Consider the following 106,760-nt stretch of genomic DNA (forward strand, 5'->3'; position numbering starts at 1 on the left):
CGGCGCCGCCAGCGGCACCGCCGCCGGCTCCGCCGAACGTGCCGCGGTAGTTGCCGCCGCCGCCACCGGGACGACCGCCGCCGCCAGGACGACCTGCGCCGCCGCCGCCGGGTCCGCCGCGACCGCCGCCGCGGGCCCCGCGGGGACCGCCGCTGTCACGACCGCCGCCAGCGGGACGACCGGGCATCATGCCCGGGTTCGGCCGCGGGGGCATCATGCGCGGGCTCGGGCGGGGACCGCCAGGGCGCTCGCCGCCGCCTTCAGCGGCAGCGGGACGCGGCTTGGCACCGGCGTTGCCGACGCCGAACGGGTTCTTGGGGCCCGGCTTCGGGCCGCCCGGGCGGGCGGCGGGAGCGGGCTTGGGGCCGGGCTTCGGAGCGGCGGCGGCGCGCTTGGCGGCCTCGGCCTGCTCCTGCTGGCGCTTGACCAGCTCCTCGGCGCGCTTCTGCTCCGCGGCCACCTCGATGTCGCGGGCGCTCGTGGGCTTGGCTTCGGCCGGGGCCGGCGCGGGGGCCGGCTTGGGCCCGGGCTTCGGCGCGGCCGCACCCGGCTTCGGGGCGGCCTTCTTCACGGCCTTCTTCGCTTCGGCTTCGGCCTTCGCCTCGGACTTGGCGTCCTTGGCCTCGACCTTGGCCTGCATGATCTTGGACGGGCTCGGTGCCGCCGGGCGCGGGCCCTTGGGGGCCGCCGCCTTGGCGGGTTCGGGCGTCGGGGACTCGTTCTTCCCGGCCGACGCTGCCGGGGCGCCCTGTGCGGCGTCGTATTCCTGCCGCAGTCGACGCGCGACAGGCGCCTCGACCGTGCTCGACGCTGACTTCACGAACTCGCCCATGTCACCGAGGCGGGCGAGCAGTTCCTTGCTCGTCGTGCCCAGTTCCTTGGCAAGTTCATGTACGCGGGGCTTTGCTGCCACTGCACTCCTCAATTCGAGGTCGTACGGGCAGCGCCCGCCGACCTTATCTACCGACTAGCAACGTGTTCATTCGCAGAACTTCATCGCGTGGTCTTCATTCGGTCTCTACCTGCTTCGTGTGCGGGAGTCGGCCTCTCGGCCGACTCCGACTCGACATGGGTTCGCACCGCTTCAACGTCTACCGTTCCCTCGATTCTGAGGGCTCGGGCGAACGCACGCTTACGAACTGCCTGTTCAAGGCAGTTCAGGTCGTGGTGCACATGGGCTCCGCGGCCGCTGAGGCGGCGCTGCGGGTCCGGAACCAAACGGTTCGGGGAACCCTCAGAGCGTTGAACGACGACGCGCAGCAGCTCAGCGGCCGATGCGCGTCTGCGGCATCCCACACAGGTGCGGACTACCGCTGCGTCACGTTGCGATCCGATATTCAGTCTACCTCCCGGACCGCCGACCGCCACCGGCCGGGCCGGTCTCCTCCTTCGCGCCGCCGGAGACGTGCGCGTCGGACTTGATGTCGATCCGCCACCCCGTGAGGCGCGCGGCGAGGCGGGCGTTCTGGCCTTCGCGGCCGATCGCGAGCGAAAGCTGATAGTCCGGGACGATCACCTCAGTGGAGCGCGTGGACTCGTCCACCACCCGCACCGACAGGGTCTTCGCCGGGGACAGGGCGTTCGCGACGAAGCGCGCGGGGTCCGCGTCCCAGTCGACGATGTCGATCTTCTCGCCGCCGAGTTCGCTCATGACGGCACGCACGCGCGAGCCCATCGGGCCGATGCACGCGCCCTTCGCGTTGACGTCCTTCGTTGTGGCGCGCACCGCGATCTTGGAACGGTGACCGGCCTCACGTGCGATGGCCGGAATCTCCACCGCGCCCTCGTCGATCTCGGGCACCTCGAACGCGAACAGCTTCTTCACCAGTGCCGGGTGTGTGCGCGACAACGTGATCTGCGGGCCGCGGGCGGTGCGGTTCACCTGGATGACGATCGCGCGAATCCGCTTGCCGTGCTCGTAGTTCTCGCCGGGGACCTGCTCGTTGAGGGGCAGGGTGGCCTCGATCTTGCCGAGGTCCACGGTGACGATCCCACGCTCGTTGCGCTCGCCGTGGGCCTGGACGACACCGGTGACGATGTCGCCCTCCTTGCCGGAGTACTCGCCGTAGTTGACCTCGTCGGCGGCTTCGCGCAGCCGCTGCAGGATGACCTGCTTCGCGGTCTGGGCAGCGATCCGGCCGAAGCCCTCGGGGGTGTCGTCACGCTCCGAGACGACTTCGTCCTCTTCGTTCACTACCGGCACAAGGACATTGGCGATACCGCTGTCGCGGTTCACCACTACTCGCGCGCGCTCATCGGCCCCGGGGGTGTGCTTGTAGGCGGTCAGCAGCGCCGATTCGATAGCGCCGAGGATGGTCTCGAAAGGGATGTCGCGCTCGCGTTCCAGCGACCGCAGCGCGGCCAGGTCGATATGCACCCGTACTCCTTAAGTCTTGAGTTGTCCTCACCGCGGCCGTTCAAGGCGTGCGAGCCGCGTCTTCGAGCAGACGCTCATCTCAGCTCGATCTGCACCTTGCCGGGCCCCAGCTCGGCATAGGTAGCCGAGCGGCGCACGCCGTCGGCTTCTAGTTCAATCCCCCGCTCGCTGGCGGCCGTGACGCGCCCAGTGACGGGCTCCTCCCCGATGTGCACGGCTACCAAGCGCCCAATATTACGCCGCCAGTGCCGAGGCTCGGTCAGCGGACGGTCCACGCCTGGCGAGGACACTTCCAGGGTATAGGGGGTGTCGGCGAAGGGCCCACCCGTGGAGTCCGACTCGTCCAGGGCCTTCGAGCAGGCTTTCGAGACAACCGCCACATCGTCCAGACTGATCCCGCCGTCCTTGTCCACGAGGACGCGGACGAGCAGCCGCCGACCGGCCTTGGTGACCTGCAGCCCCTCCAGGTCGTACCCGACCTTGGCCACGGCCGGAGCCAGGATCGCCTCTACCTCGGCTTGCCGCTCAGAACCCATGCGCACTTCCCTCCAGGTTGACTGTTCGGCCGAGATTAACCGCCCGGGGACAGAATGGAAAGGCAGCCTGGGAAACTGGGTGGGTGTTCACGACCCGACGCGGACTCCTGGTCGGGGCGGCCGTTCTCACGGCCGCCGGATGCACCCGGGAGACGGCACACATCATCACGTCAGACGCGGATCTCACCGCCGCGCTCCACACCGCGCGCGCGCTGGCCGCGGCCGCCGAAGCGCTGGGATTCGGCGACTTCGCCGAGGACCACCTGACCCACGCCGCCACATTGGAGCGGCTCCTGCGGCCCAATGCGGTCGCCGACAAGACCGGCGATCTCCCGGCGGACACCGCCGCGCTCGCCGAGGCCGAATCCGCGGGCAGCCAGGAGGCCGCCGACGCCTGCCTCACCACCGATTCGGACTACGCCGTGCTGTTCGGCGAGATCGCGGCCTGCCGCGCCGCCCACGCGGCGGTGCTCGCATGACCGCAGTGGACACCGGCCTCGCCGCCGAGTACGCGGCGATCTACGCCTACAGCGCCGCCGCCGTGCACCTGGACGGCGACCCGCGCTGGATCGCCGAGGAGCTCGAGGCCGAGCATCGCTCGAGGCGCGACACGCTGCTCGACTACTACGGCGAGCACCAGCTCGAGGCGGCTCCTTCCTTGGCGGGCTACGACATCGAGCCGATCGCCGACGCCGCCGCGGCCCAGGAGCTGCTGCTCGCCGTCGAAACGAGCGTGACGACCGCCTGGCGGGCGGGCGTGGTCTCGTCCGAGCCGAACGAGCGGGAGATCTGCCTGCGGATGTACGGCGATTCCGCAGCGACGCTGGCGCGCTGGCGGATCGCGATCGGCCAGTCGGCCGCCGACCCCTGGCCCGGCCGACCCGAGTAGTCCCGTCCCGTTCACCGGCGTTCAACGACATGGCCATACCCTGTATCCCCATGCTGCATACCAGTTATGCCATACTCGGTATCTCTCCACTCGGAGAGATCCAGTAGCGATACGAGGTTGCACATGAGCGTCAAACACAGCCTCCTCGCGCTGCTCGAACGGGGACCCGCCTACGGCTATCAATTGCGGGCCGCGTTCGAGAGCGCCACGGGGAACACCTGGCCGCTCAATATCGGACAGGTCTACACCACCCTCAACCGGCTCGAACGCGACGAGCTGGTCGAGGCCCTCCCGGAGAACGACTCCGGCCAGCGCCCCTACCGGATCACCGAGACGGGCCGCCGCCACCTGGCCGGCTGGTTCGCCTCGCCGGTGCAGGCCGCCGACCGGCCCCGGGACGAACTCACGATCAAGCTCGCGCTGGCGGTGACCACGCCCGGCGTGGACGTCACCGACGTGATCCAGCGGCAGCGGGGGGCGACCCTGCGCCTGCTGCAGGAGTACACGCGGCTCAAATCCGCCGAGGAGCACGCGGAACTGGCCTGGCGGCTGGTGCTGGAGTCGATGATCTTCCGCGCCGAGGCGGAGATCCGCTGGCTCGACCACACCGAGGCCGTCGTGGCCCGTGCCGAACTGCCCGCGCCGTTTCCTTTCGCGGTCGGCGAGCCGGACCCGGCCGAAGCGACGCCTGAACTCGACCGATCCCGAACCAACTGAGAGAGAACGCGGTACCCCCCAATGACCGTTCTGCACTTGAAAGGCGTGAGCCGCACCCACGGCACCGGCGAGAACCTCGTCCACGCCCTCGTCGACGCCGACCTCACGATCGAGGCCGGTGAACTCGTCGCCATCATGGGGCCCTCGGGCTCCGGCAAGTCGACCCTGCTCAACCTCGCCGGGGGGCTCGATGCCCCCACATCGGGCGAGGTGCTCGTCGAGGGCACTGTCCTCGCCTCGCTCAACAAGAAGCGGCTCGCGGCGCTGCGGCGGCGCAGCGTCGGGTACGTGTTCCAGGACTACAACCTGGTACCGAGCTTGACGGCCGCCGAGAACGCGGCCCTGCCGCTGGAACTCGACGGACTCTCCGCGGGCAAGGCCCGCAAGCTGGCGCTCGCCGCGCTGGAGGAGGTCGGGCTCGACGCCAAGCAGGCCGACCGGTTCCCCGACGAGATCTCGGGCGGGCAGGCGCAGCGCGTCGCCATCGCGCGGGCCCTCATCGGCGAGCGGCGGCTCGTGCTCGCCGACGAGCCGACCGGCGCGCTCGACTCGCACACCGGCGAGGAGGTGCTGAAGCTGCTGCGCCGCCGCTGCGACGCGGGCGCGGCAGGGCTCCTGGTCACCCACGACGCCCGGCACGCGGGCTGGGCCGACCGGGTGGTGTTCCTGCGCGACGGCAAGATCGTCGACTCCTCCGCGCCGCTGGCCGGGGCCGACAGCCTGCTCGAAGGCGCGGGTTCCTGAGGTGGGGAGACTGGTGGCGAGCCAGCGACTCGCTTTCAGGATCGCGCGCCGCGAGGCGATGCGCTACAAGGGACGGTCGGCCCTCTCGATCACGCTGCTGGGGCTGCCGCTGCTCGGCGTCGCGATCGGCGCCTCCGCCTACGACACGACCACGCTGTCGCCGGAGGAGACCGCGGTCCAGTACCTCGGTGAGAACGACGCGTACATCTCCGCGGAGTATCCGGGGGAACCGCTCGACCAGTTCACCTGGAACGAGCAGTACCCGTGGTGGGAGCTGCGGGAGAACGACGACGGCCACGAGCCGGGGACGATCACCGAGCAGGGCGTTCTGGCCGAGCTGCCGCTGGGCTCGCGGATCACCCCGTACGGCTTCTCGACCGCGAGCGAGGAGCAGGCGCAGGTCGAGACCCCCGACGGCATCGGCGAACTCGACGTCCTCGGCTACGACCTGACCGACCCGAACTACGAGGCCGCGGGGTTCACTTACCTCGACGGGTCCGCGCCGATCCGCGACGAGGTGGTCCTCAGCGAGGACGCCGCCTCGTACCTGGAGGTCGGCGTCGGCGACTCGATCACGTTGTTCAACGGCGGATCCGACGAGCAGTTCGAGGTCAGCGGGATCATCGAGATCCCGTGGGACATCAACGGCCGCTATGCGATCGCCCCGTTCTTCCCCAGCGCGACCACCGGGTGGCTGGTGGACACGCCCGATGAGCTCACCTATGAGGACGCGCTGAAGCTCAACGAGGCCGGACTGAGCGTCTGGGCGACCTCGCTCCTCGACCAGCCCTCGACGATCCCGGACGAGTACGGGTACAGCGAGATCTACTACGACGAGGCGGCGCTCACGCTCTACGTCCTCATCGTGGTGGTCGTGGTCATGGAGGTCATCCTCCTGGCGGGTCCCGCGTTCGCGATCAGCGCTCGGCGGCGCACCCGCGAGTTCGCGCTCATGAGCGCCACCGGCGCGACCCCGAAGCAGATCAGGACCGTCGTCCTGGCCGGAGGCATCCTGTTCGGCATCATCGCGGCCGTCGTCGCGGTGCTCCTGGGCATAGCGGTGGTCGCGGTCGGACGGCCGCTGCTCGAGCAGATCGTCGGCTACCGCACGCCGGGGTTGCGGGTGCTGCCGTGGCTCCAGGGCGTGCTCGTCGCCGCCGCGATCGTCACCGGTCTGCTCTCGGCGCTCGCGGCCGCGATCAGCGCCTCGCGCATCAACGTGGTCGCGGCCCTCATGGGGCGCACCCCGGGCCGCAAGGGTTCGAAGCTCTGGCTGCTGATCGGTCTGATCATGGTCGGCGGGGGCATGGTCGCGGGCTTCGCGGGCGTCACGATCTGGAGCATGCCGCTCATGGCGGGCGCGATCGTCATGCTGCAGCTGGGCCTGGTGGCCTGCACGCCGGCGCTGCTCGCGCTCACGGCGAAGCTCGGCCGCTGGATGCCGCTCGCGCCGCGCATGGCGCTGCGGGAGGCCGGACGCAACCGCGGCTCGGCCGCCCCGGCGATCGCGGCGGTCCTCGGCGTCGTGGCGGGCGGCATGGCCTTCAGCATGACCATCGCCGCCAACAACGTGCGCGGCGAGTCCCTCGCGGAGCACCTGCTGCCGCAGGGGGCGCTCACGCTGACCATGTGGAACGACAGCGACGAGTACGACCCGGAGACCGGGATGCCGACCGGCGAGACGCCTTGGGAGGAGGGGCTGGCCGAGTCGGAGGCGAGACTCGGCAAGCACCTCGACGATCTGGAGATCACCCAGATCGTGCTCTCCGAGACCGATTCGACCTGCGGCTTGGAGGACGTCGATCCCGAGAACGCCTACTGCAGCGTGACCATGACCAGGCCCGCCGAGAACGTGTGCTCGTTCTGGGAGGCCGAGGCGGAGACCGAGGAGCAGCTGCAGGCGGCGGTGGCCGCGGCCAGGGAGGACCCCAACTGCAACGAGACCGGGGACGGCTACGGGTACGGCTTCTACGAGGTCCCCACTTCTGCCGACCCCGATGTGGTCGCGGCGTACAGCGAGCTCGAGGGCGATGAGCTCGATGCGGCCGTGGCGCACCTGGAGGGCGGCGGCGTGCTCATCTCGGACCCGCTGGCGCTCACCGACGAGGGCACGGTGGTCTTCGAGCAGGAGATCGAGTCCTGGGACCCGGAGACCGGCGAGGAGAACGAATCGCAGACAACCGAGATCGAGCTGCCCGCGATGGTCGTCGACGAGAACCTGCTGGGGTACGGCAAGGTCTTCCTCAGCCCCGGCGCGGCCGAGCGGCTCGGCTTGGTCGAGTCCGTCTGGAGCCAGCGGTATCTCGTGGAGACCTCGACGGTGGTCGACAGCGCGGTCAGCGAGGCGATCTCGGCGGATCTCAACGCCGAGATGGCGGACGGCGACATCTCGGCGAACTTCCGGGTGACCGACTACAACGACCCGACGTCGTTCTACATGATGCTCGCCGTGGCCGGGCTGTGCGCGCTCATCACCCTCGGCTCGACGGCCGTGTCCACTGGGCTCATCATCGCCGAGCAGCGGAAGGACATGACCACGCTCGGCGCGGTCGGCGCCGCACCGGGGCTGCGCAAGCGGTTCGCGATGTGGCAGACCGTCATGATCGCCCTGTTCGGCTCCGCGCTCGGCACGGTGGCCGGGGTGATCGGGTACGCGCTCATCCGCGAGGCCCTCAACCGGTCCATGATGAACCAGTATCCGTGGCAGGTCCTCTACACGTGGGAACTGCCGTGGGCCAGCTTCGCGATCATGCTGGTGGCCGTGCCCGTCCTGGCCGCGATCGGGGCGCTCCTCTTCACCAAGGCGAGGCTCCCCAGTGAGCGGCGACTGACGTAGCACTCCAAGGAAGCGAAGGGCCCCAGCACATTCGTGCTGGGGCCCTTCGCCGTATTGGGGGCGGCACCGGCTCAACCCCTCGGAGACATCGGCATCTCGCGGACCGGCGCCGCCCCGATCCAGCCTAGAGACCTGATGCCACTCAACGCTGGTGCTCGGGCGTGCCGGCCGGGACGCCGCTGGAGGGCATGGTGAGGATCTCGAAGCCGTCGTCGGTGACGAGCAGCGTGTGCTCGAACTGGGCGGTCCACTTGCGATCGCGGGTGACGGCGGTCCAGCCGTCGTCCCACATCTCGTGCTCGGCGGTGCCGAGGTTGATCATCGGCTCGATCGTGAAGGTCATGCCGGTCTCGATCTCGACCTCGAGTCCGGGGTTGTCGTAGTGCGGCACGTAGAGGCCGGAGTGGAACGCGGTGCCGATGCCGTGGCCGGTGAACTGGCGGACCACGCCGTAGCCGAAGCGGTTCGCGTACGCCTCGATGACCTTGCCGACCACATTGAGCTGGCGGCCGGGCTTGACGGCCTTGATGCCGCGCCACGTGGCGGTCCAGGTGCGCTCGACGAGGTCGCGGGCCTCCTGGGAGACCTCGCCCGCGAGGAACGTGGCGTTGCAGTCGCCGTGGACGCCGCCGATGAACGCGGTGACGTCGATGTTGACGATGTCGCCGTCCTGGACCACGGTGGAGTCGGGGATGCCGTGGCAGATGACCTCGTTGAGCGAGGTACAGCAGGACTTCGGGTACTCGCGGTAGCCGAGCGTCGACGGGTAGGCGCCGAGGTCGCACAGGTACTCGTGGACGATGCGGTCGAGCTCGTCGGTGGTGATGCCGGGGACGACGGCCTTGCCGACGGTCTCGAGGGCGTCGGCGGCGATGCGGCCGGCGACGCGCATCCGCTCGATCGTCTCGGCGTCCTTGACCTCCGAGCCTGTGAACGGCGACGGCGCGGGCTTGCCGACGTACTCGGGCCGCTCGATCGCGTCGGGGACACTCCTGCGGGGGCTCTGCCTGCCTGGGCGCAGCGCGGGACGGGATTTCATCCGCCAAGCCTAGCCCGGGCGGCACACGGGCCCGGCCACGCGATCCCACGCACCGTGGATCACCGCAGCGGCTCCGTTACCGAGACGACGCGGAAAAAGCGCCCCGGTGCCGGCGAAAACCTCTTGCGTTCCGGGTCGTCAGGCAGCATTCTGAGAAAACCGGCGAACCCGTGACCGAGCACATCGGAACGGGCCTGTCCGGGACCCCGCACGGCTCTCCGAGGACGCCAGACCTCCCCTGCCGAGCCGGCGCGGGGCGCGGCTCCCGCAGGAGTTCCGCGGCCCGGCTCAGGCCGGGCCCGGTGTACGACACCTCCCGCGGTCGAGCGCCCCGCCTGTCCAACCCAGGCGGCGTGCAGTCGCCCCGCGTCGGCTCACCGCACTCCCTTGCATGCGCGAAGGCCCGCAGCCTTCGCATCGGCTGCGGGCCTTCACGAACGATCAGCGCTAAGCGGCTTCGAGCTCCTTCGTGGGCGCCTCCGCGCCGGGCTCGGCCGCGGCCATCGCATCCGAAGAGGACACTTCCTGCGCCAGCCGCTCCCAGAGCATCCCGCCGGAGTGGGCGAGCGCGCCGACGATCGAGGGGACGAACGGCAGCACCCAGTCGGCGAGGAACCCCGCGTGAGGCATGTTCAGCACGAGCATGGCCGATCCGGCGCACAGCAGGCCCTGCAGCGTCCCGCGCCAGGCGGCGCGGGTGCCGTCCACGACGGCCTCGCGGCGCTCGGTCGCGGGGTCGTGGAACTCAGAGAGGCCCGCGGCGTCGCGCCGGCCCAGGTAGGCGCCGACGACCGCCTGGACGGCGGTGCCCGAGACGACGGCGGCGAGGAGGCTGTTCTTGGTGACCACGTAGATCAGAACGAACAGCAGTCCGCCTCCGAGAACGGTCAGCACGCCCCTGATCCAGTCGACCTTCTCGCCGGGGTACCAGTAGTACTTGGTGACGCCCTCGGAAATCTGTCGTTCGAACTTCCCCATGCCGGTCGCTCCCCTTTCGCGGACGCAGCCGTCAAGCTGCGCATGACACGCACGGAAGTCATTATGCGCGGCACCGGGCGGCGGTTCGGCGGAATCCCTCTCAGTCACCTTTGTGGAATTTCGCGCAAGGTGATCGAGATGCCGGATTCCACGCGTTCCGTGAGGCCCTCACTGGCCCTATGGACGAGTCTAGGGAAGGATCGCCGACGCGTGAGTCGGCGATCCGACAATCGCGTCAGTGAACCTGGACGACCGGTCCCGCGAGGCCCTTGATCTCCTCGGGCAGGTCCGCGCCCATCGCCTCGGCCAGTTTCACGGCCTCCTCGATGAGCGTCTCCACGATCTGCGACTCCGGCACGGTCCGGATGACCTCGCCCTTGACGAAGATCTGGCCCTTGCCGTTGCCGCTCGCGACGCCCAGGTCGGCCTCGCGGGCCTCGCCGGGCCCGTTCACGACGCAGCCCATCACGGCCACGCGCAGCGGCACGGGCAGTCCCTCGAGTCCGGCGGTGACCTGCTCGGCCAGCGTGTACACGTCCACCTGGGCGCGGCCGCACGACGGGCAGGAGACGATCTCCAGGCCGCGTTCCTTGAGGCCCATCGACTCCAGGATCTGGTTGCCGACCTTGACCTCCTCGACCGGCGGGGCCGAGAGGGAGACGCGGATGGTGTCGCCGATGCCCTCGGCGAGCAGCGCACCGAACGCGGCGGCGGACTTGATCGTGCCCTGGAACGCGGGCCCGGCCTCGGTGACCCCCAGGTGCAGCGGGTACTCGCACTGCTGCGAGAGGAGCCGGTAGGCCTTGATCATGACGACCGGGTCGTTGTGCTTGACCGAGATCTTGATGTCGCGGAAGTCGTGCTCCTCGAACAGCGAGGCCTCCCACAGCGCGGACTCGACCAGCGCCTCCGGAGTGGCCTTGCCGTACTTCTGGAGCAGGCGCTTGTCGAGCGAACCGGCGTTGACGCCGATGCGGATCGGCGTCCCGGCGTCCTTCGCGGCCTTGGCGATCTCCCCCACGCGGTCGTCGAACTGCTTGATGTTGCCGGGGTTGACGCGCACGGCGGCGCATCCGGCGTCGATCGCGGCGAAGACGTACTTCGGCTGGAAGTGGATGTCGGCGATGACCGGGATCTGCGACTGCTTCGCGATGATCTTGAGCGCGTCGGCGTCGTCCTGGGTGGGGCACGCGACGCGCACGATGTTGCAGCCGGTGGCGGTGAGCTCGGCGATCTGCTGCAGCGTCGCGCCGATGTCCGAGGTCCGGGTGGTGGTCATCGACTGGACGCTGATGGGCGCGCCGCCGCCCACGAGCACGCCGCCGACGTTGAGCTGCCGGGTCTGGCGGCGCGGGGCGAGCGGCTCGATGTCGTGGTCGTGGCGCTTGGTGGGGATACCGAGGTTCACTGCGGTCATGTGGCTAGTTTCCACCTTGATTCGCGGGTTAGTTGAAGATAGTGATCGGGTTGACGATGTCTGCGGTGATCGTCAGCAGCATGAAGCCGCCCAGGAGGACGATGACAGCGTAGGTCAGCGGCATGAGCTTCATGTAGTCGACACGCCCCGGGTCCGGTCGGCCGCGCCTGGCGGCGACCCACGAGCGGGCCTTCTCGTACCAGGCGATGGCGATGTGTCCGCCGTCCATCGGCAGGAGCGGCAGCAGGTTGAAGATGCCGATGAAGTAGTTGAGCACCACCAGGAGCATGAAGAACATCGCCCACTGGTCGTACTGGACCATCTCGCCGCCGAGGCGCGAGGCGCCCACGACGCTGACGGGCGAGTCGGCGTCGCGCTCGCCGCCCATGATCGCGTCCCACAGCGGCGGGATCTTCGAGGGCAGCTGGCCCAGGGCGATGAACGTCTCCTTGAACATGTCGCCGGTGGTGCTGAAGGTCTCGCCGATGCCGTCGATCGGGCCGACGGCGACCGTGGGGGCGATCGACGGGTCGGTGTAGACGAAGACGCCGAGGCGGGCCACCGTCTCGGTCTTGCCGTCCTCGGTCTCGACGGTCGCGGCGTACGGGACGACCTCAGTGGTCTTCTCGGTGCCGTCCGAGTCGACGGTGACGGCGACCGGCTGGTCCGGGGTGAGGCCGGAGACGGTGGCGACGAGCGACTCCCAGTCGGTGACGGCGGTCCCGCCGACCGAGGTGATCGCGTCGCCGTCCTCGATGCCCGCAGCGTAGGCCGGGCCTTCGATCTGGCCTTCGGGGCAGTCCCCCGCGGCGGCGGCCGTGTCGGTGGACTCGACGCAGGGGGCGACGGCGACCCGCGCGTTCTGCTCGGACTCGGTCACCTGCTCGGCGTAGGCCGGGTTCTGGGTGACGCCGACGAAGGCGACGAGGATCCACAGGGCGATGAAGCCGATGATGAAGTGGGTGACCGAACCGGCCGCGAGCACGATCGTGCGCTGCCACAGGGGCTTGCGCCAGAACACCCGCTGCTTGTCCTTCTCGTCGAGGTCTTCCTCATCCTCTTCGAGCGGGGTCATGCCGACGATCTTGACGAACCCGCCGAGCGGGATGCCCTTGACGCCGTACTCGGTCTCTCCCTTGTGAAAGGACCACAGGGTGGGGCCGAAGCCCACGAAGTAGCGGGTGACCTTCATGCCGAAGCCCTTGGCCGTGAGCATGTGGCCGAATTCGTGCAGGCTCACAGAAATGAGAATCGCCAAGGCGAACAGGACGATCCCGGTGATGTAGGCCAGCAAGTCGGTCTCCTTCTAACGCTCGGACGCGTCCAACACTAGCCGTCGGGCGCACGCGCGCGCCCAGTTCTCCGCTTCGAGTACGTCTGCGACACTGGAGGGTCGCTCGAACTCCGGAGCGGCGGCGAGGACGGCTTCGATGGTGTCGACGATGCCGAGGAACGGGAGCCGCCCGTCGCGGAAGGCCGCGACGGCTTCCTCGTTGGCGGCGTTGTAAACGGCGGGCATGAGGCCGCCGGCGCGGCCGGCGTCCTTGGCGAGGGCGACGGCCGGGAACGCGGTCTCGTCGAGCGGCTCGAAGTGCCAGTCGGCGCCCCGCGTCCAGTCGACGGGCTTCGCGGCGCCGGGGAGGCGGTCGGGCCAGGCGAGCGCGTGGCCGATGGGCAGGCGCATGTCCGGCGGGGAGGCCTGGGCGATGGTGGAGCCGTCGGTGAACTCGACCATCGAGTGGATCACCGACTGCGGGTGCACCACGACCTCGATGTCGTCGTACGAGACGTCGAAGAGCTCGTGGGCCTCGATCACTTCCAGGGCCTTGTTCACCATGGTCGCGGAGTTGATCGTGACGACCGGGCCCATCGCCCAGGTCGGGTGCGCGAGCGCCTGGTCGACGGTGACCTCGGCGAGCTGGTCGCGGGTCTTCCCGCGGAACGGCCCGCCCGAGGCGGTGAGCACGAGCTTGGCGACGCGCTCCATCGAACCCGAGCGCAGGCACTGGGCCAGCGCGGAGTGCTCCGAGTCGACCGGGACGAGCTGGCCGGGCTTGGCGACTTCTCGAACGAGCGGACCGCCCGCGACGAGGGACTCCTTGTTTGCAAGGGCCACTTGGCGTCCCGCTTTGAGGGCAGCGAGAGTCGGTTCGAGGCCGATGGAGCCGTTGATGCCGTTGAGGACGGTGTCGCAGGGCCATGCCGCGAGTTCGGTCATGGCACTGCGACCGGCGATGAGCTTCGGCATCCTGGCGTCGCCGGAGGTCCAGCCCGCCTTGGTGGCGGCGGCGAACAGCCGCAACTGGATGTCCTCAAGGGACTTGGCGTCGGCGACCGCGACGACGTCGACCTCCAGTTCGATCGCCTGCTCGGCCAGCAGCGCCGGGTTGCCGCCGCCCGCGCCGATGCCGACGACGCGGAAGCGGTCGGGATTGGCGCGGACGATGTCGATGGCCTGGGTGCCGATGGAGCCGGTGGAGCCCAGGAGCACGATCTCGCGTTGGTCAGTCACGGGCATGATTATCCGCTAGCGGAAAACCACCGTCTTGGTGCCGTTGATGAGGACGCGGTCGTCCAGGTGGGCGGCCAGGCCTCGGGCGAGGCAGGTCGATTCGAGGTCGCGTCCGGCGGCCACGAGCTCCTCGGGGCTGTGGGCGTGGTCGACGCGGGCCACCTCCTGCTCGATGATGGGGCCCTCGTCGAGGTCGGCGGTGACGTAGTGGCAGGTCGCGCCGATGAGCTTGACGCCGCGCTCGTGAGCCTGGTGGTAGGGCCTGGCGCCCTTGAAGCTCGGCAGGAACGAGTGGTGGATGTTGAGGATCTTCCCGGGGAGCTTCGCGCAGAAGTCCGAGGAGAGGATCTGCATGTAGCGGGCCAGGACCACGGTGTCGATGCGCTCCTCCTCGATGAGGTCGAGGATCCGCTGCTCCTGCACCGCCTTGCCCTCCGGGCCGACGGGCAGGTAGTGGAAGGGCACGCCCGAGGAGGCGGCGAGGTCGGCCCAGTCGGGGTGGTTCGAGACGACCGCGGCGGCCTCGCCGTGGAGGGCGCCGATGCGGAAGCGGTAGAGCAGGTCGTTGAGGCAGTGGCCCTGCTTGGAGGCCATGATGAGGACGCGGCGCTTGACGGCGCGGTCGTGGAGGTGCCAGTCCATGTCGAATTCGCGGGCGACCTCGGCGAAGCCGACGGCCAGCTCGTCGCGCTCGGCGGCAGTGGTGAACTCGACCCGCATGAAGAAGCGACCCGATCCGTGCTCGGAGAACTGCTGGGAGTCCTCGATGTTGGCGTCGCGGCGGGTCAGGAAACCCGAGACGGCGTACACGATGCCGAGGCGGTCGGGGCACGAGAGCGTGAGCACGAACTGGCTGGTCATCCTACCAATGATACGGAGCGGTCCGAGCGGGCGACAAATCGACTGCCGTCATGGACGGCCTGTCATGAGATGTCCTGTTCCGCCCGGACCGGTACCGAACTCACGCCGGACAAGGAGGAAGGGCGGACTCTTTCGAGTTCACCCTTCGACCTTTATTGTAACTCACTCAGAGTAAAAAGCAAGTGACTCTACGCTCCGATTTCGGCGCTCAACTGCTCCATGAACGACTTGGTGCTGTCCTCCACGGTCACGTCGCCGAAGATCATCGTCTCGAACACGCCGAGCATGATGTCCGCGGCGGAGCCGGAGCCGACCGGCGGCACCGGCGGGCCCTCGGCGAGCTCGGGGGTGATCGCCGCGATGAAGTCGGCGCCGAGCTTCTGGTCGGCGGGGAGGTTCGGCAGGATCCGGTCGCGCTGCGCGGTGTTCGAGGGCACGCCCCGGTCACCGAGCATGAGGTCCAGCGACTCGTCGCTGTTGAGCAGGAAGTCCACCAGACTCGCGGCCGCGGCCTGGTCCGAGGTGGTGCGCGAGATCGACCAGTACATGGCCGACTTCAGGTAGAGGCCCGGCTGGGTGCCGGTGCTCTCGCCGGGGACGCGCAGCAGGACCAGGTCCGAACCGAGGACCTTCTGGATCGCTCCGATCTGGTTGGTCCAGTAGAACTCGGTGACACCGGTGCCGGTCGCCAGCGGCGCCTGGTCCTGGCCCGCGGAGAAGGCCTCGACGATCTTGCTCGGCTCGGGGATGGCCCCGGCGTCGCGCAGGTCGAGGACCATCTGCCACCACTCGTTCATGGTGGCCTCGGTGAAGCCGAGCCCGCCCTCGGGGGTGTAGAGGCTCTCGCCCTTCTGGCGCGCGAAGATGTTGAACAGCGATTCGTTGCTGAACGAGATCGCCGAGTTGCCGATCGCGTCGCCCTTGGTGGACAGGTCGGTGATGAACTGCGAGAAGTCCGCCCACGACCAGGTCTTGTCGTCGGGCATGGCCACGCCGGCGGCCTCGACCAGGGCCGGGTTGACCAGCAGCGCCATAGCGTTCACGCCGGTGCCGATGCCGTAGGTCTCGCCGTCGAGCTGGCCGGTCTTGAGCGTGCTCTCCTCGATCTTGGAAAGGTCGATGCCGATGTCGTCCAGCGGCAGGAGGGCGTTCTTGTCGGCGTAGTCGCGCAGGTAGCGCTCGTCCTGCTGGAGGACGTCGGGCGCGTTGTTGCCGGAGACCGAGACGTTCAGAGCGTCCCAGTAGGCGTCGAACTCGTTCGGGCTCGGCTTGATCGTGATGCCGTCGTTCTTCGCGAGGAACGCGTCGACGATCTTCTGGGTGTACTCGTGGCGCGGGTCGGAGCCCCACCACCAGAAGTCCAGCTCGCCGTCGCCCTTGTCGGCGCCGCCGCCGCCGTCGTTGCCGCAGGCCGCGAGGAGGGGTGCGGATGCGGCGCCGAAGATCCCGGCTTTGGCGAGCGTTCTCCGAGAGACGCCCGAGGGGTTGGATGACTTCATTGTCGTTGTCCTTTCAGGACTGCGTGAGGGTTGTTTGCCGGTTTACTTGATGCCGGTGGTGGCGATACCCCGGACGAGGTAGCGCTGGCCGGCGAGGAAGAACCCGAAGATCGGGCCAAGTGCCACAATAGACATGGCGAAGAGCGCGCCCCAGTTGGTGGTGCCCGTCGAGTCCATGAACAGCCGCAACGCGAGCGGCACCGTCTGGAGGTCGACGTCGCGCAGGTAGATCAGCTGCGAGTAGAAGTCGTTCCAGGTCCAGATGAACGTGAAGATCGCGGTCGTGGCGAGCGCGGGCATGCACAGCGGCATGATGACGCGCAGGTAGGTGCCCCAGTAGCCGCAGCCGTCGATCGAGGCGGCCTCGTCGAGCTCCTTCGGCAGGCCCCGGATGAACTGGACCATGAGGAAGATGAAGAACGCGTCGGTCGCCAGCAGCTTCGGCACGATGAGGGGCCAGAAGGTGTCGACCCAGCCGAGGTTGTTGAACAGGATGTACTGCGGGATGATGACGACGTGGATCGGCAGCATGATGGTGCCGAGCATGATCGCGAAGAGCATGCCGCGCATGGGGAACTTGAGCCTCGCGAAGGCGTAGGCGGCCATGGAGCACGACACCAGGTTGCCGAGGATCGACCCGGCCACGATGACCATCGAGTTCCAGATGTACTTCTCGAACGGGTGCGGGAGGGCGTTCCAGCCGTCCGCGTAGTTGCCCCATTCCCAAGAGGACGGGATGAGGCCGGGGTCGGCGAAGATCTCGTCGAGCGGCTTGAGGCTGGCCGAGAGCATCCACAGCAGCGGGTAGATCATGACCATCGCGGCGGCGATGAGCACCAGGTGGAACAGGAACCGCTTGACCCCGAGGGTCGCGGGGCTCTGCTTGGCGCGCGACCTGGACGGCGCGGGGGTCGGAGTCTCAGTCATTGTCGCCATAGAACACCCAGAATTTCGACATCAGGAAGTTGAGCGCGGTGAAGATCGCGATGATGGCCAGCAGGAGCCAGGCGATGGCCGAGGCGTACCCCATGTCGAACTGGGTGAAGCCCTGGTCGTAGAGGTACAGCGTCAGGAACATCGTGGAGTCGGCCGGGCCGCCCTTGCCGCTGGAGATGATGAACGCCTGCGTGAAGGACTGGAACGAGTTGATGATCTGCAGCACGAGGTTGAAGAAGATGATCGGGGTCAGGAGCGGCAGGGTGACGCTCACGAACCGCTGCATCACACCGGCGCCGTCGATCTTGGCGGCCTCGTAGTACATGGTGGGGATCTGCCGCAGGCCCGCCAGGAAGATGATCATCGGTGAGCCGAAGGTCCACACGTGCAGGATGATCAGGGTGCCGAGGGCGTAGTCGGGGTGCGAGACCCAGCCTTCGCCCTGGATGCCGAAGATCGCGAGGACCTGGTTGACGAGCCCTTCGGTGCCGAAGACCTGCCGCCACATGATCGCGATGGCGACGGAGCCGCCGAGCAGCGAGGGCAGGTAGAAGATCGAGCGGTAGAAGGCCATGCCGCGCAGGCCGCGGTCGAGGACGATCGCGAGGAGGAGCGCGGCCGCGAGCTGCAGGGGCACCGACACGAAGGTGTAGACGGCGGTGACCTTGATGGCGTTCGCGAGGCGCGGGTCCTCGAACATGCGCGCGTAGTTCTCGCCGCCCACCCATTCGCCGTAGCCGAGGCTGTAGTCGGTGAACGAGAGGTAGAACGAGGCGATCATGGGCCCGATGGTGATGGCCAGCAGGCCGATCAGCCACGGCGACAGGAAGCTCAGCGCCGCCCACCGCTCGCGGGAGCGGATGGACCTGCCGGTCCTCCTGCGGGCCCGTTCCGGGCCCGGGGAGGGTGCGGAAGCGGCCGGCCCGGGGGGTGCTCCCGAGCTGCGCTGCTTCGGGCGCACCACAGCGACATCGTTGTCGGTCATAAGGTTTTGGGACCTTTCGGAGGGGGGGGTCGGCTCCTAGATCACATCAGGCTATGCAACCGCTTGCCTCTTGTCAATGCTCCAACTTAAATTCCTCGATATCTTTCGGGCCGCAGTGCAGGTTCGTCGCCGCAATGCCCACCCGTCACTCCCGCAACGAGAAGCGGCCCGTCCGGGAGTGTTTCCGGACGGGCCGCCGAATCCCTGGCGTCAGGGGCGGTCAGAACCCAGCGGGCGACCGCTTCTCAACGGGCGCAACGGAGTCGTCGCCCTCCTTGATGCCGTATTTGGAGTAGAGCCGCCCGAGCGGGCCCGGGACCCACCAGTTGGCGCGGCCCAGCAGGCGCATCGTGGCGGGCACCAGGAGCATCCGCACGACGGTGGCGTCGAGGAAGATCGCGATCGCCATGCCCAGGCCGATCATCTTCATGAAGGTGATGCCGCTGAAGGCGAACGCCCCGACCACCACGATCAGGATCAGTGCGGCGGCGGTGATGATCGAGCCGGTGGACTGCATGCCTCGCAGCACCGCGGTGCGGTTGTCGGCCCCCCTGTCCCACTCCTCCCGCACCCGCGAGAGCAGGAAGACCTCGTAGTCGGTGGCGAGGGCGAAGAGCAGCGCGATCATGAGCAGCAGGTTCGACGGGTCGATGTAGCCAGAGGGCGTGAAGTCCAGGACGCCGGACAGGTGGCCCTCCTGGAAGATCCACACCACGACGCCGAGCGCGGCGCCGAGCGAGACGGCGTTCATCAGGACCGCCTTGACCGGCAGCACGATCGAGCCGAAGGCCAGGAACAGCACCACCATGGTGACGATGACGATGTATCCGAGCATGTAGGGCAGGCCCTCGCCGATCGCGTCGAGCATGTCGACCCGGTCGGAGGCGCCGCCGGTCACGTACAGCTCCGCACCGTCCACTTCGATGGCGCGGGCGTCTTCGATGAGGGCGCGGGCATCGGCGCTGAACGGATCGAGGTCGTAGAGGACGTCGAAGAGGGCGGCGTCGGAGGTCGGCTGCGCCGCGGGCACGACGTCGTCGACGTTGTCGAGGGCCAGGAGCGCTTCAGTGGCCTCCGCGGCGGCTTCTTGGCCACCGGTGACCATGACCTGGAACCGCTCCTCGTTCCCGCCCGGGAAGTCGGCGGCGATGGTCTCCGTGACGATGCGCGACTCGGAGTCCTCCGGCATGTCGCGCTCGTCGACACCGCCGAACTGCACGCCCAGGATCGGGCTGGCGAGCAGCGCCATGAACGCCAGGACGGGCAGCAGCACGAGCACGGGACGGCGCATCACGCCGGCCGCGAGACCGTGCCAGAACCCGGTGTCGGTCTTCGGCTCCTTGTTCTTGCGCCAAGGCAGGCGGCCCTTGTCGACGCGGTGGCCGAGCAGGTAGAGCAGTGCGGGCAGCGCCACGAGCGCAGAGAGCATGGCGACGCCCACGGCGGACATGACGCCGTACGCGATGCCGTGCAGGAACGGCACGTCGACCAGGAGCAGGCCGCCCATCGAGAGCACGATGATGATGCCGGAGACCATCACGGTGCGCCCGGCGGTAGCGACCGTGTTGAGCACCGCGCGGCGCTTGTCGCGGCCCGCGGCGAGCTCCTCTCTGAACCTGCGCAGCACGAACAGCGAGTAGTCGATGGACATGCCGAGGCCGATGATGGTGATGACGTTCGCGGCGAAGACCGAGACGTCGGTGAACTCGGTGATGACGCGGGTGATCGCGAAGCCGCCGAGGATCGACATGCCGCCGATGAGCAGCGGCAGCGAGGCGGCCACGAGCGCGCCGAAGACCACGATCATGATGAGCAGCAGGATCGGCATCGAGATCATCTCGGCGATCTCGAGGTCGTGCTGGACCTGCTCGTTCAGGTCGGCGAAGATCGCCGCGCCGCCGCCGAGCGAGACGGTGAGGTCGCCGGTGTCCCCGGCGTCCCGCAGCTGGCCTTCGATCGTCTCGAAGACCTCGGCCTGGGCCTCGTCGGAGGACCCGGCGAGCGAGACGGCCGCGTAGGTCGCGTGCCCGTCCTCGGAGACGAAGGAGGGCAGCTGCGTGTCGTAGTAGGAGGTGACGCTCTCGACCTCGTCGATCGCGGCGATGTCGGCGACGGCGCTCTCGACGGCCGCGGCGAACGCCGGGTCGTCGGCCGTCAGCGTCTCGGACTCGTACAGGACCACGACCTCGGCGCCGGTGGAGCCGAACTCCTCCTCGATCGCCTCGGCATCGAGCACCGACCGGGACTCCTGGGAGACGTAGCCGCCGTCCGTGAACTCGTCGAAGACGCCGAGCCCCCAGGTCGCGCCGATCGCGAAGACCGCGGCTATGCCGGCGACGATGAGCCAGCGGGTCTTGATGACCGCTCTGCCTAGCAGGGAGTACATGTGCTTCTCCTAAAAGGGAGGCATTGACCGCTGGTGCACGAGGGGCGCCTGGCGGTAGGATGGTGAGCGTTGATTAGTTAGCTAACAGTGTTCACTTTAATAAACGCCCATTGAGTGAGTCAACACCGTTAACCAAGTTGTAGCCTGAGGAGAGCAGTGACCTCGACCACCGCGGGAGGCCCGTCCCGCCGCGAACGGATGCGCGCCGAGACGATCGCCGAGATCAAGGCGAGTGCCAGGGGCCAACTGCTGCAGCACGGCCCGAGCGGGATCTCCTTGCGCGCCATCGCCCGCGACGTCGGCGTCACGGCCGCCGCGCTGTACCGCTACTTCGACAGCCTGGACGCGCTCCTCTTGGAGCTCTGCTGCGACCTCTACGACGAACTTATCGCCGAAACCCGCAAGGCGATGGACGGATCACCGCCTGAGGCGCACCTCGAACGGATGAAGGCCTGGGTCTGGGCGTTCCGCGCCTGGTCAGTGGGCAACCGCCGCGAATTCGAGCTCATGATCAGCTATCCCGACGGCAACAGCGCGATGTCGATCTGCGCCGACCCGAAGACCATCGACGCCGGGGAATTCGACGCGGTGACGCTGAAGTCGATGGAGCACGCCCAGATGTGCGGGCGCGAACTCGCCGCCTTCTACCGGCAGACCAAGGGCGAAGGATTCGACTTCGGCGCGGCCACGATGCCCGAGATGTCCGAGGGGCTCAAGCAGGAGCTCATCGAGAGCTGCTCCGTGATGATCATCGGCGAACGGCTGCCGGTGTCGTGGGTGTTCGCGTTCACCTCGGCCTGGGTGCGCGTGTTCGGGCTGGTCACCATGGAAGCGTTCGGGTCGCTCCCGGTGCAGGACAACATCGACGAGTTCTACAGGGCCCAGATCAAGTCGATGCTGCGCGACTTCGGCATGGAAGAGTGAACGGCCGGGCCGATGCGGCCCGGCCGTGCCCGAAGTCCTAGGCGGACGCCTCTTCGGCCTTCTGGCTCCGGATGTCGTGCCCGACGCTGGTCATGCACTTGCCGGAGTTCAGGTTCCACTTCCAGCCGTGCATCTGGCAGGTCAGGACGCCTTCCTCGACCTTGCCGAACACCGAGAGGTCGGCCTTGAGGTGCGGGCAGCGGCGCTGGAACTGCCAGCCCTGCACGGAGATGTCCTCGTCGTCGGGGCGCTGCTCGGCGTACCAGCCCTCGGCGTACTGCAGGCGCTCTTCCGAGAGGCACTTGAAGAACGCGTACACGTACTCGTTGTACTGGCCGATGCGCGCGGCCGTGAAGCGGCAGGACAGGAAGAGCGAGTTGACCCAGTCGACCTCGCGGATGTAGAGCAGGTGCTCGATGAGGCGCCGCTCGGTGCGGAACCGGTAGCGGACCTTCGCGCCGTCGTCGTGGTAGATCCTGCGTTCGAGGAAGTCGAAGACGATCGACTCGACCACCTGGTCGGAGTCGGCCGCGGTGAGGTCGAAGCGGACGGGCCCGCCGATGCCGGTGGCGATGTGCTCGGCCGACTCCATGAGCGGCTCGATGCGCTCGCGCAGCGTCTCGAGGACGTCGATCTCCGGGTGCGCCCAGGAGGCCTTCTCCGCTTCGAGGCGCGGCTGCATCCGCTCCTTGTACTCGTCCAGGTGCTGCTTCTTGTTGTCGAACCACGCCCGCAGGTCGTCGACGGGGTGCACGACCGAGGCGGAGCCGTCGGCGCTGACCTCGGCCACGGAACCGGGCAGCAGGATGATGTTCTGCTTGCGCCCCTGCTCCTCCAGCCAGTCCACGTACGACATCTGGTCGGGGAAGATGTTGCCCTCGTCGCCGAACACGTCGTTGAACTGGTACAGCGAGTCGTCGAGGAAGCAGGGCGGGCCCGCGATCGGGAAGACCCAGTCGCCCTTGACGTCGTCGATGTAGCGCAGCGAGCGGTCGAAGCCGCGCTCGCGCTTCTGCTTCCCGAAGGCGCGCTTGGCGTTGTCGGGCAGCTCGTAGACCATCGGGAACCAGATCGCGCCCGAGAACTGCAGCAGGTGGGCGTGGATCTTGCCGTGCTGCAGGAACACGCTCATGTCCGTGGGCCGCGCGTCGTTCTGGTTGAGCATGCGGGTGCCGTCGGCGTCCTCGACCCACAGCGACGAGTCGCCGATGGGGCCGTCAGTGGGGCTCGTGAGCGCCTGGATCATGACCTTGACGCCGCCGGGGAGCTCCACGATCTCCTCGGAGACGGTCTTGATGAACTTGTGGAAGCCCAGGGCCCGCAGCTCCGACTCCAGCTCCGAGGTGGGGTACTCCGGGAGGAGGACGGTCGTGTCCTTGCTGATGTGCTCCGAGAGGTTCTCCTCGTCGAAGTGGTCGCGGTGCAGGTGCGAGACGTACAGGTAGTCGGCCTGCCCGAGCGTGTCCCAGTCGAGCTGCGAGTTGTCGGGGAAGGGGAACCAGGAGGCGAAATAGGCGGGGTTCACCCAGGGATCGCACAGGATCGACCCCGCGGCGGTCTCGATGAACATGCTGGCGTGGCCAGTACCGGTGATTCGCACTGTGACCCTTCCGGACGAGAGGACGACGACCGTTCCAGCCTACAAGTCACAGCTCCGACGGGGCCGGGACGTTCGTCCTTGTGGCGTGGGAGACTGTGGCCGAACAACGAAGATGTCGGAGGAAGTCACATGGCCGCAGAAGAGCAGGTGCTCTCGCCCGCGCAGCGCAAGCCCACCAGCCGCAAGGCCCTGTACACCGCGCTGAGCGTCGCCATCGTCATCAACCTGGCGTACCTGTTCGGCAACCACCAGGGCTGGATCGAGGACGTCTTCATCGGCATCACCGTCGTGGTGCTCCTCGGCGTCATCGTCACCGACGCCTGGATGCGCAAGACCGGCCTGCGCTAGGCGCCGTCCCACGAACATGAAGAGGGCGGGTCCGCTGTCGCGGGCCCGCCCTTCCTCGTCGTCTACGGCTAGTGCATCATGCCGCGGCGGGCGAACATCTCGCGCACCTCGCGCAGCGCCGAGTCCACCTCGGCCTCGAAGTACCCGCCCTGGACCAGTGAGAACTGGCTCGTGTCGAGTTCGCGATCGGAGAGCGGGACCGGGTTGCGCCCGGTCATCGCCGCGGAGACCGCGTCGAACATCTGGTCGACCTGGCCCGGGTCGTAACCCGAGCCGAATCGGCGGGGCTGGAAGGCCCGGCGCATCTGCTCCAGGCGCTGCACGTCGTCCGGGGTGAACGGGGAGTCGGACGCCCGCATCTCGGTCGTCATCTCTTCGCGGCCGTGGCGGCCGGGGGCCTCGAAGCCGCGGCCCTCGTACGGGTTGCGGCGGCCGAAGTCCGGCGGGGTCGCCGTGCCGCGCGGAGCGCCCGGCTGGCCGAAGCCGGCAGGGTCGGCGGGAGGCGGGGGCTGCTGGCCGAAGCCGGCAGGGTCGGCGGGAAGCGGGGGCTGCTGGCCGAAGCCGCCTTCGGCGGGGCCGGGCGGCGGACCGGCGGGGGCGCCGAAACCGCCTGTCGGCTCGTGCTGCTGCGGTCCGCGGTCGAAGCCCTGCTGCATCGGCGGGCTCGGCGCGGCCGCGCGGCGGCCGTAGCCGGTGTCCTCCTGCGGCTGCTGGCCGAAGCCGCCCTGCCCGTACTCGCGGCCGCGAGGTGCCCCGTACGGGTCGGACTGGTGCGGTTCGGGGCGGCCCATCGGGTTCTGCCCCATGCCGTTCACGAGGCTCTGCGGGATCGCCTGGGTCGGCGCCGCGGGCGGCATCGGCTCGGGTTCGGGCTGGTTGTAGCGCCCGGCCTGCGGGATCGCGCCGGAGGGCGGACCCTGCTGGCCTCCCGGCATGGGCGGCTGCGGCATCGGCGGCTGCTGCGGCATGCCGCGGCGGCTCCCCGTGTCGCTGAACTCGTCGTCGTAGGCCGCGCCGAACCCGGGAGCGGGTTCGGGCGCGGACCGCCGGCCCTGGCCGTAGACGCCTTGGGCGTCTCCCGGGCCGAAGGCGGGCGCGTCGTTCGGGCCGAAACCGCCGGGTGCGTCGCCCGGGGCGAAGCCGCCGGGGCCGTCGTTCTGCCCGAACGGACCGCCGGGGACGTCGCCTTGGCCGAAGCCGCCGCGCCGCGGGTCGGACTGGAGCGGGAGCTGCTCGGTGGCGCCATGCGGGTTCGGACCGGCCTGCGGGCCTTCGTGCATCGGCATCCCGGCGCGCGGGACGGCCTGCGTGGGCGGGGCGAAGTCGCTGCGCACGGGTTCGGGACCGCGGGGGGCGCCGTACTCGTTGCCGAAGCCGCCCGGTTCAGGGGCGCCGCCGCGCGGGCCGAAGCCGTTGCCGCCGTTGGGGCCTCGCTGGCCGCCGAAGTCGCCCTGACCGGGTCCGAACTCGCCTTGGCCGAAGTCGTCGCGGGGCGGAGCGAACTCGCCCTGCCCGCGTCCGAACTCGCCTTGGCCGGGACCGAACTCGCCTTGGCCGCCGCGTCCGAACTCGCCTTGGCCGGGACCGAAGTCGCCCGGGCCGCCGCGACCGAAGTCCTGGCCCCCACCGCGGTTCGCTCCGCCGCGATTGGCGAACGGGTCGTCGTAGTCCTCGTCGGGGGGACCGGCGAGGAAGCCGAAGCCCTCGTCGTCGCCGCCGCGCAGGTCGCCGAAGCCCTCGTTGTCGGGCGGGGCCGCCGCGGCGCGCGCGGCGCCGCGTCCGCGGCCGACGGGTTCGGGGGCAGGAGGCGGGGGCGCCATCTCGCGGGCGGCCATCACCTCGTGTGCGGGGATCGCTTGCGTCGCAGCGGGGATGACCTGCGTGGCCTGGGGTTCGGGGGCGCGTCGCGCACCGGGGGACGCCTGCATCGGCGGGGCGGGGACCGAGCTGACCTCGGCCTTCCCGTAGTCGGGGGCGGGGGCGGTGCCGAGAACACCGCGCTCCTCGAGCTCGGCGAGCTGGCGCGCGACCCGGTCGAGGTAGACGTCCACCTGCCACTCGTCGTAGCCGCCGAAGCGGACTCTGAAGACGACGTCGTCGACCTCGTCGGCCGACACGGGGCTGCCCACCGGCTCCCCGGCGAGGGTCGCCTCGACGCGGTCGAGGAACGCGTCGACCTCGTCGACCTTGTAGCCCCGGCTCAACGCCCGGCGCCGGAACCGGTCACCATGACTCGCCACTACCCAGCCACCCTTCTCCGCCTAATCCTCGGCGCCAGAGGCGCCGAGCGGCTTCGCTCCGGCGCGGCCGGGCGTGCCGGCCTCCCGGACCGAAGCGGCCAGCTGCCCGCAGGCGCCGTCGATCTCTTGGCCGCGCGTATCGCGCACCGTCGTGGACACACCCGCGGCTCGCAGCCGCCGTACGAACTCCGCCTCGACCGGCTTGGGACTGGCGTCCCAGCGGCTTCCCGGAGTCGGGTTCAATGGAATCAGGTTGACGTGCACGAGTTTGCCCGCGAGGAGCTTCCCGAGGAGGTCCGCCCGCCAAGGCTGGTCGTTGACGTCCCTGATCATCGCGTACTCGATCGAAACACGACGTTTCGTCACCCGAGCGTACTCCCAGGCCGCATCGAGCACTTCGGCGACCTTCCAGCGGGTGTTGATGGGGACGAGCTCGTCGCGGAGCTCGTCGTCGGGGGCGTGGAGCGAGACCGCCAGCGTCACCGGCAGCCCCTCCTCCGAGAGCTTCTTGATGGCGGGCACGAGGCCGACCGTGGAGACGGTGATGTTGCGGGCCGAGAGCCCGATCCCGTCCGGCACAGGCCCGGTGATGAGGTGCAAGGCGCTCTTGAGGCGGGCCCAGTTCGCGAGCGGCTCGCCCATGCCCATGAACACGATGTTCGAGAGCCGTCCCAGGCCGCGCTCCTCGGCGATCCGCGCGGCGGCGACGACCTGGTCGACGATCTCCGCGGTGGTGAGGTTGCGGTCGAGGCCGCCCTGGCCGGTGGCGCAGAACGGGCAGGCCATGCCGCACCCGGCCTGCGAGGACACGCACGCGGTCACTCGGTCGGGGTAGGCCATGATGACCGACTCGACGAGCGCGCCGTCGTAGAGGCGCCACACCGCCTTGACGGTCTTCCCGTCGTCGCACGAGTCGACGCGGATCGGGCTGAGGAGCTGCGGGAGCAGCGCCTCGCCGATGGCCCCGCGCGACGCGGCTGGCAGGTCGGTCATGAGGGACGCGTCGCCGACGTGGCGGCCGAAGTACTGCTGGCGCAGTTGCTTGGCGCGGAAGGCGGGCTGCCCGATCTCGGCGAGAACGGACTGGCACCCGGCCAGATCGAGATCGGCCAGGTGTCGCGGCGCAGCCTTGCGGGGGCGCGGTTCGGTCAACGTGAGTGCTACAGACATGTCACGACCTAGTCTCGCATGACAGGACCGGAACCCGCCAACCCCGGATCATGGAATTCACCCCGGGTCCTCCTTCAACGGATACACCAATCAGGACACATCACCCGAGCAGGTAGCGGAACCACACGTAAGCCACGGGGGCGACCATGAGGATCGAGTCGAGCCGGTCCATGACCCCGCCGTGCCCGGGAATGAGATTGCTCATGTCCTTGATACCGAGATCACGCTTTAGCAGCGAGACGGACAGGTCCCCCAACGTAGCGGCCAGTGCCACGCACACGCCGAACGCCACGCCCATCAGGAAGGGCACGTCGAAGAACACCCAGAGGGTGACCGAGCCGCCTATGGCGGCGACCACGACGGATCCTCCGAGGCCCTCCCAGGACTTCTTGGGGCTGATGCGCGGGGTCATCTGGTGGCGGCCGAACAGGACGCCGGCGGTGTAGCCGCCGGTGTCGGAGCAGACGACGGTGAACAGCGCGATGATGACCTGCGCGGCGGCGCCGTCGATCCAGCGCGCCGAGTCGTTCTCGGCGTTCGCCAGCAGCATGATGAACCCGGCCAGGAACGGGACCTGGACGAGCAGGAGCGCGGCGGCCGCGGTGTCGGTGCGGTAGCCGGTGGCGCCTTCGGAGAGGCGCCACACGAACAGTGCGGCAACGCCGACGGCGGTGCCGAGCAGCAGGCCGGTGGCGCCGCCGAACCAGGCGAGGACCACGATGAGCGCGCCGGCGGCGGCCAGCGGGATCACCGGGACGTTCCTGCCGCCCTTGCGCATCGCGGTGCCGGTCTCCCAGCAGGCGACGGCGACGGCGATGACGGCGACGCCGAGGAAGGCGGTCGGCCAGATCAGGAGCGAGGCCAGGACGACCGCGGCCATGCCGAGCCCGGCGCCGATGGCGACGGGCAGGTTGCGGCCGGCCTTGGGCTTGCCGTCACCGGGATCGGTCTCGGCGGCGCCGGGCCCTCGCCCGTCCGGCGACGGGCGCGGGCGACGGCCGGGCGAACCGTCGGGAAGGGCGTTCATCAGATCTCGAGCAGCTCAGACTCTTTGGAGCTCATGAGCTCGTCCACGTTCTTGACGAAACGGCCGGTGAGGTCGTCGAGTTCCTTCTCGGCCGAGTGGCCCTCGTCCTCGGAGACCTCGCCGTCCTTGACGGCCTTGCCGATCTCGTCCTTGGCCTTGCGGCGGACGTTGCGGATGGCGATCTTGGCGTCCTCGCCCTTGGTCTTGGCCACCTTGATCATCTCGCGGCGGCGCTCCTCGGTCATGGGAGGCAGGTTCAGGCGGAGCTGGGTGCCCTCGTTGGAGGGGTTGACGCCGAGGTTCGAGTTGCGGATCGCGTCCTCGATGTCCTTCATCTGGGAGGCGTCGAAGGGCTTGACGATCACCATGCGCGGCTCGGGGATCGCGATGGAGGCGACCTGCGGGATGGGTGTCGGCGCACCGTAGTAGTCGACGGTGATCCGGTTGAACATGGAAGACGAAGCGCGGCCGGTGCGGATGGCGGCGAATTCCTCCTTGGCGTGCTCGATGGCCCGCTCCATCTTCTCCTCGGCTTCGAGGAGGGTGTCGTCAATCACGGCTTTCTCACATTCTCTCGCGGCCTGACAGCACTTCTGACCGTACCGTCCCGGCGGCGTGGCTCGGTGGCGTGGATGTCATTGGACGCGGCCGGTTTCGTGGGGGTCGGCCCGCGTCCGCGGGTCAGTCGTCGGCGGCGTGGATGAGGGTGCCGAGCTGTTCGCCGATGATGGCGCGGCGGAGGTTGCCGTCGTCGTCGGCGCCGAAGACGAGCATCGGCAGGGCGTTGTCCTTGCAGAGGCTGAAGGCGGCCTGGTCGACGACCATGAGCTCGCGCTTGAGGGCCTCGTCGAAGGTGATGTCGTCGAGCCGCTGCGCGTTGGGGTCGGTGCGGGGGTCGGCGGTGTAGACCGCGTCGACGCCGTTCTTGCTGACGAGCACGACCTGGGCGCCGATCTCGAGGGCGCGCTGGGCGGCGACGGTGTCGGTGGAGAAGTAGGGCATCCCGGCGCCGGCGCCGAAGATGACGACGCGGCCCTTCTCGAGGTGGCGGATGGCGCGCAGCGGCAGGTACGCCTCGGCGACCTGGGCCATTGCGATGGCGGTCTGGACGCGGGTGTCGACGCCTTCCTTCTCCAGGAAGTCCTGGAGGGCAAGGCAGTTCATGACGGTGCCGAGCATGCCCATGTAGTCGGCGCGGGCGCGGTCCATGCCGCGGCGCTGGAGCTCGGCCCCGCGGAAGAAGTTGCCGCCGCCCACGACGATGGCGACCTGGACGCCGGCGGCCACGCCGGCCGCGATCTGGCGCGCGACCGCCTGGACGACATCGGGGTCGACGCCGACGGCGCCGCCGCCGAAGGCCTCACCGGACAGTTTCAGCACGACCCGGCGATACGTGTCTTGACTCATGGCACTCCCCTGCTCTGCTGTGTCCATCGGTGGCTGCGCTGCCGTTGACCGTACTGCCCGCGCCCGGCCCGGCTCGCTCCGGCCGCGGTCGCGGCGGTGGGCGTTGCTTTCCCCGGGCATGGAACGAGGCGGCGGCCTGCGCCGCCGCCCCTTCCATGCTTACGGCTGGAGCCAGTGTAGTCCGCGGGCGCGGACTACTCGCTACTCCAGGCCGACTTCGTAGCGGATGAAGCCGGTGACCTCGGTGCCCGCTTCGGCGAGCACCTGGGACACGGTCTTCTTGTTGTCGATGACCGAGGTCTGCGAGAGCAGGGCGAAGTCACGGAAGTAGGCGTTGACCTTGCCTTCCACGATCTTGTCCCAGGCGCGCTCGGGCTTGCCCTCTTCCTTGGCGGTCTCGAGCGCGACTCGCTTCTCGGCCTCGATGATCTCGGCCGGGACCTCGTCGCTGGTGAGGTACTTCGGACGCATCGCGGCGGCCTGCATGCCGACCTGTCGGGCGGCCTCGGCGTCACCGGAGTACGAGACGATGATGCCGACGGCCGGCGGGAGGTCGGCGGCCTTGCGGTGCATGTACACCGCGACGTCGCCTTCGAGCGAGCCGACGCGCCCGAGGGCGATCTTCTCGCCGAGCTTCACCGACTCCTCGGCGATGACCTCGGCGACGGTCTTGCCGCCCAGCTCGGCCTTGGCGAACGCCTCCGAGTCCGCGGGGCGGACCTCGTCGGCCAGCTCTACCAGCGTCTGGGCGAGCTCGATGAACGCGCCGTTCTTGGCGACGAAGTCGGTCTCGCACAGCAGCTCGAGCAGCGTGTTGCCGGACTGCGCGACCAGGCCCTGGGCCGTGGTGCGCTCGGCGCGCTTGCCGACGTCCTTGGCACCCTTGATGCGCAGGGCCTCAAGGGCGGCGTCGTAGTCGCCGTCAGCCGCTTCGAGGGCCTTCTTGACGTCCATCATCCCGGAGCCGGTGGCTTCCCGGAGCTTCTTGACGTCAGCCATCGTGAAGTTGGCCATTGCTCCCCTTCTTACTTCTCGTCTTCGACGGTCTTCTCGCCGGACGGCTCGACGACCTTCACGGAGTCTTCAGTGGTCTCTGCGGCCTCGACGGCGGCTTCGGCGGCGTCGGTGGAGAGAAGTTCCTTCTCCCAGTCGGCGAGCGGCTCGCCCTCGCCCTTCTCGACCTGGCCGCCGGAGCGGGCCAGCAGGCCTTCGGCGACACCGTCGGCGATGACCTTGGTCAGCAGGGCGACGGAGCGGATCGCGTCGTCGTTGCCGGGGATCGGGAAGTCGACCTCGTCGGGGTCGCAGTTCGTGTCGAGGATCGCGACGATCGGGATGCCGAGCTTGCGGGCCTCGTCGACGGCGATGTGCTCTTTCTTGGTGTCCACGATCCAGATCGCGGCCGGGGTCTTCTCCATGTCGCGGAGACCGCCGAGCGTGCGCTCGAGCTTGTCCTTCTCGCGCATCAGCTGGAGCATTTCCTTCTTGGTGCGGTTCGCCGCACCGTTGGCCTCGATGATCTCGAGTTCCTTGAGGCGCATGAGGCGCTTCTGGATCGTCTGGAAGTTGGTGAGCATGCCGCCGAGCCAGCGGTGGTTCACGAAGGGCATCCCGACGCGCTGGGCCTGCTCGGCCACGGCTTCCTGGGCCTGCTTCTTGGTGCCCACGAACAGGACCTCGCCGCCCTCGGCGACGACGTTCTTGACGAAGTCGTGGGCCTTGACCGCGAAGTCGACCGACTGGCGCAGGTCGATGATGTAGATGCCGTTGCGGTCCGTGAGGATGAACCGCTTCATCTTCGGGTTCCAGCGACGGGTCTGGTGACCGAAGTGCACGCCGCTCTCGAGGAGCTGGCGCATAGTGACAACCGACACGGTTGTGTTCCTTTCGTTCCCTGGTTCATTCGCGGGAGGCGCCCGAAGTCCGGACGTCCCGCGCCTGGCACTCGCCTCCGGCGATCTGCAACCGGGAAGTCCCGGACCTGGGAGATCGCTAGGGCCGGACCGCATCCGTCGCAGTGCGCCCCTGAAGGACGTGCGATGGAGGTCGGGCCGCGGCGAGCGCGCGAAGTCGGTTCGGCGCGCAAAGGCTCCGTACCGCTCCGATCAGTGTACTGGGACCCGTCTGCGCACCACGAACGCGGTGGACCGCAGTGACAGACGCAATGGACGGCCAGGGCGGGCCACGCCCACTGCAACACTCAAGAAGTTCGATACCCGACCAGCCATCGAAGCAGGTAGCAAACCCTCAAACAAAGTTATCCACAGCCAGAAAACTTTTTGTTGCCGAAACCGGGCGCCAGCGTCAACATTGAGTCATGCGACAACTACACAACGCGATGATCATCAGCCTCATAACCGCATCACTGCTGGCCGCCGCCGCGATCCTCACTCCCACCATCGCCAAGGCCGAATCACCCGCCCCCGAACCGGCCGACGCTCCCGCCTCCGGCCCCTGGCGCTCCCCGGTCGGCGGCCTCGACCTCCTCACCCGCTTCGACCCACCGCCCCAACCCTGGCTGGCGGGCCACCGCGGCGTCGACCTCGCCGCTGGAACCGGCCTCCCCGTCACCGCCGCGGGCCCCGGAACCGTCGTCTTCGCCGACGACCTCGCCGGACGAGGGGTCGTCAGCATCGTCCACGACAACGGCCTCCGCACCACCTACGAACCGGTCGAACCCCTCGTGGCCGCCGGAGACACCGTCACCGCTGGCCAGACGATCGGCCACCTCGAGACCGGCCACGCCTCCTGCCCCGGCCAGACCTGCCTCCACCTCGGCCTCAAACGCGGCCCGCTCTACCTCGACCCGATGCTGCTCTTCGGCATGGGCAAGGTCCGGCTCCTCCCCCGCCCCGGCAAACCGGAGGCCAACTGATGAACCGGCCCGCATCAACCCCAGCCGAACCCACCGCACCTGTCCGCACCACCACACCGCCGCGTCCCGGACCCCCCGTGAACTTGAAGCGGCTCAATCCACACCAGCTCGGCCGCCTTGGCGAGCAACTCGCCGCAGCCCACCTCCAACGCGAACGGATGCAGATCCTCGCTCGCAACTGGAGGCACCGCCTCGGCGAACTCGACCTCATCGCCCGCACCGCCGACACCGTCGTCTTCTGCGAGGTCAAGACCCGCCGCTCCAACCGGTACGGCGGCCCGCTCGGCGCAGTGGACGGCGAAAAGCTCCACCGGATCGAACGTCTCGCCCGGGCCTGGCTCAAGCAGCACTGCCGCACTGACCAGCCCTGGCGCATCGACCGGGTCGCCCTCACCGCCACCGGCCGCCAGCGCCTCGCACTCGAACACCACCGGGGGAACCGCCATGGGTTACGCGCGAACCAACACCGTCTGCATGATCGGCGCGACCGCCGTCGCGGTCACGGTCGAGGCCTCGGTCTTCAAGTCCTCCTCGAAGGGCGCGGACACGGTCCGCATGTCGGGCCTGCCCGACAGCGTCGTCAACCAGGCGCAGACCCGAGTGCGCTCTGCGATGGCGAACTCCGCCTTGCGCTTCCCGGACAAGTCCGTATCCGTCAACTTCGGCCCGGCGTCGATGCCGACCACCGGCTCGGCGGCGGACCTCGCGCTGGCGCTCTCCATCATGTGCGCTGATGACACCTTGCCGATGGAGAAATTGGACGACACGGTCCTGCTGTCGGAACTCGGCCTCGACGGCAGTCTGCGGGCCGTCCCCGGCACCCTGCCTGCGCTGATCGAGGCCCGCAAGTCGGGGATGCGGACGGCGATCGTCTCGCCCGAGAACGCCGCTGAGGCGTCCCTGGTCGACGGCCTCGCGGTCTATGCCCCGAGGGATCTCGCGACGCTCGTGGCCTGGCTGTTCGGCCAGACGACACTCGACCCGGTCATGAGGACGGCGCCCGACGCACCGCCGCCCCTGCCGGACCTCGCCGACGTGCGCGGACAACCGACCGCCCGCCGCGCCTTGGAGATCGCGGCGGCAGGCGGGCATCACATGCTCATGGTGGGTCCTCCTGGGGCAGGCAAGACCATGCTGGCGGAGCGGCTGCCGTCGATCCTGCCGCCGCTGAGCGACGCGGAGGCGGTCGAGGTCACCTCGCTGCACTCGCTGCGGGGGCGCTTCTCCGGAGGCGCGGCGACGCTGATGCGCCACGCGCCGTTCGAGGCGCCGCATCATTCGATCACCATGCAGGCTTTGGTGGGCGGCGGCAGCGGATTCGTGGGTCCCGGTTCGCTGGCGCTCGCGCATCGAGGAGTGCTCTTCGTCGACGAGGCTCCCGAATGGAAGCGGTCGGTCCTCGACTCGCTGCGTCAGCCGTTGGAGAGCGGAGAGGTTCGCATCAGGAGGGCGAACACCTCGATCTGCTACCCGGCCAAGGTCATCCTGGTCCTCGCGGCGAATCCTTGCCCTTGCGCGCCGAACAAGCCCTACGACTGCATTTGCACGCCGCAGGTGAAGCGGGGGTATCTGCCGCGGATCTCGCGACCGCTGATGGACCGGATCGACCTGCGGGTGGATCTGCCGGCGGTGCCGCCTTCGGCGATCCTCGCCGAACTGTCAGAGGCCGAACCTTCCGAGCAGGTGGCGAAGCGGGTGGCGAGGGCGAGAGAGGCGGCCTCGGCGCGATGGTCCGAGGCGGGCGAGGGCTGGCAGTGCAACAGCGAGGTCCCGGGCCCCGCGCTGCGGTCGGGCCGGTGGCGGCTTCCGTCGCCGGTGCGGAAGAGCGTCGACGACCTGCTGATGAAGGAGCGCATCACCGCCCGCGGATATGACCGAATCCTGAAGCTGGCGTGGACGGTCGCCGATCTCAGAGACCACGACCGCCCGACTGCCGAGGACATCACCGTGGCCAGTGAACTGCGCATCGGCTACACGCTGCGCTGAGCGGGTTGCGACCGACGACCACAGCGGGAGGACACCGACTCCCGACTCCCGACTCCCGACTCCCGACTCCCGACTCCCGACTCCCGACTCCCGACTCCCGACTCCCGACTCCCGACTCCCGACTCCCGACAACGCAACACCACCGCCGACTCCCCCAACAACATCGACACACCCAATACCTGAGGAGGAACCGTGACGAATCTGCCCGACGATCCGCGCCTCGCGCTCATGCTCCTGTCCTCGATCGTCGAGCCCGGCGATGCCGATCTCGACGACCTCCTCGGCGAGATCGGCCCGATCGAGGTGGTCAAGCGCCTATGGGAGGGCGAGGTTCCCGAACGTCTGCAACGCATCACGAGCGCGACGGTCTCGTGCACCCACGATCCGGCCGCCCGAGCCGCCGACATCGCCTCCGCCACGAAGGAATCCGGCGCGCGAGTCCTGATCCCCGGTGACCCCGACTGGCCGGACCAACTGCGCGATCTCATGCTCGTCTGCGACGCCGACGAGCCGCATGTGCGGCCGCCGCGCTGCCTCTGGGTGCGGGGCGAACAGTCCTTGGCGCGCCTCTGCAGCCGTTCGGTGTCGATCGTCGGAGCCAGGGCCGCAAGCGAATACGGGCAGCACCTCGCCGATGATCTCGCGGCCGAGCTGACCGACGCGGGCTGGACGATCGTGTCCGGCGGTGCATTCGGGATCGACAGGGCCGCGCACCTCGGTGCCTTGGCACGAGACGGGGCGACGGTGTCGGTGCTGGCATGCGGGGTGGAACTCCCTTATCCCAAGGGGAACCACTCGATGTTCAACCTCATCGCCGAGCGCGGCCTCATCGTCAGCGAATGGCCGCCTGGAACCACCGTCATGAAGCACCGCTTCCTGACCCGGAACCGGGTCATCGCGGCTCTGACGGCCGGCACGGTGGTCATCGAGGCCGCCCACCGTTCGGGTGCGCGCAATACGGCCCGATATGCGGCCGAGCTCGGCCGCGTCCTGATGTTCACTCCCGGCCCGGTGACCTCTTCGATGTCCGCCGGGGTTCACCAACTCGCCAGGGAGCCATGGGAAGCCCGGCTGGTGACTCGCGCGGAAGAGGTGATCGAGGACCTGACCGGCATCGGCGGTCCCCTGGCAACGCCTCCGCCGCCCCAGCGGCGCCCCTTCGACCGGTTGACGGAGATCGAGGCCCGCCTGGTCGAGTCCTTGCCGAGGGGCTATGTAGTCGAAACGGCGAGGCTGGCAGCCGCCGCCGGAGTCCCAACGGAGACCGCGGCCGAAACGCTGGAGCGTCTGCTCCGCACCGGCTGGGTGGACCGCATCGACAACCGCTGGCGCCTATCGAGAGGAGACCACTCCTGATCGCGAATCGAGCTCGAGCCCCGCCCGTTCCCCCCCAGATTGGACCGCTCCGCAGGCGAAATTCTCAACAGAAGGAGGGCCAAGCCTGACTTACGCCCGAGCGCCGCCGAGACCGGCGACCGGCGACCGGCGACCGGCGACCGGCGACCGGCGACCGGCGACCGGCGCAATGCAACACGACATGTCCGTGCATGCGGTGCGCACCGCATCCGAAATCGAGGGGTGGGCGGGGTGGGGGCGGGGGGGAGGGGCCCCCGAACTGCGCGAAGGACAGACAACCGAACCGCCGCGCTGGCCCGGCGGGTAAGCAGGGGGCCGGGCGGTCGTCTTTCGGGTAGTCGACCACGACCATACGCGGGTTCTCGAGTTCGGCGAGCGGGGCCCAGCATTCGTAGATGCCGCGTTCGACGCAAGTCGCGTCGGTGGCCATGATCGCTTCGAGGTCGGGCTGGCTCAACCGCACGCGCACCCAGTCCTCGTTGCGGCCCAGCGCGAGCACTTCGATGTCGCGCCAGCGCGCCCGCGTGTAGAAGCGCTGCGGGCGGGTCACCGGGGTGCGGCTCGTGGCGCCGCGGGCGTAGACGCTGAAGCCGTGGCCCGGGTCGGCCGTCACCGGGACCCGTTCGCCCTCATGTTCACCAACGAGTCCAGCATGGACAGACGGGTTGGTGCGGAAGAGCGCCCGCCCGGTCTCGAGGCCCGGGATGCGGTTCACGAGGTCGCGGTGCCGGGCGCCGGCCATGCGGTCCCATACGTTCGTCTGCGGCTGGTACTGGAACAGCGAGATCTCCGCGCCGTCGGGCGTGTACGCGAGGATCTCGGCCCGCGCCGTCAGCGGCAGGTCGGCGAAGCCGGCGGTCGCGAATTCGGGAATGAGATGCGTGCCGCTCGGGAGGAATCCGGTGCCGAGGATCATCGATCCGCGCCGCTCCCGTCCGGGGACGGTGACGAGTCCGGGGAAGTTGGCGGCCTCGGTGCTCTGGTAGTCGCAGGCGCAGATCGCCTTCCAGCGCAGGGCGAACGAGGTGTCGCGGGCGTCGTCGGGGTCGCCGGAGAGCACCACCCGGTCATCGGGAGTGCGCAGGTGGGCGACGTCGAATTCCCGGTAGCAGACGCCGCTGACCAGGGGCGCCGAGGTGAGCTGCCGGGCGACCTGGTGGCGGCTGAGCGGCTTGACCATCCGCGTGCCGATCGTGACGAACGCGGTGGCGCGCACGGCGGAGACGAGCGCGCGTTCGGCGGGGCCGATGCGCGGATTCTGGCTGTAGCGGTGGACGGTGGCGGCGTCGACTCCGGGCATGACCGGGATCGACAGCGGGGCCACGCCGGTGAGCAGCAGCTCGCCACCGGGGCTGGTCACCTCGGAGGCGTGCACGTACCGGTGGAATGCGCCGCCGCTGGGGTGGAATCCGTCTTCGCGTATGTCTGAATAGAGTTCGAATGCGGCGCCGCCCGCGATCGCTCGCGCCCGGTATCGCCGTTCGTGCCAGACGATTTCAGTGGTGCCGGTCGGCGCGGCTGGTGGTGCCTGCATGACGGAGAGTTTACGGAAACGGGTGAACATCTCGGTGAACCGTAAGTGAACACCCGCTTCTCTACACCTGCCGAGCTGGGATCACACCGTCTCCGTGACCTTTTTCAGACCGCGTGGGGCATCGGGATTCTCGCCCCGCTCGATCGCGAGATGGAGCGCGAGTTGTTGCAGCGGAAGGATGTCGAGGAGTACGGCGATGCGCTCGTCCACCGCGGGGGTGGCGAGTCGGGCGGTCTGACCCGGGACGTCGGCGGCGCCGACGACGACCACGTCCGCGCGCTGCTTGCCGAGTTGCGTGAGGACGTTCCACATTGCATGGCCGCCGGGGCCGGAACCGACGACGGCGAGCACGGGCACGCCTGGATCGGTCATGGCGAGGGGGCCGTGAAGGAGGTCGGCGCCGGAGAACGCGAGCGAGGGGAGGTACGAGGTCTCCATGAGCTTGAGCGCGGTCTCGCGGGCGGTGGGGTAGGCGTAGCCGCGGCCGGTGGTGACGAACCGGGAGGCGAAGCGGTAGCGGCCGGCGAGTTCGGCGGCGCCGGTGCCCGCGAGCACGCCGCTGGCGAGTTCGGGCAGTTTGCCAATCGCTGTGGCTTCGGCGGCGTCCAGGCGGCCGGTGCCGGTGCGGATGCCTTCGATGAGCAGCAGCAGCGTGAGCAGTTCGGCCGTGTAAGTCTTGGTGGCCGCGACGGCGCGCTCGTGCCCGGCCCGCACGTCGAGGTGGAGTTCGGCCTCGCCCGCGAGGCGGGAGTCGGGGTTGTTGGTGACGGCGAGGGTGAGGGCGCCGGAGGCGCGGGCGGCGGCCACGACCTGGGCGAGGTCGGGTGAGCCGCCGGATTGGGAGACGGCGATCACGAGGGAGTCGGACCAGTCGGGCCGGGCGTCGTAGACGGTGACGACGGAGGGGCTGGCGAGGCTCGCGGGCAGGCCGAGGCGGATCTCGCTGAGGTAGGCGGCGTAGAGCGCGGCGTGGTCGGAGGTGCCCCGGGCTGTGAAGACCACCGAGCGCGGGCGCCGCTCGGCGATGATCGCGGCGATGCGGGCGATCTCGGCGGCGCCGTGGTCGAGCACGTCGGCATAGACGCCGGGCTGCTCGGCGATGTCGGCGGCCATGCCGCGGCCGGGCGCGTCCGCGCTGGTGTTGTCGGTGGCGCCGACCTGGGGCTGGTTCACTTGACGCTCCTTGTGAAACGGGTACCGCTAAAATATTAAACAAACCTTTATAATGAAGCGTAGTCGACCGTCACCACGCCCGTCCACCGCAGTCGGCCTTTCCCGAGCTCCCGTGTCCGCCTCTTCAACCCTGCTACGACTCGGGTCACTCGTCAATGAAGTGTGTCCACTGCCCTCCGTACTCCCGCGCAGGTGCCGGTAAGGTTGACCCCTGAATTCCCGACCACCAAGGAGGAGCCGTGGCGAAAGCAGCCCGCAAGCGCAAGTCGCGTAAGAAGAAGTCCGCCAACCACGGGAAGCGCCCGAACAGCTAGCGCGTGGCGGGGCAGGCGGCCGAGGCCGCGACTGCCCCGCAGATCGCACTGGACACCCGGCGCAGAACGAGAATTTTGCCCACATGACCGAAGCGCCGCGCGAAGCGCGCGAGCAGCAACAGCCGAGCACCCGAGAGCGGATCCAGCAGACCGCCATCGCGCTCTTCAGCGAGCACGGCTACGAGCACACCTCTCTACGGGAGATCGCCGAGCAGCTCGGCGTCACCAAGGCCGCCCTGTACTACCACTTCAAGACCAAAGAAGACATCGCGGCGAGCTTCTTCGACTCCTACGCGGAGGATCTGGACCGCATCTGCGACTGGGGCGAGACCCAGCCGCGGTCGCTCGAGACCCGCACTGAACTCCTTCGTCGCTATGCGGAGGTCATCCGAGCCCACGTGCCGGTGCTCAGGTTCATGCAGAACAACCAGGCCGCGCTCACGCGCCTGGACCGCATGTCGGTCTTCAGGCTGCGCCAGCGGCGCTTGCACGCGCTGCTCGTCGAGTCGGACGCGCCGCTCATCCACCGCCTCAGGGCGTGGGACGCGATCACGACGCTCTACAGCAACTGGATCACCTATCCGCGCGTGGACGACTCCGACGACGAGGTCCGCGAAGCATCGCTGCAGATCTCCATCGGCATGATCCGGGCCAACGCGGCCGAGCAGTCGGCCGCCTGACGGCGCGCTCGGAGCGGTATTCGATCAGCACGGTGTTCAATCGACGCATTCGGGCCCGGACGGCAGCGCAGCGGTCGGGCCCGGACGGCGTTTCAGGCAGGTTCAGCTGTCGCTGAGGACCTCGCCGGTCAGCGGTCGCGCTCGCCGACTTCGCTGAAGATCTCGCTGACCTGCTCGATGGCACTGAGCTTCTGGCGCAGTCGGGCCTTGACCTCGTCCGGCGCCTTCTCCTGGCTGCAGCAGCGGTGCACGATCGTGCGCACCTCCTGCTCGATGCCGTATTCCGAGAGGCAGGGCGAGCACTCTTCGAGATGGTCGCGGATCACGCCACGGCGGCGATCGGAGCACTCGTCGTCGAGATAGAGGTAGACCTCTTCGAGGACCTCCCGACAGTCGAGTATGGGCTTCTCCGGTTCGGCGGTCACTGCTGTACCTCCCGTGCGGGCGAAAGGCCGCGGTCCGCGGCGTACGAGCTCAACAGCTGGCGCAGCTGCCGCCGTCCCCGGTGCAGCCGGGACATGACGGTGCCGATCGGGGTGCCCATGATGTCCGCGATCTCCTTGTAGGAGAAGCCTTCGACGTCGGCGAGGTAGACCGTCAGGCGGAAGTCCTCGCCGAGCTGCTGGAGGGCGTCCTTGACGTCCGAGTCCGGCAGGTGGTCCAGCGCTTCGGTTTCGGCCGAGCGCAGCCCGGAGGCGGAGTGCGATTCGGCGTCCGCGAGCTGCCAGTCCGTGATCTCGTCGGTGGGCGAGGTCAGCGGCTGGCGCTTCTTCTTGCGGTATGAGTTGATGTAGGTGTTGGTGAGGATCCGGTACAGCCACGCTTTGAGGTTGGTGCCCTCGCGGAACTGGTGGAACTTGGAGTAGGCCTTGAGGAACGTCTCCTGGACCAGGTCCTCGGCGTCGGCGGGGTTGCGCGTCATGCGCAGCGCGGCACCGTACAGCTGGTCGATCAGGGGCATCGCGTCGCGCTCGAACCGCTCGCGCCGCTCCTGGGTGTTCTCGCTGCCTGCCTCGGTCACCGTCTCCCTCTCGTAGCCGACCAGTTCCGAGCCTACGGCAGCGGTACGGGAGGGTGCGGAGGAAATACCGGCGGTCGTGACGCCGTCGACGGGGGAGGCGCCGTTCGGTGACGGGGACCATTCGGGTCCGCTCAGGAGAGCGGTGAGGCGCTCGTCTTCGCGACCGCGGAGGGTGGTGGACATGCGTTGGGCTCCTTGCTAGACAGACTTCGTGGCCCGTGAACCTCTCGCCGCGGCTCGCCCGGCGGGTGGCCGGTGCGCCGAAGCGGGAGACTCGTCCCGAACAACAGCGTCCGGCGCGGCTTCATTCCGCCCTCCGCGAAACCACCCGAGTCGTATCCGCCACATCACGCCGCGCGTGTGACACCTTCCTGGAATTTCAGACAAAGAGTACGAAATTCGGAATATCACCTGACATTGCTACTTAATAGATAAAAACGGTAACTTTCGGTGTGTGTTGTCGTTATCGTGTGTGGACCCGGAAGGGTCCTGATCGCGTCGGGAGACCGGGGCGTGAACTCCCAGTACCTGCCCCGGGCCGGCGAACAATGACACCGTCGCCGGTCCGGGGAGGCTGGAACTCCCCTGGATCGCACGGTCCGGTGCACGACTCCCAAGACGGCGAAAAGCCGCGACCTTCGCTGGGGCCAGCGGTCGCGGCTTTCGATTCGGCGGGCTCGGCTAGGCGCCGACGGCCAAGGGGTTGATGTCCTTCCAGACTTCGATCATCGCCCGGCGCTCGCGGGGCGCGGTGGCCCCCCAGACGCCGTGGCGGTCGCGGGCCTCCAGCGCCCGGACCAGGCAGGGCGTGCGCACCGGGCAGGAAGCGCACATGGCGAGCGCCTCGTCGATGGGCTCGCGGGGTTCGGGGTACATGACGTCGGGCTCGGCGTCGGCGCAGTTGCCCTGGCGAAGCCAGGCGTCGCCGCTCATCCGGTAGGCGCCTCTGATGATCTCGTTGCGGTATTCGGCGGCATCGAGCAGCCGGGGGTCTCTCCGGGCTCGAGCTACCTCATCGGGGCGGATTCGCCGCATTGCTGCCTCCCTCTTCGTTTGGATGCAGAGCCTTGAAATGCTGGGCATTCCACCGCGGATGCTTGCGGGATCACCTCAGTGCGGGAAGCGATTCCGGTCAGCCGCGGCGGGCTTGTACACGAAAGACCGACGAGTTGGGGTACAGATACCTACGCACGATTGTGATTGACTTCACAGTCCGGGAATCGTCGAGGGACCCTCTTCCGCGTCGACCGGACGAACGAGTTCGGGGCCCTCGTTGTCGGCGCGGCCGACCGCCCGGCCGACCTTCCGGATCTCGATGTCGTCCGGGAGCGACGGGGCCGGGCCCGCGAGCAGCTCGGCTTCATCGGCGTCCTCCTCCCCCAGCCAGGCCGCGAACCGCTCGGGCGGGAGGACGTACGGCATCCGGTCATGGACCGAGGCGAACGCCTCGCCCACGGCCGGGCAGGTGAGGACCGTGAAGGTCATCAGGTGGAGGTCGCCCTGGTTCCAGGTGTCCCAGAGGCCAGCGAAGGCGACACCGCCCGGGCGGGTGAAGAAATACGGCTGCTTGCCGCCGCCGGGGAGCTTGCGCCACTCGTACCAGCCGTCGGCCGGGACGAGCGCGCGACGCGATGCGAACGGCCGCTTGTAGGCGCGCGAGCTCGAGACGGTCTCTATGCGGGCGTTGAACATGCGCGAGCCGATGCCAGGGTCGGAGGCCCAGGGCGGCACGAGACCCCAGCGGGCCAGTTCGACCACGCGCTCGTCACGGGACTTCGAGCGGCGGACCACGGGCGCGGGCGTCGTGGGGGCGATGTTGTACCGCGGGTCCCAGGCGCCGGCGATGAGGTCGGCGGCGTCGAAGAGCGCGGCCATGTCCGGGCTCGACTTGCTGTTGGCGTACCTTCCGCACATGCCCTCACGGTAAACCCTGCCACCGACACTCCGGCTTCTCAATTTCGGGGACCTCGCCCGCGGCGACTCCCATTCGCGCCACCCCTGATGCGCCGACCTTCGAGTGCGCAGCTCGCGGGCCTCTAGAATGGCGGCGTGAACGCAACCGCCGCCCCCAAGAAGCGCCGCTGGCAGACTCCGTACGCGGAGGCCGAGCTCGACGCCACCGTCCGTGTTCCCGGCTCGAAGTCGATGATGGCCCGCGCCCTCATCCTCGCGGCGCTCGCTTCCGGTCCTTCTACGATCCGACGGCCGCTCATCGCCCGCGACTCCCTGCTCATGGTCGAAGGGCTGCGGTCCATCGGCGTGGCCGTGGACACGAGCGATGACGACCTCTGGACGGTGCGACCCGGGGTTTTCAAGGGCGGCACCGAAGTCGACTGCGGGCTCGCCGGGACCGTGATGCGGTTCCTGCCCCCCGTCGCGGCGCTCGCCGACGGGCCGGTCGGCTTCGACGGCGACCCGCACGCCCGCAAGCGCCCCAACGACGGCGTCATCAAAGCGCTCCGGGACCTCGGTGTGACGATCGAGGACGGCGGGCGCCTCGCCCTGCCGTTCACCGTGAACGCCCACGGCAGCGTCAAGGGCGGCGCGCTCGACATCGACGCCTCCAAGACCTCGCAGCTGGTGAGCGCGCTCCTCATGGCCGCGCCCCGGTTCGAGCAGGGCCTCGACCTGCGCCACGTCGGCGACAAGCCGGTGCCGAGCCGCCCCTACCTCGACATGGTCGTGCACATGCTCCGCCAGGCCGGGGCCGAGGTCGACGACTCCGAGCCGAACCGCTGGCGGGTCGCGCCCGGGGAGCTCCAGGGCCGCGAATGGGTCGTCGAGCCCGACCTGCAGAACGCCGCGCCGTTCCTCATCGGGGCCGTCGCCGTCGGCGGCCGGATCACCGTCGAGGGCTGGCCGACCGAGACCACCCAGGCCGGGGACAAGATCCGCGACATCCTCGTCCAGCTCGGCTCCCGCGTGGAGTGGAGCCGCGGCGGCCTCACCGTCGTCGGGGCACCCTCGATTCCGCCGGTCGAACTGGACCTCGCCGACGCCGCCGAGCTCACCCCGACGCTCGCCGCGCTGTTCGGCGTCAACAAGGGCCCCTTCGCGATCCGCGGCGTCGCCCACATTCGCGGCCACGAGACCGACCGGGTCTCGGCGCTCGTCACCGAGCTGCGCAAGATCGGCGCGGACGTGGACGAGTTCGAGGACGGCTTCCGCGTCAACAAGGGCGGGCACACCACCGGCACCTGGGAGACCTACGACGACCACCGCATGGCGCACGCCGGCGCCGTGGCCGGGCTGGTCATCCCCGGGCTCAAGCTCTCCGACGTCAACTGCGTCTCCAAGACCTGGCCGGACTTCGCCGAGGTGTGGGAGCAGTCGGTCCTCGGGCACGGGAACGCCGAACCGAGCGAAGGGGCTGACGCCTAGTGCCGCAGCCGGACTGGGACGCCGAGGACGACGAGAAATGGGACGAGGACGACGTGCGGGTGCGGCCCACCCGCCGCTCCCGCCCGCGCACCAAGATCCGCCCCAAGCACGAGCACGCGCAGGAGGGCTTCGTCACCGCGGTCGACCGCGGCCGCTACACCTGCCTGGTCGACGGCAAGCCCGTCACGGCCATGAAGGCCCGTGAACTCGGCAAGCAGTCCATCGTGGTCGGCGACCGCGCGGCGCTCGTCGGCGACCGCTCCGGCAACCCCGGCACCCTCGCCCGGATCGTGAGGATCGAACCGCGCCACGGGGAGCTGCGCCGCTCGGCCGACGACGAGAACGCCACCGAGCGCGTCGTCGTCGCCAACGTCGACCAGCTGGTGGTCGTCGCCAGCCTCGTCGACCCGCCGCTGCGGTACGGGTTCGTCGACCGGTGCCTCGTCGCCGCCTACGACGCCGGGGTCGCGCCCGTCCTATGCCTGACCAAGCACGACCTCGCGCCCGAACTCGTCGAAGAGGTCCGCTCCTACTACTCCCAGCTCGACCTCACCATCACCACCACCGAACCGGATGCGCCGCTCGAGGAGCTCAGGGCGCTCCTGAGAGACAAGGAGAACGTGTTCTTCGGCCACTCGGGCGTCGGCAAGTCCACGCTCGTCAACCGCCTCGTCCCGGGAGCCGGGCGCGTCGTCGCCGAGGTCCGCTCGATCGGCAAGGGCTCCCACACGTCGACCAGCACCGTCTCCTTCCCGCTGCCCGGCGGCGGCTGGGTCATCGACACGCCCGGGGTGCGCTCGTTCGGGCTCGCGCACGTCACCGCCGACTCGATCCTGAAGGCCTTCCCCGAGCTGGAGGAGGTCGCCCAGGACTGCCCGCGCGGGTGCACCCACACGCCCGAGATCGGCGACTGCGCCCTCGACGCCGCGATCGGCCCCGACGACCCGCGCGCGGGCCGCCTCGCCTCGTTCCGGCGCGTCCTCGCGTCCCTCCACGAGGCCGACACCAAGAACTAGCCGGGCCCGTTCACCTGTTCGTTGCCTCGCTGGGCGGCGTCCCTGTCAGGGCCTCAGTAGGATGAGCCCATGCCCACCTCCAGCTACAACGACGATCTCGGCCTCGCGCATCTGCTCGCGGACAGCGCCGCTCAGATCGGCAACAGCCGGTTCCGGTCCTCCGACCTGCGGGTCTCCTCGAAGCCGGACATGACCGAGGTCAGCGACGCGGACACCACGATCGAGGAGGTGCTGCGCTCGACCCTCGCGCGCGCCCGCCCCCGGGACGGGATCTTCGGCGAGGAGTTCGGCGACAACCCCGGCGCCTCGGGCCGCAAGTGGGTCATCGACCCGATCGACGCGACCCGCAACTACGTTCGCGGCGTGCCGATCTGGGCCACGCTCATCGCTCTGTTCGACCGGGGCGAGCCGGTCGTCGGCGTCGTGAGCGCCCCGGCGCTCGGGCGCCGCTGGTGGGCCATGAAGGGCGCGGGCGCGTTCGCCGGACGCGACCAGCGCGCGGGCAAGCGGATCCACGTCTCGAAGGTCGGCAAGCTCTCCGACGCCTCGGTGAGCATCTCCTCGATCACCGGCTGGGCCAAGCTCGACCGCCAGGGGGCGATGCTCGGACTGCTCCACGAGGCCTGGCGCGAACGCGGCTTCGGCGACTTCTACTCGTACTGCCTGCTCGCCGAGGGTGCTGTGGACATCGCGGCCGAACCCGAGGTGGCCCTTTGGGACCTGGCGCCGCTGGCGCTGATCGTCGAAGAGGCGGGCGGGACGTTCACCGACCTGAGGGGACGTTCGGGCCCCGACGGCGGCTCCGCGCTCGCGACGAACGGCCTGCTGCATGAGCAGGCCTTGGAGCGCTTGAAGATCCGGGAGCTCTAGGACGACACGAAACAGGGGGCGTGACCGCATCGGTCACGCCCCCTGTTTCGTGTCGTCTAGCGGTGCTCGGCGAGGAACTTCAGGTGCTCGCCTCGCTGGAGGATGCCGCCGCCTTCGTGGCCGTTCCACGGCCACACGGTGATCCGCTTCTCGCCCTGCCAGCGGTTGTACGCCGCGAACACGGTCGAGGGCGGGCAGACGTCGTCCATGAGGGCGACCGAGTAGAGCGCGGGGGCGGTGCCTCGGGCGGCGAAGTTGACGCCGTCGAAGTAATCGAGGGTCGCGAACGCCCGCTCCTCGCTGAGGCGCTGGCCGGCGAGGAACTCGCCGATCTCCTTGTAGGGGAAGGAGTCGGTGATGGTGGTCGCGCGGCGGAAGTAGGTCAGGAAGGGCACGTCGATCATCGCGCCCGCGAGGTCGTCTCGCAGGCCGCCGACGGCCTGGGCGATGCCGCCGCCCTGGCTGCCGCCGGCGACGACGATCCGGTCGGGGTCGATCCCGTCGAGGCCTTTGGCGACGTCGACCGCGCGGACCGCGTCGGTGAAGACGCGCCGGTAGTAGTAGTGCTCGGGGTCTTCGAGGCCCTGGGTCATCCAGCCCTTATTGGTGGGACCTGTGGTGCCGTAGGGGTCGCCGGTGTCGCCCGGCTGCCAGTGGCCGAAGCCCTGGCCTCGGGTGTCCATGACGAAGTGGGCCCAGCCCGCGGCGGGATACGTGGTGTGCGACTCCGGCAGCGAGCGGCCGCCGGAGTAGCCGATGAACTCGACCACGCAGGGCAGGGGGCCTTCGACGCCCTTGGGCTTGACGAGCCAGGCCTTGATGGGGTGGCCGCCGAACCCGGCGAAGGTCACGTCGTTCACCTCCAGCATGACCATGTTGGTCGCGAACGGTTCGAGCCGGACGTCGAGGTCGTGCGCGGCGGCGTCGGTGAGCGTGGACTTCCAGAACTCGTCGAAGTCGGCCGGTTCGGGCACCTCGGGACGGTATTCGCGGAGCTGTTCAAGGGGAAGGTCGAAAAGAGCCATGGAGAGTTTGTAGCACGACCAAACGAACTATTGCAATCGCAACCGCTTGCCTTGCCGTGCTCGCCGGGTTAACATATCGATTCATTTCCATGCATTCTCGGCAAATGCGGAGAATGCGACGAACCGACAACCGAGAGGAACGAAAGAGTGAGCACCAACCCGGCAGTACCGCGAATCAAGCGGCGCGTGCTCCTGGCCTCCAGTGCGGGCGCAGCCGCGGCCGCGAGCGGCCTCGGCGTCTGGGCCACCCAGAACGCCGGCGCAGAGGAAGCCTCCCCCCAACAGGCCGCCCCGATGCAGGACGGCCCGCTCGGCTGGGCGAGCCAGAACGGCGGCGTCACCGGCGGCACCGAAGAGGTCGCCGTCTCCGGCGCCGACGAGTTCCTGGCCGCGATCGGCGAAGGCGGGCTCATCGTCCGCCTCTCGGGCGAGATCGCGATCTCGGGGATGAACGACGTCGCGTCCGACACCACCATCGTGGGCGACTCCGGTGCCCGGATCACCGGAGGCGGCCTCGACGTCTCAGAGCAGTCGAACGTCATCATCACGAACCTCGTGTTCGACGACTGGGACGACGACGCGATCAACGTCCAGGAGGGATCCACGAACATCTGGGTCCACCACAACACCTTCGGGATCGGCTACGACGGCTGCCTCGACGTCAAGCGCGGCTCGGACTACGTCACCGTGGGGTGGAACGTCTTCAACGGGCACGACAAGAACATGCTCCTCGGCCACTCCGACGACAACGGGAGCCAGGACACCGGCCACCTCCGGGTGACCTACCACCACAACCTGTTCAACGGCACCAACCAGCGCAACCCGCGGGTGCGCTTCGGCGAGCAGGTCCACGTCCTGAACAACCACTACAAGGGCGTCGGGGGCTATGGCATCGCGACCACCATGGACGCGGGCGTGATCGTCGAGGGCAACTACTTCGAGAACGTCGCCGAGCCCACCCACATCGGCGAGGGCGACTCGGAACCGGGCCGCCTCGTCGAGATGGGCAACGTCCTCGACGGCTCCGGCGAGATCCTCACCGCGGGCTCGGTCGACACCGCGCTGCCGTACGAGTACGCGGCCGACGCGGCCGACGCCGTGCCGGGCATCGTGGGCGAGGGCGCGGGAGCGAAGTAGTCACACGCGCATCAGCGAACCACACCCACCAGACGGGGCCGACGAGACATCGTCGGCCCCGTTGCTTTCTATTTTGGACGGACTGGTCGCAACGGCTTGCCATGATTCTCGGGATAGCGTTAACATCCTCACATCGAGAGTCATCAATATATTGGTCTCTCCCCTCCCCCGAAAGGACCTTCACTCATGGGGAACCTCCTCAACGGCCGGTACTCCCGGCGCCGATTCTGGAAGGTCGCGGGCCTGACCGCGGCCGTGCCCGCCGCCGCGAGCGCCGGACTCCTGACCGCGAGCCCGGCACACGCGGTCCAGACCGGCACGTGGTACTTCATCGAATCCCGCCATTCCGGGCTCGTCCTCGACGTCCTCAACGCCTCCACCGCAACCGGTGCCCAGATCGTCCAGTACAGCAACACCGGCGGGCAGCACCAGCAGTTCCGCTTCATCGACGCCGGCGGCGGCTACTACCGCATCCAGGCCCGGCACTCCAACCAGGTGCTCGACGTGTGGGAGTGGAACCCCGACAACGGCGCCACCATCGCGCAGTTCACCGATCTGGGCGGCACCAACCAGCAGTGGCAGGTGACCGAGAGCGGCGGCTACGCGACGTTCGTCAACCGCTTCTCGGGCAAGGCGCTCGACGTCTGGGAGTGGTCCACCGCGGCCGGCTCCCGGATCTCGCAGTACGACCCGTCCGGCGGATGGAACCAGCAGTGGCGCCTCGTCGCCACCGGAGGCGGCGGCACCCAGACCGGCCTGGTCGGCTGGGCCACCCAGAACGGCGGCACCACCGGAGGGGGCAGCGCCGCGGCCACCACCGTCACCTCGGCCTCGGCGCTCACCTCGGCCGTCGCGGGCAGCTCGGCGAGGGTGGTCCGCGTCAGCGGCACCATCAACCTCTCCGGGATGGTCAACGTCGGCTCGAACGTCACGATCGTGGGCAACTCCGGCGCCCAGATCACCGGCGGCGGCCTCCACCTGAGCGGCTCCCGCAACGTCATCATCCAGAACCTGGCCTTCAACAACTGGTCCGACGACGCGATCAACATCCAGGACGGCTCCACGAACATCTGGGTCGACCACAACACCTTCGGGACCGGCTACGACGGCTCGTGCGACATCAAGCGCGAGTCCGACTTCATCACGGTCTCGTGGAACCGGTTCAACAACAGCGACAAGAACATGCTGCTGGGCCACTCGGACAGCCACACCGCGGACATCGGGAACCTGCGGGTGACCTACCACCACAACTTCTTCAACAGCACCCAGCAGCGCAACCCGCGGGTCCGCTTCGGCGAGCCCGTCCACATCTTCAACAACTACTACTACGACATCGGCGACTACGGCGTCGCGACCACCATGAACGCCGGGGTGATCTTCGAGGGCAACTACATCGAGAACACCGAGTCCCCCACCGAGATCGGCCAGGGCGACTCCGCCGGCGGACGGATCGTCTCGCGCAACAACCACCTCGTCAACTCCGGGACGCCGGTGTCGAGCGGGTCCGTCGCGAGCGTGCCGTACGCCTTCACGCTCGACACCCCCTCGAACGTGAAGTCCATCGTGACCGGCGGCGCCGGGGCTCGCTGACCTCCTTGCGCCACAAGTGGATACGAGAGCGGCCCCGGTCCGGGGACCGGGGCCGCTCTCGTGCGTCTAGGCCCAGGGGAGGCCGAGCTCGCTGAAGAGCTTGCCCTGCTTCGCCGCGTCCTCAACGGCCTGGTCGGCGCCCTTGAGGATCGTCACAGGGTCGTCGCCGACGCGCTCGAGGTGCTCGGCGTCGACGAGGCGCGGGATCGGATCGTTCAGGACGCGCTCGAGCACACCGGTGAAGGTCTTCGCGCGGCGCAGGCCCGAGATGAGGCCGACGCCCTTGTTGCGGTGAGCGAGCAGATTGTCGAGAAGGTCCGTGCGGCCGTACTGCTTCGGCTCCGACTCGCCGGGCAGGAGCAGGCGGTCGGTCGGGTACTCGAACCAGGCCTCGCCCTTCGTGCCCCGCACGTACACGTCGCCCTCGAGCTTGCGCTCGCCGCAGAGGGTCACGGCCACCGTGATCTGCACGCCGTTCTTGTTCGTCGCGCGCCAGACCGCGGTGTCGTCCACTTCGATGTTCTCGCGGGTGCGCAGCCGCTCGAGCTCGATCCCGCCGTCCAGCGGCCAGTCCCCCGCCAGCGCGATGGCCTCCTGGGAGGCGTGCGCGAACGGGTTGGCGAGGGCGCCGTCGGCGATGAGGGTGCCGTTCGCCTCCCGCTTTCCGGCCCAAGGGGAGCGGCGGTAGTAGGAGTCGGGGCGCTGCCAGGAGCCGGCGACCGAGACGGATTCGACCTCGCCGAGCTGCCCGGCTTCGATGGCGTCGCGGAGGGCGTTGAACGCGTGGGAGCCGAGGGCTTGGAAGCCGACCTGGACGTTGCGGCCGGTCTCGGTCATGACCGCGTAGAGCGCGGCGTATTCGGCGAGGTTGGCGACGGGGGGCTTCTCGAGGTAGACGTCGGCGCCGTGGCGCATCGCGGCGCTGGCGATGGGCAGGTGGGTGGGGGGCGGGGTGGCGATGATGACGACGTCGGGGTCGGTGGCGTCGAGCATGGCCTGGTAGTCGTCGAAGACGGGGAGGTCGCCGACCGGGATGGCGTCGTCCTCGTAGATCTCGGCGGTGTCGCACAGGGCCGCGAAGTCGAGTTCGCCGCTGCGGCGGCGGGGTTCGAGGTTGTGGCGGTGGTGCAGGCCGTATCCGTTGGCGCCCACGAGGGCGATGCGGGGCGTGCGGGTTTCGGTCACAAGTGCTCCAGTGTGGTGGCGACGCCGTGCCGGTCGAGTTCGCGCAGCCATTTGGCGGCGGCCCGGCGCAGCTGGTGGTTGTCGGCGACGGATTCGGGGACGATTTGGTGGAGCCCGAGGATAGCGTCGATGCGTGCGGCGGCGTTGGGCCCGGCGGCGGTGAGGCTCTGGCGGATGGCGCCCTTCATCGGGTCGTCGAGTGGCAGGTCGGTGCCGTGGTCGCTCGTGCCTGCGCAGAAGCGGGTCCAGGCGGCGACCGGGAGCGCGATGAGGTCGAGGTCGACGCGGGCTTCGGCGAGGTCGGCGATGGTGGCGAAGAGGCGCTGCGGGAGTTTCTGGGAGCCGTCCATGGCGATCTGGAGGCACCGGTGGCGGATGCCGGGGTTGCGGAAGCGGCCGAGGACGCCTTCGCCGTATTCGACGGTGTCCTGCCCGTCGGGCGGGGTGAAGCTGGGGGCGATCTGCTCGGCGATGAGCCAGCGCGCGAAGGCCTCGGCGCCGGGGAGGGCGAGGGTGTCGCTGATGGTCTCGATGCCGGCGAGCGCGCCGAGGTAGGCGAGGGTGGAGTGGACGCCGTTGAGGGTGCGGAGTTTCAAGCGCTCCCATCCTGCGACGTCGTGGGTGTAGGTGGCGGCCCAGGGCGGGCGGGGCCCGGCGAAGTCGTCTTCGATGACCCATTGGGTGAAGGGTTCGGCTTCGACGGCGGCGAGGTCGGTGACGCCGAGTTCGCCCAGGGCGCGTTCGTAGGTGGCCTGGGTGGAGGCGGGGACGATGCGGTCGACCATCGAGGAGGGGAAGGTGACGTGCTCGTCGGCCCAGGCGCGGGTGGTGGGGTCGAGGAGGGGTTCGATGGCGGCGCGGGTGGTTTTGCCGTTGTCGGGCAGGTTGTCGCAGCAGAGGATGGTGAGGGGCGGCCCGTTTTGGGCGGCGCGCTTCGCGAGTCCTTCGGCGAGGAGGCCGGGGACGCCTGCGGGGTCGCGGTAGGCCTTCTCGGTGACGGTGAGGGTGACGACGTGGGTGGTCTCGGCGGCGACGAGGTCGACGGCCCGCTGGTGTTCGGAGGCGATGTGGACGGTGTCGACGATGGAGCCGATGACGCGCATGGAGGCGCCTGCGGGGCCGAGGGTCGCGACGGAGTAGAGGCCGTCCTGTGCGGCGAGGGCGTCGATGACGTCGCGCGAGTTCGGGGCGGCGACGGTGATGCCCCAGTCGGTGTCGTCGGTGTAGACCGCCTGGTGGGCGCGGTGGAAGGCGCCCGCGCCGATGTGGAGGACGCCGGAGGTCTGGGGGCGGTCCCCGGGGACTTGCACGTCCCCGGGGAGCCGCTTCAGGTTGTCGTTGGCTAGGCGTTCCATGCCGGCCCGTTCGGGAACGAGTACTCGGCGATGGATTCGGCCTTGAGCGTGACCGAGTAGCCGGGCTGGGTGGGCAGGCGGTAGCGCCCGTCAACGACCTTGACCGGGTCGGTGTAGTGCTCGTGCAGGTGGTCGACGTATTCGATCATGCGGCCCTCCAAGGTCTTCCCCACTCGAAGGTATTCGAACATGCCGAGGTGCTGCACGTATTCGCAAAGGCCCACGCCGCCGGAGTGCGGGCAGACGTCGACGCCGTGCTTGGCGGCCATGAGGAGGGTGGCGAGGACTTCGGGGATGCCGGCGACGCGGCAGGCGTCGATCTGGCAGACCTGGATGGCCTCGGCCTGGAGGAGCTGTTTGAAGATGACGCGGTTGGCGGCGACCTCGCCGGTGGCGACGCGGATGGGGTTGACGGCCTTGGCGATCTTGGCGTGGCCGAGGATGTCGTCGGGGTGGGTGGGCTCTTCGATCCAGTAGGGGTCGAATGCCGCGAGGTGCTTCATGTTCCCGATGGCTTCGGGGACGGACCAGATCTGGTTGGCGTCCATCATGAGCAGGCGGTCGGGGCCGAGGACGTCGCGGATGATGCCGGCGCGGCGCACGTCGTCGGCGACGTCGGGCGAGCCCACTTTCATCTTGGCGGCGGTCCAGCCTTCGGCGACGGCCTGCTCGGTGAGGGCGCGTACCTTGTCGTCGTCGTAGCCGAGCCAGCCGACGGAGGTGGTGTAGGCGGGGAAGCCGTCGTTCTGGAGGACTTTGAGGCGGTCCTCGTAGCCGATGCGGCCTTCGTCGAGGATCGCTTCTGCTTCGGCGGGGGTGAGCTCGTCCTCGATGTGCCGGTAGTCGATCTGGGCGGCGAGTTCGGCGGAGTCCATCTCGGCGAGCAGCTGCCACATGGGCTTGCCCTCGAGTTTGGCGCGCAGGTCCCAGACGGCGTTGACGATGGCGCCGACGGCCATGTGGGTGGCGCCCTTCTCGGGGCCGAGCCAGCGGATCTGCGGCTCCTGGATGATCGAGCGGGAGAACTCGACCGGGTTGGCGAAGATCTCCTCGACGGTCTTGCCGGTGACCAGGTGCGCGAAGGCCTTCACGGCCTGGGCGACGATCTCGGTCCCGCGTCCGCCGGTGAAGGTGAAGCCGGTGCCGGTGGGGCCGCCGTCGGTGAACAGTTCGACGTAGCAGGCCGAGTAGTCGGCGCGGTTGATCGAGTCGGAGCCGTCGCCGGCGGTCGCGGTGGGGAACCGCACGTCGTGGACTTCGAGGCGTTCGATCCTGGTCCTCGGCGAGGCTTGCGAGCCGTGAATTTGCTCCGTCACTGGCTTTCCAATCCATAGATCTTGCGGGGCTGGTTGTAGGCGAGGTCGATGGCGACCTCGGCGGCTTCGTGCTCGGTCATCCGGTGCTCGGCGACGAGGCGGGCCAGGTAGGCGGCGTCGATGCGGCGGGCCACGTCGTGCCGGGCGGGGATGGAGCAGAACGCCCGGGTGTCGTCGACGAACCCGGCGGTGTTGTAGAACCCGGCGGTCTCGTGCACGGCCTCCCTGAAGCGGCGCATGCCCTCCGGCGAGTCGAGGAACCACCAGGGGGCGCCGAGGAACACCGAGGCGTAGCCGCCCGCGAGCGGGGCGAGCTCGCGGCTGAACACGGTCTCGTCCAGGGTGTAGAGGACGATCCGGAAGCGGGGGTGGTTGCCGAACGCGTCGAGGAGCGGCTTGAGCGCCCGCGTGTACTCGGTGGCGTTCGGGATGTCGCCGCCGACGTCGCGGCCCCAGCCGTCGTAGAGCCACTGGTTGTGGTTGCGGTTCGAGCCCGGGTGGAGCTGCATGACCAGGCCGTCTTCGACGCTCATGCGCGCGAACTCGGTGAGCATGAGCGCCGGGAAGCGCAGGATCTCGGTCTCGTCGGCTTCGCCTTTGAGGGCTTTGGCGTAGATCTCGGCGGCGGCCTTCGGGTCGTCTTCGGTGGCCGCCGTGAGGTTGCCGTGGTCGGAGCAGGTGGCGCCGGCGGCGATGAAGTCCTGGCGGCGCGAGCGCAGTGCCGCGAGGAACCCGTCGAACGTGGACGTGTCCTCGCCGGTGATTTCGGACAGCCGCTCGACGCGCTCGCTCCAGCCGGGCCAGCCGGGTTCGACCATGTTGTCCGGCCGGAACGTGGTGACGACCTTCCCGCCCTTGCCGCCCCACTGGCGGCCGCCGGACGCGGGCGTCGCGGCCAGCGCGGCGTGCGGCTCGAGGGAGTCCACGGGGGACTCGGTGGTGGCGAGCACTTCGATGTTGAAGCGGTCGAACAGGGCCCGGGGCCGGTAGGCGGGTTCGGTGAGGCGCGCGGAGAGGTGGTCGTAGAACTCGTCGGCGGTGCCGGCTCCGAGCTCCTTGTAGATCCCGAAGACCTCCGCGAAGGTGTGGTCGAGCCACATCTTGGAGGGGGTGCCGCGGAAGAGGCGGTAGTGCTCGGCGAAGCGGCGCCAGATCGTGCGTCCGTCCACTTCGGAGGGGGTGCCGTCGACCGAGGCGACGCCCATCTCGGCGGGGGTCACGCCCTGGCTGTAGAGCATCCGGGTCAGGTAGTGGTCGGGGACGACGAAGAGGCGGGCCGGGTCGGGGAACGGCTGGTTCTCCGATATCAGGCGCGGGTCGACGTGCCCGTGGGGGCTGACCAGCGGCAGGTCGGCGGTGCGCTGGTGGAGTTCCCTGGCGATGGCGCGCGTGCGCTCGTCGGCCGGGAACAACCGGTCGGGGTTAAGACTCATCGGTGTTTACTCCGGTTCGGGGAGAGGCGAGCGAAGCGAGCCGGTTGGGCGGGGCGACGGGTGCGGGCCTCATCTGGGGTGTCCTATTTCAAGAGGTCGGCGACGTCGACCGGGAGCCCGGTCTCGATGGACGCGTTCGCGGCGAGGCCCGCGGCGAGGGCGTTCACGCCGTCCTGCGCGTTCGCGGAGCGGTCGTGCGGGTCGGTGTCGCCGTCGAAGATGACGCCGAGCATGACCTTGTCGCCGCCGCCGTGACCGGCCCGCTGGTATTCGCCGAGGTCGATCTTCTGGGGCTTGGTCCAGAAGGGGTGGAGGGTCAGCTCGTACCAGCCCTCCTCGGGGGCGGCGTGGGTGCCGTGGAGGCTGGCGCCGTTGGGGCCCTTGAGGGCGGGGTTGACGTGGTCGTTCTCGACGACGAGGAGTTCGAGGCGGCCCTGGGTGCCGTTGAAGTGCACCCGGTAGCCCTCCCAGGGCGAATAGGCGGTGAGCCGGTAGGAGAGCGTGACGCCGGAGTCGTAGTCGACGAGCGCCATCATGTCGTCGTAGATGGTCACGCCGGGCGCGAACACGGACTGGTCGCGGATGTAGCCGTCCTCGTCTTCGGCGTCGAGGTACATCTCCTTGAGGCCGGGGCTGTCCTCCATGTGGAGCGCGAACGGGTCGTCGGAGGCGAGGGGGGAACCGTGGACGCGGGTGTAGCCGCGGTCGTGGCCGGTGCGCTTGCCGTTCTCGCCGTAGAAGGCGAGCTTGCCTTTGGCGAAGGCGCGCACGGGCGCCGCGTCGAGCCACCAGTTGACGAGGTCGAAGTGGTGGCCGGACTTGTGGACGAGGAGGCCGCCGGAGTTCTCGGCCTCGCGGTGCCAGCGGCGGAAGTAGTCGGCGCCGTGGCGGGTGTCGAGGAGCCAGTCGAAGCCGACGGAGGTGATCTCGCCGATCGCGCCCTCGCGCAGGAGCTCGGCGACCTTCTCGTGCAGGGGGTTGTAGCGGTAGTTGAAGGTGACGGTGACGGTGCCCTTCGACTGCGCCTCGGCGGCGAGGATCGCGGCCGCGTGCTCGCCGGTGGTCGTCAGCGGCTTCTCGCAGATGACGTCCTTGTCGGCGGCGAGCGCGGCGAGGATGTACTCGTGGTGGGTCGCGTCGACCGACGTGACGATGACCGTGTCGGGGTCGGTCTCGGCGAGGAGCTTGTCGAAGTCGGCCGCTGCGTACGCGGCGGGGGCCGGGTGGCCCTCGGCCTCGATCGCCTCCATGTGGCGGGCGATGCGCTTGGCGTTGGTGTCCGCGAGGGCGACGAGGCGGGCTTTGTCACTCCGCTCGGTGATGGCCTTGCGGTACATCGTGGCGCGTGAGCCGGTTCCCACGAGGGCATAGCGATGCGGCGTGCCAGGCATGTGACTCCTTCGTCGGCGAGTTTTGGTAAACGCTATCGGAGAAACTTGCCGCAATCAAGAGCCGGGTCTGGCTGGGCTTATTTCGGCGTGGCCTTCGTAAAGGGGGGCTTGACAACACGAATTGGCAACCGGCGGCCACGCACGTCCAGTTCAAGCTCGGCCCCGGGCTTGTACCCCGCGTCGAGCAGCGCCAGCGCCACGCCCTTCTTCAGGCTCGGCGCGTGCGTCCCCGATGTGGTCTCCCCCACGATCTCGTCGCCGTCCATGACCGCCATGTGGGCGCGCGGCACGCCCTTGCCCGTAGCCTCGAGGCCCCAGAGCTTCCGCTTCGGGCCCGCGGCGCGCTCCGCCTCCAGCGCCTCCTTGCCCCAGAACTCCGGCTTGTCCCAGCCGATCGCCCAGTTCAGCCGCGCCTGCACCGGCGTGATGTCGCGGCTCAGGTCCTGGCCGTGCAGCGGGTAGCCCATCTCGAGCCGCAGCGTGTCGCGCGCGCCGAGCCCGCACGGGGACGCGCCCGCGACCAGGATGCCGTCCCACAGGTCCACGGCCGCCTCGTTCGGGACGACCAGTTCGAAGCCGGTCTCGCCCGTGTAGCCGGAGCGGCAGACGATCACGTCGGCCGTGTTCACCAGGTGCTCGCGGAAGGTCATGTACCCGTGGTCGTGCGGCAGGCCCAGGTACTCGAGGATGCCGGGCGAGTCGGGGCCCTGCACCGCGATCACCGCGAAGCCGCGGTGCACGTCGCGCACCTCGATCCCCTCCGGAGCGGCCCCGCTCAACCGGCGCGCCACCTCGGCCGTGTTGGCGGCGTTGGGGATCAGGAACACCTCGTCGTCCGAGAAGCGGTACGCGATGAGGTCGTCCACCACGCCGCCGGACTCGTCGAGGCACAGCGTGTACTGCGCGCCGCCCGCGCCGATCCGGTCCAGGTCGTTCGCGAGGCACCGGTTCACGAAACCGGCCGCGCCCGGCCCCGTCACCCAGATCTTGCCCAGGTGCGAGACGTCGAAGGCCCCGACCCGGGTGCGCACCGCCTGGTGTTCGGCGAGCACGCCGCTCGCGTACTGGAGCGGCATGTTCCAGCCGGCGAACTCGGCGAACTTGGCGCCGTGGAGAAGATGGCGTTCGTGCAGGGGCGAGGTGAGCAGTGTCTCCGACATGGGACAGAGACTATCGCGGCCGTCCCAGTGACTAGGATCGGAGCATTTGGTCCCAAGAACAGCTAAGGATGGATCGTGACAGCTCTGATCTCCGCCTCGGGCGACATCGCTGCGGCCGACGCCGAAGTGCTCGTCGTCGGCGTCTTCTCCGGCGAGGACGCCCCCGTGCTCCCCGAGAGCCTCGCGGGCGTCGACGCCGCCTTCGGCGGACGCCTCGCCGAGCAGCTCGCGGTCCTCGGCAACACCGGATCGTCCTCCTCGCTCACCCGCCTCCCCGCCCCTGACGCCCTCGCCGCGAAGCTCGTCTACGCGATCGGCCTCGGCGACGCCGACGACCTCGACGACGAGACGCTCCGCCGCGCCGCCGGCACCGCCGTTCGCGCCGCGTTCGGCAAGGAGACCGTGGCCATCGCGTTCGAAGGCGACCCCGAGGCCACCGCCACCGGAGCCGCCCTGGGCGCCTACAAGTTCGCGGGCTACAAGACCGACGGAAACGGCGACGCGGCCCCCGCCGAGGTGCGGATCTACGGTGCGAGCGCGGACGCCGCGGCCAAGGCGGCCGTGCTCGCCGAGAGCGTCGCCCTCGCCAAGGACTGGGCCGACACCCCCGCCAACCTGCTGCGCCCGCCCGCCTTCGCCGTCGAGATCGAGCGGGCCGCCACCGCCGCGGGCGTCGAGGTCGAGATCCTCAACGCCGAAGCGCTCTCCGCGGGCGGCTACGGCGGCGTCCTCGCCGTCGGCGGCGGCTCCTCCGCCGAACCGCGCCTGGTCCGCCTCACCTACCGGCCCGAAGGCGCATCGTCCAAAGGCGCGGTCAAGCACGTCGCGTTCGTCGGCAAGGGCATCACGTTCGACTCCGGCGGCATCAACATCAAGCCGGGCGCGGGCATGTGGGACATGAAGGGCGACATGGCCGGAGCCGCGGCCGTCGTCGGCGCGACGATCGCCGCCGCGAAGCTCGGCCTCAGCGTCAACGTCACGTGCACGGTGGCGCTGGCCGAGAACATGCTCTCCGGCTCCTCGTTCCGCCCTTCCGATGTAATCACCATCCGCGGCGGCAAGACCGTGGAGGTGCTGAACACCGACGCCGAGGGGCGGCTCGTGCTGGCCGACGCGATCTCGCGCGCCCTCGAGGACGAGCCCGACGCGCTGTACGACGTGGCGACGCTCACCGGCGGGCAGCTCATCGCGCTGGGCCGGCGCACCATGGGCCTCATGGGCACCGACACCGAGACCGAGCGGCTGCGGCGCATCGGCGAGGTCACCGGCGAGCACGGCTGGCCGATGCCGTTCCCCGAGGACATCGTGAAGCTCATGGAGTCCTCGATCGCCGACGTCTCGCAATGCGCGACCGGCCTCAAGCGGGACGGCCACATGGTCCAGGGCGGGGTCTTCCTGTCGAAGTTCGTGCCCGAAGAGCTGCCGTGGGCCCACCTCGACATCGCGGGCCCGGCCGACTCGGACTCGAGCTACGGGTACATCGCGAAGGGCGCGACCGGCTTCCCGGTCCGCACGCTCGTGGCGCTGCTCGAAGAGTTCGCCGCGTAACCGCAGTGACGCGAGGAAGGGCCCGGCCGATGGCGCCGGGCCCTTTGCTCCGTCCGCCCTCACCACCACGTGGCGGGACAGTGCGGTGAATATTGCGGAATCGTTGTGTTGCCGAGGGTCGAAATCGCTATTGCTGGCGCTGCTGCTCGAGCTTCCGACGAGCGTCGTAATCCCGTTTACGCTGCGGATATCCAGTCTTGGCGACCTCGTACACCGGGGTGCTGTACTTGCGGCCCAGGGCGAACGCGCCCGCCGGACCGTCGACGCGGCGCCGCGTCCACTCACCGTCATGCGCGATGAGCATGACCGTCGTCTCAGTGACGGTGGTCTTCGGCTCGAGGTAGGCCTCGACACCGGTGCGCGTCTTGATGAAATCGATCAGATGCCGCTGGTCAGCGCTGTCAGAGGCACGGTCCAGCGTTCCCTTGCCCTGTTTCTTCTTCCGTCCGAACAAGCCCACGGCCGATCCTTCCCGCACCACTTGAGGCGTGATTTCCAAGCGTACACATGCCCTAAGACACCTGTGTCCAGCCGCACACGAAGGGGACTTTCCGAATGCTCGCAGCAAGCGGTTGAATGGTGTTGCACACTCCAACCACAGGGTCTGGCCGATCACGAGTCGTCGCCGGTGGAAGGATGGGCTCCGAACCTAAGCATCGTTAAGTGGGGAGAGCAATGAGCGACCCGAACGCAGGATACGACGTAGTCATCCTGGGCGGCGGCAGCGGCGGCTACGCCAGCGCGTTCCGCGCGGCTGAGCTGGGGCTGTCAGTGGCCCTGATCGAGAAGGACAAGGTCGGCGGCACCTGTCTGCACCGCGGCTGCATCCCCACCAAGGCGCTGCTCCACGCCGGCGAGGTCGCCGACACCGCTCGCGAGTCCGAGCAGTTCGGCATCCTGGCCGAGTTCAAGGGCGTCGACATGCCGGCCGTGAAGAAGTACAAGGACGACGTCGTCTCCAAGCTGTACAAGGGCCTTCAGGGCCTGGTCAAGGCTCACAAGGTCGAGTTCATCCAGGGCACCGGCAAGCTCGTCGGCCCGAACACGATCGAGGTCGACAACGGCCAGAAGGTCACCGGCCGCAACATCGTCCTCGCCACCGGCTCGTACTCCAAGACCCTTCCGGGGCTTGAGATCGACGGCGAGAAGGTCATCACCTCCGAGCACGCGCTCGAGCTCACCGAGCTGCCGAACAAGGCGATCGTCATCGGCGGCGGCGTCATCGGCGTCGAGTTCGCCTCCGCCTGGAAGTCGCTGGGCGTCGACGTCGAGATCATCGAGGGCCTCCCCCGCCTCATCGCGGCCGAGGACGCCGACTCGTCGAAGCAGCTGGAGCGCGCGTTCCGCAAGCGCGGCATCAAGTTCCACACCGGCAAGTTCTTCGAGAAGGTCGAGAAGACCGCCTCGGGCGTGCAGGTGACCATCGCGGGCGGCACCGTCGTCGAGGGCGATGTGGTGCTCGTGGCCGTCGGCCGCGGCCCCGTCACCGACGGCATCGGCTACCAGGAGCAGGGCGTCAACATGGACCGGGGCTTCGTCCTGGTCGACGACAACCTGCTGACGAACCTGCCGAACGTGTACGCCGTCGGCGACATCGTCCCCGGCATCCAGCTCGCGCACCGCGGCTTCCTGCAGGGCATCTTCGTGGCCGAGCACATCGCGGGCCTGAACCCGGCCCCGATCGACGAGACCGGCATCCCGCGCGTGACCTTCACCGAGCCCGAGGTGGCCTCCATGGGCCTCAACGAGGACAAGGCGAAGGAGAAGTACGGGGCCGACAAGATCAAGTCGGTCAACTACAACCTCGCGGGCAACGGCAAGTCGAACATCCTCAAGACCCAGGGCTTCATCAAGCTCGTGGCGGTCGAGGACGGGCCGATCGTCGGCGTCCACATGGTCGGCGCGCGCATCTCCGAGCAGATCGGCGAAGCGGAGCTGATCTACAACTGGGAGGCCTACGCGAACGACGTCGCCCAGCTGATCCACATGCACCCCACCCAGAACGAGGCGATCGGCGAAGCGGCGATGCTGCTGGCCGGCAAGCCGCTGCACGCCCACGACTAATCCACAACCGCAGGAGTTGAACGAACGATGCCGACATCGGTAACGATGCCCGCTCTCGGTGAGTCGGTCACCGAGGGGACTGTCACCCAGTGGCTCAAGAAGGAAGGCGACACCGTCGAGGTCGACGAGCCGCTGCTCGAGGTCTCGACCGACAAGGTCGACACCGAGGTTCCTTCGCCCGTCGCGGGTGTGCTGCTGAAGATCGTGGTCCCCGAGGACACGGATGTCGAGGTCGGCGGCGAGCTGGCGATCATCGGCGACCCCTCCGAGGCGACCGGGGACGCCCCGGCGGCTCCGGCTCCGTCCCAGGAGCCGCAGCCTGAGCCCGAGCCCGAGCAGGCTCCGGCCGCTCAGGAGACCAAGCCCGCCGAGGCGCCCGCCGCTGCGGCCCCCGCTTCCGGCGGTGCGGCCGAGGGCACCGAGGTCCTGCTCCCCGAGCTGGGCGAGTCGGTCACCGAGGGCACCGTGACGTCTTGGCTCAAGGCCGTGGGCGACACCGTCGAGGTGGACGAGCCGCTGCTGGAGATCTCGACCGACAAGGTCGACACGGAGATCCCGTCCCCGGCCGCGGGCACGCTGCTGGAGATCCGGGTCGCCGAGGACGAGACCGCCGAGGTCGGTTCCGTGCTCGCGATCGTCGGCTCCGGTTCGACCGCCGCCGCCGCTCCGGCCCCGGCCGCCGAGCCGACCCCGACGGTGAAGTCCGAGCCCGAGCCGGAGCCCGCTCCCGTTCAGGCCGAGAGCACGCCGACGAAGCCGGCCCCGGCTGCTCCCGAGACCGCGCCCGCGCCTGCGGCTCCCGCCGCGACGAAGCCTTCGGGCTCCTACGTGACGCCGCTGGTGCGCAAGCTCGCCTCGGAGAACGGTGTGGACCTCGCCGAGGTCACCGGTTCCGGTGTGGGCGGTCGCATCCGCAAGGAGGACGTCCAGGCCGTCATCGACGCAAAGAAGGCCCCGGAGCCCGCTCCGGCGGCTGCCGCCCCGGCCAAGGCCGCTCCGGCCCCGGCCGAGGTCAGCCCGCTGCGCGGCCGCACCGAGAAGATGAGCCGCCTGCGTCAGGCCGCCGCCAAGGCGCTGCTGAACTCGATGCAGTCCACGGCCCAGCTGACGACGGTGCGCGAAGTGGACGTCACGAAGGTGGCGAAGCTCCGGGCGGCCAAGAAGGACGAGTTCCTCGCCCGCCACGGCGTGAAGCTCTCCTTCCTGCCGTTCTTCTCGATCGCCGCGATCGAGGCGCTCCAGCAGTACCCGGTCGTCAACGCCTCCATGAACATGGAGGAGAAAACGATCACCTACCCGGACGCCGAGCACGTGGGCTTCGCGGTGGACACGCCGAAGGGCCTCATCGTCCCGGTCGTCAAGAACGCGGGCGACCTGAACATCCCGGGTCTGGCCAAGCGGATCGCCGAGATCGCCAAGAAGGCCCGCGACGGCGGCCTGGCGCCCGACGACCTGTTCGGCGCCACGTTCACCATCACCAACACCGGTTCGGTGGGCGCGCTGTTCGACACGCCGATCGTCCCGCTCGGACAGTCGGCGATCCTCGGCACCGCCGCGATCGTCAAGCGCCCCCGCGTGATCAACGACCCTGAACTGGGCGAGGTCATCGCGGTGCGCTCGGTCATGCACCTGACGCTGAGCTACGACCACCGCCTCATCGACGGCGCCGACGCGGCCCGCTACCTCGAAGCGGTGACGAAGCGGATCGAAGAGGGCAACTTCGAACACCAGCTGGGCCTGTAAGGACAGTCGGAGACACCGGCAGGGGGGGGGGGGGGGGGGGGGCCGCCCCCCCCCCCCCCCGGGGACTCGACCACCACCCCGCACGGTGGCCGTGTACGCACTGGGGTACACCCGGGGGGGGCCGGGGGGGTATCTCCCCCCCCCGCCCCTGCCGCTTGCAATAGCCACAGCCCTGCATGTGCAGGGGGCCACCACAAGTCGCGCCTTCTACCCGTAACCGGCAAAGCGTGTCCTCGTTGTTCCTACAACCCACCTTTTGTGACCCCACGCGGAAGTTAGGAACTCGAATGTCGATCGAGTACAACGAACTCCTCGCCATGTTGATGGAGACACGCCCCGAATTCGCGACCGAGCTGTACAACTGGACCGACGGCCCCGACCTTCCCGACTACGACGCGATCACCGTCTCCCGCAGGACGATCACTCTGCCCGAGCAGTCGAACCACCTCCGCGTCTGCGTCGCCGCGGCCTATTCCAAAGGCGGCGAACGGGTCGTCGCCCTCCTGTTCGACGCCGTGCTCGAGCCCGACCCCGCGCAGGCCGAGTCGTGGCTGCGGTTCATGACGGACGCGCAGCGGGCCCTGAGCTGCATGGTCGCGCTGGTGGTGCTGTGCCGGGACGAGGAGATGGCGGATTGGGCGCTCACCTACAGCGCTGTCGGCGACATCGGCTGCTATGTACTGCCGGTGGTGATTCCCTCTTTGCTCGCGAACGCCTAGAATGGAACCCGGCCCTCGCCGCCGTCCCCACCACGGCAGCGAGGGCCGCTCGCACGCCTAAACCGATTGCGTCCCTCGCCGCTCCCCTCCACACTCAACCCATGTCCCGATTCGGACCCACGGTCCCTTACGACGCCACCGCCGTCCGCGACACCTGGCCCACGCTCCCCGCGTACGTCCAGGAGCGCATCATCGCCGAGCTCGGCGGCAAGCCCGCCGACATCCGCATGGCCGGCGGCGGCTTCAGCGGCGCCTTCGCCGCCCGCATCCGAGCCGAGTCCGGGACCGAGCTCTTCGTCAAGGCCGCAGGCAGCAAAAGGTCTTTCAGCCTCCACGCCTGCCGCCAAGAGGCCCGCGTCAATCCGGCGCTCCCCCAAGGCGTCCCGGCGCCGCGCCTCGAATTCGCCGCCGACTTCGAAGACTGGATCGTCCTCGGCTTCGAAGCCGTCGACGGCCGCGCCCCGACGCTCCCAATGAGCTCCCGTGACCTCACCCTCATGCTTGACGCGTGGGCCGCAGCCGCCGCCGCACTCACCCCGGCTCCGCAGCAGCTGCTCGACCTCGGCGTCAGCGCCGCCCCCATCGACGGCCACCTGCGCCAATTCACCGGCATCGCCGCGGGCGACATCGAGCCGTTCCCGCTCCCGCCCGCCTTCGAAGGCCGCATCGACGAACTCGCCGAGATCGAGCAGGACATCGAAGCGGCCCTGACCGCCGACTCGGTCATGCACTTCGACCTCCGCCCGGACAACATGATCGTCGGCGCCGACCAGGCCTGGATCTGCGACTGGAACTGGGTCCAGGTCCACTCGACCTGGTTCGACACCGCGTGCTTCCTCGTTGCGGCCCATGGGGACGGCCACGACGCCGACGCCCTCTTCTGGGCCCACCCCACCGCGGCGGGCGTCACCCCCGACGAGCTCGACACCGGGCTCGCCTCGATCACCGGCTACTACCTCAGCCGTTCCGTCGAACCGCCGTTCCCGGACGTGTCCCCGCACATGAGGGCCCACCAGCGCTGGAGCGGCCTGGCCGCCGCCGACTGGCTCGCCCAGCGGCGAGGCTGGACGTGACAGCCGCCCAGACGCCGACCTCGTCCGGACCCACGTCACTGGGACCGGCGGCGCGACTCGACTACGCCGCCACCGCGATCCGGCCCGCGTACGCGACGCTGCCCGCATCCGTGCGCGCCCGCATCAGCGCCGAACTCGGCGGCGAACCCCAGACGGTCTCGGTCGCGGGCGGCGGCTTCACCACCGGATTCGCGGGCCGCCTCCGATCCGCGTCAGGTACCGAGCTCTTCATCAAAGCCGCAGGCCCGCTCACTCCCGAAGTCCGCGAAGCCTACCGAGACGAAGCCCGCATCACGGCCGCGCTGCCATCCGAGATTCCGGCCCCGGGCGTCCGCTTCCACGCCGACATGGACGGCTGGACCGTCACCGGATTCGAAGCGCTTCAAGGTGAACCGCTGACACTCCCCATGCGCACCGGGGCGCTCGGCCTCGTCCTCGACGCCTGGGCGACCGCCGCGGAAGCCCTCAACCCGCCTCCCCCGGCCCTCCTCGCGTGCGGCATCAAACCCAAGACCGCCGCGAACCTCAGCTTCTTTCAGAACGTCGCGAGTGGCGAGACCCCGCCGATCCCGCTGCCGCCGAAGCTCTCCGGGCGATGGGAGGAACTCGCGGCCATCGAGACCGGCACCGACCGAATCCTGGCCACCGGCCAGGTCTCCCACGGCGATCTGCGCCCCGACAACTGCTTCCTCGGCGACGGCCGGGCCTGGATCTGCGACTGGACCAAGCCGCGCTTTGTGCCGCCCTGGGTGGACACGGTGAACCTGCTGGTCGTCGCCAACGGCGACGGCCACGACGCCGACCGTCTCTTCTGGGCTCATCCGACCGCTGACGGCGTCACCGGCGACGAACTCGACACCATGCTCGCCGCGATCACGGGCGCACTGCTGGCGGGCTGGAACGGCGCCCCCAGGTGGATCGTCTCCCCTGCGATCCACGCCCACATGCGCTGGGGGGCGCTTGCGGCGGCAGACTGGCTCGCGAACCGCCGCGGCTGGTGATCACTCCTCGCCGAACAGTTCCGATGCGCTCGATACGAACGGGGCCTTGAACAGCCACGACTCGATGAGCGTGTCATCGGTGCACGCCGCGAACCGCTCGCGTTCCTCCTCAGTGAGGCGCACCCCGTTCGCGTCGAGGAACGCGAGCACCGCCCTCACCAGTCTCGCCCTAGTCTCGACCCGGACCGTTTCACGACCCGCGGCCCGAGCTTCGGCTCGGCGTTCAAGTGACAGGTTCCTCATGGCAACACGCTATGCGCTGGCAGACGCAGGCCCTGGAACCGCGAACCCGTGTCGCCTGCCGAGTTCTCGACAGGCACTACCACGATTCCATTATTCAGGAAATCGGTCCCATATAGTAAACGCGTCTCGGTAGAGTCCCCCCATGGCGAAAGAGACTGCGACCTACATCCACGGCCACCACGAGTCGGTCCTGCGTTCGCACGCTTGGCGAACGGCGGAGAACTCGGCCGCGTACCTGCTGCCGGAGCTGCGGCCGGACAGCACGATTCTCGACATCGGCTGCGGCCCAGGCACCATCTCGGCAGACTTCGCCGCTCTCGTACCGGACGGCCATGTCACGGCGGTCGACTACGCACCGGCGATCGTCGAGCAGGCCGCGAAGGAAGCCGGGTCGCGGGAGCTCGGGAACATGACCTTCGGAGTGGCGGATGTCCACGATCTCCAGTACCCAGACGACAGTTTCGATGTGGTGCACGCCCATCAGGTTCTCCAACATGTGGGCGATCCAGTCCAGGCCTTGAGAGAGATGCGCCGCGTAACCAAGCCCGGCGGCGTGGTCGCAGCGCGCGACAGCGACTACCGGGCCTTCACATGGTTCCCAGAATCCGAAGGACTGACCGACTGGCTGGACCTCTACGAAGCGGTCGCGAGGGCCGGCGGAGGCGAACCGGACACGGGCCGCCGTTTGAAGTCCTGGGCGCTGCGAGCAGGATTCCCGGAGGAGTCGGTGAAGGCGACCTCGAGCACCTGGACCTTCAGCAACGAGCAGGACAGGTCTTGGTGGGGAGGCTTGTGGGCCGACCGAGCACTGCACTCCGACTTCGCAAAGCAGGCTGTTGAAGGTGGACATGGCACCCAGGAAGAGCTGCAAGCGATCTCGGAGGCATGGAAGACCTGGGGCAAGAACCCGGAAAGCTGGCTCATGATCCCCCACGGTGAGATCCTGGCAAAGGCCTGACGGCAGGGAAGCCACGGCCGTAGCGACGAAGCCCGTGGGTCGGAAGGCAAAGCCTTCCGCCCCACAGGCTTTCGATTTTCAGCGTGTGAACACCGGCTCAGATCAAGGTGCGCCGAGCATCACTCGAACAGCGAAACTGTCGGTGGTCGTCTCTACACTTTCCGCAACGGGCGCATCGTCCCGACAACTGCACAACAACTGGAGGAACCGATGTCCACACCCGAACTCGAGAACCTCGCCGAATCCATAACCGCGCTCGCAGGGGCCCGTGACCGAATCCCGCTCAATCACCTGCTCCGCGAGACCGCGCTGAACATCCTCATCCTGGCCCGCATCGCCTCGAACCGCCTAGACGATCGGCTCCGCCGCGAGGAGATCGAATCTGCTGCCGATCACCTCGTCACCCAACTCCGCCACGCCGCCTGGGAACTCCCGCCACCGCCGCCGATGGCACCGCCCTCGCCACCGGACCCGTCGCCACCGCCGCCACCCGCGCACTAGCCAGGCGCAAAAGGCCGTTCAGGGCGGCCGCGACTCACTTCGTTCCGTTGATCCGGGTCGCGGCAGTCCACTGGAGCAGCCACTCCGGCACCTGCAGGTCGGCCGGGAATCCGCCGGCGAGCTTCTCGAGTTCATCGTGCTCCACCGATCCCCCGGACTTCTTGAGGAACCGGGTCCGCACGAAAGCCTGGGCGTACACGGTGTCGCCGACGCAGAAGTTCTGCTCGATGTATCCCCATCGCTCATCGAACCCGATCACCCGGGTCCGCAGCTCGAACCGCTGCCACGGCTGCAGCGACTTCCGGTAGGTGATGGTCTGCCCCGCCACAACGGGATACCAGCCCTGCTCCTTCATCTTCGCCCAGAACCCGGACCGCATCATCAGATCGATCCGACCGACGTCCATGATCGTCAAGTACCGCCCGTTGGTCATGTGCCCCAATGGATCAAGATCGGTCGGCACCACCCGGAACGGAGTCGCAGCCGTATCCCACAGACTCATCGCTTCGCGCCGCCGCAACCGCAGCCAGAGCAACAGGAGCCGAAAGTACAGGTTCATCAGACCACCACCCGGGCCTCAGCAGCCTCATCCCAAAGAAGCTTTGTTACCCGACAGTAGCATTCCATAGCGGTCAAGCTCAGGTACGTGCCACCGGCCAGCCGACGAAGGATCCGTTCGCTTCGTAGACGAGCGAGATCCCGACAGACTCGATGAGCTCTCGAAGGTCCGGCTTAGGCGCCTCGGGGAGCAGGATTGCCAACAGGGGCGATGGTTCGATGGAGCGGCGGTAATCGAAGAGCTGCCCGATAGCCATCCTCACCGAGTTTCTATCAGCTTTGCCCTTCGCTTCATACAAGACCTGTGCCGTGACATCGAACAGGTCAGTCTGGAAGCCTGACCGTTGACCGCGAGGACTGACGAACCACCGTTTGGCGACGTGTTGTTGCTTGCCAAGGAAGGCTTCAAAGCGGTCGACAAGCGCGCCCTCGCGTCGCTCGACTACAGCTTCGGCGGTGGCCTTGCGCAGGAATGCCTTCGCTGAGTTCTGTTCAAGCTCGATCAGTTTGCTAGTTGCTTCGTCGATCGGATCAAGTAGGGGCCCGGGGTGGGTCTCGGTATACGTAGTCTCGATTGCTACCGGCATGTAGTCGATCGGTGGCCTCGCGATCTCTCCGACTGGCCGTAGCCGGAAGACGTAGACGTCTCGCTCACCATCACCGCCCTGGTCAGCGCGGAGAAAGTACGGCCTTGTCTGGTCGATCGCAAACTTGCCGACATACTGGTGGCGCTTCTTATCCCGCCCCGCGACCTTGCCGACCGCCCAAAACAGCAGAAGGTCTCGGTCTTCCTCTCGATGGTTGAGGATCGCGCTGTTCCCGTCGCTTAGCTTCTGTGTGCCCTGATCCCGTTGGCCTTCCCCGCTGTAATACGCAACGGTGCCAACCTCGTCCTCCTCAGCATCCAAGCTGTCGTGGTAGCCATGCCCTCTGCCTTTCGAGGGGTCCGCGTACAAGAGGACGAACGGGCCTCTCGATGCGCGAGCGATTCCCCGCATACGGCGGCCACCGAAGATTGCTTCTAGGTCGTCCCGGGTATAGATGCCTCCGAGCTGCAGCTGCTCCATCTGATCTTGCAACCTCCTTGAGTGCCTTCATAAGCAGAGGCACCAGTCTAGATCCGCGGAATGCTCGTAAGGGTTCTTGAACGCCACGTCGCTTCCTGGCCAGCCGCCGGGGCGTCAGGCGAGTTGAGTTGGGGGTTCGAAGTGATCGAGGTGGAGGCTGTCTTGCATGTGAGTCTGGATTTGAAGGTGCTGTACTTCGGTACTCCTGTGGTGCTGATCAGCAGTCGGAATGAGGACGGGTCGGCGAACCTGGCGCCGATGTCGTCGGCTTGGTGGTTGGGGCAGTCGTGCATGCTCGGGTTGGGGAACCGGGCGAAGACCAGCGAGAACCTGCTTCGGGAGGGCGAGTGCGTGTTGAACCTGGTGCCGTCGGGTCTGGTCGGGGCCGTTGATCTGCTGGCGCCGCTGACCGGGTCGAATCCCGTGCCGGAGCGGAAGGCCGCCAAGGGATATCGGTACGAGCCCGACAAGTTCGGGGCCGCAGGGTTGACGCCTCAGGCGTCGGAGGTGGTCGGGGCGCCGCGGGTGCGGGAGTGCCCCGTCCAGCTCGAATGCCGGGTCGAGGGCGCTCATGCGTTCGGGGAGAACGCGAGGGCGTTCGAGGTGCGGGTGGAGCGGGCGCATGTCGAAGAGCGGCTGGTGATTCCGGGGACGGACTATGTGGACCCGATCGGCTGGGATCCTCTGATCATGAAGTTCTGCGAGTTCTTCGGGGGCGGAACGAACATTCACGCCTCGGCGCTCGCCTCCGCTTGGCGTATGCCGCATCAGGGGATGACAGCGGCTGGTTGACGTGGGTCTCGGCTGCTGGTATATCTGCGCTACGCGCCAGTAGGCGTTGTATCTGCTGGGGAGGCGCGGGCGATGGACAGTGACGTCATCGTTGTCGGGGCGGGGTTGGCCGGATTGGCCGCCGCTTCGGAGTTGGTCAGGCTCGGGAAGACCGTGACGGTGCTGGACCAGGAGGGCGAGCAGTCGCTCGGGGGGCAGGCGTTCTGGTCGTTCGGCGGCCTGTTCCTGGTGGATTCGCCCGAGCAGCGGCGGATGGGCATCAAGGACTCGCACGAGCTGGCGTGGCAGGACTGGGTCGGCACGGCCGGGTTCGATCGGCCCGAGGACGAGTGGCCCCGCAAATGGGCCGAGGCGTATGTCGATTTCGCTTCCGGGGAGAAGCGCGCGTGGCTGCACTCCCTCGGCGTGCGGTTCTTCCCCGTGGTCGGGTGGGCCGAGCGCGGAGGCTATACGGCGCAGGGGCACGGGAACTCGGTGCCGCGCTTCCACATCACGTGGGGCACCGGGCCGGGGGTCGTGGAGCCGTTCGCGCGGCGGGTGCGGCAGGCCGAGATCGACGGGAAGGTGCAGTTCAAGTTCCGGCACCGGGTCGATGACCTGATGTTGACCGACGGCGTCGTCACCGGAGTGTCCGGGACGCTCCTTTCTCCCGACGAGTCGGCGCGCGGGGTCGCGACCACGCGGGAGTCGCTCGGCGAGTTCGAGCTCTCCGCGGAGGCGGTCGTCGTTACCTCCGGTGGGATCGGCGGGAACTTCGATCTCGTGCGGCAGAACTGGCCCGAGCGGTTGGGAATGCCGCCGAAGCGGCTCATCTCCGGGGTGCCGGCGCATGTGGACGGCCGGATGCTCGGGATCGCCGAGGCGGCCGGAGCGAACCTCGTCAACCGCGACCGGATGTGGCATTACACCGAGGGCATCGAGAACTGGGATCCGATCTGGCCCCACCACGGGATCCGGATCCTGCCCGGTCCCTCGTCGCTATGGCTCGACGCCACTGGGAAGCGGCTGCCCGCTCCTTTGTTCCCCGGGTTCGACACCCTGGGGACGCTGGAGCACATCATGACCACCGGCCACGAGTACACGTGGTTCGTGCTCACCCAGAAGATCCTCGAGAAGGAGTTCGCGCTCTCCGGCTCCGAGCAGAACCCCGACCTGACGGGCAAGGACATCAAGCTGCTGCTCAAGCGCGTGCTGCCCGGCGCGCCCGGGCCGGTGGAGGCGTTCAAGAAGCACGGTGCGGACTTCGCGGTCGCGGCCACGCTGCCGGAACTGGTGGCGAAGATGAACGGGATCACAGGCGAGGGCCTGCTGGACTATGACACCGTGCGGGCAGCGGTCGAAGCGCGTGACGCCGAGATGGACAACAAGTTCACGAAGGACTTGCAGGTCACCGCGCTGCGAGGGGCGCGGAATTACCGGGGCGACAAGCTCATCCGGGTCGCGTCCCCGCACCGGCTGCTGGACCCGAAGGCCGGGCCGCTCATCGGCGTGCGGCTGAACCTGCTGACGCGGAAGACCTTGGGCGGCTTGCAGACGGATCTGGACGGGCGCGTGCTGCGGGCGGACGGGTCGCCGCTGCCGGGGCTGTACGCGGCCGGTGAGGCGGCCGGGTTCGGGGGCGGCGGGATGCACGGGTACCGGTCCTTGGAGGGCACGTTCCTGGGCGGGTGCCTGTTCTCGGGGAGGCAGGCCGCACGCGGGCTCGCGGGCTGACCGTCCGCTGATCGTAACGGTGTGTGCCGGTTCGTCACCCCCGTGCCGGTTCCGATGTGGCGCTAGCGGTCTAAGGTGGTCTATAAGCGGCCTTCCTCACCCGCGAAACCGAGCACTCCTCGCCTACCGGGCGTGGTCCGCTAACATCCAAGGTTCTGCGGGCGTCGGCCTCCCTGCTCCTCGGCGGCGCTCGCGGAAGCCGAACGCAGTCCGCACGCCGCGGGTCGGCACCTCACAACTCGTGGATGGTTGAGCATGAGCGACTTTCAGCACCCTGCCCCATACCGACCGGCCGGTCCCCCTTCCGGCCCGCCGGTGGGTCCGCCGGTGGGCCCGCCGTCCGTCGCCGGCGGCGGCAACATGGGCCGTGCGTCGGTGGTCGGTGCCGCGAAGCCCAAGCCTGTCCCCGGCGCCCCGAAGCAGGGCCGCCGGAAGAAGATGTCCGTGCGCCGCCGCCGCGTCTACGCGGCCCTCATCATGGCGTGCCTCATGATGCTCGGCGCGATCACCGTGGCCGGGTCCTGGTTCTTCCAGAGCGTCCCCGCCCCGGAAGACCTCAAGTTCGGCGAGTCCACCACCTTCACCTACTCCGACGGCGAGACCCAGATCGCCGGGTACGGCGAGTTCACCCGCAAGCTGGTCGACGACTACAAGGAGATCCCCGACCAGGTCATCTGGTCGCTGCTCGCCTTGGAGGACAAGGACTACTTCGAGCACGAGGGCGTCGACTACAAGGGCACCATGCGCGCCCTCATCAACAACCTCAAGGGCGGCGACACGCAGGGCGCCTCGACCATCAGCCAGCAGTACGCGGGCATGGTCACGGACATCCGCGGCGACATCTCCTACGGCCGCAAGGCCCGCGAGGCCGTCATGGCCATGAAGCTCGAGCAGGACAACTCCAAGGAGACGATCCTCCTCCACTACCTCAACCTCAACTTCTACGGCCGCGGCGCCTACGGCATCGAGGCCGCCGCCGAAGTGTGGTTCAACAAGAAGGTCGAAGACCTCACCTGGGGCGAGGGCATGATGCTGGTCATGCAGGTCAAGGCCGGTGACGGCTCGTTCGACCCGCGCGTGGCCGAAGAGGGCAGCACCGCCCCGCTCGACCGCTGGACGTTCGGCATGGAGACCCTGCTCACGCTGAAGGACGAGATCAAGGAGGACCAGCGCGCGGCGATCCAGGCGGAACTCGAGGCCGGGATGCCCGAAACCCAGATCGCCCTCGAGAACCCGGGTTCCTGGGGCCACGACACCTCGACCGGGTTCATCACCAACCCGAACGACGGCTACATCTGGGACGAACTGGAGAGCCGCTACGGCCTCACGCAGGACCAGTTCTACGGCGAGAAGGAGGGCACCGGCGGGTACACCGTGGCGCTCACCATCGACAAGGACGTGCAGGCCGCCGCCGTAGCGACCGCCAGCCGCGGCGACCTCAAACGCCAGAAGAACGAGAACGACCAGTGGGTCGACGAGAACAACGAGGTCGTCGACACCAGGGAGGAAGCGGCCGAGTACCGCAACGAAGACGACTTCTTCGAGTTCGAGAACGACAACGACAACGCCGCGCTCAGGAATTACCACCCGTCGATGGCCGACGCGGTGGCCGCCGTCGAGCCGGGCACCGGCGCCGTCCGCGGCTACTTCGGCGGCATCAACGGCCTCGGCATCGACAAGGCCGGCATAGAGAACCCGCACCCGCCCTCGTCGACGTTCAAGATGATCACGGCGGCGACGGCGATCGAGAACGGCGCCTCGATCGACTCGTGGTGGAACTCGGACTCGCCGCGCAAGTTCGAGAGCCTCGGCGACACCAACGACGGCGAGCTCTCGAACGCCGGGCGGATCGAGAACGTCGACATGACCCTGACCGAGGCCGTGCGCCAGTCGCGCAACACCCCGATGTACGCCATCGCCGAGGACTACGGGGCGACGGCGATCCTCGTCAACGCCATCGAGATGGGCCTGCGGACCATGCAGGACCAGTCCACGGGCAACATCTACCGGTTCTACATCGAGGACGACGGCACGATCACCTACTCGCTGCACAACGTCGTCGAGAAGGCCGACGGGAGCTACGAGACCGACCCCAACGGCAACATCGACCCGCTGGCCTCGGTCAACGGCCTGGACGACAACGAGCAGCCGGTCCGGACCCCGCTCAACCTCGACGACCCCCGCAGCCCGTTCGACTACCAGATCGGCTTCGGCCAGTACCCGACCTCGGTGCTGGACATGGCGACCGTCTACGCGACCATCGCGAACGACGGCACCGCCGTGGAGACCCACTTCGTGGAGGCCGTGTACAAGAAGGACGGCACTGAGGTGAAGCCGATCCGAGAGCTGGAGGAGACCCCGGCGCTCGACGCGGGCATCGCGCGGAACCTCCAGTACGTGGGCTCGACCATCGACGGTGACGCCGGCGCGATCGACCGGGCCTACACCGGCAAGACCGGTACCTGGGAGGCCACGGCCGAAGGATACGAAGACGCCAACGCCCACACCTGGTACGTCGGCGCGATCCCGCAGATGAGCATCGCCGCGTGGGTCGGCAACGCCACGGCCGAATCCGCGCCGCTGCTGAACGAGGACGGCGGCACCGACGACGTCTTCGGTGGCACCTTGAGCTATCCGGTCTGGAAGCAGTTCATGGAGGCCACGATCGAGGTGAAGGGCTACGAGAAGGAGAGCTGGCAGGAGGCGACCCCCGTCGGCTCGCCCATCGTGGACGACATCCTCAACGAGGACGGCACGATCGACGCCGACAGCCAGTACTGCGCGGCGAACCCGACCGACTCGCGGTGCGCGCGGGCGACGCCCCCGGGTCAGGAGACCTGCGACCCGATATCGCAGATGCTCGGCCTGTGCCAGCCCGGTGGTGGCGGCGGCGGCGGTGGCGGCGGCGGTGGCGGTGGCGGTGGCGGCCGCGACGACGACTGATCGCTGCAAAGCGAACGGGCCCGGAGGGACATGATCGTCTCTCCGGGCCCTTTGCATTGCGGCACAGGGTGTCGGCGTAACGGCTCGGAATGTCGCCCCCAAGACGCCGCGACCTGGTGCGTTGCGGCCCAAGGCGTCGCGACACTCGGGCGAGTCCGCGCTCAGGCGAAGGCGTGGCCCTCGCCGCGGTAGGTCGGGACCTCGGCGACGACTTCGCCGTTCCTGACGAGGTGGATGGTGTTGACGCGTTCGGCCAGTTCACCGGCCTTGGCGTGGCGCATCCACACGCGGTCGCCGATGGCGAGGCCGTCGGCCGCGCGGCCCTTGAGCGGGGTCTGGACCTCGCCCGCGCCCTCGGTCTTCGAAAAGCGCATGCCGGAGGGGAACGTCGGCTTCGGGAGCCGGTCCGGGCCCGGCACGCCCGAGGCGACCCAGCCGCCGCCGAGGGCGGTGACGATGCCCGGTCGCGGGCGCCTCACGACCGGCAGGGCGAAGAACGCGGCCGGGATCGGGCGGATCGAGCGGTAGCCGTCGAAGAGAGCGGGCGAGTACAGGCCGGACCCCGCGGCGATCTCGGTGACCGACGGGTCCGCGGCGGTCGAGATGACCGAGCCGGTGCCGCCGCCGTTCACGAATTCGAGGTCGGCGACGCTGCGCACGGCGGCCACGGCCTCGGCGCGGCGCTCGGCGAGCTCGATCCGCGAGACGCGCTGCATGAGCCGCACCAGCGGATACTTCAGCGCCGCAGCCGAGAAGGCGTCCTGGACCCCCGCGATCTGGCCTTCGTAGCCCATGATGCCGACGAGGTCGACGCCCGGGCGCTTGTCGATCTCGTGGGCCATGTCGAGCGCGTGCTCGGGCGTGCGCACCGGGGAGCGGTGCGCGCCGATGTGGACGCGGCCGCCGAGCAGTTCGAGCGAGACGTCGAGTTCGAGGCACAGCCGCAGCGGCCGCGACGGGTTCGGCTCGACATGGCGGCGCAGGAAGTCGAGGTGCTCGACCGAGTCGACCATGAGCGTGATGCGGCGGGCGAGCTCGTCGTCGGCGGCCAGCGCGCGGAGCGCGTCCGTGTCGGCGGTCGGATAGGCGACGACGATGTCGTCGAACTCCTCGGCGAGCCAGAGTGCTTCGGGGAGGGTGAAGCCGAGGATGCCTTTGAATCCGGGCCCGGCGAGGGCGCGGCGCATGAGGGCGCGGCAGCGCAGGGATTTGCTGGCCAGCCGCAGTGGTTTGCCGATGGCGTTGCGGCGCAGGATGGCCGCGTTGGTGTCGAAGGCGCCGAGGTCGACGACGGCGAACGGGGGTTGGAGTCCGGCGGTGGCGCGGCCGAGTTCGGCGAACCGGTGTTCGAGTGCGGCGGGGGCATCGACCCCGGTAGCTCGCTGGTAGCCCATCCGACTTCCCTTCGGCAGCTCAATTGGGGTTAGATGAAAGCTACCGTGAAGTTCGCCTCACATTCAACCGGAGTGGCTATGGGAGCTGCCGTGGGAACCTCGATCTGGCATAACTGGTCGGGCACCGAGATCGCCGACCCCGCCCGCACCGTCAGACCCGGCAGTGTCGAGGAGCTGTCCGCGGCGGTGACCGCGGCGGCGTCTGACGGGTTGCGCGTGAAGGCGGTGGGCGCGGGGCATTCGTTCAGCGGTATCGCGGTGGCGGACGGCGTGCAGGTCGACATGGGCGGTCTCGACCAGGTGGTGCAGGTTGGGCCGCGGACCGGGCTCGTGACCGTGGAGGCGGGGATGCCGCTGTGGCGGTTGAACGCGATCCTCGACGCGCACGGGTTGGCGCTGGAGAACATGGGCGACATCGACCGGCAGACGATCTCGGGAGCGATCTCGACGGGGACGCACGGGACCGGGGACCGGTACCGCGGGTTCGCGTGGCAGGTCAAGGGATTGAAGCTGGTCCTCGCGGACGGATCGATCGTACAGTGCACGGAGTTTGAGCGGCCGGACTTGTTCGCTGCGGCGAGGCTCGGCCTCGGGGCGCTCGGGGTGATCGCGGAGGTGACGCTGCAGTGCGTCCCGGCGTTCCGGCTGAAGGCGGTCGAGCGGCCCGAGCGGCTCGACGCGGTGCTCGGCGACCTCGACGGGCTGGTGTCAGAGAACGACCATTTCGAGTTCTACTGGTTCCCGCACACCGAGCGGACGTTGACGAAGCGGAACAACCGGTACGCGATGTCGGAGCCGAGCCGGGCGCCGAGCCGCCTGTCGTACTGGTGGAGCGAGGGCTTCACCGAGAACGCGCTGTTCGAGGCGAGCAACCGGGTGGGGGCGCGGTTCCCGGGAATGGTGCCGGGCCTGAACCGCCTCGCCGGGCGGGTGTGGAGCGCCCGGGAGTACACGGACGTGTCGCACCGGGTCTTCACGTCGCCGCGGTCGGTGGTGTTCCGGGAGATGGAGTACGCGCTGCCGCGCGAGGCGCTGCCGGGCGTGCTGCGGGAGCTGCAGGCGATGGTCGAGCGGGAGCGGCATCTCGTGTCGTTCCCGGTCGAGGTGCGGTTCGCGGCGGCGGACGACGTATGGCTCTCGACGGCGCAGGGGCGGCGCACTGCGTATGTGGCGGTGCACCAGTACCACCGGCACGACCACGAGGCGTATTTCAAGGACTGCGCGGCGATCTTCGACGCGGTGGACGGGCGCCCGCACTGGGGCAAGATGCACTCGCTCGACGCTAAGCGCCTCGGCGACCTGTACGAGCGCTTCGACGACTTCCTCGCAGTGAGGAAAGAGGTCGACCCCGACCGCCGCTTCTCGAACCCGTATCTGGAGCAGGTCCTCGGCGACTGATGCACCCGATTGGCGCCGACGAATGCTCTGATAGATCGCTTCGTCCGTGGCGAAGTGCGCGGTTGTCGGGGCCGTGGGCTACCTTTTGGCCGTGGCAGAGGTGCGGTTCCGAAAACTCGATGAGATGACTGACGACGAGGTCTACGCGGCGTACGCGCCGCTCGCGCCGGATTGGCTGCGGGTCAACTTCGTCTCCAGCGCCGACGGCGCGGCGACCCTGGAGGGCCTCTCCGGCCCGCTGTCGGGCGCGGAGGACAAGCGGGTGTTCAAGGTCCTGCGGGCGCGCTGCGACGTGCTCGTCGCGGGGTCCGGGACCGTTCTCGCCGAAGGGTACGGGCCGCTGGTCCTCTCCCCCGAACGAATGGCCTGGCGACGGGCGCAGGGCCTGCCCGAGGTCCCGGTGATGGCGATCGTGTCCCGCACGCTCTCGCGGCTCAGCCCCCGCGCGGGGATCTTCGCCGAGGCGCCGCGGCGCCCGATCGTGATCTGCCCGCGAGACCTTCCGGAGGCGCGGATCGAACCGCTCCGCGAAGTCGCCGACATCATCGAGACCGGCGTCGGCACGGTGAATCTCAAGGGCGCGATGGGGGTCCTGCGCGAGCGGGGCATGGGCCAGATCCTCTGTGAAGGCGGGCCGCGCGTCTTCGGCGAGCTCATCGCCGAAGACCAGGTCGACGAGCTCGACCTGACGCTCTCGCCGCTGCTCGCCGGAGCCGGAGCGGTCCGCATCGCCGAGGGCCGCGAGACCGCCGAGGCCAGGCGCCTCGAGCTGCGACACGTCATCGAAGCCGGGGGCAATCTCATCCTGCGCTACGTGCGAGGATCGACCGATGAGTGAATCGGTGGGCCGCGTGCTCGGCACGGAGGACGCGACGCCCCTGTCGTTCTGGGTCGGGGTCGGGCCGGAGGCGTACGCCCAGCTCGACGACGTGCTCACCACCGAACGCCAGGTGCCCGGGGTCGGCACGGTCCGCATCTCCGGCGTGGTCACCTCGGTGCGCTCGCGTCACGAAGGGGCGCAGTTCGACTCGGACGTGTTCGACATCGCCGGGGGCCTGCTCCCCGCGCAGGTGCAGGAGGCCGCCGAGGTCACCGTGACCCGTGTGGAGCCGGAGGTGTTCGTGCCGCCGCGCCCGGGCGCCGAGGTCCAGCGCGCCTCCGGTGAGGACCGCGACCGTGCCCTGTACTTCGACGGCATGGCCCGCCAGGTGCCGCTCGGGTTCTCGCGCGACGGCCAGCCGGTGTTCCTCAACCCGGACTTCCTCGACGGCACGAGGGGCGCGCACGTCTCCATCTCGGGCATCTCGGGCGTCGCCACGAAGACCTCGTTCGCGACCTGGATGCTCTACTCGCTCCTCCACTCCGGCGCGCTCGGCGCGGAGGCCGCGAACACGAAGGCGCTCATCTTCAACGTCAAGGGCGAGGACCTGCTGCTCCTCGACCACGACAACACGAAGATCGACGACACCGTGCGCGACTCGTACCGCCGCCTCGGCATGGAGCCCGGCGCGTTCAAATCCGTGGAGGTGCTCGCGCCGCCGCGCGAGGGCGACTCCAACGGCATCCCGGACGTGGCCTGCCGGTCCACCGGCGTGGACGCGTTCTACTGGACCCTCGCCGAGTTCTGCCAGCTGAACCTGCTGCCGTTCGTGTTCGCCGACGGCGACGACGACCGCCAGCAGTACACGATGGTCGTCCACCAGGTCGCCGCCCGGCTGCGGAAAGAGGCCCGCCCCAAGGACAACGGCGCCATCAGCGTCGACGGGCGGCTCCTCACCAGCTACCGCGACCTCGTCGACCTCATCTGCGAGCGCCTCTCCGACGACGAGACCCGCACCGAATGGGCGGGTTCGGCGATCGGCCTCGGCACGGTGAACGCGTTCATCCGCCGCCTCATCGCCTCCGGCCGCGACATCGGGCGGCTCATCCGCGGCGACCTGCCGCCGAAGGGCGCCGTGCTCACCTCGGAGGCGCAGGTCACCGTGGTGGACCTGCACAACCTGCCCGACCGGGCCCAGCGCTTCGTCGTCGGCGTCGTGCTCCGCACCGAGTTCGAGCGCAAGGAGAAGGCCGGCACGGCGCGGCCGCTCCAGTTCGTCGTCCTCGACGAGCTCAACAAATACGCGCCGCGCGAGGGCACCAGCCCCATCAAGGACATCCTGCTCGACATCGCCGAACGCGGGCGCTCCCTCGGGGTCATCCTCATCGGCGCCCAGCAGACCGCGTCCGAGGTGGAGCGTCGCATCGCCTCCAACTCCGCGATCCGCGTCGTCGGCCGCCTCGACGCCGCCGAGGCCACCCGACCCGAATACGGCTTCCTCACGCAGGCGCAGCGCATGCGCGTGCTCATGGCCAAGCCCGGCACCATGTTCGTGGCCCAGCCCGAACTCCCGGTGCCGCTCGTGGTGAACTTCCCGTTCCCCGCCTGGGCCACCCGCCCCGCCGAGGCCGGGTCCGCGCCCGCCACCGCACGGCCCGGCCGTGCCATCTCCGCCACCGCCAAGGTCGACCCGTTCGACCTCGCCGGTGACGACGAAGACGACATTCCTTTCTAGGAAGACCAGGAGCACGCCTTGCGGATTCTCCACACCTCCGACTGGCACGTCGGCGTCACCATGAAGGGCCGCTCGCGCCTCGACGAGCAGCGCGCCGTCTTCAAGCAGATGGTCGACGTGGCCCGCGAAGAAGCAGTTGATCTCGTGATCGTCGCCGGTGACCTCTTCGACACCGCCTCGCCCTCGGCCGAATCGCAGCGGCTCCTGTTCTCGGCCCTGTCCGCCCTGCGCGGCACCGGCGCCGAAGTCGTCGTCATCGCCGGGAACCACGACAACGGCAAAGCGCTTGAGGCCCTTCGGCACTGGGCCCACGCCGCCGGCATCCACCTGCGCGGGTCCCTCGGCAAAGCCGCCGACCACCTCATCACCGGTGAGACCAGCGGCGGCGAGCGCTGGCGCTGCGCCGCGCTCCCGTTCATCGCCCAGCGGCACGCCGTGCGCGCCGCCGAACTCTTCGAACTCGGCGCGGCCGGAGCCGAGGCGAACTACGCCGACCACTTGCGCCGCCTCGTCTCCGCGCTCACCCAGGACTTCACCGCCGACACCGTGAACCTCTTCACCGGGCACCTCACCGTGGTGGGCGGCAAAGTGGGCGGCGGCGAACGCGAGGTCCACACCGTCGCCGACTACGCCGTCCCCGCCGCGATCTTCCCGCCCACCACTTCGTATGTGGCCCTGGGGCACCTGCACAAGGCCCAGGCGATCACCGGTCCCTGCCCGATCAGGTACTCCGGCGGGCCGCTCGCCGTCGACTTCGGCGAAGAGGACCACACCCCGAGCGTCGCGATCGTGGACGTGGCCCCCGGCGTCCCCGCCCGCGCCCGCACTGTCCCGCTCACCGCCGCCGTGCCGCTCCAGACCGTGCGCGGCACCCTCGACCAGCTCGCCAAGGCGAAAGTGGACGAACGGGCCTGGCTGCGGGTCTTCGTCACCGAACCCGCCCGCGCCGGACTGCGCGGCGAGGTCGCCGACCTCTTCCCGCGCGCCGTCCAGATCCACATCGACCCGGTCATGCGCACCGACGACGCCAAGCCCCGCGAACGGCGCTCCGGCCGCAGCCCCGGCGACCTCTTCGCCGCCTACCTCGCCGAGCACCAGCACGACGACCCCGCCGTCACCAAACTGTTCGCCCAGCTCTACGAAGACACCCAGACCGTCACCGAGGAGGCCTGATGCGGCCCATCCGACTGGACCTCCAGGGTTTCGGCTCCTATACCGGGACCGAGACCTTCGACTTCACCGACGCGGAGTTCTTCGCGCTCACCGGGCCCACCGGCGCCGGCAAGTCCACCGTGCTCGACGCGATCTGCTTCGCGCTGTACGGCCGCACACCGCGCTGGCCGAAGTCCGCGACGCAGAACTCCCTGGCCCCTTCCTCAGTGGAGGGGCGGGTGCGGCTGGTGTTCGCCGCGGCCGGGCAGCACTATGTGGCCACGCGCATCCTGCGGCGCGACCGCAACGGCAAGGTCAAGACCACCACCGCCGCGATGGAGCAGCTGCCCGAGGGCGTGAACCCGGCCGAGGACACCGAGCTCGTGGAAGGGCTCGGCAGAGCCCTGGGCGGCAGCCCGAACGAGGTCAACGCCGCCGCCGAGCGGATCATCGGCCTGCCGTTCGAGCAGTTCACCAAATGCGTGCTGCTGCCCCAGGGCGAGTTCGCGGAGTTCCTGCGCGCCTCCTCGGCCGACCGGCGGAACATCCTGGAGAACCTGCTCGGCCACAGCGTCTACCGCGGCATCCAGCAGCGCGCCCGCACCCGCTTCGTCGACGCCGACGCGAAGCGGCAGGCGTACGAGACGCAGCTCGCCGGGATCGCGCCCGTCACGGAGGAGCAGATCCGGAACGCCGCCGAACGCGTAGAGCGCCTGGAGAAGCTCTCGGAGCCGGTGCGGGACAAGTCGAACGCGCTCGACGGGCTCGCCGCAGCGGTGGAGGCGGCGCGGCGCAGGCTCACCGAGGCGGAGGCGAACCTCGCCTCGCTCACGTACATCAAGCAGCCGTCCGGGGTCGCTGACATCGCCGCGCAGGTCGCCGCCGCGTCGGCCGCCGTCGCCGAGAAGGCCGCCGAGGTCGAGGCCACCGAGACCGAGGACGAACGACTGCGGTCCGAACTCGACGGACTCGACCTGGGCCTGATCGAGCGGCAGCTCAAGGCCTGGGCCGAACTCGCCGAGACCGAATCGAAGCTCAAGACCGGCCTCGAACTCACCGAGGAGCTGCGCGACCAGTTCGCCGAGGCGAAGGAACTCGAAGAGGCCGCCTCCGAAGAGGTCGAGATCCAGCACGCGGCGCTCCACAAGGTGCGCATGGCCGAACTCGCCGGGACCCTCAGAGCGGGACTGGAAGTGGGCGATGAATGCCCGGTCTGCGACCGTCCGGTGGAGACGGTGCCCGAACACGACCTGTCGGAGTCGATGCAGCAGGCCGAAGAGGCCTCCCGTACCGCCACAGTGGAGTACCGAGACGCGCAGGCCGCCGTGGTCGCGCTCCAGACGAAGCTCGAGAACTACGAGGAGCGCCTCACCGAACTGCAGCTCGCCGAGCGGCGGCTGAAGAAGAAGCTCGAGAACGTCCCCGAACCCGCTGCGCTGCAGCAGCGCCGGACCGACTCCGAAGAGGCCCGGCATCAGCTCGCGGGCACCGGCGCCGCACTCAAGGCCGCGCGCCGGGCGCTGCGCGAGGCCGAGAAGCGCAAGGCCGCCGTCGACGAGCGCCAGCAGCGGGCCTGGAAGGAGTTCCAGCACGCCCGCGACCAGGTCGCCGTGCTCGGCCCGCCCGCCGCCGGAGACGACCTGGCCGAGAGCTGGGAACGGCTCGTCGCCTGGGCCGAGGCCTCGCTGGAGCGCGCCGGCGCCGAACGCGAGGCCGCCCGCACCGAACTCGCGGGCCTCGACGGCCGCGCCGAGACCCTGCGAAGCGAACTCCGATTCGCCTTGGGCGAGTTCGACATCGAAGTGCCACGCAACGGCACCGGCGGCGACTACGTGGCCCGCCACGCGACCGCCGTCGAAGTCGCCCGGGCCGACGCCGTCAATCTCGACCAGGCCCGGAAGCGCCGCATCGACCTCGACGCCGAGATGCGCCGCTTCGCCGGAGAGGCACTGGTGGCCAAGGAACTCGCCAAGCACCTGGACGCGCGCAAATTCATGGAGTGGCTGCTCAGCGAGGCCCTCGATGAACTGGTGACGGGTGCGACCGTCATGCTCAACCGCATCACCGGAGGCCAGTACGACCTGGTGTACCGGGAGCAGGACTTCTGGGTGGTCGACCACCACGACGCGGACATGCCGCGACCTGCACGCAGCCTTTCAGGCGGGGAGACCTTCGCGGCATCGCTGTCATTGGCGCTCGCACTGAGCGACCAACTGGCGAGCCTGTCGCGGCACGGCGCGAGCCTGGAGTCGATCATCCTGGACGAGGGCTTCGGCACGCTCGACCCCGAGACCCTGGACGCGGTGGCGAGCACGCTGGAGGCGCTCACGCTCTCCGCCGGGCGCACCGTCGGACTCGTGACACATGTGACCGAACTCGCAGAACGCGTTCCCGTGCGGTTCCGGGTCACCAAGGACGCCAAAGGGTCTCATGTGGAGAAGACCTGGAGTTAACCCAGGTCACGGGCTCTTGACGAATTTTTGACACCCCTTTCGGGGTTCCGCGCGTCCTCGTTCTGGCAACCGCCGCGGAGCGGGAGTAGGTTCATTTCGTTGGTCCCGAGCTCCGCAGCGGCAAGCATGCCGTTCGCGTTCCGTTCGCATGCGCGCCGTCCGCGGCAACCGCGATATCCGCATATGTCGCAGGACACATGAAGCCGGTTCACCTTCTGTTGAACTTGAACGTTCAAGTACCTATTCAAACATGAGCACACTTCACATTCGCGGCAACCGCCGCGCACTTCTCACCGGTGCGGGCACGGTCGGCGCCGGCGCCCTCGCAGTCCTCGCCCTCGACGCCTGCAGTGCCGACGGCGGCGGCATCGGCGGCGAAGACGCCGCGGCCCAGACCCCGGACGTCCCCGACCTCCACGAGTTCGACTCGGCCGCGGACATCTGGGACGCCATGCTCGACGGCAACCAGCGCTGGGCCGACGGCGCGCCCGTCCACCCCCACACCGACGTCGAATGGCGCGAGTCCCTCGCCGAGGGCCAGGAGCCCTGCGCGGCCGTCTTCTCCTGCGTCGACTCGCGCGTCGGCCCCGAGCTGGTCTTCGACACCGGCGTCGGCGACCTCATGGTCACCCGCACCGCCGGGAACGTCTTCGACCCGCTCGTCTCCGAGTCCGTCTCCTACGGCCCGGCCGCCCTTGAAGCCCCGCTCCTCGTCGTCCTCGGCCACCAGAAGTGCGGCGCCGTCACCGCCGCCCACGAGGCCCTCCTCGCGGCCGAAGAGGGCACGGAACTGGAAGAGCACGAGTACGCCCTCCCCGAGACCGTCGAGGCTCTCAGGCCCGCCTACGAGGCCGCCAAGGGCGAGTCCGGCGACCCCGTCGACGCGATGATCAAGGCGAACGTCCTCCTGACCATCCAGGCGCTCAAAGAGCACCCGAACCTGGCCGAACTCGTCGCGGACGGCGAGCTCACCGTGGTCGGCGGCGTGTACTCGCTCGAGACCGGACTGGTCACCGAGGTTTCCTTAGCGGGCCGCGCAGGCGTCGACGGCGAGCAGTACGCTGGGCCGCAATCGTTCCGGAAAGCAGGTGCGCCTTGCAGATCACCGTCGACGCCTGGGACCCGTCCTTCGCGGACAACCCCGAGTCGCCCTCGCGCGCGAACCAGGCGATCGTGAACGCGGGCGTCGAGCTCGAACCCGCCGACTGGCGCCCGGTCGACGCCCCCGCCACCGGCCCGCGCCGCATCGTCGTGGTCGACGGCGTGCGCCGCATCGACGCCCGTGTCGAACTGTTCGAGAACGGCGAGCGCTGGCCGGGCGTGTGCGTCTCCTGGGCCGCCGGAGCTGTCGCCTGCGACCTCGGCGGGCAGTCCTCCCCCGAGGCCTCCGTCGTCGAAGTCGCGGTCGAACGCGGCCTGTTCGCGGCCGTCGACCCGGGCGCGGACTTCGGCCGATACCCGTTCCGCAAGGCCGAGTCGGCCGACCCGGGCGAGCTCATCGCCACCGCCCAGACCGCGATGGCCGAGCTCGAGGCCAAGGTCTCCTCGCTCGTGACCATGGAGGCCGAGCTCTCGGTCCTCGACGGCCCCCTGCGCGGGCGCACCCGCCTGCCGCATTCGGTGGGCTACATCAAGAGCCACCACCGCTCCTACCTGCAGGGCGAACTGAACGCCGTCGTCGAGCGGCTCCGTCCCGGCCAGCGCACCCCGGTCTTCCACCTCATGTCGGGCTGGCCGCGCTACACCTGGTACCTGCGGCTGCCGGGCACCTCGTCGCGGGGCTGGGCGGGCATCGCGCGGCTCGAAGCCGCCGACGAGCTGAGCGAGGAGGCGGCGATCGCGCTCGCCGACGCCACCGCCGCGGCCCTGCCGCCGCTCGGTTCCGCGGCGCACAAGGACGCGCGGGCCCCGCAGAACCTCACCCCGATCGCGGGCCTCGAACGCCGCTTGAAGCGGATGCTCGGCGACCCGCGCCTGCTGCTGCGTTCAGTGCGGGCGGCCTCCATGGAGACCACCGACGGCTATGGCGCCTGACGTCTTGGCGGACAACGGCTTCGACCAAGTCCTCCACGGCACGGCGACGCATTCGCGCCTCCTCGCGGCGCCCTCGGCCCGGGTGTGGTCGGCCTTCGCGGAGCTGCCGCTGCGCGACCGCTGGTTCCGCATCCCCGGCGAGGACGCCGTGCACGAACTCGACTTCCGCGTCGGCGGCGGCGAGAGCGCCCGGGCACTGTTCGCCCCGTCGGGCACTCCTGAGCTCGTGCAGTGGCGCTCGCACTTCTTCGACCTCGTGGAACCGAGCCGCCTCGTCTTCGGCTACGAGCTCCAGGTCGACGGCGTGCGCCGCACCGTCTCGCTGGTGACCGTCGAGCTCGCGCCTGAGGCGGGCGGGACCCGGCTCGACTACACGGAGCAGTACGCGCTCACGGCGCTCACCGGCGACGGCTCGCAGGACGAGGCGCACCTGAAGGGCAGCCTGCTGTTCCTCTTCAACCGGCTGGAGGCCGCGCTGGCCGCGTCCTGAGCGCGAGAGGCCCCGGCGCGTGGCGCCGAGACCTCTCTTGCGGGTCAGCGAACTCCGGGTCCGCTGGATTCGAGCTTATGGCGGGTTAGTACCAGCCGTTGGACTCGCTGTGCGACCAGGCGCCGCACGGGCTGCCGTAGCGGCCGTCGATGTAGTCGAGGCCCCAGGCGATCTGGGTGGCCGGGTTGGTCTCCCAGTCGTCGCCGTGGGAGGCCATCTTGTCGCCGGGGAGGGACTGCGGGATGCCGTAGGCGCCCGAGCCCTCGTTGTAGGCGGACTCGTTCCAGCCGGACTCGCGGTCCCAGAGGCTGATGAGGCAGCCGACCTCGTCCATGTCCCAGCCGGCTTCGAGGGTCATCGTGCAGCCGATGGCCTTGTTGCCGGAGTACTCGGAGCAGTCGGCGGCGATGTCGACGCTGGGGCCGCTGTCGGAGGACTCGGTGCTCTCCTCCTCGGCGGGCTCCTCGACCACGGGCTCGGGGACCTCGGCGGGCTCGGTCTTCTCGGTCGGCTCGACCGCGGCGGCCTCCTTGACGGGGAGGATGCTCTCCATCGGGGCGACCTGGTCCCACTGGTGTTCGGCGTCTCCGGCGTCGGCGACGATCTCGGCGGCGACCTGCTCCTCGGGAGTCGGGTCGTCGGTGCCGATGATCGCGGCGCTCGCGCTGCTGGCGGTGCCGACGGCGACGAGTACGGCTGCGGCGGACACGAGCACTCGCTTGCGGGCGGGGTGCCGCTGGGGGTCTTCAGCTCGGTGCCGCGCACGGGAGGAATTCATGCGGGTAAACATCGGGGCAACCCTAGGGGTACGAATGCGGCGGGCCGTACCGCTGAGTAATCACGCCAATACGGCACATCTCCACATGCGAGCGAAACTATCGGGTGCCCGTCTCGCCCGATAGCGCCGCTATCGCGCCGACTGCCCCAGCCCTCCTGGGACCCGGGAGTCCGGCGTCCTCCGAACGGCCGATTGACACCGCGCCGCCCCGGTAGATCTTCTCCGACGGAGGTCCACTGAGATCAATGTCATAAAGGACCGTTAACATGCCCGACTTGCGCCGAATGACGGAAAACCGGCCCTGCCGCGAGGCGGGGCCGGTTCGCGTTTCGAGCGGCGGCTACTTGGTCGGGTCGTCCCCCGGCGTCGGCGACACCGACTCCTCAGGGCTCGTCGTCGCCGCTTCCCCGGTCGGCGTCTCCTCCGGGCCCGAGGTCGCCTCCTCGGAAGGGGTGGCGCTCTCGGGGAGCTCGGTGGTCGGCTCCTCGCCCGGCGTCGGCGTCCCGTCGGGCATGGTCAGCTCGCTCCCCGGAACGCACAGCGGGTACTGGTAGCCGTAGCGGTCGTCGGTGCTCTCGACCGCGTTGCCGTACTGGTCGTAGTCGTACTCCTCGACCGTCGAGTCGGCGTCGAACGGGTTCTCGGCGGCGACCGGGCAGTTGTACGGATCGCCGATCCACAGCGGGTTGCCGTCCTGGTCGAACAGGTACACGCCCGTGAGCAGGTTGCCGTTCTCGTCGTAGGCGTAGATGTCGCTGATGTAGGCGTACGGGTCGCCCTCCTGCGAAGCGGTGTCGATGTACTGGACCGGGAAGTTGCCGGTGAGCAGCCAGGAGAACTGGTAGGCCGCCAGCGCGACGATCGCGACGCCTCCGGCGACCAACCAGCGGCGGCGCCTGCCGCGCCAGTCCATCGACTTGGCGCCCAGGCGCATCGAGGCCCACACGCAGACCAGCAGGACGCCGGCCATGAGCAGCAGGCCGGGGATCGACCCGAAGATCGAGAAGCCGGTGACGCCGTACTGCGCTGCCGAGAGCCAGTAGACGAACAGGGCCGCCACGATCGCGCCGCGCAGCACCCACCAGCCCGGCCGGAGGCGCTCGCGCAGCTCGGCGGCGTCGGCGTAGCCGGTGCTCGCGGCGTACCGGTCCGCGGCGCCTTTCAGCCGGCCGAGGGCCGGTGCGGCGGTCTCGGAGAGCTTGCGGCGCATGCGGGTGCCGACCGGTTCCTTGCCGACCTCGGCGGTGTCGCGCAGTTCCCGGGCGTAGGCCTCGGGGCTGCCGAGGAGGTCGCGGAGCGCGGCGCCGGGTGCGAGGTCGGCGGCGACCTCGGACAGGTGCGCGTCCAGTTCGGACATGAGGTCCTGCCGGATGTGGGTCGGCAGGTCGTTGAGGTGCCGCTCGACCGCGGCCAGGTAGGACGCGATCTCCGTGGACCGGTCGGGTGTGGTGGTCATGGTGCTGCCCTTCTTGGCTGACCTTCTTCAAGCTGCGGTGTCAGTGGCGCGAAGCTCATGATGTGTAGACCCGTCGCGACGGCGGCGCCGTTGCATAGTCCTGTTGGAACGGCTCCAGAACGGGGCTGTAGCCGAGGACCGCGGCGGCGAACCGCGCGTGGCCGCCGAGTCGCTGCTCCAGGGTCTCGCCGGGACGCAGGTCGGCGGCGACGTCGGCGAGGTGCGCGCGCAGGCCCGCGACGAGGTCCTGGCGGATGTCCTCGAGCAGGTCGTCGAGGTGGCGCTCGACCGAGGCGCGGTAGGCCGCCACGTCGTTCTGCACGGGGGTGTCGGTCATGGTCAACCTTTCGTGGGCACGTCGAACAGCACTCGCATCTTGGCGCTCACGTCCTCCCAGGCGTCGCGCGCCTGGCGGAGGTACTTCCGGCCGGGTTCGGTGAGCGAGTAGTACTTGCGGTGCGGTCCCGACTCGCTCGGCTGCACATAGGTGGACAGGTAGCCGGCGCGGTAGAGCCGCCGGAGCGTGCCGTAGACCGAGGCGTCGCCGAGTTCGTCGAAGCCCGCGGCGCGCAGCCGGTTGAGGATCTCGTACCCGTAGCCGTCCTGGCGGTCGAGGACGCGCAGCACGATGATGTCGAGCAGGCCCTTGAGCAGTTGCGATCTGTCCACGCTATCCACAGTACCATGCATTGCACAGTAGCGGAGGCATGCGAACCCGAAGCGGCCCCGTCGTCGCCGACGGGGCCGCTTCGCTTGCGCTGCTTAGAGGGAGGCGCGGGCCGCGCGCAGGCGCGCGAGGCTCACGTCCTTGCCCAGGAGCTCCATCGACTCGTACAGCGGCGGCGACACGGTCTTGCCGCTGATCGCCACCCGCACCGGACCGAAGGCCTTGCGGGGCTTGAGGCCCAGGCCGTCCACGAGCGCGGCCTTCAGGGCCTCCTCGATCGCCCCGGTCGTCCAATCGATGCCCTCGAGCGACGCGATCGAGGCGTCCAGCACCTGCGCCGCGTCGTCCTTGAAGGTCTTCTTCGCGCTGTCCTCGTCGAGCTCGACCTCGGTGCCGCAGAACAGGAACCGCAGCATCTCCACGGCCTGCGAGAGCGTCGCGCAGCGCTCCTGCACGAGCGGCACGGCCACGTCGAGCACATGCGACTGCTCAGCGGTGACCTCCGCGCCCAGCAGCCCCGCGTCCTGGAGGCGCGGCACGAGCAAGCCGATCAGCTCCCCGGCGTCGACCGAGCGGAAGTGGTCGGAGCAGATCGCGTCGAACTTCTTCTCGTCGAACCTCGCCGGGTTCGACTTCACGTCGTGCAGGTCGAAGGCCTCGAGGAACTCCGCCACCGTGAACACGTCGCGGTCGCCCGAGATCGACCAGCCGAGCGTCGCCACGTAGTTGAGCACGCCCTCGGGCAGGTACCCGGCCTCCTTGTATTGCAGGAGGTTCGAGCGCGGGTCGCGCTTCGACATCTTCTTGCCGCGCTCGTCCACGATGAGCGGCAGATGCGCGTACTCCGGCTCGGCGTCGGCGATGCCCAGCTCGACCAGCGCGCGCCACATGACGATCTGGCGCGGGGTCGAGGGCATGAGGTCCTCGCCGCGGGTCACCATGTTGACCTTCATGATCGCGTCGTCCACCGGGTTGGTGAGCGTGTACAGCGGCGAGCCGTCGCCGCGCGCGATCACGTAGTCGGGCACCGTGCCGGCCGGGGTGGTCACGTCGCCGCGCACCGCGTCGCGGAACGTGATGTCCTCGCTCGGCATCCGCATCCGGTACACCGGGTTGCGGCCCTCGGCGCGGAAGGCGGCCTTCTGCTCGTCGGTGAGGTCGCGGTCGAAGTTGTCGTAGCCGAGCTTCGGGTCGCGCCCGGCGGCGCGGTGGCGGGCCTCGACCTCCTCATTGGTCGAGAACGCCTCGTAGGCGTAACCGCCGTCGAGCAGGCGCTTGATCACGTCGGCGTAGATGTCGAGCCGCTGCGACTGCCGGTAAGGCGCGTACGGCCCGCCGATGTCGGGCCCCTCGTCCCAGGTCATGCCCAGCCACGAGAGCGCCTCCAGCAGCTGGTTGTAGGACTCCTCGGTGTCGCGCGCCGCGTCGGTGTCCTCGATGCGGAACACGAACTCGCCGCCCTTGGCCCGGGCGTACCCCCACGAGAACAGGCAGGTGCGCACCAGGCCCACGTGCGGGGTCCCGGTCGGGCTGGGGCAGAAGCGGGTGCGGACGTTACTCACTGGGAACCACCTTGTTGGACAGTGTGCCGATACCGGCGACGGAAACGGAGACGGTCTCGCCGTCCTGGATCGGGCCCACGCCCGCGGGCGTGCCGGTGAGCACCACGTCGCCCGGCAGCAGCGTCATCACCTGCGACACGTAGGCGACGATCGCGGCCGGGTCGAAGACCATGTCCTTGGTCGAGCCGAGCTGCCGCACCTCACCGTTGACCTCGCAGCGGATCTCGGTGTCGGCCATGTCGACCTGCGGCTCGGTCTCGATCCACGGCCCGATCGGGCAGAACGAATCGAAGCCCTTGGCGCGCGTGAACTGCACGTCCTGCTGCTGCAGGTCGCGGGCGGTCACGTCGTTGGCGCAGGTGTAGCCGTAGATCGCGCCCTTCGCGGCCTCGCGGTCGAGGCCGCGGGCGCCGTGCAGGCCGATCACGACGGCCAGCTCGGCCTCGTGCTCGACCTGGTCGGACACGGCCGGGAGCCGGATGAGCTCGCTCGGGCCGATCACCGAAGTGGACGGTTTGAGGAAGAGCAGGGGCTCCTTGGGAACCTCGTTGCCGAGTTCGGCGGCGTGGTCGGCGTAGTTGCGCCCCACGCAGACCACTTTGGACGGGAGGATCGGGGCGAGCAGCCGCACGTCCTCGAGCGCCCAGCGCTGGCCGGTGAGCTTGATCTGCGCGAACGGGTGGCCCTCGATCTCGGCGGCGGTGGCGCCGGGCCCCTCGCCTTCCAGGACGGCGAACGACATGCCGGTCGGTTGAGCGATCCGCGCGATCCGCACAGTCGGCCCCTCTCTGAGACTGGTTTGAGCTTGCGGCCTCAGCTTAGTTCGGGGTCGGGGCGCGGTCGACGCACTATGGGGCGGAGCCCGGTCAAATCACGCTGCCGCGCGAGCGCGGCCAGTGCAGCGCGCTAGCGCACGAGCAGGAAGATGCCGCCGATGAGGGCGGAGCCGACGAGCGCGCCGACGACGATGCCCATGCCGAGGCGGCGGACCTTGCCGAACATGCTGATGAAGAAGCCCAGCACGCAGGTCAGCGGCGCGGCCACGAGCAGCGACAGGGCCGTCGCACCGAAGCGGACCTTGAGGGTCTCGCCGAGGTCGCCCACGAGCACGAAACCGAACGCGAAGGCCGCGATCACCAGGATCACGAGGCCGAGGAGGAAGCCGGACATGAAACGGCGGCGCCCATACACGGCCGAATCCGCGGCCATGGCCGCCGCGCGGGCACGATCGGTCTTGTAGGAAGTCACACGGCAACTCTAGTACGGCTTCACCAACCGCGCGGTCACGGCATTCACCCGGCGCCGGGGCCCGCACGCGCGCCAGGTGACGTCTCCTTTGGAAAACGCCGAGCCGCGGCGAAACGGGTTCAGGGCGTGACGCGCCGCCGTGAATGCCTCAAGCGCCGCATCCTGCGTGCAAGACTGCCGTATGCGCCGTTTGACCACACTCTTCGTACTGCTCGGGGCCCTGTTCATCGCGCAGGCGCCCGCCGGAGCGATCGATTCCAACCTGCCGCAGTCGTCCGCCTCGTTCAACGACGAGGTCTACAAGGTGGACTACCACGGCGACATCGTCTACTCGGGCGGGGTATTCACCCGCGCCCGCAACACCGACGGCACCTTCGCGAGCCGCACCTATCTGGCGGCCGTGAACTCGGCCACGGGGGCGCTCCTGCCGTTCGCGCCGGTCCTCAACGGACCGGTCCACGAAGTCAAGACCGGCGGCGACTACCTGTACGTCGCCGGGAAGTTCACCGAGATCAACGGCGTCGCCCGCTCCCGCGTGGCCCGCTTCCGGCTCGACACCGGGGAACTCGACACGACCTGGAACCCGAGGCCCTCGGCCACCGTGTACGCGATCGAGCCGATCGGCTCCACGGTCTACCTGGGCGGCACGTTCAGCAACGTGAGCGGCTTCGCCCAGCCGGCGCTCGCGGCCGTCAGCGCCGCCGACGGCGCGCCCGTCACGGGATTCACGCCGAAGGTCGCCGAGGGCGCGGTCCGCGACCTCCAGTACGGCCACGATCGCCTGTACGTCGCGGGGGCGTTCACGATGATCGAAGGCGAGAAGAAGTACGGGAAGCTCGGCGCGGTCAGCCCGTCCACGGGCGCGGTCGACCCGACGTTCGAGTCCAAGGTGTACGTCCTGACCCGCGAGATCGAGGTCGCCGGGGACCGCGTCTACGCGGCGCTCGACGGGCGCGGCGGCGAGGTCCGGGCGCTCACGCGCAGCGGCGCGACGCTCTGGTACCAGGCCGTCGACGGCGGCATGCAGACCGTCGAGGTCTGGGGCACCACCGTCATCGGCGGCGGCCACTTCGACAAGGCCTGCGTCACCAACCACGCCGGTCCCCAGGGCCAGTGCGTGGACGGCGTTCGCGCCCAGCGCGGGAAGCTCCTCGCGGTCGACATGAACGGGAAGCTGCTGGACTGGAACCCGGCCGCGAACGGCATCATCGGCGCCTGGGACGCGACCGCGAACCCGTCGGGCGCGAACCTGACCGTGGGCGGCTCGTTCACCACCTTCGGGAGCGGCACCCATGTGCAGAAGCGCTTCGCGGTCTTCGACTAGCGGGGCGACGCCAAAGGGCCCGACACCTCACGGTGTCGGGCCCTTTTTCACTGCCTGCCGCACGATCGGCGCGGTTCAGGCGCTGGCCCGGTCTCGTGGACCGGGCCGTGCTGGTGCCGCGCGGCGCCGCTGGTGGGACGCCGCACGGGGTCGGTAGGAGTTCAGGTCTTCGAGTGCCCGCGGCGGTTGAGGCCGTACGCGAGGCCGTCGGCCAGCGCGTTCCAGGAGGCCTCGATCAGGTTGGGGGCCACGCCGACGGTGGTCCACTCGGATTCGCCGTCGCTCATGGAGACGAGGACGCGCGTGACCGCGTCGGTGCCCTTGGACCCGGCGAGGATGCGGACCTTGAAGTCGGAGAGCGTGAGCTCGGCCAGGCGCGGGTGGCGGGCGGCCAGGGCGCTGCGCAGGGCCGCGTCGAGGGCGTTGACCGGGCCGTTGCCCTGCGCGGTGGCGATGACGCGTTCGCCGTCCACGTCGAGGCGCACGGTCGCTTCGGCGACAGTGACCGCGGTGGGGTCGTGGTCGACGATGACGCGGTAGGTGTCGAGTTTGAACGGCCGGGGGAGGCCGCCTTCGACTTCGTCTCGGACGAGCAGTTCGAAGGACGCGTCGGCGGCCTCGAAGGACCAGCCTTTGGACTCGAGTTCCTTGACGCGCTTGGTGATGCGGTCGAGGGCGGCTTTGTCGCCGGAGAGGTCGATGCCGAGTTCGCGGCCCTTGAGTTCGACGGAGGCGCGGCCGGCCATCTCGGTGACGAGGATGCGCATGTCATTGCCGACCACGGCGGGGTCGACGTGGTTGTACAGGGCCGGGTCGGCCTTGATGGCGGAGGCGTGGATGCCGGCCTTGTGCGCGAACGCGGCGTGCCCGGTGTAGGGGGCGTGCTCGTCGGGGATCATGTTGGCGATCTCGGCGATCGCGTGGGAGATGCGGGTGAGCTGCTCGAGGCCGCCCTCGGGCAGGACCTTGAGGCCGAGTTTGGTCTCGAGGTTCGCGATGACGCTGAACAGGTTCGCGTTGCCGGGGCGTTCGCCGTAGCCGTTGGCGGTGCCCTGGACGTGCATGACGCCGGCCTGGACGGCGGCGAGGGTGTTGGCGACGGCGCAGCCGGTGTCGTTCTGGGCGTGCATGCCGAGTCGTACGCGCTCGCTCGGGAGGACCGCTTCGAGGCGGGTGCGCAGGTCGGTGACCACGGTGGTGATGTCGGAGGGGATGCTGCCGCCGTTGGTGTCGCACAGGACGACCGCTTCGGCCCCGGCTTCGAGCGCGGTGCGGACGACGAGGCTGGCGTATTCGGGGTCGTGGCGGAAGCCGTCGAAGAAGTGCTCGCAGTCGATGAAGACCTGTCGGTCGTGCTCGCGGCCGGTGCGCACCGAGTCGGCGATCATCGCGAGGTTCTCTTCGGGGGTGGTCTTGAGGGCCTGCTCGACATGGCGCATGTCGGACTTGGCGACCAGGCAGAGCACGGGGGCGCGCGAGTCGAGGAGGGCCTGGAAGCCCGGGTCCTCGGCGGCGCTCGAACCGGCGCGGCGGGTCATGCCGAAGGCGACGAGCTTGGCGTGCTTGAAGTTCAGTTCTTCGGCTGCGCGGGCGAAGAACTCCGTGTCTGAGGGGATCGCGCCGGGCCAGCCGCCCTCGATGTAGTCGACGCCGAGCTCGTCGAGGAGTTCGGCGACGGCGAGCTTGTCGGCGACGGAGTAGCGGAGGCCCTCCATCTGCGCGCCGTCACGGAGCGTGGTGTCGAAGACGTGGAAATCCCCGCCGCTCTTCGCAGGTTCGCTGCCCGTTTGCGGATCTGGTTGCGTCACTTGGTGCTCCAGGTTTCTGTACTTATCGGTCCGGCCGCCGCGGGGCCTACCTGAACGTTCGTTTGCCCTGAACGAAAAAGACCCCCTGCGGGCGCAGGAGGTCTGGCGTTCGGCGGGGGCATCTAACGACGATGCTCCGCGGAACGCCCGCAGCTAATCACGAGCTGGAAGGTCACGAAAAGTAGTATGCCACCGGCGGTGGTCGCGAGCCATCATTTCCCATATCCTGGGATTCAGTGTGTCGCGTCGTTTCGGGCCGAGCGCTTGCGCGCCTTGCCCTCTCACCAGTCCGCTCGCAGCACGCGGCGGCGCTGCCACCACAGCATGAGGGCCGCGCCCCCGGCGAGCGCCACGGCGCCGGCGCCGATTCCGATGCCGAGGCCGGCGCCGGTGGTCGGGAGGGCCGGCTTCGGTGAGGCGGACTCGGCGGCGGCGGCAGCAGCAGCAGAAGCCGGTGATTCGGCTTCGAACGACGGATCGGGCACCGGCGTGATCTCGTTCGGCGGCGGCGTGGCGGTCCCGGACTCGGTGAGCCATTCGTGGAAGTGCATGCTGTCGCTCGGGTCCTCACGGACGGCCAGCACCTCGGCGCCCTCGACGGCGTCGGAGCGCTCGTGCAGCCCCAGGAGGTAGTCCCCCGGCGCGACGAAGCGGAAGTCCCGGTGGCCGGGGTTGTCGTAGACGATCGTCCAGCTGTGCGCGTCCGCGCAGTCGGCGAGCGACACGTGGGCGGTCGCACCGCCGCCAGTGTCGGCGACGAGGCACTGCCCCGAGCCCCGGTGGATGATCTGGTACTCGCCGAGGTCCTGCATGTCCGCCTCGTCACCGCCGAGCTCCCAGAGGTCGCCCTCATCGGTGAGCCGCGGGACCCCGTCGACCACCGCCATCGGCAGGTCCGGGTGGTCCTTGAGGAACAGCTTGACTCCGCCGTCGGGCACAGGCACGGACTGGGCGTGAGCGGGAGCGCCGACGGCCAGCAGGATCGCGGCCGAGACCGCGGCGGCATTGAGCAGAAATGTCTTCATCGCTGAATTACATCAAATGAGACAAACTTACCTTTAGGCCCATAAGGACGGCGGTCAGCCGGCCGCCGGAGGCCCGACGCTCCCGCGGATCTCGCTCGCGGCGTCTCCGGCCGCCCGCAAGCGGTCCGCGGCATCGGTGAGCAGGTCCAGCGTCTCGTCCGAGTGATGCGCCGACAGCGCCTGCTGCAGGCCGATCGAACCCGCCAGGCACTCCCCCGCCGCGCTCACCATGTCCTCATAGGCGGCCACGCCGGTCTCGAGGCGCTCCACCATGCGGTCCAGATTCGCGCCCAGACCGGCGCGCTTGACCTCAGGCGCGATCGCGATCGCCGCCTCGACGTCCTTGACGCCCAGCGCGAGCCGGTACAGCTCCCGCCCGGCCTTCGACGCCCCCGCGAGGATCGCGACCGCCTCGTCGTTCCCTTCGAGGCGCTTCGCCATCTGCTCCGCGGCGACCGACGCCCGCTCCAGCCGCTCGTACGGCTGCAGCGCCCGGCTGCGGCGGAACTGCGCCCGGATGCGCCCGCGCCGGATGGCCTCGGCCGTCTCACCGAACAGGCCGCGCGCCTCCTTCGAGAGCTGCGCCGGACCGTGCAGCTCCAGCGACGCCCGGTCAGCGGCCGGGATCGCTCGCGCGAGCCGTCGGTAGTCGAGCCAGCGGACCACCGCCATCGCCGTCGAGAACCCCGCCACCGTCACCCAGATCCCGTCCGGCGCCCCCAGACCGGCATAAGGCACGAAGAAAGCGCTGCCAGCGGCAGCGCCTCCCGCGGTCGTGGTCCAGGACTTGGCGGAGGACAAGCGGGAACGCAGGCGCTTCAGTACGCGCTTGCGGTCCTTCGCGTCCACCGTCGGCCCCCCAGGTCAGCTCTTGGTCGTGTCGGCCTCAGGCTCGGCCGTGCCCTCGTCGTTGCCGAGGGACGCGCGGATGTCAGCGAGGCGGGCGTTCGTGACCGACTCCTTCGACTCGATCGCCGGGCCCCCGGTCTTGCCGCCGGAGAGCTGCTCGCCCTCCAGCGAAGCGCGGATCTGGTCAAGGCGCGAGGCGCCGGCCATGTCCCGCGTGGCGCGGTTGACCTCGAGGAGGCGGCCCTCCACCGAGTTCGAGGCGAGCTCGGCGCGGCCCATCGCGCTCGCGTAGCGGCCCTCGATCTTGTCGCGGATCTCGTCGAAGTTCGGCACGTTGCCGGGGGCGGCGGTCTGCGACATCGACTCGAGCGAGGAGGCGATCGTCTCCTGCATCTTCGCCTGCTCGAGCTGGCCGAGCAGCTTCGTGCGCTCCTGGAGCTTCTGCTGCAGGATCATCTGGTTGTTCTCGACGGCCTTCTTGGCCTGGTCCGCAGCGGTGAGCGCCTGGTCGTGCATCACCTTCATGTCCTCGAGGGACTGTTCGGTGGAGACCAGCTGACCCGCGAGGATCTCAGCGGTGGACTCGAACTGCTGCGCCTTCTGCTCGTCGCCCTCGGCACGGGCCTTGTCCGAGAGCACCAGGGCCTGGCGGGCCTGCGCCTGCAGACGCTCTACTTCGGCCATCGAGCGGTTGAGCTTCATCTCCAGCTGGCGCTGGTTCCCGATCACAGAAGCGGCCTGCCCCACCAACGCCTGGTGCTGCTTCTGCGCTTCCTCGATCGCCTGCTGGATCTGGATCTTGGGGTCGGCATGCTCATCGATCTTCGCACCGAAGAGCGCCATCATGTATTTCCAGCCCTTGACGAACGGATTGGCCATTATCGGGGTCCTTCCGGTGCTCCTTGGCGAAGCTTGCGAGCCATAAATGTGTTCAGCAACGCCGACATGCCTCTAGTGTCGGACATCGGCGCCACACGCGTGGGACAGGGTGACGCCTCAATCGCCAAAACTACATCATCGGCGGTTTTCAGGCCGCCGCGCGGACCACCGAATCGGTCACCTCGCCACGCCGGTGCCGAGACCGGACCTGCGCGATCGAAGCGGGCGCGGCCGAGAGGGCACGACGGCGTCGCGCGGCCTCCTCCAGCACCTCTTTGGAGGGCGCCGCCTTGTCCCGCGGCAGCGGCAGCACCGCGACCTGACGGCCCTGAGACGACTCGTCACCGCGCTCATGGACGGCGACCTCGCGCGAGACCTCCGCCAGCACCTCGGACAGGCGCACCTGCAGCGCCCCGCACACCGAGGCCAGCAGCTCGCTCGAAGGCTCCTTGTGGCCGCGCTCGATCTCGGAAAGATAGCCCAGGCTCACATTGGCCTGCTTCGACACGTCCCGCAACGTCCGCTTCTGCGCGCGGCGTCGGCGCCGCAGGGTCTCTCCCAGCAGTTCCCGCAACAACACCATAGGATTCTCCTCCGCGCCGCGATAGCTCACATGAGCTTAGGTGGGTCCAGCAAGCCTATCTCGTCCGGTTCGGCTCGCTCTTCTTCGTTTTGAATGCTTTCCAGAGGTAATCCATTCCCGTCACCACCGTGAGCACCAGCGCAGCCCCCATCAACCAGGGGCCCACGGCGTCAAGCGGCGAAGGCCACGGCCACAGGTACCAGGCCACGGCCGTGATCTGCAGGACCGTCTTGAGCTTCCCGCCCCGGTCCGCCGCGATCACCGTGCGGCGGAGCACCGCCATCCGCAGCGCCGTGATCCCCAGTTCACGCACGAGGATGACCACCGTCACCCACCACGGCAACGCGTCGTAATAGCTCAGCAGGACCAGCGAGGTCCCGATGAGGACCTTGTCCGCGATCGGGTCCGCGAGCTTCCCGAAATCGGTGACGAGGCCTCGCGAGCGCGCCAGCCAGCCGTCCACGAAGTCGGTCGCGGAGATGAAGACGAACAGCGCGCAGGCGGCCATCCGCCAACCCGGGTGCTCGAGCCCCGAGAGGACCACGAACACCGCGAAGACCGGCACCAGGAAGATCCGGGCCACCGTCACCACGTTCGCGATGTTCCACGGCGAGACCGGCCGATCCTCAGTGGTCACCAGGCCTCCTCGACGATCTCCGCCACGAGGTCGACACCGTTCGAGTCGATCACCTTCGCCGTCACGAAATCGCCGACCTCCAGGCCCTCGACCTCGCCCACCAGCGCGATCGTGCCGTCGACCTCCGGCGCCTGGTGGGCGCCGCGGCCGTCCACGCCGTCGTCCTCCACGGACTCGACCAGGACCTTCATGACCTCGCCGACACGCTCGGCGGCGCGCTGGCTCACGAGCTCGTCGACGAGCATGGCGACGCGGGTGTGCCGCTCCGAGACGACGTCCTCGTCCACGTGCCCGTCGAGGTCCACCGCTTCGGTGCCGTCCTCGTCGGAGTAGGCGAACACGCCGGTGGAGTCGAGGCGGGCCTCCTCGAGGAAGCCCATGAGCTCCTCGACGTCCTCCTCGGTCTCGCCGGGGAAGCCGACGATGACGTTGGTGCGGGCCCCGGCGAGCGGGTCGACGTCGCGGATCTGCTTGAGCAGCGCCAGGAAGTTCTCGGTGGAGCCGAAGCGGCGCATCCGGCGCAGGACCTTCGCCGACGAGTGCTGGAACGAGAGGTCGAAGTACGGCACGACCTTGTCGGTGCGCTGCATCGCCTCGATGAGGCTCGGGCGCAGCTCGGCGGGCTGCAGGTAGGAGAGGCGGATCCACTCGATGCCGTCGATGGCGGCCATGCCCTCCAGGAGGTGCTCCAGCGCCTGGGAGTCGGCGAGGTCCTTGCCGTAGGAGGTGGTGTTCTCCGAGACGAGGTTGAGCTCTTTGACGCCTTCGGAGGCGAGCCAGGCGGCCTCGGCCAGGATCTCCTCGGGCGTGCGGGAGACGAAGGAGCCGCGGAAGGACGGGATCGCGCAGAAGGTGCAGCGCCGGTCGCAGCCGGAGGCGAGTTTGAGGTTCGCGACGGGGCCGTCGGTGAGGCGCTTGCGCACGACCGCGAGGTGCTGCGGGGCGCCGGCTTCGAGGACCGCGCCGTCGGCCTGCGCGGCGCGGGAGTGGCCGGGGATGACGGCGGCGGCGCTCTGGCGCGCGGCCGGGGCCAGCGGCAGGAGCTTGCGGCGGTCGGAGGGCTGGTGGGATTCGACCTTGCGCCCGGCGAGGATGTCGTCGAGGCGGGCGGCCATGTCCGGGTAGTGGTCGAAGCCGAGCACGGCGTCGGCCTCGGGCAGGCTCTCGGCCAGCTCCCTGCCGTAGCGCTCGGCCATGCAGCCGGTCGCGACGACCTTCGCGCCGGTCGAGGAGGCGTCGAGGAGGACGTCGATGGACTCGGTCTTGGCCTGCTCGATGAAGCCGCAGGTGTTGACCATGACGACGTCGGCGTTCTCGCCGTCGTCGCTGATGCGCCAACCACCGGCGGCGAGGCGGGCGGCCAGCTCCTCGGAGTCGGTCTCGTTGCGGGCGCAGCCGAGCGTCAGGAGCGCGACGCTCTTGCCGGCCTCGCGTGCGGTCGATTCCTCGGAACGGGTCGAATGAGCTGCAGACACCAGGAAAGCGTACCTACCGACGGGCCGCGACTGCCCCCGGCGGCGGGACGGGCCACAGTGATGCTGGCGGTGATGCTGGCGGTAGGGTGACCGACCTAACCGGAAGCGTGTCGAACGGCCCGCTACGGGGTGAATACCTGCGGACAATCGGGGCCTTTCATGATGCTTCTGCGCAGGGGCAACAGTCGATCACCGCACGTGGCGGCCATACCCTAGGCTTGTCCTATGTCCCCCAAAGACATCGCCCCAGCCCATTGCCCTGCCCACCGCACCCGGACGCTCCGTCGCGCCGGCCTCGCCTTGCTGGCGACGGCCGCGGTGCTGACGGTCGCCGCGTGCGGCGCGCCGCCCACCGGGACGCTGCATACGCGCGCCGGTTACACGCTCACCAGCGACGAGATCCCGGTGTCGGTGTGCCCCGCGGACGACGCGTCGCGGTTCACCGGCGACGAGGGCCTCCTCGTGGGCGCCCACTTCGCGCTCCGCGTCGAATGCGTCGCGTCCTTCGACGAGCTGCCGGAGGGCTTCCAGCTCGACTACCTGTTCGGCGAGCACGCGAGCCTGTACTCCCCCGAGCCCGGGTACGAGTTCACGCTCGTCCAGTTCGCACCAGAGACCGGCGTCGAGGCCCCGTTCAACGCCGAGGCCGGCGAGCTCTCCGCGACGCTGAAGATCGGCGACCGCGCGTGGGACTTCGACGGCGAGGTGCCCGCCCCCGGCGAGGTCTACTTCACCGTCGCGAAGAAGGACGCCCCGATCACGCTCGAAGTGGTCGACGTCGAGCGCGCCCAGACCATGGACCTGCGCGAACGCACCCGTGAAGGCCTCATCCAGGCGCTCTACACCGGTACCGCCGCGGTCGACACCGAGGTGGTCGAGGGCTCCGTCGACGGCTACACCACCAAGGGCAGCTACGAGTACTGGTTCGACGACTGGGGCTACCAGACGCAGTTCGCCCTCACCCGCGAGGTCTTCGAGCCCGGCACGGGCTGGGTGGCCGAACCGGACCGGGCGCTCCTGACGATCGAGTTCGGGTGGCTCCATTCGGCCAGCGGCCTCGAATGGGGCATCGACCTCGAGGACGCCCTGAAGGTCTCGGGGCCGGAGGGCGCGCTGACGGCGCTCACGGCCGACCACGCGGACGAGAACCTGAGCAACGGCGTCTGGCGCACGTTCACCCTCACGTACGACGTGCCCGCCGACGCGCTCGACTTCACGTTGAACTTCCACCCGAAGGGCCCGGTCAAGTGGCCCGAGGAGGACGTCTCGCTGCCGATCACCGGCGACAAGAACCACGAGATCGCCGTCAGCTTCGCATAGCCGACGAAGAGGGGCCGGTCCGCTTCCGCGGACCGGCCCCTTTCGTCTTCGCTCAGCCTTGGAGCGAGGCGATGACGCCGTCCAGCTCCTCGGGCTTCACGAGCACGTCGCGGGCCTTCGTCCCCTCCGAGGGGCCCACCACGCCGCGCGTCTCCATGAGGTCCATGAGCCGCCCGGCCTTCGCGAAGCCGACGCGCAGCTTGCGCTGGAGCATCGAGGTCGAACCGAACTGGGTGGTCACGACCTGCTCGATGGCCTGGATGAGCAGCTCGAGGTCGTCGCCGATGTCGGGGTCGATCTCGCGCGTCGAGCCCGGCGTGGCGGTGACCTCCTCGATGAACTGCGGCTCCATCTGCGACTTCACGTGCTCGACGACGGCCTCGATCTCGTCGTCCGAGACCCACGCGCCCTGGATGCGCTCGGGCTTGGAGGCGCCCATCGGCAGGAACAGCCCGTCGCCGCGGCCGACGAGCTTCTCGGCGCCTGGCTGGTCGAGGATGACCCGCGAGTCGGCGAGCGACGACGTCGAGAACGCGAGCCGCGAGGGCACGTTGGCCTTGATGAGGCCGGTGACGACGTCGACCGACGGTCGCTGCGTGGCGAGCACCAGGTGGATGCCGGCCGCGCGCGCCAGCTGCGTGATGCGCACGACGGACTCCTCGACGTCCCTGGCCGCCACCATCATGAGGTCGGCCAGCTCGTCGACGATCACCAGCAGGTACGGGTGCGGCCGCAGTTCGCGGCCCGAGGCCGGATCCGTCTTCAGCTCCCCCGAGCGCACCTTGCGGTTGAAGTCGTCCACATGCCGCACACCGGCCTTCGCGAGGTCCTCGTAGCGCATGTCCATCTCCTTGACGACCCACTGGAGGGCGTCGGACGCCTTCTTCGGGTTCGTCACGATGGGATGGACGAGGTGCGGCACGCCCTCGTAGTTGGTCAGCTCGACCCGCTTGGGGTCGATGAGCAGCAGCCGCACCTGCTCGGGCGTGGCGCGCACCAGCATCGACACCAGCAGCGTATTGATGAGGCTCGAGTTGTGCGTCGGGACCATCGACCGGCTCGCCAGGAACTGGTGGCTCGGGCTGTCAACTTCGATGCACCGCACCGGAACCGAGGGCACCGGTCGGACATCGACAACGTACCGCTCGCGAGCGGTCGGCCGGGTGGAGGCGACCTGCCGATCGGCCTTCCGGCTCAACCGGAAGACACGGTCTGCGGTCGTGAACGAGACCGAATAGCAAACCGAGGACTCCGGCTTCCGTCCCTTCACCGGCCTGGTTGCGACTGTCGCCTGGTACCCGAGGCTGTGCACCAGTTCGAGGAAGTCGTAAGCCAGACGCCTACTGGTCGCGGCGAAGACGATGTTGCCCTTCTTCGAAACCGTCCCGTCGGTGTCGAGCAGGCCTGCGAGCAGGTCGCGCCGCTGCTGCTCGGATGCGCGCAGATACCGCCGGGGAATGTGCTTGGGTCCGATCGCCTCGAAGCCAACGGCACGAATGCCGTCGAGGATCTCTTCGTCCGCGGTGGTGAACCGGGCGGATCCGGTTGAGCCGTCGCCGAGCCAGCATCCGAGCGTGTAGGGCGCAACAGGCAGGTCGGCGGCAGGCAGGGCCAGTGGCCCGGCGACCGCTACCGAATGGTTCGCCCAGGATTGACCTCGGCCCTCCACCCGCAGTGTCGCTGCGATCTCAGCCGTCGTCGTGATGTTCTGCCGCTCCTGGCGCCTCGCGGACCGCCCTGGCATCGAGACACGATCGGCCAAGGCCTGGTACATGGCATGACCAGACCGCACAGGCACACTCATCCGGACGGTCTTCCCGCCTCGTTCATAGAAAGCGGTCGCGGCGCCGTCTACTACCGGAATGTCCTTGACGACCTGGAAAAGGACGTCCTTGTACCGCGCTCCGATGTCATCGATGACCTGTGTGGTCGACATCGGGATATCGGGCAGCCTGAGAACCGAATGAGCGCGCGTCTTGATCCAGAGGATCTCGTCTTCGGACCAGTACGAGTCGTCCTTGCGGCCCCGCGCTTTGGATCGATCGGAGCGGGTCGTGGTCACCCACTGGTGCTCGGCGTCCGCGACGATGACCGTTCCGTCTGAGAACTCCACCTCGTAGCAAGGCCGGTCTTCCATGATCTCGGTCGCCGCGATGACCGTGCAGGGCACGCCGTGCTCGTCGAAAACACGGTCACCGACTTGCAGCTCACCCATGGACGACCAGCCGTCGGGCGTCGGAATCGGCTCAGAGAGGGCAAGTGCCTTGCCTGAGCCGGTGGCTCCGGCCACCAGGAGGTGGGGGGTCTTCGTCAGGTTGGTGAGGACGTAGCCGCCCTCGACGTCCTTGCCGAGGCCCACGATCATCGGGTGGGGGTCGGACTGGGCCAGCGGCGAGCGGAGCACGTCGCCGAGCGCCACGTCGTCGCGGTCGGTGTTCGGGATCTCGACGCCGACGGCGCTCTTCCCCGGGATCGGGTTGATGATCCGGATGTCGGAGCTCTTGACGGCGTAGGCGATGTTCTTGGACAGCTGGATGATCCGCTCGACCTTGACCGCGGGCCCGAGTTCGACCTCGTAGCGGGTCACGGTCGGACCGCGGGTGAAGCCGGTGACCGCGGCGTCCACCTGGAATTGCGCGAACACCTCCTGCAGGGCCGCGATGACCGAGTCGTTGGCCTTCGAGCGCTTCTTCGCGGTCGGACCGGTCGGCAGCAGGTCCATCGACGGGAGCCGGTAGTCGCCGTCCATGGCCGCGCCGCCGTCCGACAGGGTCGGCTGCTCGATCCGCTTGGGCGGCGGCGAGTGCTTCGGCGGCTCCCGCACCGGCTCGGGCTCGGCGATCGGCGTCGAATCGCGAGCGGAGACGTGCTCAGAGTTCAGTTCGGGCACCTCTTCGGGCGCGAGGCGCGGCAGCACGGTGGTGGGGTGGTGGACCCGGCGGGCCTCCTCCTCCTTGAGCCGCTTCGCCTCGCGGCTCTCGGCGCGCGACTTGCGGGTGCTCGGCGCCTCGTCCTCGCCCTCGTCGTCCTCATAGGTGTCGACCTTGCCGGTGGCGAGGTCCCAGAGGCGGCCGAGCTTGTACGGCACCTGGTTGAGGGGCGTCGCCGTCACCACGAGAACGCCGAAGAGCAGCAGCAGGATCAGCAGCGGGAACGCCACGTACGCCGAGACGCCCAGCGCGAGGCCGCCGCCCACGAGCCAGCCGATCTGGCCGCCCGCGACCATCCGCTCGCCCATATCGGACGGCAGGCCCGAGATGAGATGCAGGAGACCGAGGCTCGAGAGCCAGATCGAAGTCCAGCCGACCAGCGACCGCCCGTGTGTCTCCTCCTCCGGCGGCATCTGGCGCATCACGCGCAGCCCCCAAAGGATCAGCAGCACCGGGAGCGCGCGGGTGGCCAGGCCCAGCAGCCAGTCGAGGATGAACGCGAGTCGCTCCCCGATCGGGCCGGCGATGTCGAACCAGACCGCGCAGGCCAGGACGATCGCGATGGCGATGAGGAAGAGCCCGAGGCCGTCTCGACGGTGCGCGGGATCGATGTCGCGGGCCGTGGCGGCCTCCTTGCCGACGGAACGGGCCATCCAGCCCGTGGAGCGTGCGGTGCCGACCCAGAGGCCGCGCAGGCCGAGGCCGAGCGCCTCGAGCGGCCCGGGGACCGCGTCCATGCCCCGGCGCTTGGGTGCGGCCTTCTTGACGGCGGACGTCTTCTTTGGGCTCTGCTTGGCGGTCGCCTTCTTGGCGCTTCGCTTCGCCGCCTTGCGGGCGGCGGGTTTCGCAGGCGATTTGGCGGCAGCGGCGGGCTTGCGGCGCGCCGAGGGCGCACTGCTCTTGCGGACCGTGCCCCCCTTGCGGGCGGCGCCGCCCGAACTGCCGCTCGTCCTGGCCATCATGTCCCATACGTTACCGCCCTCATGCCGAGCTGAGTCGGCCCGAAGGCAACCGAGAAAGCGGTTAATGTGACGGCATGTCGAAAACGATTCTGGTCACCGGCGCGGGCCGAGGTCTCGGCCGGACCCTGGCGGAGCAGCTCACCGCGCGCGGCGACAAGGTGATCGCGCACGCGCGCAGCGAGTCCGCACTGGACGGCGTGCCGCACGACCGGAAGCTCGTGTTCGACCTGGCCGAGCCCGCGGCGATCGCCGACGCGGTGGCCGAACTCGGCCTCGAACGGCTCGACGGCGTGATCCACAATGCCGGTGTCGTCCACATCGGCACCGTCGCCGAGCAGTCCCTGGAGTGGTGGCAGCAGACCCTCACGATCAACATCACCGCCCCGGCCGAGCTGACCCGGGCCCTGCTCCCGGCGCTGCGCGCGGCGCGCGGCCACGTCGTCTTCGTCAACTCGGGCGCCGGGATCAGCGCGGGGCCGAAGTGGAGCTCGTACGCGGCGAGCAAGCACGCGCTCCGCGCGCTGGCGGATTCGCTGCGCGCCGAGGAGCAGCCGAACGGCGTGCGGGTCACGAGCGTGTACCCCTCGCATTTCGCCACCGACATGCAGCGCAGCGTTCGCGAGCAGTACGACGCGGACTACGACCCGGCGCGCGCCACGAGCCCGGACTCGATCGCGAAGACCATCGTGGACCTGCTCAACACCCCTGCGGACATGGTCGTCAACGAGCTCAGGATCGAACCGCCGAACCCGCTGCCGATCCGCGCCAGGAGCTAGCGAATTGGCAAGGACCCCTTAGGATGCGTAGTCGCATGCCCCTTGTCCGACAAGGTGACCCATCCTCACCGTGATGCACAGTTAGGTGTGATCCCTCCTTTGAGCGACCACGCAGCCCATCAGGCGCAGTACTCCTCCCAGCCGCAACCGAGCCAGCCGCAGCAGCCGGTCTACCAGCAGCTCCTCCCGAGCGGTCCGGACCGCCCGACCCCAGTCGGGCTGGGTCTCGCCGGGGTCGGTCTGCTGCTCCTCGCGGTCGGCTCCCTGATCCCCCAGATCTCGTTCGGCGGCAGCGACGCCGACGAGGTCGGCGGCTACGGGGTCGACACCGCCGGTGTCGGCCTCCCCGGCCTCGTGCCCGCACTCGTCCTCGTCGTCCTCGTCGGCTGGGCCGCCGCCGGGGTGAAGCCGGGGCTCCAGTGGGCCGCCAAGCTCGGCGGCATCGGCCTGGCCGCGATCACCGCCGCCGCCGCGCTCCACCCCGTCATCGAGCTCAACAGCGCCTTCGGCAGCGAGGCCTGGGAGGAAGCCGACATCGACATCGAGGCCAGCGCCGGTGGCGGCATCTGGCTCTACATCCTCGCCGCGGCGCTCCTGGCCGTCAGCATCTTCCTGATGCGCTGGGCGCCGCCGAAGCAGCCGGTCCAGCAGCCGCAGTACGCGCCGCAGCCGTATCAGCAGCAGCCCCCGCAGACCACCCAGTTGTCGGTCCAGCCCCAGCAGCCGCAGCAACCGGGCGGCTGGCCGGGCCACAACCCCTAGTCGCACACGACGGCGGCGGTAGGTGTCGTTGACCCACTTGCCGACCGTGCGCCGCAGGATCTGCTGGAGCTGGTGCGGGTCGGTGATGCCGTCC

At 69.1% G+C, this 106,760-nt stretch carries 93 protein-coding genes and 6 pseudogenes; 41 read left to right on the forward strand and 58 right to left on the reverse strand.

The window, feature by feature from the left end; genetic code table 11:
* The 4 genes from O1R50_RS20600 to rimP all read right to left on the reverse strand — a co-directional run.
* Positions 1-913: translation initiation factor IF-2 N-terminal domain-containing protein (locus O1R50_RS20600; protein WP_270112068.1), on the reverse strand; the 913-nt coding region annotated here is incomplete at its 3' end.
* 80 nt (positions 914-993) lie between these two features.
* Entirely contained in the window at positions 994-1,368 is a 375-nt protein-coding gene (locus tag O1R50_RS26470) for a YlxR family protein (RefSeq protein WP_408612767.1), read from the reverse strand.
* The gene (nusA, locus tag O1R50_RS20605; protein WP_270112070.1) at positions 1,343-2,377 is read right to left on the reverse strand and encodes a transcription termination factor NusA; all 1,035 of its coding nucleotides are present in this window, start codon (positions 2,375-2,377) and stop codon (positions 1,343-1,345) included. Before nusA ends, O1R50_RS26470 begins: the two co-directional genes overlap by 26 nt.
* A 74-nt stretch (positions 2,378-2,451) precedes the next feature.
* On the reverse strand, positions 2,452-2,913 hold the full coding sequence (rimP, locus tag O1R50_RS20610; RefSeq protein ID WP_270112071.1) for a ribosome maturation factor RimP: 462 nt from the start codon (positions 2,911-2,913) through the stop codon (positions 2,452-2,454).
* Positions 2,914-2,996: 83 nt separating this feature from the next.
* Here rimP and O1R50_RS20615 point away from each other — a divergent pair, with 83 nt between their 5' ends.
* The 5 genes from O1R50_RS20615 (at position 2,997) to O1R50_RS20635 (ending at position 8,099) form a co-directional block, all read left to right on the forward strand.
* Positions 2,997-3,392: a hypothetical protein gene (locus tag O1R50_RS20615; protein ID WP_270112072.1), complete on the forward strand. Its 396-nt coding sequence runs from the start codon at positions 2,997-2,999 to the stop codon at positions 3,390-3,392.
* A complete protein-coding gene (locus O1R50_RS20620) occupies positions 3,389-3,802 on the forward strand; it encodes a DUF4439 domain-containing protein (protein WP_270112073.1) in 414 nt (137 codons plus the stop codon). Before O1R50_RS20615 ends, O1R50_RS20620 begins: the two co-directional genes overlap by 4 nt.
* 123 nt (positions 3,803-3,925) lie before the next feature.
* A complete protein-coding gene (locus tag O1R50_RS20625) occupies positions 3,926-4,519 on the forward strand; it encodes a PadR family transcriptional regulator (RefSeq protein ID WP_270112074.1) in 594 nt (197 codons plus the stop codon).
* A 21-nt stretch (positions 4,520-4,540) separates the two neighbouring features.
* Complete coding sequence (locus O1R50_RS20630; RefSeq protein WP_270112075.1) at positions 4,541-5,263, forward strand: ABC transporter ATP-binding protein; 723 nt, start codon at positions 4,541-4,543, stop codon at positions 5,261-5,263.
* Between the two features lie 13 nt (positions 5,264-5,276).
* A complete protein-coding gene (locus O1R50_RS20635) occupies positions 5,277-8,099 on the forward strand; it encodes an ABC transporter permease (protein WP_270112077.1) in 2,823 nt (940 codons plus the stop codon).
* A 142-nt stretch (positions 8,100-8,241) separates the two neighbouring features.
* Here O1R50_RS20635 and map read toward each other — a convergent pair whose 3' ends face one another.
* From map to O1R50_RS20685, 10 genes are all read right to left on the reverse strand, one after another.
* Positions 8,242-9,138, reverse strand: a complete 897-nt coding sequence (gene map / locus O1R50_RS20640) for a type I methionyl aminopeptidase (RefSeq protein ID WP_270112078.1) — start codon at positions 9,136-9,138, stop codon at positions 8,242-8,244.
* A 447-nt stretch (positions 9,139-9,585) separates the two neighbouring features.
* Positions 9,586-10,116 carry a hypothetical protein gene (locus tag O1R50_RS20645; RefSeq protein ID WP_270112080.1) on the reverse strand — a complete coding sequence of 177 codons (531 nt, stop codon included), beginning with the start codon at positions 10,114-10,116 and terminating at the stop codon, positions 9,586-9,588.
* Positions 10,117-10,351: 235 nt separating this feature from the next.
* Positions 10,352-11,533: a flavodoxin-dependent (E)-4-hydroxy-3-methylbut-2-enyl-diphosphate synthase gene (gene ispG, locus O1R50_RS20650; protein WP_270112081.1), complete on the reverse strand. Its 1,182-nt coding sequence runs from the start codon at positions 11,531-11,533 to the stop codon at positions 10,352-10,354.
* 28 nt (positions 11,534-11,561) lie between these two features.
* A complete protein-coding gene (locus tag O1R50_RS20655; RefSeq protein ID WP_408612770.1) occupies positions 11,562-12,824 on the reverse strand; it encodes a M50 family metallopeptidase in 1,263 nt (420 codons plus the stop codon).
* A gap of 15 nt (positions 12,825-12,839) precedes the next feature.
* On the reverse strand, positions 12,840-14,024 hold the full coding sequence (dxr, locus tag O1R50_RS20660) for a 1-deoxy-D-xylulose-5-phosphate reductoisomerase (RefSeq protein WP_408612771.1): 1,185 nt from the start codon (positions 14,022-14,024) through the stop codon (positions 12,840-12,842).
* A gap of 36 nt (positions 14,025-14,060) precedes the next feature.
* Complete coding sequence (purU, locus tag O1R50_RS20665) at positions 14,061-14,906, reverse strand: formyltetrahydrofolate deformylase (protein ID WP_270112086.1); 846 nt, start codon at positions 14,904-14,906, stop codon at positions 14,061-14,063.
* 188 nt (positions 14,907-15,094) lie between these two features.
* Positions 15,095-16,405, reverse strand: a complete 1,311-nt coding sequence (locus tag O1R50_RS20670) for an ABC transporter substrate-binding protein (RefSeq protein WP_270112087.1) — start codon at positions 16,403-16,405, stop codon at positions 15,095-15,097.
* Positions 16,406-16,447: 42 nt separating this feature from the next.
* Positions 16,448-17,341 carry a carbohydrate ABC transporter permease gene (locus tag O1R50_RS20675; RefSeq protein WP_408612768.1) on the reverse strand — a complete coding sequence of 298 codons (894 nt, stop codon included), beginning with the start codon at positions 17,339-17,341 and terminating at the stop codon, positions 16,448-16,450.
* On the reverse strand, positions 17,325-18,326 hold the full coding sequence (locus O1R50_RS20680; RefSeq protein WP_270112090.1) for a carbohydrate ABC transporter permease: 1,002 nt from the start codon (positions 18,324-18,326) through the stop codon (positions 17,325-17,327). The genes O1R50_RS20675 and O1R50_RS20680 overlap by 17 nt, the downstream gene beginning before the upstream one ends.
* A gap of 220 nt (positions 18,327-18,546) precedes the next feature.
* The gene (locus tag O1R50_RS20685) at positions 18,547-20,712 is read right to left on the reverse strand and encodes an MMPL family transporter (RefSeq protein ID WP_270112091.1); all 2,166 of its coding nucleotides are present in this window, start codon (positions 20,710-20,712) and stop codon (positions 18,547-18,549) included.
* A gap of 156 nt (positions 20,713-20,868) precedes the next feature.
* On the opposite strand from O1R50_RS20685, the gene O1R50_RS20690 reads away from it, so the two are divergent.
* The gene (locus tag O1R50_RS20690) at positions 20,869-21,636 is read left to right on the forward strand and encodes a TetR/AcrR family transcriptional regulator (protein WP_270112094.1); all 768 of its coding nucleotides are present in this window, start codon (positions 20,869-20,871) and stop codon (positions 21,634-21,636) included.
* 37 nt (positions 21,637-21,673) lie between these two features.
* Here the strand turns inward: O1R50_RS20690 and O1R50_RS20695 are convergent, their stop codons facing one another.
* Positions 21,674-23,236 (reverse strand): Rieske 2Fe-2S domain-containing protein, encoded by a 1,563-nt coding sequence (locus O1R50_RS20695; RefSeq protein ID WP_270112095.1) that lies wholly within the window; start codon positions 23,234-23,236, stop codon positions 21,674-21,676.
* Positions 23,237-23,365: 129 nt separating this feature from the next.
* Between O1R50_RS20695 and O1R50_RS20700 the strand changes: the two genes are divergently transcribed.
* Positions 23,366-23,584 (forward strand): hypothetical protein, encoded by a 219-nt coding sequence (locus O1R50_RS20700; RefSeq protein ID WP_205327669.1) that lies wholly within the window; start codon positions 23,366-23,368, stop codon positions 23,582-23,584.
* A 1,967-nt stretch (positions 23,585-25,551) separates the two neighbouring features.
* Here O1R50_RS20700 and O1R50_RS26475 read toward each other — a convergent pair.
* The 7 genes and pseudogenes from O1R50_RS26475 to rpsB all read right to left on the reverse strand — a co-directional run.
* A pseudogene (locus tag O1R50_RS26475) lies at positions 25,552-25,824 on the reverse strand (DivIVA domain-containing protein); the annotation flags it as partial.
* A 21-nt stretch (positions 25,825-25,845) separates the two neighbouring features.
* Positions 25,846-26,994, reverse strand: a complete 1,149-nt coding sequence (gene rlmN, locus O1R50_RS20710; protein ID WP_270112097.1) for a 23S rRNA (adenine(2503)-C(2))-methyltransferase RlmN — start codon at positions 26,992-26,994, stop codon at positions 25,846-25,848.
* Between the two features lie 100 nt (positions 26,995-27,094).
* Entirely contained in the window at positions 27,095-28,021 is a 927-nt protein-coding gene (locus O1R50_RS20715) for a phosphatidate cytidylyltransferase (protein WP_270112098.1), read from the reverse strand.
* Positions 28,021-28,578 (reverse strand): ribosome recycling factor, encoded by a 558-nt coding sequence (gene frr, locus O1R50_RS20720; protein WP_205327665.1) that lies wholly within the window; start codon positions 28,576-28,578, stop codon positions 28,021-28,023. Before frr ends, O1R50_RS20715 begins: the two co-directional genes overlap by 1 nt.
* Before the next feature lie 124 nt (positions 28,579-28,702).
* Positions 28,703-29,455: a UMP kinase gene (pyrH, locus tag O1R50_RS20725; RefSeq protein ID WP_408612769.1), complete on the reverse strand. Its 753-nt coding sequence runs from the start codon at positions 29,453-29,455 to the stop codon at positions 28,703-28,705.
* Positions 29,456-29,629: 174 nt separating this feature from the next.
* A complete protein-coding gene (tsf, locus tag O1R50_RS20730) occupies positions 29,630-30,442 on the reverse strand; it encodes a translation elongation factor Ts (protein ID WP_270112100.1) in 813 nt (270 codons plus the stop codon).
* 11 nt (positions 30,443-30,453) lie between these two features.
* Entirely contained in the window at positions 30,454-31,302 is an 849-nt protein-coding gene (gene rpsB / locus O1R50_RS20735) for a 30S ribosomal protein S2 (RefSeq protein WP_270112102.1), read from the reverse strand.
* A gap of 443 nt (positions 31,303-31,745) precedes the next feature.
* Between rpsB and O1R50_RS20740 the strand changes: the two genes are divergently transcribed.
* The 4 genes and pseudogenes from O1R50_RS20740 to dprA all read left to right on the forward strand — a co-directional run bounded on the left by O1R50_RS20740 (position 31,746) and on the right by dprA (position 35,645).
* Positions 31,746-32,303, forward strand: a complete 558-nt coding sequence (locus O1R50_RS20740) for a murein hydrolase activator EnvC family protein (protein WP_270112103.1) — start codon at positions 31,746-31,748, stop codon at positions 32,301-32,303.
* A pseudogene (locus O1R50_RS26480) lies at positions 32,303-32,680 on the forward strand (YraN family protein); the annotation flags it as partial. The gene O1R50_RS20740 and the pseudogene O1R50_RS26480, both read left to right, overlap by 1 nt.
* Positions 32,681-32,747: 67 nt before the next feature.
* Positions 32,748-34,289 (forward strand): YifB family Mg chelatase-like AAA ATPase, encoded by a 1,542-nt coding sequence (locus O1R50_RS20750; protein ID WP_270112106.1) that lies wholly within the window; start codon positions 32,748-32,750, stop codon positions 34,287-34,289.
* A gap of 192 nt (positions 34,290-34,481) precedes the next feature.
* On the forward strand, positions 34,482-35,645 hold the full coding sequence (dprA, locus tag O1R50_RS20755; protein WP_270112107.1) for a DNA-processing protein DprA: 1,164 nt from the start codon (positions 34,482-34,484) through the stop codon (positions 35,643-35,645).
* 64 nt (positions 35,646-35,709) lie between these two features.
* Here dprA and O1R50_RS20760 read toward each other — a convergent pair whose 3' ends face one another.
* Complete coding sequence (locus O1R50_RS20760; RefSeq protein WP_270112108.1) at positions 35,710-37,179, reverse strand: hypothetical protein; 1,470 nt, start codon at positions 37,177-37,179, stop codon at positions 35,710-35,712.
* A gap of 81 nt (positions 37,180-37,260) precedes the next feature.
* Positions 37,261-38,292 (reverse strand): SIS domain-containing protein, encoded by a 1,032-nt coding sequence (locus O1R50_RS20765; protein ID WP_408612772.1) that lies wholly within the window; start codon positions 38,290-38,292, stop codon positions 37,261-37,263.
* A 299-nt stretch (positions 38,293-38,591) separates the two neighbouring features.
* Between O1R50_RS20765 and O1R50_RS26485 the strand changes: the two genes are divergently transcribed.
* Complete coding sequence (locus tag O1R50_RS26485) at positions 38,592-38,666, forward strand: 50S ribosomal protein bL37 (protein ID WP_373897052.1); 75 nt, start codon at positions 38,592-38,594, stop codon at positions 38,664-38,666.
* Positions 38,667-38,749: 83 nt separating this feature from the next.
* Positions 38,750-39,346 carry a TetR/AcrR family transcriptional regulator gene (locus O1R50_RS20770; protein WP_270112110.1) on the forward strand — a complete coding sequence of 199 codons (597 nt, stop codon included), beginning with the start codon at positions 38,750-38,752 and terminating at the stop codon, positions 39,344-39,346.
* Between the two features lie 128 nt (positions 39,347-39,474).
* Here O1R50_RS20770 and rsrA read toward each other — a convergent pair whose 3' ends face one another.
* The 4 genes from rsrA to O1R50_RS20790 all read right to left on the reverse strand — a co-directional run bounded on the left by rsrA (position 39,475) and on the right by O1R50_RS20790 (position 42,281).
* Positions 39,475-39,771, reverse strand: a complete 297-nt coding sequence (gene rsrA, locus O1R50_RS20775) for a mycothiol system anti-sigma-R factor (RefSeq protein WP_270112111.1) — start codon at positions 39,769-39,771, stop codon at positions 39,475-39,477.
* Entirely contained in the window at positions 39,768-40,550 is a 783-nt protein-coding gene (locus O1R50_RS20780; RefSeq protein WP_270112112.1) for a sigma-70 family RNA polymerase sigma factor, read from the reverse strand. The genes rsrA and O1R50_RS20780 overlap by 4 nt, the downstream gene beginning before the upstream one ends.
* Before the next feature lie 498 nt (positions 40,551-41,048).
* A complete protein-coding gene (locus tag O1R50_RS20785; protein ID WP_205327957.1) occupies positions 41,049-41,402 on the reverse strand; it encodes a WhiB family transcriptional regulator in 354 nt (117 codons plus the stop codon).
* A gap of 171 nt (positions 41,403-41,573) precedes the next feature.
* Positions 41,574-42,281, reverse strand: coding sequence for an SOS response-associated peptidase (locus tag O1R50_RS20790; protein ID WP_270112113.1), 708 nt, complete (start codon positions 42,279-42,281; stop codon positions 41,574-41,576).
* A 135-nt stretch (positions 42,282-42,416) separates the two neighbouring features.
* Between O1R50_RS20790 and aroA the strand changes: the two genes are divergently transcribed.
* From aroA to hisN, 3 genes are all read left to right on the forward strand, one after another.
* Positions 42,417-43,748, forward strand: coding sequence for a 3-phosphoshikimate 1-carboxyvinyltransferase (gene aroA, locus O1R50_RS20795; protein WP_270112114.1), 1,332 nt, complete (start codon positions 42,417-42,419; stop codon positions 43,746-43,748).
* Positions 43,748-44,764 carry a ribosome small subunit-dependent GTPase A gene (gene rsgA, locus O1R50_RS20800; protein ID WP_270112115.1) on the forward strand — a complete coding sequence of 339 codons (1,017 nt, stop codon included), beginning with the start codon at positions 43,748-43,750 and terminating at the stop codon, positions 44,762-44,764. Before aroA ends, rsgA begins: the two co-directional genes overlap by 1 nt.
* Positions 44,765-44,833: 69 nt before the next feature.
* Complete coding sequence (gene hisN / locus O1R50_RS20805; protein ID WP_270112116.1) at positions 44,834-45,634, forward strand: histidinol-phosphatase; 801 nt, start codon at positions 44,834-44,836, stop codon at positions 45,632-45,634.
* Between the two features lie 56 nt (positions 45,635-45,690).
* Here the strand turns inward: hisN and O1R50_RS20810 are convergent, their stop codons facing one another.
* Positions 45,691-46,659 (reverse strand): acetylxylan esterase, encoded by a 969-nt coding sequence (locus O1R50_RS20810; protein WP_270112117.1) that lies wholly within the window; start codon positions 46,657-46,659, stop codon positions 45,691-45,693.
* A gap of 147 nt (positions 46,660-46,806) precedes the next feature.
* Between O1R50_RS20810 and O1R50_RS20815 the strand changes: the two genes are divergently transcribed.
* Both O1R50_RS20815 and O1R50_RS20820 read left to right on the forward strand, forming a co-directional pair.
* Positions 46,807-47,796: a pectate lyase family protein gene (locus O1R50_RS20815; protein ID WP_270112118.1), complete on the forward strand. Its 990-nt coding sequence runs from the start codon at positions 46,807-46,809 to the stop codon at positions 47,794-47,796.
* A 186-nt stretch (positions 47,797-47,982) separates the two neighbouring features.
* Positions 47,983-49,386 (forward strand): RICIN domain-containing protein, encoded by a 1,404-nt coding sequence (locus O1R50_RS20820; protein WP_270112119.1) that lies wholly within the window; start codon positions 47,983-47,985, stop codon positions 49,384-49,386.
* A gap of 66 nt (positions 49,387-49,452) precedes the next feature.
* On the opposite strand, the gene O1R50_RS20825 is transcribed toward O1R50_RS20820, so the two are convergent.
* The 6 genes from O1R50_RS20825 to gcvT all read right to left on the reverse strand — a co-directional run bounded on the left by O1R50_RS20825 (position 49,453) and on the right by gcvT (position 57,226).
* Positions 49,453-50,571 (reverse strand): Gfo/Idh/MocA family protein, encoded by a 1,119-nt coding sequence (locus O1R50_RS20825; RefSeq protein WP_270112120.1) that lies wholly within the window; start codon positions 50,569-50,571, stop codon positions 49,453-49,455.
* A complete protein-coding gene (locus O1R50_RS20830; RefSeq protein ID WP_270112121.1) occupies positions 50,568-51,926 on the reverse strand; it encodes a mannitol dehydrogenase family protein in 1,359 nt (452 codons plus the stop codon). The genes O1R50_RS20825 and O1R50_RS20830 overlap by 4 nt, the downstream gene beginning before the upstream one ends.
* Complete coding sequence (locus O1R50_RS20835) at positions 51,914-53,242, reverse strand: enolase C-terminal domain-like protein (RefSeq protein WP_270112122.1); 1,329 nt, start codon at positions 53,240-53,242, stop codon at positions 51,914-51,916. Before O1R50_RS20835 ends, O1R50_RS20830 begins: the two co-directional genes overlap by 13 nt.
* Complete coding sequence (uxaC, locus tag O1R50_RS20840) at positions 53,239-54,675, reverse strand: glucuronate isomerase (RefSeq protein WP_270112124.1); 1,437 nt, start codon at positions 54,673-54,675, stop codon at positions 53,239-53,241. The genes O1R50_RS20835 and uxaC overlap by 4 nt, the downstream gene beginning before the upstream one ends.
* Positions 54,676-54,758: 83 nt before the next feature.
* On the reverse strand, positions 54,759-56,066 hold the full coding sequence (locus O1R50_RS20845) for a Gfo/Idh/MocA family protein (RefSeq protein ID WP_270112125.1): 1,308 nt from the start codon (positions 56,064-56,066) through the stop codon (positions 54,759-54,761).
* A gap of 77 nt (positions 56,067-56,143) precedes the next feature.
* On the reverse strand, positions 56,144-57,226 hold the full coding sequence (gcvT, locus tag O1R50_RS20850; protein ID WP_270112126.1) for a glycine cleavage system aminomethyltransferase GcvT: 1,083 nt from the start codon (positions 57,224-57,226) through the stop codon (positions 56,144-56,146).
* Between the two features lie 75 nt (positions 57,227-57,301).
* Between gcvT and O1R50_RS20855 the strand changes: the two genes are divergently transcribed.
* Positions 57,302-58,774, forward strand: coding sequence for a leucyl aminopeptidase (locus tag O1R50_RS20855; RefSeq protein WP_270112127.1), 1,473 nt, complete (start codon positions 57,302-57,304; stop codon positions 58,772-58,774).
* Between the two features lie 127 nt (positions 58,775-58,901).
* Here the strand turns inward: O1R50_RS20855 and O1R50_RS20860 are convergent, their stop codons facing one another.
* Positions 58,902-59,234: an oxidoreductase gene (locus O1R50_RS20860; RefSeq protein ID WP_270112128.1), complete on the reverse strand. Its 333-nt coding sequence runs from the start codon at positions 59,232-59,234 to the stop codon at positions 58,902-58,904.
* Between the two features lie 215 nt (positions 59,235-59,449).
* On the opposite strand from O1R50_RS20860, the gene lpdA reads away from it, so the two are divergent.
* The 5 genes from lpdA to O1R50_RS20885 all read left to right on the forward strand — a co-directional run bounded on the left by lpdA (position 59,450) and on the right by O1R50_RS20885 (position 65,374).
* Positions 59,450-60,838: a dihydrolipoyl dehydrogenase gene (gene lpdA / locus O1R50_RS20865; RefSeq protein ID WP_270112129.1), complete on the forward strand. Its 1,389-nt coding sequence runs from the start codon at positions 59,450-59,452 to the stop codon at positions 60,836-60,838.
* Between the two features lie 27 nt (positions 60,839-60,865).
* The gene (gene sucB / locus O1R50_RS20870; RefSeq protein ID WP_270112130.1) at positions 60,866-62,581 is read left to right on the forward strand and encodes a 2-oxoglutarate dehydrogenase, E2 component, dihydrolipoamide succinyltransferase; all 1,716 of its coding nucleotides are present in this window, start codon (positions 60,866-60,868) and stop codon (positions 62,579-62,581) included.
* 287 nt (positions 62,582-62,868) lie between these two features.
* Positions 62,869-63,300 (forward strand): hypothetical protein, encoded by a 432-nt coding sequence (locus O1R50_RS20875; RefSeq protein ID WP_270112131.1) that lies wholly within the window; start codon positions 62,869-62,871, stop codon positions 63,298-63,300.
* Positions 63,301-63,401: 101 nt separating this feature from the next.
* Positions 63,402-64,373: a phosphotransferase family protein gene (locus O1R50_RS20880; protein WP_270112132.1), complete on the forward strand. Its 972-nt coding sequence runs from the start codon at positions 63,402-63,404 to the stop codon at positions 64,371-64,373.
* Entirely contained in the window at positions 64,370-65,374 is a 1,005-nt protein-coding gene (locus O1R50_RS20885; RefSeq protein WP_270112133.1) for a phosphotransferase family protein, read from the forward strand. The genes O1R50_RS20880 and O1R50_RS20885 overlap by 4 nt, the downstream gene beginning before the upstream one ends.
* On the opposite strand, the gene O1R50_RS20890 is transcribed toward O1R50_RS20885, so the two are convergent.
* A complete protein-coding gene (locus tag O1R50_RS20890) occupies positions 65,375-65,533 on the reverse strand; it encodes a hypothetical protein (protein ID WP_270112134.1) in 159 nt (52 codons plus the stop codon).
* Between the two features lie 226 nt (positions 65,534-65,759).
* Between O1R50_RS20890 and O1R50_RS20895 the strand changes: the two genes are divergently transcribed.
* Both O1R50_RS20895 and O1R50_RS20900 read left to right on the forward strand, forming a co-directional pair.
* Positions 65,760-66,575, forward strand: coding sequence for a class I SAM-dependent methyltransferase (locus tag O1R50_RS20895; protein WP_270112135.1), 816 nt, complete (start codon positions 65,760-65,762; stop codon positions 66,573-66,575).
* Positions 66,576-66,785: 210 nt separating this feature from the next.
* Entirely contained in the window at positions 66,786-67,076 is a 291-nt protein-coding gene (locus O1R50_RS20900) for a hypothetical protein (RefSeq protein WP_270112136.1), read from the forward strand.
* A 34-nt stretch (positions 67,077-67,110) separates the two neighbouring features.
* Here the strand turns inward: O1R50_RS20900 and O1R50_RS20905 are convergent, their stop codons facing one another.
* Both O1R50_RS20905 and O1R50_RS20910 read right to left on the reverse strand, forming a co-directional pair.
* Positions 67,111-67,635, reverse strand: coding sequence for an acyl-CoA thioesterase (locus O1R50_RS20905; protein ID WP_270112137.1), 525 nt, complete (start codon positions 67,633-67,635; stop codon positions 67,111-67,113).
* A 79-nt stretch (positions 67,636-67,714) separates the two neighbouring features.
* Entirely contained in the window at positions 67,715-68,701 is a 987-nt protein-coding gene (locus tag O1R50_RS20910; protein ID WP_270112138.1) for a hypothetical protein, read from the reverse strand.
* A 162-nt stretch (positions 68,702-68,863) separates the two neighbouring features.
* Here O1R50_RS20910 and O1R50_RS20915 point away from each other — a divergent pair, with 162 nt between their 5' ends.
* The 3 genes from O1R50_RS20915 to O1R50_RS20925 all read left to right on the forward strand — a co-directional run bounded on the left by O1R50_RS20915 (position 68,864) and on the right by O1R50_RS20925 (position 74,149).
* Positions 68,864-69,493, forward strand: a complete 630-nt coding sequence (locus O1R50_RS20915) for a flavin reductase family protein (protein WP_408612773.1) — start codon at positions 68,864-68,866, stop codon at positions 69,491-69,493.
* Between the two features lie 72 nt (positions 69,494-69,565).
* Positions 69,566-71,206 carry an FAD-binding dehydrogenase gene (locus O1R50_RS20920; protein WP_333490273.1) on the forward strand — a complete coding sequence of 547 codons (1,641 nt, stop codon included), beginning with the start codon at positions 69,566-69,568 and terminating at the stop codon, positions 71,204-71,206.
* A 327-nt stretch (positions 71,207-71,533) separates the two neighbouring features.
* The gene (locus tag O1R50_RS20925; RefSeq protein WP_270112140.1) at positions 71,534-74,149 is read left to right on the forward strand and encodes a transglycosylase domain-containing protein; all 2,616 of its coding nucleotides are present in this window, start codon (positions 71,534-71,536) and stop codon (positions 74,147-74,149) included.
* Between the two features lie 161 nt (positions 74,150-74,310).
* Here the strand turns inward: O1R50_RS20925 and O1R50_RS20930 are convergent, their stop codons facing one another.
* Positions 74,311-75,543: an amino acid deaminase/aldolase gene (locus O1R50_RS20930; protein ID WP_270112142.1), complete on the reverse strand. Its 1,233-nt coding sequence runs from the start codon at positions 75,541-75,543 to the stop codon at positions 74,311-74,313.
* A gap of 78 nt (positions 75,544-75,621) precedes the next feature.
* On the opposite strand from O1R50_RS20930, the gene O1R50_RS20935 reads away from it, so the two are divergent.
* The 8 genes from O1R50_RS20935 to O1R50_RS20970 all read left to right on the forward strand — a co-directional run bounded on the left by O1R50_RS20935 (position 75,622) and on the right by O1R50_RS20970 (position 85,625).
* Complete coding sequence (locus tag O1R50_RS20935; protein WP_456298967.1) at positions 75,622-76,941, forward strand: D-arabinono-1,4-lactone oxidase; 1,320 nt, start codon at positions 75,622-75,624, stop codon at positions 76,939-76,941.
* Between the two features lie 124 nt (positions 76,942-77,065).
* Complete coding sequence (locus O1R50_RS20940) at positions 77,066-77,779, forward strand: pyrimidine reductase family protein (RefSeq protein WP_270112145.1); 714 nt, start codon at positions 77,066-77,068, stop codon at positions 77,777-77,779.
* Positions 77,772-79,496, forward strand: coding sequence for an ATP-binding protein (locus O1R50_RS20945; protein WP_205327924.1), 1,725 nt, complete (start codon positions 77,772-77,774; stop codon positions 79,494-79,496). Before O1R50_RS20940 ends, O1R50_RS20945 begins: the two co-directional genes overlap by 8 nt.
* A gap of 18 nt (positions 79,497-79,514) precedes the next feature.
* A complete protein-coding gene (locus tag O1R50_RS20950; protein ID WP_270112146.1) occupies positions 79,515-80,669 on the forward strand; it encodes an exonuclease SbcCD subunit D in 1,155 nt (384 codons plus the stop codon).
* Positions 80,669-83,101, forward strand: a complete 2,433-nt coding sequence (locus O1R50_RS20955; RefSeq protein WP_270112148.1) for an SMC family ATPase — start codon at positions 80,669-80,671, stop codon at positions 83,099-83,101. The genes O1R50_RS20950 and O1R50_RS20955 overlap by 1 nt, the downstream gene beginning before the upstream one ends.
* A 250-nt stretch (positions 83,102-83,351) precedes the next feature.
* Positions 83,352-84,278 (forward strand): carbonic anhydrase, encoded by a 927-nt coding sequence (locus O1R50_RS20960; protein WP_270112149.1) that lies wholly within the window; start codon positions 83,352-83,354, stop codon positions 84,276-84,278.
* Positions 84,197-85,135 carry a hypothetical protein gene (locus O1R50_RS20965; protein ID WP_270112151.1) on the forward strand — a complete coding sequence of 313 codons (939 nt, stop codon included), beginning with the start codon at positions 84,197-84,199 and terminating at the stop codon, positions 85,133-85,135. Before O1R50_RS20960 ends, O1R50_RS20965 begins: the two co-directional genes overlap by 82 nt.
* Positions 85,125-85,625, forward strand: coding sequence for an SRPBCC domain-containing protein (locus O1R50_RS20970; RefSeq protein WP_270112152.1), 501 nt, complete (start codon positions 85,125-85,127; stop codon positions 85,623-85,625). Before O1R50_RS20965 ends, O1R50_RS20970 begins: the two co-directional genes overlap by 11 nt.
* Positions 85,626-85,710: 85 nt before the next feature.
* Here the strand turns inward: O1R50_RS20970 and O1R50_RS20975 are convergent, their stop codons facing one another.
* The 7 genes from O1R50_RS20975 to O1R50_RS21005 form a co-directional block, all read right to left on the reverse strand.
* A complete protein-coding gene (locus O1R50_RS20975; RefSeq protein ID WP_270112153.1) occupies positions 85,711-86,403 on the reverse strand; it encodes an aggregation-promoting factor C-terminal-like domain-containing protein in 693 nt (230 codons plus the stop codon).
* Positions 86,404-86,743: 340 nt separating this feature from the next.
* Positions 86,744-87,859 carry an HAAS signaling domain-containing protein gene (locus O1R50_RS20980; RefSeq protein ID WP_270112154.1) on the reverse strand — a complete coding sequence of 372 codons (1,116 nt, stop codon included), beginning with the start codon at positions 87,857-87,859 and terminating at the stop codon, positions 86,744-86,746.
* Between the two features lie 55 nt (positions 87,860-87,914).
* The gene (locus tag O1R50_RS20985; protein ID WP_270112155.1) at positions 87,915-88,196 is read right to left on the reverse strand and encodes a hypothetical protein; all 282 of its coding nucleotides are present in this window, start codon (positions 88,194-88,196) and stop codon (positions 87,915-87,917) included.
* 2 nt (positions 88,197-88,198) lie between these two features.
* Positions 88,199-88,528, reverse strand: coding sequence for a PadR family transcriptional regulator (locus O1R50_RS20990; protein WP_270112156.1), 330 nt, complete (start codon positions 88,526-88,528; stop codon positions 88,199-88,201).
* A gap of 93 nt (positions 88,529-88,621) precedes the next feature.
* Complete coding sequence (gene gltX, locus O1R50_RS20995; RefSeq protein ID WP_270112157.1) at positions 88,622-90,088, reverse strand: glutamate--tRNA ligase; 1,467 nt, start codon at positions 90,086-90,088, stop codon at positions 88,622-88,624.
* Positions 90,081-90,863 (reverse strand): fumarylacetoacetate hydrolase family protein, encoded by a 783-nt coding sequence (locus tag O1R50_RS21000; RefSeq protein ID WP_270112159.1) that lies wholly within the window; start codon positions 90,861-90,863, stop codon positions 90,081-90,083. Before O1R50_RS21000 ends, gltX begins: the two co-directional genes overlap by 8 nt.
* A gap of 131 nt (positions 90,864-90,994) precedes the next feature.
* Complete coding sequence (locus O1R50_RS21005) at positions 90,995-91,336, reverse strand: hypothetical protein (protein ID WP_270112160.1); 342 nt, start codon at positions 91,334-91,336, stop codon at positions 90,995-90,997.
* A gap of 190 nt (positions 91,337-91,526) precedes the next feature.
* Between O1R50_RS21005 and O1R50_RS21010 the strand changes: the two genes are divergently transcribed.
* Positions 91,527-92,660, forward strand: coding sequence for a delta-60 repeat domain-containing protein (locus O1R50_RS21010; protein ID WP_270112161.1), 1,134 nt, complete (start codon positions 91,527-91,529; stop codon positions 92,658-92,660).
* Positions 92,661-92,821: 161 nt separating this feature from the next.
* Here the strand turns inward: O1R50_RS21010 and cimA are convergent, their stop codons facing one another.
* The 7 genes from cimA to rimO form a co-directional block, all read right to left on the reverse strand.
* The gene (gene cimA, locus O1R50_RS21015; protein ID WP_408612774.1) at positions 92,822-94,375 is read right to left on the reverse strand and encodes a citramalate synthase; all 1,554 of its coding nucleotides are present in this window, start codon (positions 94,373-94,375) and stop codon (positions 92,822-92,824) included.
* A 374-nt stretch (positions 94,376-94,749) separates the two neighbouring features.
* Positions 94,750-95,493, reverse strand: a complete 744-nt coding sequence (locus tag O1R50_RS21020; RefSeq protein WP_270112163.1) for an RICIN domain-containing protein — start codon at positions 95,491-95,493, stop codon at positions 94,750-94,752.
* A 54-nt stretch (positions 95,494-95,547) separates the two neighbouring features.
* On the reverse strand, positions 95,548-96,342 hold the full coding sequence (pspM, locus tag O1R50_RS21025; RefSeq protein WP_270112164.1) for a phage shock envelope stress response protein PspM: 795 nt from the start codon (positions 96,340-96,342) through the stop codon (positions 95,548-95,550).
* 15 nt (positions 96,343-96,357) lie between these two features.
* On the reverse strand, positions 96,358-97,221 hold the full coding sequence (locus O1R50_RS21030; protein ID WP_270112165.1) for a PspA/IM30 family protein: 864 nt from the start codon (positions 97,219-97,221) through the stop codon (positions 96,358-96,360).
* A gap of 148 nt (positions 97,222-97,369) precedes the next feature.
* On the reverse strand, positions 97,370-97,804 hold the full coding sequence (locus O1R50_RS21035; protein WP_270112167.1) for a helix-turn-helix domain-containing protein: 435 nt from the start codon (positions 97,802-97,804) through the stop codon (positions 97,370-97,372).
* Positions 97,805-97,859: 55 nt separating this feature from the next.
* Positions 97,860-98,441, reverse strand: a complete 582-nt coding sequence (pgsA, locus tag O1R50_RS21040; RefSeq protein ID WP_270112168.1) for a CDP-diacylglycerol--glycerol-3-phosphate 3-phosphatidyltransferase — start codon at positions 98,439-98,441, stop codon at positions 97,860-97,862.
* Positions 98,438-99,916, reverse strand: a complete 1,479-nt coding sequence (gene rimO / locus O1R50_RS21045) for a 30S ribosomal protein S12 methylthiotransferase RimO (RefSeq protein ID WP_270112169.1) — start codon at positions 99,914-99,916, stop codon at positions 98,438-98,440. Before rimO ends, pgsA begins: the two co-directional genes overlap by 4 nt.
* A 225-nt stretch (positions 99,917-100,141) precedes the next feature.
* Between rimO and O1R50_RS21050 the strand changes: the two genes are divergently transcribed.
* Positions 100,142-101,236, forward strand: coding sequence for a hypothetical protein (locus O1R50_RS21050; RefSeq protein WP_270112170.1), 1,095 nt, complete (start codon positions 100,142-100,144; stop codon positions 101,234-101,236).
* 52 nt (positions 101,237-101,288) lie between these two features.
* Here the strand turns inward: O1R50_RS21050 and O1R50_RS26620 are convergent.
* The 4 pseudogenes from O1R50_RS26620 to O1R50_RS26490 form a co-directional block, all read right to left on the reverse strand.
* A pseudogene (locus O1R50_RS26620) lies at positions 101,289-102,269 on the reverse strand (FtsK/SpoIIIE domain-containing protein); the annotation flags it as partial.
* A gap of 189 nt (positions 102,270-102,458) precedes the next feature.
* Positions 102,459-103,451 (reverse strand): annotated as a pseudogene (locus O1R50_RS26625) (LAGLIDADG family homing endonuclease); the annotation flags it as partial.
* A 33-nt stretch (positions 103,452-103,484) separates the two neighbouring features.
* Positions 103,485-103,979: pseudogene (locus tag O1R50_RS26630) on the reverse strand (DNA translocase FtsK); the annotation flags it as partial.
* Between the two features lie 357 nt (positions 103,980-104,336).
* Positions 104,337-105,128: pseudogene (locus O1R50_RS26490) on the reverse strand (DNA translocase FtsK 4TM domain-containing protein); the annotation flags it as partial.
* Positions 105,129-105,202: 74 nt separating this feature from the next.
* On the opposite strand from O1R50_RS26490, the gene O1R50_RS21060 reads away from it, so the two are divergent.
* Together O1R50_RS21060 and O1R50_RS21065 are read left to right on the forward strand one after the other, a co-directional pair.
* On the forward strand, positions 105,203-105,904 hold the full coding sequence (locus O1R50_RS21060) for an SDR family oxidoreductase (RefSeq protein ID WP_270112172.1): 702 nt from the start codon (positions 105,203-105,205) through the stop codon (positions 105,902-105,904).
* 99 nt (positions 105,905-106,003) lie between these two features.
* Complete coding sequence (locus tag O1R50_RS21065) at positions 106,004-106,666, forward strand: hypothetical protein (RefSeq protein ID WP_270112173.1); 663 nt, start codon at positions 106,004-106,006, stop codon at positions 106,664-106,666.
* The last annotated feature ends 94 nt before the right edge of the window (positions 106,667-106,760 follow it).

It is taken from the genome of Glycomyces luteolus (assembly GCF_027622875.1).
GTDB lineage: Bacteria > Actinomycetota > Actinomycetes > Mycobacteriales > Micromonosporaceae > Glycomyces > Glycomyces luteolus.

Coding starts and splice junctions, on each gene's coding strand:
- rimP (WP_270112071.1), bottom strand. CDS start 2,913: ATGGGTTCTGAGCGGCAAGCCGAGGTAGAGGCGATCCTGGCTCCGGCC.
- O1R50_RS20620 (WP_270112073.1), top strand. CDS start 3,389: ATGACCGCAGTGGACACCGGCCTCGCCGCCGAGTACGCGGCGATCTAC.
- O1R50_RS20625 (WP_270112074.1), top strand. CDS start 3,926: ATGAGCGTCAAACACAGCCTCCTCGCGCTGCTCGAACGGGGACCCGCC.
- O1R50_RS20630 (WP_270112075.1), top strand. CDS start 4,541: ATGACCGTTCTGCACTTGAAAGGCGTGAGCCGCACCCACGGCACCGGC.
- map (WP_270112078.1), bottom strand. CDS start 9,138: ATGAAATCCCGTCCCGCGCTGCGCCCAGGCAGGCAGAGCCCCCGCAGG.
- O1R50_RS20645 (WP_270112080.1), bottom strand. CDS start 10,116: ATGGGGAAGTTCGAACGACAGATTTCCGAGGGCGTCACCAAGTACTAC.
- ispG (WP_270112081.1), bottom strand. CDS start 11,533: ATGACCGCAGTGAACCTCGGTATCCCCACCAAGCGCCACGACCACGAC.
- purU (WP_270112086.1), bottom strand. CDS start 14,906: ATGACCAGCCAGTTCGTGCTCACGCTCTCGTGCCCCGACCGCCTCGGC.
- O1R50_RS20670 (WP_270112087.1), bottom strand. CDS start 16,405: ATGAAGTCATCCAACCCCTCGGGCGTCTCTCGGAGAACGCTCGCCAAA.
- O1R50_RS20675 (WP_408612768.1), bottom strand. CDS start 17,341: ATGGCGACAATGACTGAGACTCCGACCCCCGCGCCGTCCAGGTCGCGC.
- O1R50_RS20680 (WP_270112090.1), bottom strand. CDS start 18,326: ATGACCGACAACGATGTCGCTGTGGTGCGCCCGAAGCAGCGCAGCTCG.
- O1R50_RS20685 (WP_270112091.1), bottom strand. CDS start 20,712: ATGTACTCCCTGCTAGGCAGAGCGGTCATCAAGACCCGCTGGCTCATC.
- O1R50_RS20700 (WP_205327669.1), top strand. CDS start 23,366: ATGGCCGCAGAAGAGCAGGTGCTCTCGCCCGCGCAGCGCAAGCCCACC.
- rlmN (WP_270112097.1), bottom strand. CDS start 26,994: ATGTCTGTAGCACTCACGTTGACCGAACCGCGCCCCCGCAAGGCTGCG.
- O1R50_RS20715 (WP_270112098.1), bottom strand. CDS start 28,021: ATGAACGCCCTTCCCGACGGTTCGCCCGGCCGTCGCCCGCGCCCGTCG.
- pyrH (WP_408612769.1), bottom strand. CDS start 29,455: ATGGACACAGCAGAGCAGGGGAGTGCCATGAGTCAAGACACGTATCGC.
- tsf (WP_270112100.1), bottom strand. CDS start 30,442: ATGGCCAACTTCACGATGGCTGACGTCAAGAAGCTCCGGGAAGCCACC.
- O1R50_RS20740 (WP_270112103.1), top strand. CDS start 31,746: ATGCGACAACTACACAACGCGATGATCATCAGCCTCATAACCGCATCA.
- O1R50_RS20750 (WP_270112106.1), top strand. CDS start 32,748: ATGGGTTACGCGCGAACCAACACCGTCTGCATGATCGGCGCGACCGCC.
- O1R50_RS20760 (WP_270112108.1), bottom strand. CDS start 37,179: ATGCAGGCACCACCAGCCGCGCCGACCGGCACCACTGAAATCGTCTGG.
- O1R50_RS20765 (WP_408612772.1), bottom strand. CDS start 38,292: ATGGCCGCCGACATCGCCGAGCAGCCCGGCGTCTATGCCGACGTGCTC.
- O1R50_RS20770 (WP_270112110.1), top strand. CDS start 38,750: ATGACCGAAGCGCCGCGCGAAGCGCGCGAGCAGCAACAGCCGAGCACC.
- O1R50_RS20780 (WP_270112112.1), bottom strand. CDS start 40,550: ATGTCCACCACCCTCCGCGGTCGCGAAGACGAGCGCCTCACCGCTCTC.
- O1R50_RS20785 (WP_205327957.1), bottom strand. CDS start 41,402: ATGCGGCGAATCCGCCCCGATGAGGTAGCTCGAGCCCGGAGAGACCCC.
- O1R50_RS20790 (WP_270112113.1), bottom strand. CDS start 42,281: ATGTGCGGAAGGTACGCCAACAGCAAGTCGAGCCCGGACATGGCCGCG.
- hisN (WP_270112116.1), top strand. CDS start 44,834: ATGCCCACCTCCAGCTACAACGACGATCTCGGCCTCGCGCATCTGCTC.
- O1R50_RS20810 (WP_270112117.1), bottom strand. CDS start 46,659: ATGGCTCTTTTCGACCTTCCCCTTGAACAGCTCCGCGAATACCGTCCC.
- O1R50_RS20820 (WP_270112119.1), top strand. CDS start 47,983: ATGGGGAACCTCCTCAACGGCCGGTACTCCCGGCGCCGATTCTGGAAG.
- O1R50_RS20830 (WP_270112121.1), bottom strand. CDS start 51,926: ATGGAACGCCTAGCCAACGACAACCTGAAGCGGCTCCCCGGGGACGTG.
- uxaC (WP_270112124.1), bottom strand. CDS start 54,675: ATGAGTCTTAACCCCGACCGGTTGTTCCCGGCCGACGAGCGCACGCGC.
- O1R50_RS20845 (WP_270112125.1), bottom strand. CDS start 56,066: ATGCCTGGCACGCCGCATCGCTATGCCCTCGTGGGAACCGGCTCACGC.
- gcvT (WP_270112126.1), bottom strand. CDS start 57,226: ATGTCGGAGACACTGCTCACCTCGCCCCTGCACGAACGCCATCTTCTC.
- lpdA (WP_270112129.1), top strand. CDS start 59,450: ATGAGCGACCCGAACGCAGGATACGACGTAGTCATCCTGGGCGGCGGC.
- sucB (WP_270112130.1), top strand. CDS start 60,866: ATGCCGACATCGGTAACGATGCCCGCTCTCGGTGAGTCGGTCACCGAG.
- O1R50_RS20875 (WP_270112131.1), top strand. CDS start 62,869: ATGTCGATCGAGTACAACGAACTCCTCGCCATGTTGATGGAGACACGC.
- O1R50_RS20880 (WP_270112132.1), top strand. CDS start 63,402: ATGTCCCGATTCGGACCCACGGTCCCTTACGACGCCACCGCCGTCCGC.
- O1R50_RS20895 (WP_270112135.1), top strand. CDS start 65,760: ATGGCGAAAGAGACTGCGACCTACATCCACGGCCACCACGAGTCGGTC.
- O1R50_RS20900 (WP_270112136.1), top strand. CDS start 66,786: ATGTCCACACCCGAACTCGAGAACCTCGCCGAATCCATAACCGCGCTC.
- O1R50_RS20905 (WP_270112137.1), bottom strand. CDS start 67,635: ATGAACCTGTACTTTCGGCTCCTGTTGCTCTGGCTGCGGTTGCGGCGG.
- O1R50_RS20910 (WP_270112138.1), bottom strand. CDS start 68,701: ATGGAGCAGCTGCAGCTCGGAGGCATCTATACCCGGGACGACCTAGAA.
- O1R50_RS20920 (WP_333490273.1), top strand. CDS start 69,566: ATGGACAGTGACGTCATCGTTGTCGGGGCGGGGTTGGCCGGATTGGCC.
- O1R50_RS20930 (WP_270112142.1), bottom strand. CDS start 75,543: ATGGGCTACCAGCGAGCTACCGGGGTCGATGCCCCCGCCGCACTCGAA.
- O1R50_RS20935 (WP_456298967.1), top strand. CDS start 75,622: ATGGGAGCTGCCGTGGGAACCTCGATCTGGCATAACTGGTCGGGCACC.
- O1R50_RS20940 (WP_270112145.1), top strand. CDS start 77,066: ATGACTGACGACGAGGTCTACGCGGCGTACGCGCCGCTCGCGCCGGAT.
- O1R50_RS20945 (WP_205327924.1), top strand. CDS start 77,772: ATGAGTGAATCGGTGGGCCGCGTGCTCGGCACGGAGGACGCGACGCCC.
- O1R50_RS20955 (WP_270112148.1), top strand. CDS start 80,669: ATGCGGCCCATCCGACTGGACCTCCAGGGTTTCGGCTCCTATACCGGG.
- O1R50_RS20960 (WP_270112149.1), top strand. CDS start 83,352: ATGAGCACACTTCACATTCGCGGCAACCGCCGCGCACTTCTCACCGGT.
- O1R50_RS20970 (WP_270112152.1), top strand. CDS start 85,125: ATGGCGCCTGACGTCTTGGCGGACAACGGCTTCGACCAAGTCCTCCAC.
- O1R50_RS20975 (WP_270112153.1), bottom strand. CDS start 86,403: ATGAATTCCTCCCGTGCGCGGCACCGAGCTGAAGACCCCCAGCGGCAC.
- O1R50_RS20980 (WP_270112154.1), bottom strand. CDS start 87,859: ATGACCACCACACCCGACCGGTCCACGGAGATCGCGTCCTACCTGGCC.
- O1R50_RS20985 (WP_270112155.1), bottom strand. CDS start 88,196: ATGACCGACACCCCCGTGCAGAACGACGTGGCGGCCTACCGCGCCTCG.
- cimA (WP_408612774.1), bottom strand. CDS start 94,375: ATGGAGGGCCTCCGCTACTCCGTCGCCGACAAGCTCGCCGTCGCCGAA.
- O1R50_RS21020 (WP_270112163.1), bottom strand. CDS start 95,493: ATGAAGACATTTCTGCTCAATGCCGCCGCGGTCTCGGCCGCGATCCTG.
- O1R50_RS21030 (WP_270112165.1), bottom strand. CDS start 97,221: ATGGCCAATCCGTTCGTCAAGGGCTGGAAATACATGATGGCGCTCTTC.
- O1R50_RS21035 (WP_270112167.1), bottom strand. CDS start 97,804: ATGGTGTTGTTGCGGGAACTGCTGGGAGAGACCCTGCGGCGCCGACGC.
- O1R50_RS21050 (WP_270112170.1), top strand. CDS start 100,142: ATGTCCCCCAAAGACATCGCCCCAGCCCATTGCCCTGCCCACCGCACC.
- O1R50_RS21060 (WP_270112172.1), top strand. CDS start 105,203: ATGTCGAAAACGATTCTGGTCACCGGCGCGGGCCGAGGTCTCGGCCGG.